Below are 115343 nucleotides of genomic sequence, written 5' to 3'. Positions count from 1 at the left end.
GCGGCGGGCCGGAGCAGGGGATGGCGGCAGTGCACGGCTGCGTCCCACCACGATGGCGGTATCGAGCGCTCTCGGTGCCGTCGCAGAGACCGGGAAGGCCCGCCAGCGATGGCGGGCCTTTCATATTGCGGCGGCGGGATGGCCGGAGTGCAGAGTGGCGACCCCCGGCGTCGGGCACCGCAAGGTAGCGTGTGACTTGTGTGCCGCATCGCTGCTAGGATGCGGGCAACAAGCCGACCCGGAGAGTCCTCATGACCTTGATCGTCCACCATCTCGAAAACTCGCGCTCGCAGCGGATTCTGTGGATGCTCGAGGAACTCGGGCTCCCCTATGAAATCAAGCGCTATGAGCGGAACAAGCAGACGATGCTGGCTCCGCCCGAACTCAAGCGAATCCACCCGCTTGGCAAATCGCCGGTGCTCGAGGATACCGAGCTGGGGGATGTGATCGTCGAAACGGGCGCGATTGTCGAGTATCTGGTCGAGCGCGGCGATGGTCGGTTGGGGCCCCCCGCGCACCGCGATGGTGTGCTGCGCTATCGCCAGTTCCTGCATTATGCCGAAGGGTCGATGATGCCGCCGCTGCTCGTGCTGCTGGTCGTCAACCGCATTCCGCTGCTGGGCAAGACCGCCGCCAAGCGTATCCAACCGATGATCGACGTCCATCTCGATTATGTCGAAGCCGAGCTGTCGAGCCGTCCATGGTTTGCGGGCGACACGATCACGGGTGCCGACATCATGATGAGCTTCCCGCTGGAGGCCGCGCGCAGCCGCGCGGGCCTCGATGCCTCGCGCCCGGCGACGATCGCGTGGCTCGACAAGATCCACGCGCGCCCGGCCTATCAGGCGGCGCTCGCCAAGGGTGGACCCTATGCCTATGCGTGACGGGCGTCTTTAAAGCGGATCGGACCCCGTTCGCCCTGAGCTTGTCGAAGGGCTCCTATCCCAGCGCGGTGAGCGCGCGGGGAAGAAGGGCTTCGACAGGCTCAGCCCGAACGGCTTTTGGGCGGTCCTGCTTAAGATTAACCGGCGCTATGCGTGATCGGCGCGCGGCAGTTCGTTCAGGCCGATCTCGGGAGGCTCGGGCGCTTCCAGCGTCCCCTCCCATTTGGCGATGACGCTGGCGGCGATGGCATTGCCGACGACGTTGGTGGCCGAGCGCCCCATGTCGAGGAAATGATCGACGGCGAGGATCAGCAGCAGGCCGGCCTCGGGGATGTGGAACACCGGCAAGGTCGCCGCGATCACCACCAGGCTCGCGCGCGGCACGCCCGCAATGCCCTTGGAGGTGATCAGCAAGGTCAACAACATGGTGACCTGCGCGCCGATCGACAGATGGATGCCGTAGGCCTGGGCGATGAACAGCGACGCGAAGGTCATGTACATCATCGACCCGTCGAGGTTGAACGAATAGCCGAGCGGGACGACGAAGCCGGCAATCTTGGGCGGCACGCCGAAGCGTTCCAGCGCCTCCAGCACGCGCGGCAGCGCGGCTTCGGACGAGGCGGTGGAAAAGCCGATCATCAACGGCGCGCCGATATAGCGCAGCAAGCTGCGCGTGCGCGGGCCGACGATGAGGTAGCACAGGCCGAACAGCAGCGCCCACAACACCGCCAGCCCGAAATAGAAGCTGCCCATGAAATAAGCGAGGTTCTTGATGACGCCCGGGCCTTGCTCGGTCAGCGTGGCGGAGACGGCGGCGAACACCGCGATCGGCGCGAACATCATCACGTAATTGGTGACTTGCAACATCACCGCGACCAGCGCCTCGGTCGCGCGGACGAGCGGCGCGGCTTTCTCGCCGACCGCCGATATCGCGACGCCGAGAAACACCGAAAAGACCACGATCTGCAGGATTTCGTTGGTCGCCATCGCATCGAAGATCGACGAGGGCACGACATGGGTGACGAACTTGGCGAGATCGAACCCGGCTTTGTCGAGCCCGCTGCCCTCGGTCACGGGCGGCACCACCAGATGCGGCGTGAGGCCGAGCACTTCACCCAGCGACGCGGTGACATGGAACAGCACCAGCCCGAGCGAGAGCGACAGCAAGCTCGCGCCGACGAACCACGCGACGGCGCGCAGGCCGATCCGCCCGAGCGCGCCGGTGCCGCCCATATGCGTGATGCCGACGACGAGGGTCGAGAGCACCAGCGGCGCGATGATCATCTTGATCAGCCGCAGGAACACCGTGGTGATGATCGAAAGATAGCCGGCGATTTCCTTCAGCCGCGCCGCGCTGGCGGGGGTGCCGTTGTCGATCGCGGCGTTGAGCGTCCATCCCACGGCGAGGCCCAGCACCAGCGCGATCAGGATATAGGTCGTCAATCGCTTCGCCACGTTTCACCCCTTTTTGTCGTTCGTGTCATCAACGGGAGAAAGTGCGAGCGGTCAAGCCGAAGTGCGGCGTTGCTGCGTTGCGGCGGCCGCCTGCCGCTGGCACAGTTGCGCCAACGACAAAGGGGCGCGAGACGATGAAGATGTTGACGCGGCGTGGGTTTGCAGCCGGAGCAGCGATGCTGCCGGTGCTTTCGGCCAGTGGTGTTCTGCGCGCGGCTGAGCCGGATCTGACGAGTCTGCGCAACATCGCCAGTGGCGCGACGCCGATCGGGCCGGACGAGCGCCGCGCGCGCATCGCCCGCGCGCAGGCGCTGATGAAGGCGCAGGGCATTGGCGCGGTGCTGATCGAATCGGGATCGAGCCTGGTGTATTTCACCGGCGTGACGTGGTTTCGCAGCGAACGGCTGACCGCGGCGATCCTGCCGGTCGAGGGCGAGCCGTGCATCGTCACGCCATTCTTCGAGGAACCCTCGGTCCGCCAGACGCTGGGCGTCGCGGCTGAGGTGCGCGTGTGGCAGGAGGATGAGGATCCGCTGAAGCTGGTCGCGGGCTTCCTGCGCGAACGCAAGCTGGCGGAGCGGCCGATCGGCATTGAGGAAACGGTGCGCTATTTCGCGGTCGATGGCCTGGCGCGCGCGCTGCCGGGGGCGAAGATCGTCTCGGCCAATCCGGTCGTGCGCGGGGTGCGGATGCGCAAGACCGCGCCCGAGATCGCGCTGATGCAGACCGCGACCGACGTGACGATCGCTGCCTATCGCTGGACTGTGCCGCGCGTCGAAAAAGGCATGAAACCCGCCGACATCGCCGCGCTGATGAACGCCGCGACGCGGCAATTGGGCGGCGCGCCCGAATTCGCGCTGGTGCTGATCGGCCCGGCGGCGGCGCTGCCGCACGGCAGCCACGAACCGCAAGTGGTGGCGGACGGGCAGATCGTGCTGATGGATTGCGGCTGCACCGTGCAAGGCTATCAGTCCGACGTCTCGCGCACCTTCGTGTTCGGCAACGCGAGCGCGGAACAGCGCACGGTGTGGGATCTGGTCCGCATGGGGCAAGCCAAGGCCTTCGCCGCCGCGCAGATCGGCACGCCGGCGGGGGTGGTCGATGATGCGGTGCGCGGCTTTTACGCGTCGCTCGGCTATGGGCCGGGCTATCGCTTGCCCGGCCTGTCGCACCGCACCGGCCACGGCATCGGGCTTGACGGGCATGAACCGGTCAACCTCGTTCACGGCGAAACCACGCGACTGGCCGAGGGCATGTGCTTTTCGGACGAGCCGGGGCTGTATCTGCCGGGCAAATTCGGCGTGCGGCTGGAGGATTGCTTCCACATGACCCCGACCGGGCCGAAATGGTTCAGCGTGCCGCCGACTTCGATTGATGCGCCGCTGGGGTGAGGGGGCGGGGGATGTAAGCTGGGTGGCCTAATTTGCGGCAAATCTCGCGGATTTGGTGTTTTGGCGACCTGCAGCAAATTAAAGCGGACGCTGCTTAGCCTGAGGAATTGGGCGCTCGCGTAGCGACCATGCCGCGATCAGTGGCCCGACAATATGAGCCCGGTTTGCGCGTTCCCCTTGACCCAATTGATGATGCAGCGTGATGCCGGGTTCATTGTGAATGGGCGCTTATTCTCAAACGAGAAGGTAACGAGGTAGTGAGTTCCGCCACTGCCGTCGCCGACCTCCCGAAAGGCCGAAAACCCGCAAGTGCTTGCGGCATTCAGGAATGCTGGGTAGCTAGCCGAGTTGCCCTCTAAAACATCGACAGTTGTTCCCGTGGTAGCGATCGCCGTTACGCAGCCGCCGAGGGCAAACATCGCTAGAAATACCGCCCGCCTCATGCCGGCTTGTCCTGCGATCTACGTTTCATACGCTCGATCATGTTCGAAACCTGACAGCCATCTTAAATGTCCGCAATCAGGAAACGCCTGAAATGATCGCAGTTACCGGCTTTGGGGCGCTAGCGGTCCTTTGCGTATAGTTCGTCACGACGTGATTGCCCTCCCGATGGGGAGGGATTTGTTATTCGGTCCGGGCCGTTGCTCGCATCCGGCATTCGTACAGCCTGCCGTTTCACGATACGGAGGGCGACCCACCCCCAACCCCTCCCTTTCAGGGAGGGGAGACTCCCCGATTTCCCTTCTTCCTCCCCTCCCTGGAAGGGAGGGGTTGGGGGTGGGTCGGCTTGCGGCGGCGCGGGACCGTGATCCGAGGCGCTCCTTGATCCTTGCTGGGGGCGATCCGGGTTAACCAGTCTTGGTCGGCGCCCCGCTCCCCTCAGATCAACGCCGCCGAGAACGCACTCTTGTCGCCATGCCACCGCTCCAGCGACGCCGCCCGGTCTTTCTCCGCCGCTGCCGTCTGCCCCAGCGCGGTCAGGGCGTCGGCCCTTACCGACAGGCTCACCGGGTCGAGCGGGCGGCGGGTGAGGGCGGCGTTGGCTTGCGCTAGCGCTTGCTGGGCATCGCCTGCGGCCAGCAAAGCGGCGGCGAGGCTGCGTTCGGTCGGATACCACCAGACGGGTGGATCATCGAAATGGGTCAGGACCTTGGAGGTCTCGATCTTCGCCGCCGTGCGATACGCCTTCACCGCGTCGGCCGGGCGGTGTTCCAGCATCGCGGCGCGGCCCTCCAGCACGGCCTTGGCGATGCGCATCAGCGTGGTTGCTTGCAGGCTGGCATCCTCCTTTTCGGCAGGGCCAGCGCGCAGCGGGATCGCTGCTGCCTCGGCACGGACTGCCGCCGCATTGCCGAGGCGCGCGTACGCTTCGCCGCGCGCATAATGGCGATAGGCGCGCAGGAAGCCGTATGCCGCGCCGGGTTCGGGCAGCGCCAGCACCGCGGCCGGATCGGCGAAGCGGCCTTGGGCGAAATAGGCGGTGCCGCCGACCATTTGCTGGAACGGATCGGATTTCGGCGCGCGCGACAGTGCGCCCAGCACGGGCGCGGACAGCGCCAGCGCATCGCTGGCGTCGCCTGCGATCAACGCGCCGCCAATGCCGAAATGGACATTATGCGCGTGGTAAGGCTGGCGGAACACGCCGTCTGGCTCGGGCGCATGCGCGGCCTTCGCATCGGCGACGCCCAGCGCCGCCGCGCGGACATTGGCGGTGGCGGCATCCTGATAGCGGCCGATCCAATAATAGGTGTGGCTCGGCATGTGGATCAAATGGCTGGCGGCGGGGGCGAGCGCGGCGAGGCGGTCGGCATAGCGCTCGGCGCGCGCCGGGAAGCCGCTCATCTCGGTCGCGTGGATGTAGAAATGGATGGCGGGGGTGAAATCCGGGTTGCGCTTGAGCACCGTCTCGAGCAGCGCGACCGCGCGCGGCAGCGTGTCGCCGCGCTCGCCCAGCGCCGCCGGGATCATCCAGGCATCGGCGGCGAGCGTCAGCAATTCGTCACTGTCGGGATGCGCGACCGCGATCGCCTCCATCGCGCGGGCATAGGCGATGTCGCCCGGCCCCTTGCCGCCGCCATTTCTGTAGCGCAGCGCGAGGGCTGCGAGCAGTTGGCGTTCGAGCAGCGGGCCGCTCGCGGCCATGGGGATGGCGGCGTCGACCAGCTTGCCCATCTTCACTTGGGTGGCGGCGTCGACGGGGAAGTTGATCGTCGGGCCGCCTGACCAGGCTTCGCCCCAGCGGCACATTGCGCAGGTGGGATCGAGTCGCGCGGCCTCGGCAAAGGCGGCGCGTCCTGCATCGTGCGCGAAGGCGTGGCTGAGTTGCAGGCCGTTGTCGAAAAAGGCCTGGGCTTGCGGTTTGGCGGTGCGGATGGGGAGCGCCCCCGCGCCGAAGCCCGGCAGGAGGCGCGCAACACTCGGGGCTATGGTGTCATCGCCGCAAATGGCGTGCGGCGGCGCGCTGGCGGTGGCACCCGTCACCTCGGCGGTGGGGGCAAGCAGCAGCAGCAGTGGCGCAATCTTCAACACGCGCATGACGGGTCCCCAGGCAAGTTCCCTGCGCGATAGCCGATCGCGACGAACCGAGCCATGCTTGAGATACGCACGCGCCTCGCCTAAGCACCGCGCATGACCCAGCTCTCGATCTCGACCAACGACATTCGTCGCAGCTTCCTCGATTATTTCGCGGCCAACGGCCATGCGAAGGTCCCGTCCGCACCGTTGGTGCCGCAGAACGACCCGACGCTGATGTTCGTCAATGCCGGGATGGTGCCGTTCAAGAACGTGTTCACCGGGCTGGAAACGCGGCCCTATTCGACCGCGACGTCTTCGCAGAAATCGGTGCGTGCGGGCGGCAAGCATAATGACCTCGACAATGTCGGCTATACCGCGCGGCATCACACCTTTTTCGAGATGCTCGGCAATTTCTCGTTCGGCGATTATTTCAAGGAACGCGCGATCACGCTCGCGTGGAATTTGCTGACCAAGGAATGGGGGATCGACCCCAACCGGCTGACCGTCACCGTTTATCACACCGATGACGAAGCGTTTGATTTGTGGCGCAAGATCGCTGGATTGCCGGAAGAGCGCATCATCCGCATCGCCACCAACGACAATTTCTGGTCGATGGGCGACACGGGGCCGTGCGGGCCGTGTTCGGAGATTTTCTTCGATCATGGCGACCATATTTATGGTGGGCCACCGGGAAGCCCCGAGGAAGATGGTGACCGTTTCGTCGAGATCTGGAACCTCGTCTTCATGCAGTTCGACCAGGCCGCCGATGGCTCGCGCACGCCGCTGCCGCGCCCGTCGATCGACACCGGCATGGGGCTGGAGCGCGTGGCCGCCGTGCTGCAGGGCGTGCACGACAATTATGATACCGACACCTTCAAGGCGCTGATCGCGGCGTCGGTCGCGCTGTCGGGTGCGCCGCTGACGCCCGAGACGCAGGCGAGCCACCGCGTGATTGCCGATCATTTGCGGTCCTCGGGCTTTCTCGTCGCCGATGGCGTGCTGCCCGCCAATGAGGGGCGCGGTTACGTGCTGCGCCGGATCATGCGCCGCGCGATGCGTCATGCGCATCTGCTGGGCGCGAAGGAGCCGTTGATGCACCGGCTGGTGCCGGCGCTGGTTTCGGAAATGGGCGCGGCTTACCCGGAGCTGGTGCGCGCGCAGGCGTCGATCGAATCGACCTTGCTGCAGGAAGAAACGCAGTTCCGCCGCACCTTGGTGAACGGTTTGCGGCTGCTGGAAGAAGCGACGGCGGGGATGGCCGAAGGCGACACGCTGTCGGGCGAAACCGCGTTCAAGCTCTACGACACGTTCGGTTTTCCGTATGATTTGACCGAGGACGCGCTGCGGCGGCAGGGCTTCGGGATCGATCGCGCGGGGTTCGATACTGCGATGGCCGAGCAGAAGCGCGCCGCGCGCGCCGCGTGGAAGGGATCGGGCCAGCGCGCGTCGGATGACGTGTGGTTCGACATTGCCGAAGCCAGCGGCAGCACCGAATTCATCGGTTACGCGAGCGAAGAGGGCGAGGGCCAGGTCGTCGCGATCGTCAAGGACGGCGCGCGGGTCGAGCGCGCCGGGCCGGGCGAGACGGTCGAGATCGTCGTCAACCAGACGCCCTTTTATGCCGAGAGCGGCGGCCAAGTCGGCGATACCGGCACGCTGACGGGTGGCGGCGTGCTGGCGCATGTCGAGGATACGCGCAAATATCTCGGCCGCCTGTTCGCGCATCAGGCGAAGATCGAACAAGGCGAGATCGCGGTTGGCGATGCGCTGCATCTGACGATCGACAGCGGCCGGCGCGACCGGATTCGCGCCAACCATTCGGCGACGCACTTGCTGCACGAGGCGCTGCGCCAGCGGCTCGGCCTGCATGTCGCGCAAAAGGGCAGCCTGGTCGCGCCCGAGCGGCTGCGCTTCGACTTTTCGCAACCGACCGCGATCGACCCTGCCGCGCTGGCGCAGGTCGAGGTCGACGTGAACCACCAGATCCGCGCCAACGGCCCGGTTTCCACGCGGTTGATGACGCCCGACGAAGCGATCGCGGAGGGCGCGATGGCGCTGTTCGGCGAGAAATATGGCGATGAAGTGCGCGTCGTATCGATGGGGCGCGAGGGCGACGAGATCTACTCGCTCGAACTGTGCGGCGGTACGCATGTCCGCGCATTGGGCGACATTGGCCTGTTCACCGTGGTGAGCGAAGGGGCGGTGTCGAGCGGCGTGCGCCGGGTCGAGGCGCTGACCGGGGAGGCGGCACGGTCTTACCTCACCTCGCGCGATGAGAAACTGCGCGAGGCGGCCACGGCGCTGAAATCCTCGCCCGACGAAGTGCCCGCGCGCGTGGCGGCTTTGGTCGAGGATCGGCGGCGGCTGGAGCGCGAATTGGCCGAGGCCAAGAAGGCGCTGGCGCTGGGCGGCGGGGCCGGTGCGGCTGCGGCGGGACCGGAAGAGATTGGTGGCGTGTCGTTCCTCGGTCAGGTGGTCGAGGGGCTCGACCCCAAGGGGCTGCGTGGCGCGGTGGACGAGATGAAGCAGCGCGTCGGCTCTGGCATTGCGATGATCGTCGCGGTCAATGAGGGCCGCGCTTCGGTAGCGGTTGGCGTGACGGCGGATCTGGTCGCGACGCGCAGCGCGGTCGATCTGCTCAAGATCGCGGTGGCGACGCTGGGCGGGCAGGGTGGCGGTGGCCGCCCCGACATGGCGCAGGGCGGTGGGCCGGACGGTGCGAAGGGGGCTGAAGCGGTCGCGGCGGTGAAGGCGGCGCTGGCAGGGTGATCTTGCCACCCCGGCTTTGCGCCGGGGGCGCTGTTTGCGGCTACTCTGCTTTAAGGCGCGCGCGGCGCAAGCGCGGGGTCACGTCCATCTCCGCCGCCGCCTTGATTTCCTCGCGCAATTCGGCGCGCTTTTCGTGGATCGAGGCGATGACCGGGCCGACCGCGACGCCAAGATCGGTCAGTACCGCCTCCGCCAATTGCAGCGAGCTTTCCAGCGTTTCGGGCACCGCGTCGCTCGCGCCCGCTTTGTAAAGATCGGCGGCATGGGCGGTGTCGCGGGCGCGCGCGATGATCGTCAGATCGGGCACCCAGCCGCGCACGCGCCGCGTCAAGGCGATGCTCAGCACCGGATCGTCCATCGTCAGGATCAGCGCACGAGCCCGGCCGAGATTGAGCCGATCGACCAGTTCCGGTCGCACGACATCCCCGAAAATGACGGGATAGCCGTCCCTGCGGGCAGCCTTCACCGCATCGATATCGGCTTCCACCGCGACATAGGGCTGGCCGTGGATTGTGAGCATGTCGCACACCATCCGCCCGACGCGGCCAAAGCCGATGACAACGGTGCCGGGGCCGTCCTCCGGGATCGAGGCTTCGGGCGAATCACCCTGGCGACGCTCGATCCGCTTGGCGGCGCGCTTGCCGAGCAAAGCGAGCAGCGGGGTGATCGTCAGGCCGATCGCGGTGACGGTCTGCCAGAAGCTGGCGAGGCCGGGCGCGAGCAGTTGCGCCTGCCCCGCCGCCCCCAGCACGATCAGCGTCGTTTCGGACGGGCTGCCCATCAACATGCCGGTTTCCGCTGCCACCCCACCCCGGATGCCGGCCAGCCGCAGCAAACCGAAAGTGACCAGCGCCTTGATCGCGACGACGGCGATGATAGCGAGCAGATACGATCCCCAGTCGGCGACGATCGCGCCGAGATCGACGCTCATGCCGACGGTGATGAGGAACACGCCGAGCGCCAGCCCCTTGAACGGCGCGGTCATCACTTCGACTTCGCTGTGGTAATTGGTTTCGGCGATGAGCAGCCCGGCGATCAACGCGCCGACGATTGGCGAGAGCCCGGCTGCCGTCGTCGCCAGGCTGGCAGCAATCACCACCAGCAGCGAGGCGGCGAGGAACAGTTCAGGGCTCTTGGTGCGCGCCGCCTGGGCGAACAATTTGGGCAGGAAGAAGCGCCCGCCGACGAACAGGATTGCGACCGTCAGGATCGCGCCGCCGCCAACGCGCGCGAATCCCATCCATCCGCCCGCCGCCGCCATCGGCCCCAGCGCGCCCAGAATGAAGATGATCGGCACCAGCGCCAGATCCTCGAACAACAGCATGGCAAACGCCGTACGCCCGACAGGGCTCGACGTGCCCGCGATCGGGAGCACGAGTGCGGTGGAAGACAGCGCCAGCGCGATGCCGAGTGCGAACGATCCGGTCCACGCCACGTCCGTCAACAGGTGCAAGCCGGTACCGAGTATCAGCCCCGATCCGATCAATTCCGCCGCACCGGTGCCGAAGACAAGTCGGCGCATCGACCACAAGCGTTTGAACGACAACTCGAGCCCGATCGAAAACAGCAGCAGCACGATGCCGAATTCGGCAAAAGGCTCGATCGCGTGCGGATCGGAAATGGTGATGTGGTAAAGCCAGGGATAGCTGGGGACGAGCGCGCCCAGCCCCGACGGGCCGACCAGTAATCCGACGAGAATGAAACCGATGACCGGGCTGATCTTGGCCCGCGCAAAAGCGGGGATAACGAGCCCGGCTGCCCCCAGGATTACAAGGGCGTCGCTGAAACCGGTGGAGTTTAGGGGAGATGCCATTGCGCCACTGTACGCAACACATTGGCGGCTTGTCAGCTTTTGACTGACAAAAAAGACCTTTAGTGGCCAAAAGACGGTTCGGCGGCCACGGGTCCGTATCGGACGCGGTGGCCGCCAAGTAGATTTGGGAGGAGGGTTAGGCCGAAGCGCCCATCGCCTGTTCGAGATTGACGCGCACCTGCTCGAAGAACTGCTCGGTCGTCATCCACGGCTGATCGGGGCCGATCAGCAGCGCCAGATCCTTGGTCATGTGGCCGTTCTCGACGGTCTGGATGCAGACGCGCTCGAGCGTCTCGGCGAACTTCGTCACCTCGGGGGTGCCGTCGAACTTGCCGCGATATTTCAGGCCGCCGGTCCAGGCGAAGATCGACGCGATCGGGTTGGTCGAAGTTGCCTTGCCTTGCTCGTGCTGGCGGAAGTGGCGCGTAACGGTGCCGTGTGCGGCTTCCGCCTCGACCGTCTTGCCATCGGGGGTGAGCAGCACCGAGGTCATCAGGCCGAGCGAGCCGAAGCCCTGCGCGACCTGGTCGGACTGCACGTCGCCATCATAATTCTTGCACGCCCAGACGAATTCGCCGTGCCACTTGAGTGCCGAGGCGACCATGTCGTCGATCAGGCGATGTTCGTAGACGATCCCCGCTTCCTTGAACTTGTCCTTGAACTCGGTCTCGAAAACCTCGGCAAACAGATCCTTGAAGCGGCCGTCATAGGCCTTGAGGATGGTGTTCTTGGTCGACAGGTACACCGGCCATTTCAGGTTCAGGCCGTAATGCATCGAGGCGCGCGCGAAATCGCGAATCGAATCGTCAAGATTGTACATCGCCAGCGCGACGCCCGCCGACGGGAATTGGAACACTTCGCGGTCGATCACTTCGCCGTCATCCCCGTCGAACACCAGGCGCAGCTTGCCCGGGCCGGGAACGAGGAAGTCGGTCGCGCGATACTGATCGCCGAATGCGTGGCGGCCAACGACGATCGGGTGCGTCCAGCCCGGGATCAGGCGGGGCACGTTCTTGATCACGATCGGCTCGCGGAAGATGGTGCCGCCGAGAATGTTGCGGATCGTGCCGTTGGGCGACTTCCACATCTTCTTCAGGCCAAACTCCTCGACGCGGGCCTCGTCCGGGGTGATCGTCGCGCACTTCACGCCGACGCCATATTTCTGGATCGCCTTGGCGCTATCCACCGTGATCTTGTCGTCGGTCGCATCGCGGCTCATCATGCCGAGGTCGTAATATTCCAGATCGATATCGAGATAGGGGAGAATGAGCCGTTCGCGGATCCACTGCCAGATGATCCGCGTCATCTCGTCGCCATCGATTTCCACGACGGGCGTCTTCACCTTGATCTTCGCCATCACGATCTTTCCTATGGGAGTTTCGAGGAGCGTCTAGGAGCATGGCGCGCGGCGATCAACCCGGTGCGGAACGGCAGGAGCGCGGGATGATGATTGTGGCACGGGGACGTGTGGGGTAGGGAAGGGGGATGCTTCCTCCCGAAACACCAAATCCGTCCGCCGAAGCCGTGAAATGGCGCATCCCCGATCTGCACCCGGAAGGGCGCAAATATGTCGCCATCGCCGGGGTGATCGCGCTGGTCGCATTGGTCTGGTTCGGCTGGTTCGTAGCGTGGCCGTTGATCGGCATCACCTTATGGGTCGCCTTGTTCTTTCGCGATCCGGTACGCGTAACGCCGAGCGGCGAGGGGCTGATCGTATCTCCTGCCGACGGGCTGATTTCGATGATTCAGCGCGTACCGGTGCCGCGCGAACTGGCCGGCCCGAATGGCCTGGGCGATGCGCCGCTGGTGCGCGTGTCGGTGTTCATGTCGGTGTTCGACGTCCATATCAACCGCACGCCGATCGCGGGAACGGTGAAGCAGGTTGTCTATATCTCGGGCAAGTTCGTGAATGCCGAGCTCGACAAAGCAAGCGAGGACAATGAGCGTCAGCATATCGTCGTCGAAGGCCGACCGGCTGCGGATGGCACCGTGCGGCGCATTGGTTTTACGCAAATTGCTGGCCTGCTCGCGCGTCGGATCGTGCCGTTCGTCAAGCCGGGCGACATGGTCGCGGCGGGGCAGCGCATCGGTTTGATTCGCTTCGGCAGCCGGGTTGACGTCTATCTGCCCGATGATTGCGCGTGCCAGGTTGTGCTTGGCCAGCGGAGCGTAGCGGGCGAAACGATCCTTGGCCGCGTAGGCGGCACTATGGCGGCCGGGATCGCGCAGTGATGCGACGGATTGTCATCGCATGAGGTCTCCGTATCGGCGCGGCGCGGCACGGGGGCTGCCACTGCGCGCGGTCGCGCCCAACGCCGTTACCGCGCTTGCTTTGTGTTCCGGCCTGACCGGCATTCGCTTCGCGATTGCCGGTCAGTGGGAAACCGCAGTCGTGATGGTGATGATCGCCAGCGTGCTCGACGGGATCGACGGGCGGATCGCGCGCATGGTGCGCGGCGAGAGCCGCTTTGGGGCCGAGCTCGATTCGCTGTCGGATGCCATTTCGTTCGGCGTATCGCCCGCGCTGATCCTCTATTTGTGGTCGCTGAAGGATCTGCCCCGCGTCGGCTGGCTGTGCGCGCTGGTGTTCGCGGTGTTCTGCGCGCTGCGTCTCGCCCGGTTCAACGCAGCGATCGACGTGGTGGAGCAACCGCATAAATCCGCAGGTTTTTTGACTGGCGCGCCCTCTCCGGTCGGTGCCGGGCTGGCGATGCTACCCCTTTATTTGTGGTTCTGGACCGGTCTCGACTGGTGGCGTTCGCCGCTGATCGTAGCGCCCTGGGTCGCGCTGATGGCAGCGTTGATGGTGTCGAGCGTCGCGACCTTCAGTTGGTCTTCGCTGCGTTTGCGCAACAATATCCGCTTCGAAGCAATTGCGGTGGTGGTTCTACTGGGGGCAGCGCTCATCTCCGCTCCCTGGCACACGCTCAGCTTCCTGTGCGTCGCATATCTCGCGACATTGCCGTTCAGCATCGTCGCCTATGCCCGGGTCAAGCGGCTGCGCGCAGCGGCGTCCGTGCCAGCGCTGGGGCGGTCGTCCCCCGCACCCGCAGACGCGGCTCTCTGACCGTTACCTGCGTTTGGAGAGCAGCGAGAGGGTCGGCTCCATCGCGCAAGATCGCGACGATCCGCGGCAGCGCAGGTGCCAGGGTCAGGTAGAAAACAGCAAGGCTCGCGGCGAAGGCACTCGCGAACACCAGAAAACTCACAACGGCCATCGTTCAACTCCTTCATTCACGGTGAAGAGTCACAAAGTCGCAACATTCACGGGCCGTGTTCCGTTCCACGTTCCGCTCTGAGACCCGTTATGTTCTCATTGCGTTCCGTCGTCAAGCGCATTGCCGGACTTGATTTGCCGGAGCGTCTCGGATAAAGGGCGCGCCTTCACACCGCATGGGAAGCACACATCACCGGTGTCCGAGCAGGTTCGCCTGTCCGGATTACTCGCTTCCCAGAGGATCAACCGGAAAGGAACTACCTTATGGCGGCACCTGTCGTCTCCATGCAGCAATTGCTCGAAACGGGCGCGCATTTCGGCCACCAGACGCACCGCTGGAATCCGAAGATGAAGCCCTACATCTTTGGCGACCGCAACGGCGTCCACATTCTCGATCTCTCGCAGACCGTTCCGCTGTTCGCGCGCGCGCTCGAATTCGTCGCAGCGTCGACCGCCGCTGGCGGCAAGGTGCTGTTCGTCGGCACCAAGCGCCAGGCGCAGGAGCCCGTTGCAGAAGCAGCCCGTCGTTCGGGCCAGCATTTCGTCAACCATCGTTGGCTGGGCGGCATGCTCACCAACTGGAAGACCATTTCGGGTTCGATCAAGCGCCTCAAGACGCTGGAAGAGCAGCTTTCGGGCGACACGCACGGCCTGACCAAGAAGGAAGTGCTGCAGCTTACCCGTGAGAAGGACAAGCTCGAGCTGTCGCTCGGCGGCATCCGCGACATGGGCGGCATTCCCGACGTGATGTTCGTGATCGACGCCAACAAGGAAGAGCTGGCGATCAAGGAAGCCAACACGCTGGGGATCCCGGTCGTCGCGATCCTCGATTCGAACGTTTCGCCCGACGGCATCGCCTTCCCGGTTCCGGCCAATGACGACGCCAGCCGCGCCATCCGCCTGTATTGCGAAGCGATTGCGATCGCCGCGACCCGCGGTGGCCATGAGCAGCTGTCGCGTCGCCAGGACATCGGTTCGATGGAAGCTCCGCCCGCCGAGGAAGCGCTGAGCGTTGCTCCGGCTGCGGCCGCCGACATTACGCCGGCAACCGACGCGGCTCTGCAGGCCGAGCTGGCTGCGGAAACCGAGCGCCAGATCGACGCGTAAGCGTCGCAGAACTGACATACGGACGGGGTAGGGCGCGGCTCTATCCCGTCCAAAACCATATTCTACTGAGATAAGGACCAACGACATGGCCGAGATCACGGCAGCTGCGGTAAAGGACCTGCGCGAAAAGAGCGGCGCGGGCATGATGGATTGCAAGAAGGCGCTGACCGAAGCCAATGGCGACATGACGGTGGCGATGGACTGGCTGCGCGCCAAGGGCCTCGCCGCGGCCGCCAAGAAGTCCAGCCGTACTGCGGCCGAGGGCCTGATCGGCGTCGAAGTATCGGGCACCAAGGGTGCTGCGGTCGAAGTGAACTCGGAGACGGATTTCGTCGCCAAGAACGAGCAGTTCCAAACCTTCGTTCGCGACGTGACTTCGGTCGCGCTCGAACTGGGTGACGATATCGCGACGATCAAGGCCGCCCCGCTGGGTGCCAAGACGGTCGAGGAAATCCTGACCAACAACATCGCCACGATCGGCGAGAACCAGAACCTGCGTCGCGCCAAGCGCCTCGAAGTGTCGGCTGGCGCGGTTGTTCCCTACATCCACAACGCAGCGGCCCCCGGCCTCGGCAAGATCGGCGTGCTCGTCGCGCTGGAGAGCGAAGCGGGCAAGGACGTGCTCGAGCCGCTCGGCAAGCAGATCGCCATGCACATCGCAGCAGCCTTCCCGCTGGCGCTGAACGAAGATGGCCTCGACCCCGAGATCGTCGAGCGTGAGCGCGCGATCGCGACCGAAAAGGCAGCGGAAAGCGGCAAGCCCGCCGACATCGTCGCTAAGATGGTCGAGGGTGCGATCGCCAAGTATCGCAAGGAAAACGCGCTCGTCAGCCAGCTGCTGGTGATGGACGGCAAGACCAAGATCTCGGACGTCGTTGCCAATGCCGCCAAGGCAGCCGGCACCGCGATCGTGCTCAAGGACTATGTCCGCTTCCAGCTCGGCGAGGGCATCGAGAAGGAAACGAGCGATTTCGCGGCGGAAGTCGCGGCCGCTTCGGGTGTGCCGCAGGCGACTGCATAACACTCGGCCCCGCTCGCGCGCGAGGCCGCAAATGCCGAAGGGCCGTGCCGGTGAGGTGCGGCCCTTCGTGTATTCGATCTGCACGGTTTCCGCGCTTCCAATCGCAGTGCGTGCCCGATAAGGTCCGCGCCGCACCGCCCCCAGGGCGATCATGACCCTTTGCAGTCTGGAATGCCGTGACCACCCCGCACTTTAAACGTATTTTGCTGAAATTGTCGGGCGAGGTCCTGATGGGGGCCGGTGGCCTTTCGATCGACCCTGACGTCATTGCCCGTGTGACCGCCGAAATCGCCGATGTGAAGCACCAGGGGTATGAACTCTGCGTCGTCGTCGGCGGGGGTAACATCTTCCGGGGTATTTCCGGCGCGGCGCGCGGCATGGACCGCGCCACCGGCGATTATATGGGGATGCTGGCGACCGTGATGAACGCGCTCGCCGTGCAGAACGCGCTGGAAAAGATCGGCGTCGAGACGCGCGTGCAATCGGCGATCCCCATGGCGTCGGTGTGTGAACCCTTCATCCGCCGCCGCGCCGAGCGCCATCTCGAAAAGGGTCGGATCGTGATTTTTGCAGCGGGCGTCGGCAGCCCGTTCTTCACCACCGATAGCGGGGCCGCGTTGCGCGCCGCCGAGATGAAGTGCGACGCCCTGTTCAAGGGCACGTCGGTCGACGGCGTCTATGATGCCGACCCGAAATTGGTCCCGACCGCCAAGCGTTTTGAAACCGTGAGTTACGGCACTGTGCTCGCGCAGGATCTCAAGGTGATGGACGCGAGCGCGATCGCGCTTTGCCGCGACAACAAAATCCCGATCGTCGTCTTCAACATCCGTCAGCCCGGCAATCTTGCTGCGGTTCTGCGCGGTGAAGGCGTGTCGACGGTCGTTCAAACCACAGCAGGAGATTAAGTCATGGCCGCTTATGACAAGGCCGATCTCGAACGCCGCATGGCGGGCAGTGTCGAATCGTTGAAGGGCGATCTCGCCGGTCTGCGCACCGGACGCGCATCGACCTCGCTGCTCGATCCCGTCACCGTCGAGGTCTACGGCGCGCAAATGCCGCTCAATCAGGTGGCGACCGTGTCGGCACCCGAGCCGCGGATGCTGTCGGTACAGGTGTGGGACAAGTCCAATGTCGGCCCGTGCGACAAGGCGATTCGCTCGGCCGGGCTCGGGCTCAACCCGATCGTCGATGGCACCACCCTGCGCTTGCCGATTCCCGATCTGACCGAGGAGCGCCGCAAGGAGTTGGCCAAGCTCGCGGGTAAATATGCCGAGGATGCGCGCATCGCCGCGCGCAATGTGCGTCGTGACGGCATGGATTCGCTCAAGGTCGATGAAAAGAAGGGCCTGTTCGGCGAGGACGAGCGCAAGAAGCTCGAAACCGAAGTGCAGAAGCTGACCGACAAGACGATTGGCGAAATCGATGCGGCGGCGAGCGCCAAGGAAAAGGAAATTTTGGGCAAGTGAGGCCATTTGCCGCCTCTGCTCCCGAGTTGGTGACCGGCAAGGGCGCGGGGGTGTTGCCGCGCCATGTCGCGATCATCATGGATGGCAATGGGCGCTGGGCCAAGAAACGCCATTTGCCGCGGGTCGCTGGCCATCGGCAAGGCGTCGAAGCGGTGCGTCGTATCTCGCGTGCTGCGCGCGCGATGGGGATTGAGGCGCTGACGCTCTATGCCTTTTCGAGCGAGAACTGGCGACGCCCGGAGAGCGAAGTCAGTGACCTGATGGGGTTGCTGCGGCTGTTCATCCGCAATGACCTTGATGAGATGGTGCGCGACAATGTGCAACTGCGGGTGATTGGCGATTATCGCCGGTTCACCCCCGATCTGGTCGAACTGATCGACACCGCAGTCGCGCGTACCGCAGTCAACACCGGGCCGATCCTGGTGATCGCGCTCAATTACGGCGCGCAAGCGGAGATTGCGGCGGCCGCGCGGCGGCTTGCGGAACGCGCGCAAGCAGGCACGCTCGATCCGACGACGATCGACGAAGCCGTGTTCGAGGACGAGCTCGACACGCGCGACCTGCCGCCGCTGGATCTGTTGATTCGCACCTCCGGTGAGGTCCGTTTGTCCAACTTCCTGTTGTGGCAAGCGGCCTATGCCGAATTGCTGTTCGTCGATACGCTGTGGCCCGATTTTGACGCAGATACGCTGGCTGCTGCGGTCGAAACCTTCGGACAGCGGCAGCGTCGGTTCGGGGGCCTGTGACGCCACCTCCCGTGACGCCGCTTGCCGAGCCGCGTGGCCCGTCCAATCTGACGCTGCGCATCATCGTCGGGATCGCGCTGGTCGCGGTCGCATTGACCGGCGTTGTATTGGGCGGGATCGCATTCTGGCTACTTTGCGTGGTGCTCGGCATCGTCATGATGGGGGAATGGGCGGGACTGCAGTCCGCGCCGAACGAGACCAAGCGGCTTGCGCAATATGCGTTGTCGGTGCCGCTTGCGATTATGGCCCCCGTAATTGGTGCGGGAGCGGGGTTTCTCACGCTCGGCTTGCTAATCGGCGCGGGCTTCTTCGTGGTGATCGTGACCGGGCGGCGCGGGCTGGCGCAGGGCATCTTCTATGTCGGGCTGCCGATCATGGCCTTGCTGGTGATCCGGCGGCAAGATGAGGGTATTCTCTTTACGCTGTGGGCGCTGGCGTTGGTGTGGGCATGCGACATCGGTGCCTATGCGGCGGGTCGCGTTATAGGCGGGGCGAAGATTGCGCCGGCCATCAGCCCGAACAAGACCTGGGCCGGGCTGGGCGGTGGCGTTTTGGCGGCGGGCCTGTTCGCCGCGTTCCTGCATTATCGCTATGGCTTGCCGGTGCGCATGACGCTGGCGACGCCGGTGCTGGCAGTGTTGGCGCAGGCCGGGGACTTTTACGAAAGCTGGCTGAAGCGGCGGGCAGGGGTGAAGGATAGCGGCTCGCTGCTGCCCGGGCATGGCGGGGTGTTGGACCGCCTTGACGGGCTGGTGCCGGTCGCGCCGGTCGCTGCGTTGCTGGTGCTGTTACCGAAGGTATATTGGTGGTGAAGACGATAACGATCCTTGGGGCAACGGGCTCGATCGGCACCTCGACGCTCGACCTGGTCGAGCGCGAGCCGGACCGGTTCGAGGTTCTGGCGCTGACCGCCAATCGCGATGTTGCGGGACTGGCGGCGGCGGCGATCCGCACGCGCGCGAAGCTGGCCGTGGTGGCGGACGAGGCTTGCCTGCCCGATCTGCGGGCGGCGCTGGCAGGCACCAACATCGGCACTGCGGGCGGACGCTCGGCTGTGGTCGAGGCGGCCAGCCTTGGGGCCGATATCACGATGGGCGCGATCGTCGGCTGTATCGGGCTGGAGCCGGTGATGGCGGCGATTGCGGGCGGCAAGACCGTGATCCTCGCCAATAAGGAACCGTTGGTCTCGGCGGGCGATGTCGTGCTGGCGGCGGCGGCCCGGCATGGCGCGACCTTGCTGCCAGCCGATTCCGAGCACAACGCGATCTTCCAATGCTTCGATGCCGCACGGCCCGAGCGCGTGCGCCGCATCATCCTGACCTGTAGCGGCGGTCCGTTCCGTACCTGGACGACCGAGGCGATGCGCACCGTCACCCCCGAACAGGCGGTCGCGCATCCGAACTGGTCGATGGGCGCGAAGATTTCGATCGATTCGGCCACCTTGTTCAACAAGGGGCTGGAGTTGATCGAGGCGGCGCGGTTGTTCCCGGTGCCGCATGATTCAATCGAAATCGTCATTCATCCGCAATCGGTGATCCATTCGCTGGTCGATTATGTCGATGGCTCGGTGCTGGCGCAGATGGGTCCGCCCGACATGCGCACGCCGATCGCGCACTGCCTCGCCTGGCCCGATCGCATGGCGACGCCGATGGCTCCGCTCGATCTCGTTGCAATCGGGCGGCTCGATTTCGAGGCACCCGATGCTGAGCGTTTCCCCGCGATCCGGCTGACGCGGGCGGCACTCGACGCAGGGGGCGCACGCCCCGCGATCCTGAATGCGGCGAACGAGGTGGCGGTCGCGGCCTTTCTCGACCGGGAGATCGGCTTCCTCGAAATTGCCGCAATCGTCGAAGATACCCTGTCGGCATATGATCCGGCCGCACCGGAAAGCGTGGATGATGTTCTGGCGGTCGATGCCGAAGCGCGCAGCATGGCGCGCAGGCAGATTGCGGTTCGTGGCGGGGCGTTAAGAGGGACGAATGTGAAGGATATCGTCGCTTGAGCCATTCTCCCGGACTGCTGGTCACCCTTGTCGGCTTTGCGCTGGTGATCGGCCCGCTCGTCTTCCTGCATGAGATGGGGCATTATCTGGCTGGGCGGGTGTTCGGCGTGAAGATCGATGCCTTTTCGATCGGTTTCGGGCGCGAGCTGTTCGGCTGGACCGACCGACGCGGGACTCGCTGGAAGTTCAGCGTGCTGCCGCTCGGCGGCTATGTGAAGTTTGCGGGCGATCTCAACGCCGCCAGCACGCCCGACCCGGCATGGCTGGAATTGCCTGCCGAGGAGCGCGCACGCACGTTGCAAGGGCGTCCGGTGTGGCAGCGCGCGATCGTCGTGGCAGCGGGACCGATCACCAATTTCGTTGTCGCGGTTGTGATTCTGGCGGCGTTCGCGATGGCCTATGGTGTCGATCGTACCCCCTCCATCGTCGGCGGCGTCAGCCCCGGCAGCACGGCGGCAGCGATCGGCTTGCAGACCGGTGATCGAATCACCGCGATCGATGGGCGCGCGATCAACACTTTCGAAGATGTCTACGAATTCGCGGTGTTACGGCCCGGTTACCCGGTGGTGGTCGAATATGAGCACGCGGGAAGCCGGATTCGGCGCGTTGGCGTCCTGGGTACCGCCGTGCAGCGCGACAGTTTTGGCAACACCTTCAAAAAAGGGCTGCTCGGCATATCGCCGACCACCCCGGTGCCGCATCGGGTGGGCCTGTTCGAAGCACCGGTGGTCGGCGTCGAAATGACCGGCAGAATCCTGCGGTCCACGGTCGAAGGATTGGGCCAAATCCTTAGCGGGCGCCGCTCAACCGACGAACTTGGAGGGCCGCTCCGCATCGCCAAAGTGTCGGGCGAGCAATTCTCGCTGGGCTGGCCGGTGTTGATCTATTTCATCGCCGGTGTGTCGATTAATCTGGGATTCATCAACCTCTTGCCAGTCCCTCTGTTGGACGGCGGCCATTTGTTTTTCTACGCAATCGAGGCGATCCGGCGCAGGCCGGTCGCGCCGAATGTGCAGGAATGGGCGTTTCGTGCAGGATTGGCGGCGATTCTCGCCTTGATGGTGATGGTAACGTTTAACGATCTCGGCGCTTTCGGCCTGTGGAAGGCCCTGACCGGCTCTTGATCGGTTGACGCAGGTGAGGCAGGGCGGGCCGACGAGTTTTCGGCCACGCGGAATTTTCTCCGATTTGGGGTGGGATGTGACAGCAATCAAGGTTTCCAAATACGGCGCACGGGCCACCGCCGTGTTGCTCGCAGGCACGATGCTCACCGGCGTGCCGACCGTTGCGGTCGCGCAGACGACGGGCCAACCCGCGGCGACACCGCAGCCGGCACCGGCACCTGCACCAGCGCAGGTCGTCGCACCGGTCACCCGCACGATCAAGGCGATCCGGGTCGAAGGTTCGCAGCGTCTCGAACCCGAGACGGTGCTGTCTTACACCAAGCTGCGCACCGGTCAGGTCTTCACCAACGAGACGCTCGATCAGGCGATCAAGGATCTCTACGCCAGCGACCTGTTCGCCGATGTGACGATCGGCGGTGCCGAGACCGGCGACATCGTGCTGCGCGTGCGCGAAAACCCGATCATCAACCGCGTCATCTTCGAGGGCAATAAGCGGCTGAAGGAAGACAAGATCAAGAAGGAGGTGAAACTCGCCCCCCGCCAGATCTTCACCCGCACCGCCGTGCGTCAGGACGTGGCGCGCATCATCGAACTGTATCGCCGCCAGGGGCGCTTTGCCGCAGTCGTCGATCCCAAGATGGTGTCGCTCGACCAGAACCGCGTCGATGTCATCTTCGAGGTGACCGAGGGGCCGAAGTCGAAGGTCCGCCAGATCAACATCCTCGGCAACGAAGTGTTTTCCGACAGCAAGCTGCGCGAGCAGATGGCGACCAAGCAAGCGCGCCTGACGACGCTGCTCAGCTCGAACACCAGCTATGACCAGGATCGCCTGGCCTATGACCAGCAGAAGCTGCGCCAATTCTATCTGACCGAAGGCTATGCCGACTTCCGCGTCACTTCCGCCGTTGCCGAGCTGACCCCGGACAAGAAGGACTTCATCATCACTTATGTGGTGGAAGAGGGGAAGCGCTACAAATTCGGTGACGTGACCGTCGACAGCGACATTCGCGATTTCGACAACAAGCGGCTCGCGGCGAACCTCGGGATCAAGAAGGGCGACTGGTACAACGCCAAGAAGGTCGAGACCTCGGTCGATTCGCTTAGCGAGGCGGCGGGCCTGTTCGGTTACGCTTTCACCGAAGTGAATCCGGACTTCCAGCGTGACAAGGACACGCTGACGATGGGGATCAATTTCCACATCGCCGAAGCCAAGCGCACCTATGTCGAGCGCGTCGAAATCAACGGCAACACGCAGACTCAGGACAAGATCATCCGTCGCGAAATCCGCCTGTCGGAAGGCGACGCGTTCAACAGCTTCCAGGTCAAGCGTTCGCAGGACCGCATCAACTCGCTCGGTTTCTTCCAGGACAAGTTCGAGATCAAGCAGACGCAGGGGTCGGCCCCCGACCGTGTGGTTTTGACGGCCGATGTCGAAGAGAAATCCACGGGCGAATTGTCGCTGTCGGCAGGCTATTCCAGCCTTGAACAGTTCATCATTCAGGCGTCGATCAAACAACGCAATTTCCGCGGCAAGGGCCAGGAGTTGCGCGCCAGCGTCAATTATTCGACCTATTCCAAGTCGGTTGAGCTGGGCTTTACCGAGCCCTATCTGTTCAACAAGAATATCGCGATCGGCGGCGACATTTTCCGGCGCGATTACAACGCCTTCAACTATCTCGGGAATACGCGGCAGACCACCTACACGCAGGTGTCGACTGGCTTCCAGGTCCGTGCCGGTGTTCCGTTGACCGAATATTGGCAGCTCGCCGGGCGTTATGGCCTAAGCTATGACGAAGTCGGCCTCGACAAGAGCACCTATTTCAGCGACTCGAATAACGACGGCATTCGCGGCAATTCTCCGGGGGACACCTGCGAGCCGCTGCTTGCCGGCCGATATTTGTGCGACGCGATCGGTAATCGCTGGACGTCGTCGATCGGCTATTCGCTGGTGTTCGACAGCCTCAACAGCCGACTGCGCCCGACTGCCGGCCAGCGCTTCATCTTCAGCCAGGATTTCGCAGGGCTTGGCGGCGATGTGAAATATATTCGCTCGAAGATTGAAGGATCGAAATTCTTCAACATTGGTGCGGGGTTCATCGGGTCGCTCAATGCCGAGGGTGGTTACATCCATTCGCTGGAGAAGAGCCGTGGCGTTGGGATCGACAATGTCCGCATTACCGATCGCTTCTACCTGGGCGAGCCGGATTTCCGTGGCTTCGACATTCGCGGCGTTGGGCCGCGCGTCCAGCGCATCGGCTATACGACCGATGCGTCCGGCAACCAGACGCTGGTGACCGACCGTACCCAGTTCGTCGACGACGCATTGGGTGGCCGGGCTTATTATCTCGGCAAATTCGAAATCGAGATCCCGCTCGGCGCGGGCGCGCGTGAGCTCGGGTTGCGGCCGTCCATCTATGTGCAGGCCGGTGCGTTGTTCGGCATCACATCGCCGGTTTTGTCGGGCAGCCAGTTTCCGACAACAGTGGACCCGGTCACGGGGCGGGTAACGTACCAGCCGTTGATCTCGCCGGTCTATGCGACCAACGGCCAGCCTTATTACACGGTGCCGGCGACCGATGCGACCAATCCCGGGGCAACCACGACGTGTCAGACCGGCTATTCTGCGACGATCGGCGGCACGTGCGTCGGCACATCGACCAATACGCCCTACACGACCACACAGGCTCCGTTCAAAGAAGTCTTCGGCGGCAACTCGGCGCGTCCGCGCATCTCGGTTGGCGCGGGCGTCAACTGGAACTCGCCGTTCGGGCCGCTGCGCATCGATCTTGCTTACGCTGTCCTCAAGGACAAGAGCGACGACTCCAAACTCATTACTTTCAACGTAGGGACACAGTTCTGATGAAAATGTATCAAAAGCTCATGCTCGGCTGCGCGCTGATCGCGCCGACGCTCGTTGCGGCGGGCTCTGCACAGGCGCAGGTTTCTGGCGTAGCGATCGCCGATCCGGAAACCGTGATCCTCACCGCCAAGGCACTCGATGCCGCCAACACCTCGATCGCGACGACCTACAAGGCACAGCTCGACCAGGCCAATGCTCGCCAGCAGGCTTTGCAGACCGAGTTGAACACGCTGTACGCGCCGCTTGACCTCAACAAGGACAAGAAGCTCGACGACGCTGAAATCGCCGCCGCCGAAGCCGCGAAGAACCCGGCACTGGCCAAGATCGAAGCGGCGCAGAAATCGGCCCAGACCGATCTCGCCCGTCTGCGCGGCCCGGCGATCCTCGCGCAGGCCTACGCGATCGAGCAGATCTCGCAGAAATATTCGGCTGCGATGAACGCGGTCGTGACCGCCAAGAAGATCAGCCTGTTGCTGTCGGCTAACACGGTGCAGTTCAGCACGCCCGCCGTCGACGTGACCGACGACATCAAGGCTGAACTCGACCGTACCAACCCGTCGGTTCCGATCACGCCGCCGGCCGGGTGGCAGCCGAGCCAGCAGACCCAGCAGCTCCTCCAGCAATATCTGCAACAACAGCAATATGCCGCCGCGATCCAGGCACGCCGCGCTGCGGCCGCCGCGCCGGCACCGACCGGCAAGGCACCGCAGGGCCGCTGAGCGACACGATGGCGGATGCAGACGAAACAGGGCGGGGCGCAATCGGCCCGCTCGACATTGGGCGAGTGATGGCGGCATTGCCGCATCGCTACCCGATGCTGTTGGTCGACCGTGTCGAGGATCTTATCCTCGACCGGTCGATCACCGCGATCAAGGCAGTGACGATCAACGAGCAGTTCTTCCAGGGGCATTTCCCGGGACGACCGATCATGCCCGGCGTGCTGATCGTCGAGGCGATGGCGCAGGCTGCGGGGATTCTCGCGGTCGAGTCGCTGGGGCTCGCGGGCTCGGGCAAGCTCGTCTATTTCATGGCGATCGACGGGGCGAAGTTCCGCAAGCCGGTCGAACCCGGCGTGCTGCTCAAGCTCGAGGTCGAATTCGTCCAGAAGCGTTCCAGCGTGTGCAAATTCGCCGGGCGCGCGACGATCGACGGGCAATTGGCGGCCGAGGCGAACTTCACCGCGATGATCGCCGACCCGCCCAAGGCATAACGGCCGCACAAGACGCATTGCTACACGGCGCGGGCTCTGATAGGGCCCGCGCCTTCGCTGCTGGTCGGTAACCAGCGGCCTTTCGGAGATTTACGACGTGAAAAAAGGCATTCACCCCGATTATCACACCATCACGGTGCAGATGACCGACGGCACGCAGTTCCAGACCCGCACGACCTGGGGCAAGGAAGGCGATCTGATGACGCTCGACATCGATCCGCTCGCGCATCCGGCCTGGACCGGTGGTCGCGGCACGATGCTCGATTCGGGCGGCCAGGTTGCGCGCTTCAACAAGCGTTTCGGCGCGATGTCGTCGATCGGCAAGAAGTAAGCTTCTTCGCGTCGTTAACGACGCATTAGCGATAGTCGCCTACTCTTCCCTCCTCGCGGTTTTCGCGGGGAGGGACGTTAAATGATTGCCGCCGAATTCGAACCTGTCGTCCAGACCGATCGCCGCCGCAGTCCGCGTGCGCCGATCTCGCTTGACGCAAAGCTGGGTCGTGGCGGATTCGATCGCGCGCTGTGCAAGGTGACCAACGTGTCGCTGCATGGTGCCAAATTGCACACATATTCCCCGATGAAAAAGGGTGCCAGGATCTGGCTGACCTTGCCGCGTATCGGGCAAGTCATCGCCACGATCGTGTGGGCCGATGATTTCGAAGCCGGTTGCCAGTTCCAGGAACCGCTCGACGACACCACTTTTGCAGCATTGACCGGCGCGAACGTCGAATTTGTCTGAGCCGCTCACGGCTGGGCGGTGCCGCGTTGCGCGGGTGTCCCGCATTTAGACGCCGCTAACCAAAAGAAGCACTGGTCGAAATCGTAAACGCGGCGTTAACCTGTTGCCATGCAACGGACCCTCTCGCTCGCCGCGCCCAGCGCCCGTCACCCGTTCCGCCGCTCCGTCGTAACCGGGCGGGTAGAGCGCGCGCGGGTCCGCGATGAGGGCGACATCAGACTGTTCGCGCTCAGCTTCACAGCCTTCTTCGTGTGCTTCTACACGTTCATTTTCTGAAGCGGCGAGTCGCCGCCGTTTGAGCTGGGTCGTCAGTCGCAGGCGAGGTGCAGCTTTTGCGCCAGCCACGCCGATACAGGACACATCGCCGCCACGATCAGCAGCATGTTTTCGGGCGATAGCCCGGCGACCGCCAGTCCCTGCACCGCCACCGCACCGATGGTCATCGCGCCGGCATTGACGACATTGTTGGCGGCGACGGTGCGGGCGGTTTGATCCTTGGTCACCGTGGTGGTGAGGAAGGCGTAAAGCGGAACGACGAACATGCCGCCGGTCACCGCAATTCCCATCAGTGCCACAATCACCAGCACAGCGCGGGGAATCTCGATAAAGGTCATCACGTCGTACAGCGTGCCGTGCGGTGCGGCGGGCCAGTCGCGGCAGAGGAACGAGAAAGCGACGATAAACGCGCCCATCGCCAGCACCGAGGCAGGGGCATATTTCGCCGAGGTGTGGCCTTTCAGCAGCGCGTTGATCAGCACCGATCCGACCGCGACACCAATCGAAAACAGCGCGATCATCAGCGTCAGGACATGTTTGTCGGCCGTCAGCACATTCTTGGCGAGCGGCTGGAAGATGATGATGAGCACTGCCCCCATCGTCCAGAAGAAGCTGATCGCGCAGATAGCGAGGAACAGGCGGCGGATGTGCATCGTCGCGGAAATCAAGCGCCACGACGACGTGAAGGGATTGTAGCTCACCACCAGTTCGCGGCCTTCGCGCAGTGCGGGCGGGATTTGCAGCGATGCGATCCAGCCGACCGCTGCGACCACCAGTACCACGATCGCGGCATGCTGCACGGCGATGAACCCGCCGAGCACGGTGCCGATCAGGATCGCGAGATAGGTGCCCGATTCGACCAGACCAGTGCCGCCCAGCACTTCATCCTCATGCAGATGCTGCGGCAGAATCGCGTATTTGATCGGACCGAAAAACGCCGAGTGCACGCCGAGGAACAGCACTGCGGCCAGCATCAGTACCAGCCCGGCGGTGGTATACCCCGCCCAGGCGATCATCAGTCCGCTCGCCCCGACGATCATGATGCCGATCTCGGCGGTCTTCACCACCCGGATAATCTTGGCCTTGTCGTGCGTGTCAGCCAATTGCCCCGCAAGCGCGGACAGCAAGAAAAACGGCAGGATACCAAGCGCGGTCGCGAATGCCGTGAAATTCTGCTCAAGCCGTTGGTCGGCGAAAATCCGGTAAATGGCGAATTGAACCATCACCGTCTTGAACAGATTGTCGTTGAACGCCCCAAGGAACTGCGTGACGAACAAGGGCAGAAATCGGCGCTCTTTCAGCAAGCCGAGCGCGTTGAGCATGATGTGTTTCGAGGCCTCGATATCGCGAAATAAGGACCGCCCATAGCCCAGCCGGGCTAGCGCCAGCAACCCGCTTGTCATGTTGGGGTTTCGCGCGCGGGATCGGGCGAGTAGAGCGGGTGTGTGCTGACCTTACCCAACTTGCTCACCCTGTCGCGGATCGTCGCGGTGCCGCTGCTTGCCTGGTTCCTGTGGTGGCCGGGCTGGGCGGAGGGCTATGCAGCGGGATTCGTGCTGTATTGCCTGATGGGCATCACCGATTATTTCGACGGGTATCTCGCGCGGGCCAACGGAACGGTGTCGAAGCTCGGCGTGTTCCTTGACCCGATCGCCGACAAGATCATGGTCGCGGCCGTCATCCTGCTGCTGGTGGGCACCCGCGATGGCAATCCGGCGGTTATCCAGGGCGTGCATCAGATCGCCGCTCTGATCATCCTGCTGCGGGAAATCACGGTGTCGGGCCTGCGCGAGTTCCTCGCGCAATTGCAGGTGTCGGTGCCGGTGTCGCGGCTCGCCAAATGGAAAACCACGCTGCAGATGGTGTCGCTGGGAGCGTTGATTCTGGGTGGCGCGGTGCCGCTCTACCCGTGGGTGGCGGACGTCGGCCTGGTTACCCTGTGGGGCGCAGCGGTGCTGACGGTGATCACCGGTTGGGACTATCTGCGCGTCGGCCTGAAGCATATGGACTGAACTGTGGCGATCGAGATGCTCTATTTCGCGTGGGTACGCGAACGGATTGGACGTGGCGGCGAGATGGTTGACCCGCCAGGCGACGTCGTGACGGTCGCCGATCTGATCGGCTGGCTGGCGAACGGGAGCGCGGTGCACGGCGCGGCCTTCGCCGACCCGGCGCGCTTGCGCGCCGCGGTCGATCAGGTGTTCGTGCCGCTGGACGCGGTGCTGGGGTCGGCGCGTGAAGTTGCTATTTTCCCACCGGTGACCGGCGGATGATCGTCGTCGATCCTGCCCGCATCGACGCCGCCGAGCAATTCGCAGCCTTGTCTGCCGCCGGGGCAGGGGGCATCGCCACCTTCGTGGGCCTCGTCCGCGCCGATGACGGCGTCGCGACGCTGGAACTCGAACATTATCCCGGGGCGACCGAGGCGGCCCTGCAGAGGCTGGTGGACGAAGCGCGTGAGCGTTGGGCGCTGATCGATGCGCGGATCACGCACCGGGTCGGTGCGATGGCACCGGGGGATGTGGTGGTGTTTGTCGGCACAGCGGCACCGCACCGCGCGCCCGCGCTGGAGGCTTGCGCCTTTCTGATCGATCGCTTGAAGACCGACGCGCCCTTTTGGAAAAAGGAAACACGCGGCGACGAGACCCGTTGGGTAGAACCACGCGGCAGCGACGATGCCGCCGCCGCGCGGTGGACGCTTTAGCCGAGCTTGGGCGACAGTACGCCGTTGACGACATGCACGACGCCGTTCGACTGGGCGACGTCGGGGGTTTCGATGTAGCTCTTATTGCCGTTGACGTCGGTCAGCTGCACGCCGCCACCGATCAACTCGATCGTCAGCGGTTCGCCTTCGACCGTGGTCAATACCGCCTTGCCACCACCAGCGGTGACCTTCGCCTGGATGTCGGTCAGCGTCAGCGTACCCGGCACGACGTGATAGGTCAGCACCTTGGCCAGCGTGGCCTTGTTCTCAGGCTTCAGCAGCGTGTCGACCGTGCCCGGCGCGAGGCGGCTGAAGGCATCGTTCGTCGGCGCGAAGACGGTGAAGGGGCCAGGGCCCGCCAGGGTCGTGGCAAGGCCTGCAGCCTTCACTGCGGACACCAGCGTGGTGAGGTTGGGGGCAGCGGCCGCGTTCGTAGCGATCGGCTTGGTCGCATCCATTACGGCCCCGCCGACCGTCGGGTTCGGCGCGGGGGCTGCTGCCGGGGCTGCGGGCGCTGCCGGAGCGGCTGGCGCGGTCTGTGCGGTGGCGGCAGCACCGAAGGCGAGTGCGCCAGCAACGGTTGCCAGATACAGGTTGGTCTTGAACGTCATCAGTTTCTCCACTGGATCAGGGAGCCTCTGTTACAGGAGGCACCCCCAAACTACGGTCGAGCGGCCGAATAGTTTCGTCAAGCCGGTTCCGCCAACGCCGTCGCCAGCAATTGAAAGTCTTTCTCCCGCGGCGAACCGCGTCGCCAGACCAGTGCGATTTTTCGGGCCGGATTGGCGGCATCGAGCGGGCGCGAGACCAAACCGGTATGATCGAGGATGCCGGCCTTCAGCGCCATTTCGGGCAACATCGTGAGCCCCAGCCCATTGTCGATCATCTGTACGATCGTGTGGAGCGACGTGCCCATCATCGTCGCCTCGGCTCGCAATTCCGGCCGGGCACAAGCGGATAGCGCATGGTCCTTAAGGCAATGCCCGTCCTCGAGCAGCAACAGCCGTGTCTCGTCGATTTCCGCAGAGGGCATCGCACGCGCGATATTGCCCATCTCGCCCGGCTGGCCTGCCACGAACAAGCGATCCTCGAACAGCACCTGCGCGCTCACCTCGCCACACGCGAACGGGAGCGCCAGCAACACGCAATCGGCACGCCCGTGATGGAGGCCCTCACAGGCGGCACCGCTGGGTTCCTCGCGCAGGAAGAGTTTGAGGTCGGGATAGTCGCGCCGCAACCGCGGCAGGATGCGCGGAAGCATGAACGGCGCGATCGTCGGGATCACGCTCATCCGCATCTCCCCCGATAAGGGGCGTCCGGCAGCGCGCGCCATGTCGCCCAGTTCATCGGCTTCGCGCAGCACGCGGCGCGCTTTGTCGGCGATGCGGTCGCCCAGCGGGGTGAAGCGCACGACGCGGCGGGTGCGCTCGACCAGGGTCACCCCGATCAGGGTTTCGAGTTCGCGGATCCCCGCCGACAAGGTCGACTGTGTCACGAAACACGCCTCGGCGGCACGCCCGAAATGCCCGTGATCCTGCAGGGCAGCGAGATATTGCAACTGTTTCAGGGTCGGCAAATAGGTCGCCATTTATCGCTCCACTCGATCAGAAGCGTGTAAATAACCCATTGGATCGATAAAAACAGGCCCTATATGAGCCTGTGCAACAGACGGTGCAGAAGCGCTGCGGTGGAGGATGCCAGAAGAGGCCCCATTTTTAGGAGGCCCAGAATATGTTGACCATTGGCGATAAGCTCCCCGATTTCACGGTTCCCGTTCAGCAGGGCGTCAACGCGCTTCCCGCCGGTGAAACGCTCAGCCAGGACGCGTTCCCAGGCAAGTGGAAGGTGCTGTTCTACTGGCCAAAGGATTTCACCTTCGTCTGCCCGACCGAAATCGTCGGTTATGCGGGCCTGAAGGGCGATTTCGAAGATCGTGACGCGGTGCTGATCGGTGCGTCGACCGATACCGCGCACGTTCACCTCGCCTGGCGCAAGTCCGATCCCGATCTGGCCGCGGCGGATTTCCCCTGGCTGGCGGATAACGGTGGCGTGCTGGCGTCGCAGCTCGGCATTCTCGACAAGAACGAGCATGTCGCGTTCCGCGCGACCTTCATCATCGATCCCGACAACGTCATCCAGGCGGTGCAGGTCAACGGCCTGAACGTCGGTCGCAACCCGGCGGAAACGCTGCGCGTGCTCGACGCACTGCAGACCGACGAGCTGTGCCCGTGCAACTGGAACAAGGGCGACGACGTCCTGAAGATCGCGGCGTAAGTCGGTAAAATTCTCCTCCCGCTCTGCGGGAGGGGCTAGGGGAGGGGCGTACCGTAGGTCGGAGCGCCCCTTTTCTATGTCAGGCCCTCCCCCAACCCCTCCCGCAAGCGGGAGGGGAGCGAGAAAGAAACATCATGTCACTTAAGGATTTCGCCGGGACGCTCCCGGATTTCGCCAAGGATATTCGTCTCAACGTCGGCTCGCTGCTCAACGAGGCGCATTTGCCTGACCAGCAAAAATATGGCCTGTTCCTGTCCTGCGCGCACGCCACCGGCTATAAGCCGCTGGTCGACGTGACCGAGGCCGAGGTTGCCGCGAAGCTGACCCCGGAAGCGGCGAATGCGGCGCGCGCGGCGGCGGCGGTGATGGCGATGAACAACGTCTATTATCGCTTCACCCATCTCGCCGGGAATGCCGAATATCAGACGATGCCGGCCAAGCTGCGCATGAATGTGATCGGTGCGCCGGGCATCGACAAGGTCGATTTCGAGCTGTTCAGCCTTGCCGTGAGCGCGATGAACGGCTGCGGCATGTGCATCGACAGCCATGAGCAAGTGCTCAAGAAGGCCGGTGCCACCGCCGAAGCGATCCAGACCGCGGTGCGGATCGGTGCGGTGATGAAAGCGGTTGCGACGGTCCACGCCGCCGTCAATTAAACGTCGTTCAGGCGAGCGCCGCCCAAACCGAGTAGGCGCTCGTCGCGGTCAGCAGCGTGCCGATCAGCCCCATCAGCGGGCGCGTCGGCACGCGCTTGGCGATGACAGCACCAAAGGGGGCCGCCAGCAACCCGCCGATCAGCAGGCCCAGCGTCTGAAGCGTGAACGCCTTCCACCCCATCGTGGTGATGAAGGTTATCGAGATCGTCGAGGTCAGGAAAAATTCCGAGGTGTTGACGGTGCCGATGGTGGTGCGCGGCGGCGCCCCCTGCACCAGCAAATTGGAGGTCACCACTGGACCCCAGCCACCCCCGCCCGCCGCATCGAGAAAGCCGCCGGCAAAGCCGAGCGGTTCAATGATCTTGGGTTCGCGCGGGTGGACCTTGCCGCGATAGGCGCGAAACAGCAGGTACAACCCGATTGCCGCGAGATAGGCCATCACGAACGGTCGCGCGACCGATGCATCGATGGTGCTCAGCACATAGGCACCCAGAATGCCGCCAAGCACGCCTGGGATCACCAGTCGGCGGAACAGCCGCCAATCGACATTGCGATGCAGAATGTGGCTTACGCCCGATGCGGCGGTGGTGAACGTTTCGACCGCATGGACGCTGGCCGAAGCGAGGGCAGGGGGCACGCCCAGAAACACCACCAGCAAGGTGTTGTTGATGATGCCGAAAGCCATTCCGAGCGCACCATCGATCATCTGTGCGGCAAAACCGACCAGAATGAAGGGCAGCATCACGGCTAGGATCGCCGTGAAATCCCATGAGGAGAGATCGAACATCGGCGAACTTTCGCGGAATTTCCCAAATCCCACAAGGTAGATAGGGATTTATGCGGCGTGGTCGGCGGTGAACTGGTCCTTTTATTCGCTCGACTGAGCGCCTAGATAATCTCCCATAATAAGGGGACACCGCCACGATGGGACGATTGCTCGCCTATCTCGATTCAATTAAGGCGCGCGATCCGGCCCCCCGGTCGCGGCTTGAGATTCTCACATATCCGGGTGTGTGGGCGCTCGCGTACCACCGGATCGCGCATCGTCTTTTCAAGGCGCGGCTGTTCTTTCTGGCGCGTGCGGTGAATCATTTTTCGCGTTTTCTGACCGCGATCGACATCCATCCCGGCGCGACGATCGGGCGCAATTTCTTTATCGACCATGGCTTCGTGGTGATTGGGGAAACCGCCGAGATCGGGGACAACGTCACCATCTATCAATGTGTCACGCTCGGCGGCACGAGCCCCGACAATGGCGTCGCGGGCAAGCGTCATCCGACCCTTTGTGACAATGTCATCATTGGCTCTGGCGCACAGGTGCTGGGGCCGATCACGCTCGGCAAGGGCTCTCGCGTCGGTGCCAATGCGGTGGTGACCAAGGATGTCGTCGAAGGCGCGGTGATGGTCGGTATCCCGGCGCGCGCGACGATGGTGGAGGGGGGGCAGAAGCCGACCGGCTTCCTCGCTTATGGCACGCCGTGCAGCGATATGTTCGATCCGGCGACGCAGCGCGTGGAGTTGCTGCGGTGTGAGCTGGAGACGATGCGCAAGCGGCTCGACGCATTGCTCGCGGAAAATCATCAGGAGCGTGACCGCGCCTGATGGGGACGGTTACGCCCTTTCCCAGCCCGCGCGGCGTTCCGACGCAGATCGGGTTCGAGCGGGTCGAACTGACGCGGATCCTCGATTTGTACGGACGGATGGTATCGGCTGGGCTGTGGCGCGACTATGCGATCGAGTTGGGCCATGACGCCGCGATCTTTGCCGCCTTTCGCCGTGCCGCCGAGCGCCCCGAATTCCGCATCGAAAAGCGCCCGGCCTTGCGCAACCGGCAAGGCATGTGGGCGCTGGTCAATGAAGCGGGCCTCGTTTTGAAGCGTGGGCACGAATTGGGCCCGGTGCTGGCCCCCGTCGAACGACGGTTGATGAAGGTGGTGGACTGACGACAAACCCCGCTCGCGGCCGAGCGGGGTTTGTAGCGGGGTCAGGCGGCGACCATCGTGCCGACCGGGGGCAAACGCTCGCCCAAATGGCCGAGCGTGCCGATCACTATCCGCCGCATCGTTGGCCAGAATGCCGACAGCGTCAGCAATGCCGAGCCGATCGCGAGGCCGGTGAATGCCCAGGCGAGTTCGATTGCCCCTGCATTCTGGAACAACGCGTACATCGCGTAGAGGACGTAGACGAGGCTCGACACCAGTAGCGCACGCCGGTCGACCGCAAGGGCGACGAAGGCGAAGGCGAGATACAGCGCCAGCACGATCAGCGCAGTGCCGATGTCGATATTCGCGCCGAACACGCCGAGCATGTGAAAGATCGGATGCGCAATCATCGGTGCGGCGGCGAGGTGGAGCCAGAAGGCGACGTCGGCGCGGCGCGTACGCCGTTCGCGGTCGGACATGTCCCACCGCATGGCGAGCGTGAACACGGCGATGCCGCACACCAGAACCAGCGGATAGACGAGGTCTTGCATCGTCGGGAAGGCCGCGAAGGTCAGACCGACCACGACGCCGACGCCCGCTGCTGCCCCCGCCGCGACGGTGATCGGTACCATGAACCGTTGCCAATGCGCCCAGGCTGCCGCTGTGGCGATAAGTGCAATCCCCGCGCCGATCGCGGCGTTGACCTGATTGGAGAGGTCGGGATGGAGTTCGACCATTACGCCGATCAAGCTCGCCGCGACCCCACCGACAAAGGCGAGCAGCAGCAGGATGCTCGGCAACGCCATGCGGCGGACGCGCGTGAAATATTCGGCCAGCGCCCAGGCGGCGACCGCGACCAGCGCACCTGCCAGGGGCGTGGTGATCGACTTGCCGATCCACGCCACCGCGACCAGCACCAGCGCCAGCGCGATCGAGACGAAGATGTCGTTGAATCCGGTCAGCAGCCGGAAGTGCTCTTCGTCGACCGCTGGCACCGCGCTCCGCGCGGCGACGTGGTTGCGCAGCGCAGCGGCGGCGTCGCGCGAGATCGCGCCTGCCGTCACCGCGCCGTCGATATCGCTTTCGCTATACATGGTAATCCTCCTGTTGTCGGCAGGAGGATTACCATAAGTGTGTCACTGTAGCAATACAGCGTATCGCTAAGCCGATCAGCCGCCCTGCAGCTTCTTGAGGATGCTCATCGACTGTTCCGCGCCGTTCTGCGGGGTCAACTCACCGGTGCGATCGGTGATCTCCGCCCAGTGCGCCGCAATGCCCTCCGGCGACAGGTCGTCACCGGTCAGCAGCTTGCCTTGCGTCAGCGTGACATAGGCCGCCTGGAACACGCCCGCGCCAGCACCGACGATCATGTTGGTCGGCGCGTCTTCGGACACGAGATAGAGCGCGGCGGGGGCCACCTTCTCGGGCGCGAAAGCAGCGAACGCCTCGGCCGGGAACAGGTCCTCGGTCATGCGCGTGCCCGCGGTCGGCGCGATCGTGTTGACCTTGATGTTGTTCTTGGCCCCCTCGATCGCCAGCGTCTTGGTGAGGCCGGCAAGGCCGAGCTTGGCCGCGCCGTAATTGGCCTGGCCGAAATTGCCGTAGAGCCCGGTCGAGGATGCGGTCATCAGGATGCGGCCATAATTCTGCGCGCGCATCGTTTCCCACACTGCCTTGGTGCAGTTGGCCGATCCGTTCAGGTGGACGTCGATGACGAACTTGAAGTCGGCCGGTTCCATCTTGGCGAAGCTCTTGTCGCGCAGCACGCCGGCATTGTTGATCAGGATATGGACGCCGCCCCAGGCTTCCTTGGCCTTGGCGACCATCTCGACCATCTGCTCATATTCGGTGACGCTGCCGCCATTCGAGATCGCTTCGCCACCGGCCGCCTTGATTTCCTCGACCACCTTCAGCGCGGCGTCGGAATGGCCGGTGCCATCGCGCGCGCCACCGAGATCGTTGACCACGACCTTCGCGCCGCGCCGCGCCAGCTCGAGCGCATAAGCACGGCCCAGACCACCGCCAGCACCGGTAACGATGGCGACCTTATCGTCGAAACGAATGGACATAGCAGGACTCCTCCAAGTGATTTGAGGCGCGTCCTAGGCGATTGCGCGCGTGGCGCAAGCCACGATCGCCATACTGAACTTACGAAACGGCCGACGTGCGGGAGCTGTGCACGTCGGCCGTAACGGAAAGGCTAGGGGTAATTTAACGCTTCGGGCGCGGGGTGGAATGCAGGCGCGCACCCGCCGCGTTGGAGTGTTCGCGGCAGCCATCGGTCACGGTCCGCGAGCACATCGGATAGCTCTCGGGCGGTGGGGGAGCCGGGTTCGCGGCGGGCGGTGCCATCATCGGAGCAGCTGGGGGCGGGGGAGGCGGCGGCGTCGGCGCGCCGGGCGGCGGCGGCGGAGGGGGCGCGGGCTGCGCCATGGCCGGATCGGGTGCCGGCATCGGTGCGGGTGAGGTCTGGGCCAGAGTCGGCGTCGCGACGGCGGCGGCGAGCGCCGCGATCATCATGAGCTTCATGCGGTGTCTCCTGCAAACGGGCAGCAATCTGTGCTGCTCGTCCGGTCCAACGCACATTCCCCCGCATGGCTCCCGATTTTCTTTACGCTCCCGAATCGAGCGCGTAGCCGGCCGATCGCACAGTGCGGATGATGTCGGGGCGATCGCCGCGATTGATCGCCTTGCGCAGGCGGCGGATGTGGACGTCGACGGTGCGGCTTTCGATGTCGCTATCATGCCCCCATACCGCATCGAGCAAACGCTCGCGCGAGAACACCCAGCCCGGATGCTCGAGGAAATGCTTGAGCAGCCGGAATTCGGTTGGCCCCAGAGGGATGACTTCACCCGAGCGGCGCACTTTGTGGCCGACCGTGTCCATCTCGATGTCGGAATAGGTCAGTTGCTCGCCCGCCAGTGCCGGGCGCACGCGCCGCAGCACCGCGCCGACGCGCGCGACCAGTTCGCGCGGGGAGAAGGGCTTGGTGACATAATCGTCCGCGCCCGTCTCCAGCCCGCGCACCCGGTCTTCTTCCTCGCCGCGTGCCGTCAGCATGATGATCGGCACGTTCGCCGTCTCGGGCATGCGCCGTAGGCGACGGCAGACCTCGATGCCCGACAGCCCTTCGACCATCCAGTCGAGCAGCACGATATCGGGGGTATTTTCCTTGGCGAGCAGCAAGGCTTCCTCGCCATCGGGGGTCTGCGCGATTTCGAAATCCTCGCGCTTGAAATGCCAGATCAGCAGTTCGGCGAGCGCGGCATCGTCTTCTACCAGCAACATTTTGGCGCGGGCCATATCGTTTACTCCGTTACGAGGTCGGGATGTCGCCGCGGTCGCGTTCGGCCATGTGCGTGCCGGTTGCGGCGAAATAGATCATCTCGGCGATGTTGGTGGCATGGTCACCGACACGTTCGAGATTTTTGGCGATGAACAGCAATTGCGCGACCTGACCGATCGTCTTGGGGTTTTCCATCATGTGCGTCACCAGCACGCGGAACAGGCTGTTGTAGAAATCGTCGACCTGCCGATCGCGGTCGCACACTTCGACCGCCGCCGTCGCATCGCGCGCGGCGAAGGCATCGAGCGCGTCATGCACCATCTGCACCGCCAGCGCCGACATGGCGGGCAACACCGAAAGGGGCTCGATCTCGCCATGGCTTTCGATCATCGGAACGCGCTTGGCGATATTCTTGGCGTAATCGCCGATCCGCTCGACCACACCGGCGATCTTCAGCGCAGCGACGACTTCGCGCAGATCGTCCGCGAGCGGGGCCCGCAAGGCGATGATGCGCACCGCGAGCTGTTCGACTTCGATCTGCAGCGCGTCGATGCGCTTGTCACCCGCGACGATCTCGCGCGCGCCTTCCAGGTCGTGACGGCGCAGCGCTTCCATCGCAGCCGCGATGGCGTGCTCCGCCAGCCCGCCCATTTGCGCGATCAACCCGCGCAATTGGCCAATATCTTCGTCGAAGGCTTTCACCGTATGATCGTTCAAGGGCATGGTCCTGCGTTCAGCCGTAGCGGCCAGTGATATAATCCTTGGTGCGCTCCTGCCGAGGATTGGTGAAGATGTCCGAGGTCGCGCCATATTCGACCAGCGTGCCCAGGTGGAAAAAGGCGGTGCGCTGCGACACGCGGGCCGCTTGCTGCATGTTATGCGTGACGATCACGATGGCGTAGCGGCCCTTGAGCTCGTGGATCAGCTCCTCGATCTTGGCGGTCGCGATCGGGTCGAGTGCCGAGCAGGGCTCGTCCATCAGGATCACCTCGGGGTCGACCGCGATCGCGCGGGCGATGCACAAGCGCTGCTGCTGGCCGCCCGACAGAGCGGTACCGCTTTCGGTCAGGCGATCTTTCACTTCCTCCCACAGCCCCGCGCGGCGCAGCGACTTCTCGACGATCTCGGCGAGTTGCGGCTTGTTGGCGGCAAGCCCGTGAATGCGCGGGCCGTAGGCGACGTTTTCAAAGATCGATTTGGGGAAGGGATTGGGTTTCTGAAATACCATGCCGACACGGGCGCGGAGTTGCACCACGTCCATTTCCGGCGAGTAGATGTTCTCGCCGTCAAGCGTGATATCCCCTTCGACCTTCGCCCCGGCGATCGTGTCGTTCATGCGATTGAGCGTGCGGAGGAAGGTCGATTTGCCGCAGCCGGACGGGCCAATCAGCGAGGTGACATAGTCCTGCCCGAAGGTGAGCGAAACGTCGGCAATGGCCTGTTTCGCGCCATACCACACGTTGACGTGCTGCGCGGAGATTTTCGGTTGATTGGGAATGCTCACCAGCGGGTCTCGAATTTGTTACGGAGGTAGATCGCGAAGCCATTCATCGCGAGCAGGAAGACGAGCAGCACGATGATCGCCGCGCTGGTTTTCTCAACGAAACCGCGGTCGATCTGATCGGACCAGAGGAAGATCTGCACCGGCAGCACGGTTGCCGGATCGGTCAGCCGCGCCGGGGGCGAGGCGATGAACGCGCGCATCCCGATCATCAGCAGCGGGGCGGTTTCGCCGAGTGCGCGCGCCATGCCGATGATCGTGCCGGTCAGGATGCCGGGCAGCGCAAGGGGCAGGACATGGTGGAACACCACCTGGATCGGGCTTGCGCCGACGCCCAGCGCAGCATCTCGGATCGACGGCGGCACCGCCTTTATCGCATTCCGCCCGGCGATGACGATCACCGGCATCGTCATCAGCGCCAGCGTCAATCCGCCGACGATCGATGCCGAGCGCGGCATGCCGAAGGTGCCGAGAAACACCGCCAGCCCGAGCAGCCCGAAGATGATCGAAGGGACCGCCGCGAGGTTGTTGATCGATACCTCGATCAAATCGGTCCAGCGGTTCCGCGGGGCGTATTCTTCGAGATAGAGCGCGGAAAGAACGCCGATCGGAAACGCGATCAGCAACGTCACCAACATCGTGAACAGCGATCCCTTGAACGCGCCCCAGATCCCGGCGCGGGTCGGGTCGTTGGAATCGGAGGCGGTCAGGAAGGGCAGGTTGAACCCGGTCGAAATCGCGCCGCGTGCCTGCAACGTCGCGACGATCGCCTCGGCGGCGGGATCGCCCTGGCGCTTGGCGGCGACGTCGATCGTGTCGGCGGCCGGCACCCAAATGATGCTGCGCCCACGGAGGATGGCGGGGTCGCGCTTCACCGCCTCACGGACGCTGAGCCAGGCACCGTCCGATAGCCACTGGTCGCCGTTCTTGCCGAAAGCGGCGATTGCGGCGTCGTCGGTCGCGCGTTCGATTCCGGCACCGGCCAGCGCCAGGTCGGCACCCGGACCGTGCAGCCGGTTTGGGTCGAGCATCAGCCCGGCGCGTGGGAAATCGATCGGGAGCGCGATCCGCGTTTGCAGGAAGCCGCTCGCACCGTTCATCACCATGGTGACGAGCAGCACCGCAAGAAACCCGGCCGAGAGGATTACCGCAGCGAGGCCGAGCAACCGAAAGCGTTGCTCCGCACCATATCGTCGGCGGATACGCCGCTGCATGGCGGGGGCACGCCAATCGGTCGGCTCGCGGTCGCGGGCGGGGTTTGTGGGTTGGGCGACGGGACTGTCACTCATAAGCTTCGCGATACCGTTTGACGACCGTCAGCGCGACGATGTTGAGGAGCAAGGTAATGACGAACAGCGTCAGCCCGAGCGCAAAGGCGGCGAGCGTCTTCGGGCTGTCGAACTCGGCCTCGCCGGTGAGCAGGTCGACGATCTGCTTGGTGACGGTGGTGGCGCTGGCAAACGGATTGAGCGTCAGCGTGGCAACGCCCGATGCAGCCATCACCACGATCATCGTCTCGCCTACCGCGCGGCTCACCGCGAGCAGCACGCCGCCAACCACGCCCGGCAACGCTGCCGGAAGCAATACCCGCTGGATGGTTTCAGACGTCGTCGCACCCATCGCCAGACTGCCGTCGCGCATCGCATCGGGCACGGCGGCGAGCGAATCGTCGGCCATCGACGAGACGAACGGGATGATCATCACCCCCATCACCAGCCCGGCGGCGAGCGCGCTTTCCGAACTGGCCCAGGTGATCCCGATCGATACCGCGAAATCGCGCACCGCCGGGGCGACCGTCAACGCCGCGAAATAGCCGTAGACAACGGTCGGAACGCCCGCGAGCACCTCCAGGATCGGCTTCATCCAGCGACGCGCGGCGGGCGTCGCATATTGGGTGAGGTACACCGCGCTCATCAGCCCGAACGGTATCGCCACCAGCATGGCGATCACCGCGCCGATGAAAAACGTTCCCCAGAACAGCGGCACCGCGCCCAGCGTTTTGCCTGGGGCGGCGGGATCGATCACTTGCGGGCTCCAATGCGTCCCGAACAGAAAATCGCCAATCGGCACGATATTGAAAAAGCGCCAGGATTCGAACAGCAGCGACGCGACGATGCCGATCGTGGTGAGGGTTGCGATCAGCGAAGCCGCGAGCAGCCCGGCCATCATCACCCGTTCGATCTTGGTGCGGGCGCGGAAATCGGGGCGGACGCGGGTATAGGCGAAGCCGCCGGTCGCAAAGCTCAGCAACAGTGCAACGGCCGCACCGATCCAGTCATTGCGGGTCTGCGCGGCCGCATAAGCGGGCGCGAGTTGCTTGGACAGGGGATTGAACGCCCCGAAGCTGTTGCCCGAGGCGAGACTGCGCGCCTCCGACAGGATGGCTGCGCGGTTGAACCCCGGCGGGGGCAATTGTGCCGCGGCGGGGTCGCGCAACACGCGGTCGGTCACCAAGGCCGGTGAGGTCGCCGACCAGACACAGAGAAACAGGGCAGCGGGGATCACCGTCCACAAGGCGACATAGCCGCCGAAGTGCGAGGGCAGCGAGCTGAACCGCGCGGTACTGCCACGGCGAAAGCTGACGGCGCGCAACCGCGCCGTCAGCCAGCCGATCAGGCCGAGCCCGGCGATGACCAGGAAAAGAGCGAGCATGGACAAAGCGAGGGTTCGACTTCGAATAAGAGTGTTGGACTTGGACTAGAGCAGCTTCTTGGGGTCGAGCAGGATCTCTTCCTTCAGGATCTGCGCGCTGCGCTTGCGCACGTCATCGGGGGCTGCGATCAGGCCTTTGGCGACAAGCGGACCCTTGGGGTCCCACGAAGCGGCATACAGCGCGAGAAAGTCGCGCAGGCCCTTGATCGCGCTGAGATGGGCTTTTTTGACGTAGAGGAACAATGGGCGCGATCCCGGATAGGCCCCGCGCGCGATCGTCTCATAGGTCGGCTCGACCCCGTTGATCGGCACGCCGTTCAGCTTGTCCTTATTCTCTTCGAGATAGGAATAGCCGAAGATACCGATCGCATTCGGGTTCGATTGCAGTTTCTGCACGATCAGATTGTCATTCTCGCCAGCGTCGACATAGGCACCGTCCTCCCGGATCGCGGTACAGCCCTTGGCATAAGCCGCCGGGTCTTTGTCCTTATGGTCGGCCAGCGTCGGGTTGATCGCGTCGCAGCCCTTGGCGAGGATCAGTTCGGCCAGCGCGTCGCGGGTGCCGCTGGTCGAGGGCGGACCATAGACCTGGATCGGCACCGCTGGCAGCGACGGATTGACGTCCTTCCACGTCTTGGCGGTGTTCTTCTGGCCCATCGGGGAGGCGGCGAGCGCTTTATAGATATCGACCGCCGTCAATTGCAGCTTGGGGCCGCCTTTCGATTCGGCGAAGGCGATGCCGTCGAGGCCGATCTGCGCCTCGATAATGTCGCTGACGCCATTGTCCTTACACGTGTTGTTGTCCTTACACGTGTTGTATTCAGTGGCCTTCATCCGGCGCGAAGCATCCTCGATATCAGGATGTGCAGCCCCGATCCCGGCGCAAAACAGCTTCATGCCCGCACCCGTACCGGTCGACTCGATCGCGGGAGATTTGGTGCCGGGGGTCTTGTTGACGAATTGCTCGGCGACAATCGTCGTAAACGGAAAGACCGTCGATGACCCAACGACCGTGATGTGGTCGCGCGAGCCCGCGCCGCCGCCATTCGCCTGATCCTGACAGCCGGTGAGTGTCAGCGCTGCCGCACTCGTGGCAAGAGCGAGTATCGCACATTTCCTGATCATGGAATCTCCCCTCGGGCACTGGACGGCCCCGGACTCGGGCTACCACGACGACCTGGTGCCTGTGTGACATTGACGTTACCGTTTAATGACAGCGGCATTCGGATCCGAACTTGCGGGGGTGGCTTGATATGTCTGGACGTGGGCGGGCAGCATGACGGTGACCGTCGTACCCTTGCCCAACAGACTTGTGACGTCGAAGCGGCCGCGATGGCGCTCGATAATATGTTTGACGATCGCCAGGCCAAGTCCGGTTCCGCCCGCCGCACGGCTGCGGCCCGGATCGACGCGGTAGAACCGTTCGGTCAGGCGCGGAAGATGCTCGGGCGCGATCCCGTCGCCTTCGTCGGCGACGCTGATCCGCACCGTGCCCGCCGCATCGCGCCACAATTTGATGGTGATCGGCGACCCCGGTCGCCCATATTTCATGGCGTTGCCGATGAGATTGTGGAGCACCTGGCTCAATTGGGCGCGGTCGCCCGCGACCGGCGGGACGCCAAGATCGATATCGGTTACAATGTCACCGCTGCGCTTGTCCTGCGCGTCCAGCAGTTCGGAGCGAACCTCGCTGATCAACGCGCCGAGATCGACCGCCCGATCTGGCAAGCGATATTTCTCGGCCTCGATTCGGCTGAGCGAAATGAGATCCTCGACCAAGCGCTGCATGCGGCGCGCTTCGTCAAACATGATCTTGAGGAAGCGGCCCCGGACCTGCGCATCCTCGCCGGCTTTGTCGTCCCCCAGCGTCTCGATATAACCGAGGATCGACGCGAGCGGGGTGCGCAGTTCGTGGCTGGCATTGGCCACGAAATCGACTCGCATCCGCTCGGCGGCATAGTTGCCGGTCTGGTCGACCAGTTGGACGATCCGCTGCCCACCGCTGGCGCGGGTGACGTGCATTTCCCAATGCTGGTCCTTCGTGCCCAGCCCGACCAGGTTGATCGGCCCTTGCGGCACTCCGCTGGTGGGGCTGGCCAGGCGCTCGGCGGCACCGGGGTGGCGGATGGCGACACGGACATCCTCGCCGACAATATGCTTGCCGAGCAGCGCCAGGGCGACCGTGTTGGCGTGGGTGACGCGCCCGTCCGCCACGATCAGCACGGGTTGCACGATCGCCTGGATGATCTCTTGCACGTTCGGGGGGCTGGGCTGGCGCACGCTTTCGACCGGGCGCAGCATTTCGATCGGGCCGTCGCCGGTGCCCGTGGCCGCCAACGCCGCAGCGATACCACCGACCAGCGTTATGATCGCGGGCTGCAGATCCCAATCGAGCAAAAAGACCGCGATCGCCGCCACGACGACGAGGGCGATGGCAGTAATCGTTCGAGAGCCGAAACCTTGGAGCATGCGCTGCGCCTTAGCCTAAAGATCGTTAACCCCGATAGCCTTGCTTGCCAGCCTTTTGCGAATGTGAAAGGGCTAGTGCAATGAACGACGATACGCCTGAACTCCCCAACACTACGCGCCGCCGGGCGTTGATGCTTGGCGCGGTCGGCGCGGCAGCGGTGGTGTCGATCCGCCCGGCGCTGGCGTCGACGGCGGCATCGATTTCGACCTGTGAGATCCCGGTGCCGGATTCGGGGCGCGCGGGCAGCTATATCGCCGCCGACGGGACGGTGGTGCCAGCCGGCACGCGGGGTGCGTTCGCGCCGCCGGGCCGACCGTTCAAAGGCGAAGAGGTCAAGACCGCGCTGGCGGGTGGTCAATTGCCCGGCACTAATTACGAGCAGAGCCGCGCTTACACCAATTACATCCGGCGGCTGCAATCGGGGACGAGTGGGTTCACCTGCTTCGCATCGCTGCAAATGCCGCGCGGCTGACGCCGTGGACGATTCCCGTGGCGATATCGTGTATCGCATGGCGCGGCCGGAAACGCTGAAGATCACGCACCTCGACAGCTTCACCGCGGTGTATCACCGCGCGTCGGGCATCACGCATTTGGTCACGTCGCCCGTACCAGAGATTCTCGCGGCTTTGGGCGAAGCAGGGATGCGGCGCGTCGATTTGATGGCGCGCTTGTCGGTGGATTATCTGCTGGGCGATGCCGACGAAGCGGCGTTGGACGCGCGGCTCGACGAACTGGTGACAGCCGGTCTGGTCGCGGTCGCATGAGGCACGTGTTTCAGGTGCGAATTGGTCCGGTCGGATTTCGCATTGGCTCGGACTGGCGCGCGCCGATCGCGCAGCTCGAAACGCTCTATGCCGCTTATCCCAAGCCGGAGGACGGTGTGGCCGATTTCACCGTGCGCCTGTTCGTGGCGCGGCCTTGGCGGCGGGTCGTGCGGCCAGCGGTGATGATTGGCGGCGATTATGTTCTGCCCGAGGCGGCACCGCTTCCGCTCGCGCAAGGGTTGCTCGCCGCCGAAATGGGGATGAATTTGCAGATGGCGCTGGGCCAGCGGCATTTCCTGCTGCTCCACGCTGCCGTGGTCGAACGTGACGGGCAGGCGCTGATCCTGACGGGCGTATCGGGTGCTGGCAAATCGACCTTGGCGGCGTTGCTGTCGCTGCGCGGCTGGCGCTTGATGGGTGACGAGTTCGCCCTGCTCGATCCCGCGACCGGCTTGCTGCACGCCTTTCCCCGGCTGGTCAGCCTCAAGAACGCCAGCGTCGCAACCGTCGCTGCCGAAGTGCCGGCCGATCGGCTCGGGCCGGTGCTCGAGGGCACGCCCAAGGGCACCATCCGCCATCTTGTTCCCGATGCGGCGGCGCTGGCAGCGATGGATGTTCCGGCCAGACCTGCGCTGATTCTGTTCCCGAGTTTCGGCTACGACTCGGCCACGCGCGATGTGGCGCAAAGCGAAGTGTTCGTACGTCTTACCCAGGCCTCGACCAATTATGTCGCGATGGGCGAGCGCGGCTTCGATGCGCTGACCGCGCTGGTGCAGGGCGTGCCTGCGCGCGCGATCGACTATCCCGATACCGATGGCGCGATCGCGCTGGTGGAGGCGGCATGGGCCGCACGCTAGACAGCTGGCTGCTTGCACAGGCGCTGCGCGATCCTGGTGGCACGGTGGCGCTGGGTGCGGATGGATGGACTGACTTGCTCGCCATTGCCCGCGCCGAACAGATGATCGGGACGCTGGCGTGGCGGCTCGATGGTCTAGCGGTGCCGCCATCGGTCGCGCGCATCCTCGCCGACGCGCGGGCGTCCGCCGAACAAGGGCGGGTGGCGGCTTTGTGGGAGGCGGAGGCGGCGCGGCGCGTGCTGTTGCCGCTCGGCGTGCGTGTCGTTCTGCTCAAGGGCACCGCCTTTGTCGCGGCGGGCTTGCAAGCGGGGCAGGGGCGCTCGATCGGCGATCTCGACATCCTCGTGCCGCGCGCGGCGCTGGATGCGGTCGAGGCGGCGCTGCTGGAGGCTGGCTGGGAATGGGTAAAGCCCGATCCTTATGACGATGCGTATTACCGGCAATGGATGCACGAACTTCCCCCGCTCATCCACCGCGACCGTGACCGGATGATCGACGTCCACCACACCATCCTGCCGCTGACCGCGCGGATTACCCCGGATGCGGACGCGCTGTTGGCGGATGCGGTGGAGCTGAAGCCCGGTCTGTGGGCGCTGTCGCCCAATGATATGCTGGTCCATGCAGCAGCGCACCTGTTCGCCGATGGCGATCTGGCGGGCGGCATGCGCAATCTGTGGGACGTGCACTGCCTGGTGGCCGAGTTCGGTGCCGATGGCCTCGCCGGGCGGGCGGCGCAGCATGGCCTGTCGCACGAAGTGGCGCGGGCGCTGCGGCTGGCGGCGGCGCTTTATGGCGAGGGCGCGCAATTGACCCCGGTCGACCGCCTCTACCTACGCCGCCTCACCGCGCGCGATGGCTGGGGCAGGGCGACGCGGCCCTTTACGCGCATGGCCTTTTACATCCGCTCGCACTGGCTGCGCATGCCGTCCGCAATGCTGGCGCGGCACTTGTGGACCAAGTGGCGCAAGGGCGGGGCGGGGCCTGTCTCAGCCTGACAGGCGCTCCAGCGTCGGCACCAGTGCGTCGAACGAATCGATCACGGCGTCCGCGCCCATCTCCTCGACCGGGTGGAGAAGGAAGCCGAAGCTGACGGCGATACCCGGGATTTCGGCATTCCTCGCCGCCATGATGTCGTAAATCGAATCCCCGACGAACGCCGTCGTCCCGCTGCCGCAGCGCCGGATCATTTCGTCGATCGGGGCGCGGTTGGGCTTGGACAGGCCGGGGCCCAGCGTGTCGCCTCCGATGATCGTCGCGAACCGCTCGCGCAGGCCGAGATCGTCGAGCAAGCGCAGCGCAAAATCTTCGAACTTGTTGGTCACGATCGCCACCGTCACGCCCATCGCGTCGAGCTGGTCGAGTGCCGCGACTACGCCCGGAAAGGGCCGTGTATGCACCGACAGGTGCTCGCCATAATAAGCCAGCATCCGCTTGTAGAGCGGTCGGAACGTTTCGGGCGAGCTGCCTCCTGTCGCCTCCAGTCCCTGGCTCAACATATGCTTGGCCCCGCCGCCGACCATCGTTTTGACCTGCTCGACCGTCAGTAACGGTCGCCCGGCAAAGGCAAGCGTGTGGTTGACGGCATCGGTCAGGTCGCCGCTGCTGTCGACCAAGGTTCCGTCGAGGTCGAAACCGACGATGGAGAAGGAATTCTGTGTCATTTGACGATGCCTGACAGGGTTGCTCTGGAAATGGCAAGTGTGTCGTGGCAGGGGGGCACGCATGACCATCCCTTCCGTACCGAACATCGCCGCCGTCATCCTCGCTGCCGGCAAGGGAACGCGTATGAAATCGGATCTGCACAAGGTGCTGCATCCAATCGCCGGGCACCCGATGTTGCTGCATCTGGCGGAGAGCGTCGCCGCGCTGAACCCGGAGCGTACCGTCGTGGTAACAGGCGCTGGGCGCGAGCAGGTCGAGGCGGCGGTCGCGCCGCTCGGCATCGTCACGGCGATACAGGCCGAACAGCTCGGCACCGGCCATGCGGTCGCGCAAGCCGAAGCTGCGCTAGCGGGTTTCGAAGGTGACGTGCTGGTTCTTTATGGCGATGTGCCGTTGGTATCCTCGGCGACGATGGCGGCGATGGTCGCGCGGCTGCACGCGCCCGATTCGCCTGCCGTCGTGGTGCTCGGCTTCCGCCCCGCCGATCCCGCCGCTTATGGCCGGATCATTGCGGACGAAGCGGGCGTCATCGCCAAGATGGTCGAATATAAGGACGCAAGCGAGGCCGAGCGCGCGATTAACCTGTGCAATTCGGGGCTGATGGCGGTGCGCAGCGCCGATCTGTTCGCGCTGCTGGCGCGCGTCGGCAACGATAATGCGGCGAGCGAATATTATCTGCCCGACGTGGTCATGCTCGCCGCTGCGGATGGACGCGCCTCGGCGGTGATCGAAACGAGCGCGGCGGAAGTCGCCGGGATCAACAGCCGCGCCGAACTCGCGGGCGTCGAACTGTCCTGGCAAAATGCGCGCCGCGCCCAGGCGATGGCGGATGGCGCAACGCTGATCGCACCCGAAACCGTGTGGTTCGCTTATGATACCGTGCTGGGGCGCGATGTCGTGATCGAGCCCAATGTCGTGTTCGGTCCCGGCGTCACCGTCGCCGATGACGTGGTGATCCACGCCTTTTCGCATATCGAAGGGGCGACGATCGGCGCCGGCGCGGAGGTTGGCCCGTTCGCGCGGTTGCGCCCCGGTGCGGTGCTGGGCGAGCATTCCAAGATCGGCAATTTCGTCGAAATGAAGAAGGCCGTGCTCGGCGCGGGTGCAAAGGCCAGCCACCTCACCTATCTTGGCGATGCCGAGGTCGGGCCCGGCGTCAATATCGGCGCAGGCACGATCACCTGCAATTATGATGGCTTTTTCAAATACAAAACGGTTATCGGCGCGGGCGCGTTCATCGGGTCTAACTCGGCGCTGGTCGCCCCGGTCACCATCGGCGCGGGCGCGATTGTCGGGGCCGGGTCGGTGATCACCGGCGATGTCGATGCCGACGCGCTCGCGCTCGCGCGCGGCAAGCAGGAAGCGCGGCCCGGCTGGGGCAAGCGCTTCCGCGACGCGATGATGGCGAAGAAAGCCGCCACCAAGAAATAGCCCGGTCCGGGCAACGGAGAGACGAAACTATGTGCGGTATCGTAGGCATTCTCGGCAAGGGCGCGGTCGCGGACCGGCTGCTCGACGGGCTCAAGCGGCTCGAATATCGCGGCTATGATTCTGCGGGCATTTGCACCGTGCACGATGGCGAATTCGATCGCCGCCGCGCGCCGGGCAAGCTCGTCAATCTCGCCGCCGAACTGGCCAAAGACCCGCTGCCCGGCGACAGCGGCATCGCCCACACTCGCTGGGCGACGCATGGCGCGCCGACCGTCGACAATGCCCACCCGCATATCGTGGGGGACGTGGTGCTGGTCCACAACGGCATCATCGAGAATTTCAAGCCGCTGCGCGATGAACTGATCGCTGAGGGGCGGCAGTTCAAGTCCCAGACCGACACCGAAGTCGTCGCGCATCTCATCGACCGCGAATTGTCGCGCGGGTTCAAGCCGCGAGAGGCTGTCGCCAACGTCCTCCCGCGCCTGCACGGTGCCTTCGCGCTGGGCGTCATGTTTAAGTCCGAGCCCGATCTGCTGATCGGCGCACGGCTCGGCGCACCGCTCACCGTCGGTTACGGTGATGGCGAGAATTTCATCGGTTCGGACGCGCTCGCGCTCGCCCCGCTGACCCAGCGCATCGCCTATCTCGAAGAGGGCGACTGGGCCGTCGTCACGCGCGAAGCGGTGCAGGTCTATGACAAGGACAACAATCCGGTCACCCGCCCGATCGTCAATTCGGGCGCCTCGGGCCAGTTGATCGACAAGGGCAACCATCGCCACTTCATGCTCAAGGAAATTTACGAGCAGCCGGTGGTGGTCGCGCAGACGCTGCGCAGCTATCTGCGGCCGCTGGAAGAGCGCGTCGCTTTGCCCGATATGGAGTTCGATCTCGCCTCGGTCGAGCGCGTCGCGATCGTCGCGTGCGGCACCGCGTCCTATGTCGGCATGATCGGCAAATATTGGATCGAGCAACTCGCGCGCGTCCAGGTCGAAGTCGATGTCGCCTCCGAATTCCGCTATCGCGATCCGGTGCTCACCCCCAACATGCTGGGCGTGGTCATCTCGCAGTCGGGCGAGACTGCCGATACGCTGGCAGCGCTGCGCCACATGAAGGCGGCGGGGCTGACCACGGCGGGCATCATCAACGTCCCCACCAGCTCGATGGCGCGCGAAGTCGATCTGCTGTTGCCGACCCATGCCGGCCCCGAAATCGGCGTGGCCTCGACCAAGGCCTTCACTTGTCAGCTCGCCGTCATGGCGGCGCTCGCGGTCAATCTCGCCCGCGCCAAGGGGCAGTTGACGCCAGAGGCCGAGCGCGAAATCGTTGGCCATCTGCAGGAAGTGCCGCAGGCGATGAGCCGCGCGATCGCGCATGACGAGGAAATCGCCGCGATGGCCCCCAAGATCGCGGTGGCGCGCGACGTGCTGTATCTGGGCCGCGGGCCGGATTATCCGCTGGCGCTGGAAGGCGCGCTGAAGCTGAAGGAAATCAGCTACATCCATGCGGAAGGCTATGCCTCGGGCGAGATGAAGCACGGGCCGATCGCCTTGATCGACGACACAGTCCCGCTGATCGTGCTCGCGCCCTCCGGCCCGTTGTTCGACAAGACCGTCAGCAACATGCAGGAAGCCCAGGCGCGTGGCGCGCTGGTCGTGCTCATCTCGGATGCGGACGGGATTGCGCAGGCAGGCGAAAACACTATTGCAACGATCGAAATGCCCAAGGTTCATCCCATCATCGCCCCGCTCGTCTACGCCGTGCCGGTGCAATTGCTCGCTTATCATGTCGCCGTTGCCAAAGGCACCGATGTCGATCAGCCCCGCAACCTTGCCAAGTCGGTGACCGTGGAATGACGGCACCGTTGATTGCCGGGGTCGTGACCCGCGCGAATTGAGTTGTGCCAATTGTAATTAGGTCGTTCCAAATCGAAGTTGTGCCACTTGGGACGGTGAATGAAGTTCTGCCGTTTCTGATGATCTCGCTTGGGAGGCGACGTTCAGAGGATGTGCTGGTTCATTGCCGCGCGCACCAGCGCGAGATCGTCGCCCTTAATGCCGAGCGCTCGCGCGACGCGCCAGGGTTGGCGCATTTCGGGGTGGCTCGCCAAGTAGGATCGGATGCGCCTTGTTCGGAATTGCGAAGCGTCCTCAACGGCCTTTCGGACTACGCTCCCAGTCTCGGGAAGGCGCATCAGCCGCTTCTGCAAATAGCCCGGCCTGCCAAGCTCCCGCTCGATAGCAGGCAGCGTCACACGCTGCGCCGGATCGACAGAGAGAATCGTGCTGGCAGCAGCCAGGGCTTGTTCCGCCATCGCCGCGTCAATGGCGTCCCAGTCAAGGCGCCCTCGCCGTGCTCGGGATCGACTTACGCTAACCTTGGCGCCGCATAGGGCTGGCGCGGCCCACGGCCTCCTACGGGAGCCACTCATGCCCCAGACACCTTCGATGCCGAGCCTAGCCATCTCCGAGATGACGGTTTTCGGATCAAGCGACACGGCGCGGCTGATCGACCGAAGCGACTCACCCTGTGCGATCAGCCCTCGCAGCGCGGGGCCTAGCAGCGGCCCATAGCTGGAGTAGACCGGATGTCCGATGTCGCCGCCGGCGGATCGCCCTCGCGCATAAACATAGCCGCAGGAGCAGACGAACCTACCGATCTGACCACCGTGATTAGCAACAACGCGGAGGTCGGTCACAACGGGCTGGCCGAAATGGTCCGCCAGAGGGTTCCTGCATTTCCACGGACCCGTGCCGAACGGCGCCGTGAACTTGGTAACCACCACTTCCTCGCCTTCGAGGAAGGCCATCATCAGACTGTGATAGAGAGGGTGAAGCGACCGGCGCTGCGTGCGCGCCAGCTGCGGTAGCCAAATGTCCATTGCCTCAGCCGAGAGGACGTCAGGCAGCAAATCGCGGAGGTGACCGAAGCGCGCTGCGAAGCGCGAACGAAGCAGTTCCTGATCGACGCGCCGCCACGATCGCATAAGCCCGACCGCGCGAAGCCTCTCGACCACTGCGGTCGCGTCGAGCGTCCACGGGACCGTGCCTAACAATGTGCGCACCTCGACCCGAGCCAACGCCATGATAGCACCGTCAGTCCCGCCCATGTCCTGCGCATCCGCCCGACACGCCTGCGGCCCCGCGGCAAGGAAGGTATGCCGGCTCATTGACCGCAGGTCCACGGCGCTTTCGCGCAAGCTGCATCCGTGCGTCAGGCAGACGAACGCGCCAGGCAGCTGATGCTGGCGCCGCCACCAACTGGCGCCCGCCTGCCTCTCGTCCACCGCAACGCACTCCGGGCAGAAGCGCAGGCGATAGATCCGCGCCACCCTGGAGGCAGCGAGGCCCAGGCCGACATGACTGGCGCCACCGCCTTCGATACAGGCCTCTCCAGCCGCCGCCCGCTGTCGAGGTGACGCCGTGGCCGTCAGGTATTCAAATAGAGTGTGCGCGTGTAGCAGGGCGCCAGCATTCAGCGAGAGTTCCGGAGGCGACCTTTCAGACAATGCCGACAGGCGGCCAGGAAGGTCGTAGCTCGCGACGATGTGCCGTTCGCCGAACAGGGTCTCGAGCAGCGCGCTAGTCCCCGGCCAGCACGTCTGCTGTGCATATCGGGCCACCAGGCTGAATACGAGTTCGTCATCCTGCGGTGCGAGGAAGTCAGGTAGCACCATGCTATTCGGCTGCCGGGACGCCCGCCGCCTCGGCATCGGCATCGGTATCGCCGCGGTTGCGGACGTCGTCGGGGTCGGTCACCTCCGCCCTGACCGGACGCGGGCGGGGGGTGCTCCTCGGCTTCTTCTCCGCCCTCGCCGACGCCTCGGAAGCCAGCCGCTTTACGACATCCACCATCGCGAACATGCTGCCGGAGGGAACCTCAGCCTCGGCCTGGCAGATGATCCGGTCGATCAGGTCCTGCTTGAAACCGAGAGAAACGAGTTCTCCGCGCAGTTCGGGAAACGACTTTTTCTCATCGGCGAATTTCTCTTCAGCCCGCTCCTTGGCCCTACGGCGGTAATACTCGTCCGAGCTCAGACCGGCCAAGCCGGCAAACACATCGTCCATCGAGATCTGGAATCCCGAGATGTCACGATATCGACGCAGCGCTTCGGTATCGTTGGCCCGCATCGCCGCGATCATCGGGGCGACCATCCTGAAGCGGCTTGCCGCAACCTTTTCGATCACGTCCCGGGTGATGATCTCGGGAAACGGCACCCTCGACGTCTCCGCGGCGACCATGAGCTCCATCTGCACGAGCATGAACAACTTCACGGCGAGATCGGGGACGCCCTGGCACTGCTCGTACATCGCCGACGCAAGGTCGGCGTCCAAGGGGGTGTCGATGGCGGTCCACTGGTAGCGCCAGAGCTTCTCGAGCCACGCGTTCCACTGCGCGTCGTCGGACATGCGGTCCCAGATATCCGAGCCGAAGCCATCGCCACGCCGACCGGCATGCAGCCCGGCGTGGAAGATCTCGGAGGCCGCGGCCGTGCCCACCAGCAGCACGGGGATGCCGACAGTGTTGATGAGCAGGACGATGAACCTCATCAGCGAGTTCTTGTCCTGAGCAGGGGCGTCGAGCAGGTTCTGGATCTCATCGATGACCAGGACGCCGACAGCGTGCAGGTGGCACAGGTGCTGGACGTGCAGGAGCATGGTCTCCGCTCCGACACGATCGTGCCCGAACTTCTTGGAGTAGCGCCTCCATCCGATTGCGTCGTCGAGCGCCGCGAAGAAGTTCTTGCAGAGCTGCTTCACACCGCGGTCGGCAGGGCATTCGACCGTGAGCGCTGTCACCTGCGTGAGGAAACCACCGGCCGTCACATGCTTGGCCGTGGCGGGGAAGGAGCGCAGGGCTAGCCTGACCGTGCGCGTCTTCCCAGTGCCAGGGACGCCCAGCAGAGCTGAGCTGCTGGCGACACGATCGAGCGCGCGACGCGACACATACTCCTCGTCCCCGCTGTCGAGACGCTCGATGGCTTCCTGCAGGAAGCCCTGATGGCCGCCGTCGTTCGGATCCCGATGACGGTATCCGTCGCGGATTAGCAACTGGATGCGCTCGGCGAGGAGCAGCTGGCGGGTCATCGGGAAATAAGCGTCGAGGAGCCGAAGGCAGCAAGCACGCCGATACGCAAAGTGTTGCTCCCTGTCCTTCCGCGAGAAGGCCGGGAGCACGCACATCGCGTCATGCTGCTGCGCGAACGAGCGCAGCGGGCCGACGACGGCGGCGAACGCGTTGTTCTCGTATTCGGGCGGCAGGGGGATCGTCAGCTCACTCATCGTCGGTTTCCCAGCCCTTGAGGGGCATGTCAGAGGCAAAATCGGGAATGGAAAAGCCAGCCTGGCCACCGCCGGGGAAGGCCAGGACGTTCGCAGACGATCCATCGTCGCCGTCGCCGCCGGCCGCGTCGGAATGTGCGCCTAGACCGGCGGCGTAGCGTTCCGCCTCAGCGGCCCGGTCGATCTCAAGTTCAGCCGCGCGATTGTCTCGAATATTTTTCACCTGCGAAGCCACGGAGCCCCCGACCACCCCGGCCGACTTGAGCTTGGCGCGCTCGGCGATGGCGATCACCTTTGCATCGGTGTTGGCGCGGGAGACTGTCTCCTGGTCGCGCCTGTTGGCCTTCCGCGACGAAGACTGGCGGCGGCGGCCCTCCTCCTCCCAAGCGGTAAGATCGCGATCCTCCACAACGCCCTTGCTGATCCTGCGCCCGACCTCGAAGCCGGGACTGCCGGGGACGTGGACCATGATCGTCGAGGTGCGGCGCTTGTCGTAGGAAACCCTGACACCATACGAGTTCCGCTGGCGTGCCTTCACGAACCAATCCCGCTTCTGAGCGGTGGGACAGGTGTAGTAGCGACCCTCGAACACGATGCCGGCCTCGGTCACCACCGCATCTGCCTGCGGCATCAGGCCGAACCTGAGGCGGTCGTAGTCAGGCTGCCGCGGAATGCCGCTCAGATTGACGATGCCCCAGTTCCACAGGTCGCGCGGCACGGAGGGAACGTCCTGCTCGTCGAGCATCTCGTGACGGGGATATCCATCAATCTCCTTGTCGTTGTTGTGATACAGCACCAGCTCGATGATGATCCGAGTCAGGTCGTCCATGTCGAGCACGGCGTCGGCCCTGTAGTCACGCGATCCGCGTTGCCTGAAGTCTGTCTCGATGTAGCCGGGGACGAACGGCTTGAAGATCGCCGGCAACGTCCGAAAGCAGGATTCCACGATACCCTTCCAGTCGCCGCGGTAGGGTGCTGCATTCTCGACCACGATATTCATCAGGTCGATCATGTTGTCCGCGAACTGACGCTCCATCTCGCCCTTGTCGCCAAGAACGGCCGCGGGGATTACGTTGGCGGGCCAGTCCTCCTCCGTGATCGTGACGTCGTGCCTGCGGCAGAACTCTACCTTGTCCTCGGCGCAGTTCGCCAACGCCATCATGGCGGCCACCCACGACGGATTCTCCAGGCCGATGTAGATCCCGACGATGAGGCGGGAAAAGGTGTCGATGACCACATACAGGGTCGGCCGGCCGATGAGCACGCGGCTGTTCGCTCGCGAACGGACATAGATGTCGAGCACGGTGGCATCGATCTGAAAACGGCCACCAGGACCCCAGGTGATCGACAGTGACGTCTTGAGAATCGGCCGGTTCTTCTGATCCCAGATGCGGGCCTTGTTCCGCTTCCGCCCAAGGGCGTTCAGGTCCACGACCTTGGGCGCCCAGTATCGGAACTGCTCGTAGGTCGGGAGACCCAGCTCCCGATAGCGGTCCTTCGGAAGGTGAGTGCCGCCCTCCAGCGCATCGCCAACAATGTCCATGAAGAACAGCCGCATGCACAGGTTGTAGGCACCGCGCATGTCGAGCTTCTTGTTGTCCGCCCAGAAGCGGCGGAGCGACAGCGCGAAGAGCCGCTTCATCTCGCCGTCGACGTTGAGGCCCTCGGGGTGTCCGGGGGCTGGCTTCCTGCCGAGCTTCTGCAGCTCCTCCACCGGCCGGCGCTCGCTCTTGCCGCACTTCTCCCACGCGCGGAGCGAGTCCTTCGTCATCCCGCCCTTGAATGCCCGCTTGAGCAGGTTCTCGACGTGCCTGCGAGACACGCGGTTGCCCGTCGTCGCGGAGTCGGCGACGATCTGCCGGATCAGCTTCGAGCGTTTCTTCTTTTCGAAGATCGCAGGGATATGCTCCTCGAAAAGGGAGCCAAGCAGATTCCAGTTTGCGTCACGTTTCTCAAGCTGCGTCTTCGTCAGCGACGACAGCGGAGGGTAGACGGGCGGCTCACCCGGCTCGTGTTGCCAAGCGTGCTCGCGAACCATCGCGGTGGCGTGGGCGAAGGGCACCAGCTCGGGCCAGCTGACATCATCGAGACGCATCAGCGCCAGCGCCTGCCTATCGGCGGAAACCCAGATGACGCGAGCCTCGCAGTCTACGAGGCCGCCGATCTTCAGCACGTCCCAAGGCAGAATGCCGAGGTCGCCATCGTCTGTGAGCTCGCTCGTCACGCTGATCTCGCCAGAGCGCCGTGCTGGGCTGCGACGGTGAACTGGCCGAGCGGACCCCATGCGTCGTAGAGTCGGTCGGTCGAGGTGGTGACGCGGCCGTTGGCCGCGAGGTGCCGAATGGCGGCGAGCGTCGTGCCCGGCGTCCACTGCTCATCGGCATCGACGCGCTCCATGAAGCCGCCAGCCCGCTGGTCCTGCGCGCAGGCGAGATGAACCAGGACGCGGTCGCACTTGGCTCGGAAGAGCCGGGCAGCATCCTCGCCCATGAAGTCGAGCGTGAACCACTCGTGCAGCCACATCAGCTTGCGCCACTGGTCCTCCGGAATGTCGTCCAGGAACAGCAGCAGCCAGGTGATGCCGAGACCGCGCCAATAGCGGCGCTCGATCTCGAGCTTGTCGCGCTCGCGCAGAGTAAGCTGTTCCTCTCGGGACTTGATCGAGATCGCCAGCCGACGCCGCCCCGTCCCAGGGGGGAGTTCGAAGGAGAGATCCTGGTCGACACCGTTCACGTCGAGCAACAGGTCCGTCGTCATGACCACGTCCACCCTCCCGTCCGCCGGGTGAACGACGCCCATCTCTTGGGCGATCCGCCTGGTCACATCGCGGGGCAGGGGGAACTGCTCCCTGATGTCCGTAACTGCGTGGCTCCAGTCGCATTCGAGGAAAACGGCCCGTTCCACTCCGCTGAGCAACTGGTGGATCCGGCCGGTCGTGACGCCGAGCACACGCACCGAGAGGCCGTGGGAGGGGACGTCGTGCATCGTCAGCCAAGGCCTGTAGGAAGCTCCGCGACCTAGGCCACGGGCTTCCTTCGTCCACCTGCTGATCTTGCGCTCACTCAGCGCGTAACGCGATCCACCCATAATACACCTCAGTTTAGCACCCAACACATAGTTGCTGCACTATCGATGCGCAACAGTGCTGCTCGGTGCTTGTCCCAGCTTGAAACAAGGAGTAGGCTATGTCAGAGCTAGCATTTGCAGACGCGCGCGCGCTCGTCGGGCAAGTCACCGCGATGGAGGTCGCCACGGAAGCCGAAGATCTCGACGTGTCATTCCGGACGGATCCCCAATGGGTGCAGCTGCCGCCCGCAAGGAAGTCCGCAGCGCTGACGCGTCTCCATGCACTTTCGCTTTACGATGGATTGAAACGCCCCACGAAGAAGGATGCTGAGGCAGCCGCTGCCAAGCTCAAGGTCAAGCTGCGCACGTTCTACGCCATGCTGCGCGACTGGCGCGACCAGCAGCGCTCGGTCTTCGCGCTCGTTCCGTATCGTCAGGCGGATGGCGGCCGCAACTCGAAGCTGGCCGACGACGCTTTAGAGAAGCTGACGCTGATCATCGACGAGATCCTTCGGCATGACCCAGGCGCAGCGCCCGGCGAGGTCATCCGGACCGTTTCGACCAAATGGGGTCGGAGCCTGAAGAAGCCCAGCGACGTGACCATCCGCAACTATCTGGACCGCGCGCTCGCCAGCCACGATCCCGAACCGGGCACGCTAAAACTGAGGACGGGAAGCGGCGAGGCTGGGGCGACTGTGACCGCGGAGCGTTTCGGCGAGGTGATTGTCATCGATCACACTGCCCCCGCCCGCATCCTCGTCGATGGCGAGGCCGTCACCAGCCCGGTGATAACGATCGCGATCGATCTATGGAGCGGGGCCCCCATCGGCGCTGCGGTGTCGCTGGATGGACCATCCCCCGAGGCTGTGCTTGACGCCTTGGCAGACGCAATGGAGCGGCTGGACACCGGAATGCCGGAAGGCGAACTGATCGAGCCACGCATCCTCATAGCGACGACGCCCGAGCAGGAATGGAGCGAGGCTCTGCTGATCTTGGAAGATCAGGGGTGCGAGATATTGGAGCAGCGCGACCACCGGTTGCGCTTCGGCACATATGCCAAGAGGCTGCTGGGGCCGCAGTTGGCGAGCATCCCGCTGCAGGCATCGAAGGCGGGCAGGCAGGTCGAGGGCGGATCGATCGACGTCGAGCAGGACGCCCTACTGACATTGCGAGAAATGCAGTTCCTGGTGGACGACGCCATCTCCAAGATGATGAAGCGCCGGGTTCCGGATGGCGCGGTCGGCGGGCACGTCCGGCTAGGTTTGTCCGCGTTGGTCGGCCGCTTGAGCCTGACCCAAAGGTGGAGGCCGCTCATCGATCTCGGCAGTGAGGGGCGTCTCCATCATGTCGGCATGGAAGCGCATGACATCGCTCAGGGTCTGGATGTGCATGGCACTGACGCGCAGCGGAAAACATACCTGCGCGAGCTGGCTGAGCGAATTGCCGACGAGGATCTGCTCGATGTCCTGGTTCAGGCGCCAGACGAGAACCGCGGTCACTGGGAAGTCGAAGTCCTATTGCTCCCGGACAGCAATGCCTACGCGGTATGGATCGAGTTGGCCGAGCTGGCGCTGGACCTCGGCGATCAGGGCATTGCCGTAATTTTCGCAGTCACCGCGGATGAAGCGAGCACGCGCCGACATGAAAGCGCGGTTCGCGATGGTCCGATCATCACGGTGACGCGGTCGGGAACGCCGCGCATGGGAACCACACGTGAGCCCGTTCCGAGCATCGATCCGTCGCTAGACCGCGACTAGGCACTCCCAGAATCCATGATCGAGTTGTAACATTCTCGGAACCGGGCCGCAGCATCTAACTCCCTGACGGCGCGGTGCGGAAGGCATGCCTATCGAGTGCATGTACGCGCAAATGCTCGGCGACGGAGCCGGATCGATCACCACACGCCTTGTCACTCGTCACGGTCTGTCTGCCGGACGGCATTGGCAATGACGCGCGCCCGGATTTCCTCGAACAGCCGCTCCGGCATCTGACCGTAGAAAGGGGTGCCGTTCGGCGTGGCGCGGACGTCAGGGCCGACCCAGGTGAAGCGGTTCAGGTCATTGCACACCACGCCGCAGCCAGCATCTAACTTCAGGTGCTTTGCGACCCGAGGTGGCAGTTCCACAAGCTGCTCAGGCTCGTGATGCTTGGTCGTGATCGGCGCGGTGATGACGCGGAGACCGGCCTGCGTCTCGGTCGCAGCGAGAACCAGACAAGGCCGATCCTTACGACCAGCGTCCTCACCGCGCGCCGCCTCGTGCCGCCACAGGTAGCTGTATTGGATTACGTCGGCGGGATTGGGCCTAGTCCAAGAGATGGTTCAGCTCCCGGGCGCTGTCAGGCACAACCGCGTCTCGGATGGCCACCAAATCGGCACGCTCCAGTTCGGTCGGCAACAGAGCCACATGATCCAGGCGAGCCAGCCGCTCGTATTCCGCCGCCGGCAGCATCACCACGCGCGCGGCACCGTTGCGCTCGACCGCCAAGGGATGAGTCATCGCCTCGTCATAGTAGTAACCGAACCGTTTCGACACGTCGCTGGACGACGCCTTCTCAAGAATGCTGGAAACCATCTGCACCTCCATGTGCTTCCGTAAGCTGTAGGAGATTACGGATATTCCGTAAAGGGCGGATGAACGCTAACCAACGCGATCCTTGGATTCCGAGCTCAATATAGCATACCGGCCGACGACTCATGATTGAGGCTGGACAGACCGCCTCGGCGCTGGCGGATTGGAAGCAGAATGGTCGCGGCAATTAGCGGATCGAACACCGAGACCGGGCTGATCGCGGGGATCGAGCTCGGCGGCACGAAGATCAACTGCATCCTCGCCCGCGGCCCGCACGACATAGTCGCCGAGGAGCGCATCCCCACCACGGATCCTGCCGAGACGCTCGGCAGGATCGAGGCGGTGCTCGACCAGTGGCAGGGCTTCGAGGCGATCGGCGTCGCGAGCTTCGGCCCGATCATCATCGACAAGTCGAGCGCGGCATTCGGGAGCATCGGCGTTACGCCCAAACCGGGCTGGACGGGCACCGACATCGTGAACCGCCTCGAGAACCGATACGGCAGGCCGATCGGATTCCACACCGACGTCGTCGGCGCAGCATTGGCCGAAGCCGCCTGGGGCGCGGCGTCGGGGCTCCCGGACGTCGCTTACATCACCGTTGGCACCGGCGTCGGCGTCGGCCTCGTCGCGCACGGCGTGCCAGTCGATGGCCTCACCCACGCCGAGCTCGGCCACATTAGAACCGCGCGATACGCGGGCGATGATTGGGTCGGATCGTGCAGGTTCCACGGCGCCTGCGTCGAAGGGCTGGTCTCGGGCCCGGCGATTGCCGCCCGCACGGGCACACCGGCCGAGGATCTGTCGAAGGACGATCCCGCATGGGACCAGGTCGTCCACACCATCGCCCAGTTGCTCAACGTGCTCGTCCTCACCGGCGTGCCGCGACGTATCGTGTTCGGCGGCGGCGTGATGGTCGGCAACGACTTCCTCCTGCCGCGGATCAGGAGCGCTCTGACCGACAGTCTTGGAGGATATGTTCCGCTTCCCGCGATCGAGAACATCGACACCTTCGTCTTGCCCGCCGCGCTTGGAAACCGGGCGGGGCCGCTCGGCGCCATACTGCTCGGGACGCAGGCATTGCGGACGGCGACGGGGCGCTGACCGCCTCGCGATTGCCAGCCTCTCTACAGGGTGGCATTATCCCCCCGGGGAGGATAAGCGGTCGGCATATGTCGCACACGAACGATCCCAAGATCCTCAACCGCCTCCGGCGCGCCCACGGCCACCTCGCCACGATCATCACGATGGTGGAGGAGGGACGCGAAGGGCTGGATACCGCGCAGCAGATGCAGGCGGTGATCAGCGCGCTCGAGGCCGCCAAGACGCTGCTGGTGACGGATCACATCGAGCATCATCTCGAGGCCGCAGTCGGACCGCTGTCGGACGAGGCGCGGGCTGAACTCGTGCGGCTTTCGCAGCTGGCGAAGTATCTGTGAAGCGGCCCTTCATCCTCGGCGACATCCGCCGTGGCGGCCTCTTCGCGATAGCGGCGGCGGCCTTGTTCGGCGCGTCCACGCCGGCGGCCAAGGTCGTCGTGGGCGACGTGCCGCCCCTGATGCTGGCCGGACTGCTCTATCTCGGCTCGGGCGTCGGCCTCACGCTGTTCCGCCTCGCGAGTGGCCGGGTGCGTCTTCCCTTCTCGCGACGCGATACCCCATGGCTAGTGGTTGCCGTGCTGTTCGGCGGCGTGGTCGGTCCGGCCCTGCTGATGCTGGGGCTCACCACCGTGACGGGCTCGGCGGCGTCATTGCTGCTAACGCTCGAAGGGGTGTTCACTGCGTTGATCGCCTGGATCGTCTTCCGCGAGCCGTTCAACGGCCGGGTCGGGCTCGGAATGGTCGCGATCGTCGCCGGCGCCGTGCTGCTCGCGCTCCACGGCGGCAGCGGCCGTGCGGCACTTGGTGGCGCGCTGGCCGTGGTCGGCGCCTGCCTGTGCTGGGCGATCGACAACAACTGCACCTCGCGGATCGCCGAGGCGGACGCTGCGGCGCTGGCTTCCGTGAAGGGCTTGGTAGCCGGCGTCGTCAACGTGAGCCTGGCGCTCGTCGCCGGGGCCGCGCTGCCTTCGCTCGGGAACGCCGCGCTCTCCGCGTTGATCGGGCTGCTCGGCTACGGCATAAGCCTGGTGCTGTTCGTGCTGGCGCTTCGGGAGGTCGGCGCTGCCAGGTCCGGAGCGTATTTCTCGACGGCGCCGTTCCTCGGCGCGCTGCTGAGCATCCTGCTGCTTCGTGATTCGTGGGGCGTCCCCACGGTCGGAGCGGGCGCCCTGATGGCGTTGGGCGTGTGGCTGCATCTCACGGAGCAGAGTCCGGAGGATACGGTCAAGTCATCCGCAACTTAGGCCTGATTGGCGAACGCTCGGATAGCGAGCCGATCGAGCCTGCAATCCGGCGCGGGTCGATCTTGACAATCCCACGCGCGCGTTGCTCTATCCCATTATGGGGTCGGCGATCTCCCCACGAGGCGACAGCCGAAGCATCGCGTCCCGACTTCTTCCGAAGGACGCGCCATGCCTGCGATAAACGCCATCACCCCCGAAAAACTTGCGCGCCTGATCGGCACGCCGAACTGCCCCACCATCATCGACGTCCGGACGGCGGAGGACTTCGCCGCGGATCCGCGTCTCATCCCCGGCAGCATTCGCCGCGGGCACGCCGACGTTGGGCGGTGGGCGAGCGAATTCCAGGGACGCACGGTCGTGATGGCCTGTCAGCATGGCCATGCGCTGAGCGAAGGTGTCGCCGCCTGGTTGCGGCATGCCGACGTTTTAGCCGAAATCCTTGAGGGTGGTGTCGCGGGATGGGCCACGGCCGGACTGCCGATGGTGCCCGAGGCGATGCTGCCCCCGCGCGACGCCGCCGGTCGCACAGTGTGGGTGACGCGGGCGCGACCCAAGGTCGACCGGATCGCATGCCCATGGCTGATCCGGCGCTTCGTCGATCCCGGCGCCACCTTCCTGTTCGTCAGCCCATCTGAAGTCGCCGGCGTCGCCGAGCGATTCGAGGCCGCCGCGTTCGATATCGAGAGCGACGGCATCGTATGGAGTCATGATGGCGAACGCTGCACCTTCGACGTGATGATCGAACGCCTCGGACTTGCGAGTCTGCCAGGGCTGGCGCGGCTCGCGCCGATCGTGCGCGGCGCGGACACCGGCCGGCCTGATCTCGTGCCCGAGGCCGCCGGGCTGCTGGCGATGTCGCTTGGCCTGTCGCGGATGTTCGCAGACGATCTCGCCCAGCTCGACGCAGGGATGCTGGTCTATGACGCGCTGTATCGGTGGTGCCGCGACGCGACCCACGAGACGCACGACTGGGTCTCGCACCAGCCCCGGACCGCCCGCGACAAGACTTCGGCATGAGCGCCGCCACCCTTGTCGACGCGCCACCCCTGACGCGTCCTGAACCCGTGTCGCTCGGCGAGGCCTTCTGGGTTTGGCTACGCATAGCCGCCCTGTCGTTCGGCGGTCCCGCAGGGCAGATCGCAGTGATGCACCGCATCCTCGTGGAGGAGAAGCGCTGGATCGGCGAGCACCGGTTCCTGCACGCGCTCAACTACTGCATGTTGCTGCCAGGGCCCGAAGCGCAGCAGCTTGCGACCTATATCGGCTGGCTGATGCACCGCACGCGCGGCGGCATCGTCGCGGGCGTGCTCTTCGTCCTACCGGGCGCTGTGTCGATCATGGCGCTCAGCTGGATCTACGCCCTCTACGGTCGCGTCGGCATCGTGTCGGCGCTGTTCTTCGGCCTGAAGTGCGCGGTGCTGGCGGTCGTGCTGCAAGCCGTTGTGCGCATCGGCGGCCGCGCGCTGAAGAACAACACCATGCGCGCACTTGCGGCGACGGCGTTCGTGCTGATCTTCTTCGTCGGCATTCCGTTTCCCGTCATCGTGCTCGGTGCCGGGCTGGTCGGCTTCCTCGGAGGGCGCGCGGGTATGCCAGCGTTCCAGGTCGGCGGCGGCCACGGCGCGAGCACGGGCGTTCACGTCGCCGATGCCGACACCCTGCTTGGCGAGGAGCTGCCGGCGCATGCCTGCCCGACGACCGGCCAGACGATTCGGCAGGCAGCCGTCTGGATGGTGCTGTGGCTCGCGCCAGTCGTCGCGTTGATCCTGATCGCGGGCGAGGGCAGCGTCTTCACGCAGATCGCAACCTTCTTCTCGACGATGGCGGTGGTGACGTTCGGCGGCGCCTATGCGGTGCTCGCCTATGTCGCGCAGCAGGCGGTCGAAACCTACCAGTGGCTCAGCCCGCGCGAGATGCTCGACGGGCTCGGCATGGCGGAGACGACGCCGGGGCCGCTGATCATGGTGCTCCAGTTCGTCGGCTTCATGGGCGCCTACCGCCATCCCGGCCTGCTGTCGCCACTGCTTGCGGGCACGCTCGGCGGCCTGCTCGCGACCTGGGTGACGTTCGTGCCGTGCTTCCTGTGGATCTTCCTCGGCGCGCCATTCATCGAGCGGATGCGCGGCAACGTGGCGCTATCCGGCGCGCTGTCGGCGATCACCGCGGCGGTCGTCGGCGTCGTGCTGAACCTCGCGGTCTGGTTCGCGATCCACACCATCTTCCGCACGGTCCACCCTGTCGCGGCCGGTCCGTTCCGCTTCGACATGCCGGTGCTCACGAGCGTCGACCCCTGGGCATTGGCGATCGCGGCCGCGGCGATCCTGGCGATGTTCCGGTTCAAGGTCGGCATCTTCACGACGCTCGGGTCGGCGGCTGCGATGGGGATCGCGCTGCATGTCGTCGGCGCCATCGGCTGATCGTTCTGTCCTCTCGCTCAACATTACTTGGAGAAGCATCATGACCGACCATCTGATCGACCGCCGCAACCTGCTCGCCGGGGCCGCCGCTCTGTCGGTCGGCGCAGCCGCACTGACCCCGCTCGCCGCGAATGCCGCCGCGGCCTCCGGGCCGACATTCGCCCCGCAGCCGATCCCGCTCCCGTTCGACCCCAAGGCGATCACCGGACTTTCGGAGAAGCTGCTCGTCAGCCACCACGACAACAACTACGTCGGCGCGGTGAAGCGCCTTGGTGCGATCTCCGGCCAGTTCGCGGCCCTCGACCCGGCGACCGCGGCTGTCTTTACGATCAACGGTCTGAAGCGCGAGGAGCTGATCGCATGGAACTCGATGATCCTGCACGAGCTGTATTTCGCGGGGCTCGGGGCACCCAACCGGCCAGGCAAGGCGCTGGCCGTCGCGATCGAGCGCGACTTCGGCAGTGACGCGCGCTGGCGCGCCGAGTTCGCCGCGATGGGCAAGGCGCTCGGCGGCGGCTCGGGCTGGGTCCTGCTCACCTACAGCCACCGCGACAACCGCCTGGTCAACCAGTGGGCCGCCGACCACACCATGACGCTGGCGGGGTCAACGCCGATCCTCGCGCTCGACATGTACGAGCATGCCTACGCGATCGACTATGGCGCGAAGGCCGGCGGCTATGTCGATGCCTTCATGGGCGCGGTGAACTGGGCGTCGGCCGACGCGCGGTTCGCCAAGGTGGCCTGAAGGAAGGGGCGATGGTCGGCGCACTCCGCATCACCGTCGCGCTGGCGTCGCTCGCATCGGCGAGTGCCTGCAACGCGGCTCCGCACACAATGTCGCCGAACGATCCGGCGTCACCGCTTCGTCTTGAGCGGAAGATTGCCTTGCCAGACGTCGCTGGGCGGATCGACCATCTCGCAATCGATCCGCATGGCAAGCGCCTGTTCGTCGCCGAATATGGCAACGGCTCGGTCGATGAGGTCGACCTGCCCGGGGGCAAGGTCACGGCACGCATAAAGGGACTGCACGAACCGCAGGGCGTCGCGGTCCTGAGCGACGGGCAGCTCGTCCTCGCGTGCGGCGACGGGTCCGTGCATTTCTACGCAGCCGGCGACCTGCGCGAGATCGCCACGTTGGCACTCGGTGACGACGCCGACAATGTCCGGATCGACCCGCGCAACGGCCATGTGGTGGTCGGCTACGGTTCGGGCGCCCTGGCGGTCATCGATCCGCGATCGCACCGGGTCGTCTCCACCCTTTCGCTTGCCGGTCACCCCGAGGGCTTCCGCCTCATCGGCAGCGAGGTGCTCGTCAACATTCCCGATCTTGGTGTGATCGTCGCGGCGGACCTGGATGTGGGCAGGGTCAAGGCGTCGTGGCCGACAGGCCTGCACCGGATGAACTTCCCGCTCGCGATCGACCCGGACGGAAAATGGGTGGCGGTCGCCTACCGCCTCACGGCCGCGCTGCAGGTCCGCGATCTCGCCACCGGCGAGGTGCGCTCGACCCGCTCCGCCTGCGGGGATGCGGACGACCTGTTCGTCGATCGCGATCGCTTCCTGCTGGTATGCGGCGCCGGGCATGTCGACGTGTCGTCGACGACGCAGTCAGGCACCGTGTCGATCCGCGTGACGACCGCTCCCGGTGCGCGCACCGGACTGTTCGTGCCCGAACTCATGACGCTGTTCGTCGCCGCACCTGCGCAGCGTGGCGCCGGTGCCGCGCTGTGGGTTCTTCGCACGGAGTAGCGCAGTGCCAATAGCTCCGGCGACCAAAAGCTCCGTGATTCGCGATCAGGGCGACCGAACAAGAATCCGGAGTGGGGACGGGGGGCGAATTCGAACTGCCGCGCGCTCAGAAAATCGAAGGAAATTCCGACTAACTCGGACCTGTGACCGAACCCACTTTCCCGACCCCCTATCCCGGAGAGCTTGTATATAGCGTCATAGCCCGTTTTCGCAGACATCATGGTTTCGGCGCTCTTGGATCCATGTTGTTCGACGACCCGGTCCACATGCCTGTGATCGCGTTGCCCAGGCGCTTGGATCACCTGGCAGGCCGGATCCCAGCGGAGCTAGGCATCGACGGTGAACGACTGCTGACCGATAATACGCTCTTCAACTATTTCATGGCGTTCGAGACAGAGGACCGCCGGTCTCGTGTGCGTGCCGCGATGCTACAGGCGCTCCCGGGACAACGCCCATTGTTGTTCTCGGCACAGATGATGCCGACACCGGTGTGGTTGAGGTTCTGCCCTGCGTGCAATGCGGAAAACCTAGCCCACCCCCTACGGCAGGAAATGTATTGGGACCGTAGGCACCAGCTTCCAGGTGTAGAGGTATGCGCCCGCCATTCGCGGCCACTTCGGTCGAGCGTTGTGCCGACAAGCTGGGCAATGAGCGGCATCACCTATCGCCCCGCGACCAGTGAGACCTGCCCGGTCGAAGCCGTCGATCTATTCGACCGCACAGACACGAAGCTCCTAGACGAAGCAGTCTCGATTGCAGTCGGGGTAATGCAGTTCGTCAATCAACTAAAGCCGGTGGTCTCACAGGCCGATCGCGCGAGAACCTATCGAAGCCTGCTCGAGGCCGCAGGTCTAAACGAGAAACGGGGAATGAGGCTAAACGCGGCATGGTCTTCACTGCTCAACCGATGGCCTGCGACGTTCCGGACAATGCCGCATCTCCTACGAACGGATGGAAAGCCGAGCATCTGGCTCAGGGAGATTCTCAATCCTAGCAGAACGCTGAAATCACCAATCCTGCATATCATGATGGAGGATTGGCTTGCGAGGCCGTCCACGACCTCGATCAGCGCGGAACTTCCGCCGGCTTCGAGTGCCGACGCGGGGCTGAGACCAAAGCGTCGAACCGGAGATGATGAACTCGCGGGCGTGGATATGCGGACATCTGGTCTGGTCGAAGTCGCTGCTGCCGCCATCCGATCCCGCTATCCCTACGAAAGGGTGTCGCGAAGCTCGCTGTCGCGCGAAACCGGCCGCTCCGAGCTTCGGCGCAAGAACGGATATATGCACCTACCCATGACAGTGACAACGATGGAGCGGGAGGTCGAAGGCATGGAGACATACGTCAGGCGGATCGCTGAAGCCGAGGCGGCTCGGCTGACTAGCCAAGGCACTAAGTTGAACTCGTCTAACTTGGCGAAGAGCCTCGGCCGGCCTAGGGTCGGCTGGCAGGTGACGGTGTTCCGTGAGGTCGCTGAAAAGTTCGGGAGCGAGGGCAAGCAAGACAATGGCACCACTTAATTGATGCGTTTTCCTTACGGCATCGCGGTTTCTGGAACGCCCTTGGCGTGCTAGCGTATCCACCGGGCAGGCGTGAGAATGGAACAAGTCAATTCATCGGCGACAGGTCGAACTGGGCGGGACCAAGTGCATTTGCGTGCTCGCCAGCGGCCCCGATGATGTGCGTGATCGCGTCCAGATCCCCACCACCACGCCTGAGGAAACGCTTGGTGCTGTGGAAAACGTGCTGCGCGGCTGGTCGCACTACGATGCGCTCGGTATCGCCAGTTTCGGCCCGGTCTCGCTCGATCGCACCGCGCCCGATTACGGCTCGATTACCGCGACCACCAAGCCGGGCTGGTCGAACACCGATGTCGGCAAACGGCTCGCCAGCATTGGCCTGGTGCCGACCGGTTTCGACAGCGACGTCAACGGCGCGGCCCTGGGGGAGGGGCGTTGGGGCGCGGCGCAGGATGTCGCCGACCATGCCTATATCACTGTCGGCACCGGAGTTGGCGTCGGCCTGGTGCTGGGCAATGCGCCCGTTGCCGGACTGACCCATGCTGAACTCGGCCATATCCGCCCGGTTCGTCTGGCAGGCGATAGCTGGGGCGGGAGTTGCCCGTTCCACGGTGATTGTATTGAAGGGCTCGTCTCGGGCACCGCGATCCGCGCCCGTACCGGCGCGGGTGCGGAGACGCTGGCCGAGGATGATCCGGTGTGGGAGGGCGTCGCCCATACGCTCGCGCAATTGTGCCACACGCTGGTGCTGACCGGCATCCCGCGGCGGATCGTGATGGGCGGCGGCGTGATCGTCGGCATTCCGCATTTGCTCCCGATGATCCGCACCCGACTGGAAGCGAGCCTTGGTGGCTATGTGGCGGCGCGCGGGCTGGTGCCGATCGACGCCTATGTCGTGCCGGCCGCGCTTGGCGGCATGGCCGGGCCGCTCGGCGCGATCGAACTGGGCGCGCGCGCCCTCGCTGGGGCCTGATGTCGGTAACGTCGTTTACGGCCCTTTAACCGCGTCCGCTTAGGTCGTTGCAGCGGGCTGTTATGCCCGGTGATTTTGCGACTGGCGGTGCTGACATGCGAATTCTGATCGTCGATGACGAACCGGCCATGCACGATAGCTATCGGCGCAGCTTCGCGCCGGTCGCCGCTGCCACAGGCCTGCTCGACGCAATGGCGGCGGAATTGTTCGGCGACGACGGGGACGCGACCGCGCCGGACGAGACCGCGCCCGATTTCACGCTGACGCACTGCATGCAGGGGCTGGATGCCGTCGCGGCGGTCGAGGCGGCGATTCGCGACGGGGATCCCTTTGCGGTCGCCTTTATCGATGTGCGGATGCCGCCGGGCATTGACGGCAAGGAAACCGCCGTGCGCATCCGCGCGCTCGACCCCAATATCAATCTCGTCATCGTGACCGGCTATTCCGACTTTTCGCCGGTCGAAATCTCCAAGGCGGCGGGGCCGGCCGACAAGATCTTCTACATCGCCAAGCCGTTCGAAGTCGCCGAGGTGACGCAAATGGCGAGCGCGCTGGCGCATCGCTGGCAGGGCGACCGCGAACTGGCCGAAGCGCGCGAAGTGCTCGCGGCGCAAGTCGTGCAGTTGCAGGAGCAGGGCCACGAACTCGCCGCGAATGAAAGCCGCGCGATCCATATGGCGAACCACGATTCGCTGACCGAGGCACCCAACCGGCTGGCGTTCCGCCGCGCGCTGACCGATCGCGCGCGCACCGATTCGCGCTTTGCGGTGGCGATGGTCGATCTCGATCGTTTCAAGCTGGTCAACGACACGCTCGGTCACCTGGCTGGCGATGAACTTATCCGCAAGATCTGCTCGGTATTGCAGGCCAATGTGCCAGCGGGCGGCATGGTTGCGCGGCTTGGCGGGGATGAGTTCGGGCTGATGTTCGATACGCCCGGTGTCCAGGCTGCGGAAATGGATTGTACGCGCGTGCTGAAGGCCTGTTCGGGCACGTTCAAGGTGCTGGGCAATACGGTGCAGGGCGGTGCATCGATCGGCTTGATCGTGACCGAGGCCGGTGAATCGCGCGACCCGACCGATCTCATGCGCCGCGCCGATTTGGCGCTCAACGACGCCAAGCGCGACGGGCGCGGCGTGGTACGCGTGTTCGATGAAAGCATGGATGAAAACATCCGCCTGCGCCGCGCGATCGAGGGTGGCCTTTCGCAAGCGATTGCCAAGGGCGAACTGAGCCTCGTTTACCAGCCGATCGTTGGGCGCGAAGCGTTCGAGGTGGTCGGCTTCGAGGCGCTGCTGCGCTGGAACACCGAGGATCACGGGCCGATTTCGCCCGCCGTGTTCATTCCGATCGCCGAGGAATCGAACCTCATTCACGAACTGGGCGATTGGGTGCTGGCCGAATCGCTCAAGGTGCTGGCCGAGTGGCCGGGCCAATATGTCTCGGTGAACTTTTCACCTCGTCAGTTCCGTCGTCACAATTTCGTCGGGCGGCTGGTCGAGAGCGTGCAGCACGCCGGGATCGATCCACGCCGCGTGCAGATCGAAATTACCGAGACCGCGATTTTCGACGATGCCGATCGCGCCGCCGATACGCTCTACAAGCTGCGGCAGATGGGCTTTCGCATTGCCCTTGATGACTTCGGGACCGGCTATTCCAGCCTGTACAACATCCGCAAATTCGCGCTCGATTGCCTCAAGATCGACCGCAGTTTCATCGACGGCATGGGCCGCGAGCGTGAGAGTGCCGCGATCGTCCATTCGATCATCCACCTCGGCCGCGCGCTCGGGCTTGGTGTGGTTGCCGAGGGCGTCGAGACCGAAACCCAGTTGCAGGCGCTGCGGGTTGCGGGCTGCAGCCATATGCAAGGCTATTTCTTCTCGCGTCCGGTCGCGCAAGAGCGCGCGAAAGAGATTGCCGAGGCGCGCTTTATCGCGGTTCCCGGCGTGCTCGACGTGGCGCCCGACATACCCGAGCCGGGTAACGGGACGCACGGATGACGGGCAGCATGATCCGTGCCGCGCGCGGCCGGATCGGACGATGGCGCGGGCGCGGCTCGCTCGGTGTCAAGCTCGTCCTGATCCTGACTGCGGTCGGCCTCGCCGGTTCGCTGGCGCTTACCTTGCTGCTCGCCAGCGTTATTGTCCCGAGCTTCAACCAGCTTGAGGCGAAGTCGATCGATGCCCAGGTCGAGCGCACGCACGCCGCGCTGAGTGATTTCGCGACCAAGGTCGAGAATGCGGTGCGCGATTATGGCGACTGGACCGCAAGCTATACCTATATGGCGCACCCCACGCCCGAATTTGAGCGTGAGAGTTTCTCGACGCTGGCGATGGCCAATCTCAGTGTCGATGGCATGGCCTATATCGGCAATGACGGACGGATCGTCATCGCCCGCTGGCGCGATCTTGCGCGCGGGTTGGATCGGCCCGATCGCCGAGACGCCTTTGCCACAGCGTTGACCCGCACCGATTTTCGCCGATTTCTGGGCGAGAAGAGTTCCGGGCACTATTATCTGCGCCTCGGCGACGAATTGGCGGCGGTCGGCGTGGCCAAGGTCCGACGGAGTGACGGCAGCGGGGTGCCGCGCGGCTACGTGGTGATGGCGCGGCGTATCACGTCAAAGGCGCTGTCCGAGGTCTTGCAACTGCGCGCGCGGATCGACCTTGCGCATGCCCCGGATGGCAATCGCATCGTTTCGGCGGGTGAAATCATGCGGATTGCGGTCCCGATCCGGGGCGTGGACGGTCACTCCGTTGCCAGCGCAGCCTTCACCGTGCCGCGCGATGTGTCGGTGCTGGGGCGGCGGATGCTGCTGCTCGCGGTGACGGGGGCAATCATCCTGCTGCTGGGCGTGTTGGTGATGTTGCGGCGGATGATCACACGGCTGGTGCTGCGCCCGCTCGCGCGGGTCGAGGGACACATGCAAATGGTGCGATCCTCGGGCACGCTGGGATTGTTGCCGGATGAGGCGCGCCGCGACGAGATCGGATCGCTTGGCAAGAGTTTCAACGCGATGCTGCAGCAATTGAAGGATCTGCGCGAGCAGTTGGAAGTGCAGAGCTTCGCGCTCGGAAAGAGCGAGAGCGCGGTGGCGGTGATGCACAATGTCCGCAACGCGCTCAATCCGATCAGCACGATCCTGAGCCAGGGAATTGCGCAACCGGCCCCGGTGGATCGCGCCGTGCTGGAACGCGCGGTGGCGGAATTGGCCAAGGACGACCTGCCCGCGCCACGCCGTGCGAAGCTGGTCGCCTTCGTCACTGCTGCGATCGAAGCGGAGAACGCGGATCGTGCACACCGTCGCGATCAACTCCAGATCGGGCGTGAGGCGATGAGCCATGTGCTGGAAATCATCGGCGAGCAGCAAAGCGCTGCGCATGAGCGACCGGCGGTCGAGCCATGCGACGTGACCGAAATCATCGCCAAGAACGCGACCATCGCGCGATATTCGGGCAGCGTCTCGATCGCGTTCAGCTTTCCCGCACAGCCGTGTTACGTGCTCGCCAGCCGCATCATCCTGAGCCAGGTGATCGGCAATCTTTTCTCCAACGCCGCCGATGCGATCGCGGCCAAGGGCAATGCCAGCGGTTCCATCGCCGTTTCGATCGAGGAGCAGGGCGATATCGCCCGAATTGCGATTTGCGACGATGGGGAGGGCTTTGCCGCAGATGCCACGCCGACGCTGTTTCAGCGTGGCTTTTCCACGCGCCGCCACAAATCGGGTGGGCTTGGCCTGCATTGGTGTGCCAATTCGATGGCGGCAATGCACGGCACGCTTCGGTTGGAAAGCGAAGGTCCGGGCCGGGGAGCGGTGGCGGTGTTGACGCTGGGGCTGGCACCGCGCGCCGCCAGCGAGTTGGCGGCGTAAAGGTGCCGTGCGACGCGGAAGGCCACAAGGTCGCGCGGAACGGGATCCTATTTGACCTCGATCCCGGGCCATGGCCGGATTAACTCGGCGAAAGTCCGGTCGCCTTTCCTGCAAAGTCGAGTATCGTCGGCAATGTCCCGGCCAACGTCGGGGCGAGAACCACCAATACTTTGCCGAGCGCGGGAAGCAGACCGGCGTCCAGCAGCGGGGCGGTCTTCCCGTCGCTCGGTATTTGCGGCGCGCCCGCTGCCCGTGCATCCAGAATCGTGGCCGCGGGTATCGCAAATAGCGCAATCACGATCGAGCCGCTGACTCCAGTGAAGACCGCCCAGGCATCGACCTGATGCCTCATTGTCTCCGCGACGGCTCGTGTCGCGGCGATGAGCGTCCAGCGCATCCAAGCAATCTGGAACAAGAGCGAAATGACCAGCAGTCCCGCCGCAGCGTTGACATAACTGCGCAAGCGGAGGCGCTGGTGGACGAGAAACGCATACGCTTCTGCTCCGGCGAGCGGCTTGATGGATTCCACCAGCGAGGAGATGCCACCGGTCACGACAATACCGGCAGCGACCATGAAGGCTATTCTATCGCACACCGCCAAAGCCTGGAACTTGAGAAGCAGCGTATCATCGGGGACGCCCTGCATCGACCCGAACAAGCCAAGAGCGCTTGCCAAAAGGTCACCTCCGGGCTGGGCGCTGGTTGGCACCAGGAGATAGCCGCCGGCTACCCAGAGCGTGCCCACCAGGATGCCACCGCCATACCAACGTAAAATCCAGCCGCGCACTTGCGGGCCGAACTCGTCGCGAAGATCCGCGACAAAACGCAGCACAATCAGGTACGACAGGCCAAAACCCGCCAACGCTGCCGCGATTACGAACAGGCGGCTCGTGGCATCGGTTTGCTTTGCTGCGGAGTCCAGTGCAGTTAAGATGGGAACCTTTCCTTGCCAAGCGAAGATCCATCCCAGCATGTCGCTAAGGAAGAATACGCCAATCGAAGGTAGAGCGAGCAGCGTTACTGCTAACGATATGCGGGTATCGTCGATTTGTTTCATAGTGTCGTCCCCCGGGATCAATATTACAGATTCCGCAAAAGGGAGCAATTATCTCAAAACGGCAGAATACTCTCGTAGGTAGCGAGTGGCAGTGCGCCGCGCACGAAGCCGCCATGGCGCAGCACGAAGGTATGGCGCACGATTTCGGCCTGCTGCTCGATCCCGTAGCGGTGCAGCGGTAGGCCGGGCCGGATGGCGTAATGGTAGCGGCAGAAGGGATGGCGGCGCAGCGGCAGGAAAATCCCCTGCTGGCTTTGCCAGATATGCGTCAATTCGTGGATCAGGAGCCCTTGGTCATCAAGGGTGCCGCACGAGAAGTCGGCGCGGTAGCGGGTGCCATCCGGATGAAAGTGGATCGTGCCGGTCGGTGCCATCACCGTTTCGCGCGGCTGGAAAAATGCCCATTTGCGTTGCTCGAGCCGTACCGGCGCATAATCGATTGCGTCGCCGAACACGCCGCGGGCAAGCGAGATCTCGCCTGTTGTCAGCGCACGCCCGGTCACTCGGTCGGGGCAGGGGCCCCTGCGGCGATGGTCGGTGCGTCGTATAGCACGCGCTGGTTGTTGGAGAAGGTGAAGGTCAGCGTAACCGCGCGGCCCGGCTTGATCCCGGGGTTCATGTCGAACAACATCACATGCTTGCCGCCGGGTTTGAACACGGTGGTAGAGGCTGCGGGGATCGCCAGGTCGCCGATCGGCTTCATCGTCGCCATGTTGCCGGACGTCATCGATTCGTGCAGTTCGCTCTTCACCGACACGTCGCTGCTGACCGAAAGGAGCGTGGTGTCGGCGGGGCCGCCATGGATGGTGAAATAGGCGGCAGCGGGACGGCTGGGGATTGCCGCAAGCCGCACATAGCCTTTGTCGACCGACAGCACCGGCGGCTGGCTGCACCCACCCACGGCCAGTGCTGCCGCCACCAGAATCTTTCGCATCTGCAACCACCTTCTCCCGCTTTGGGAACTTATCGCGTCACTCTACGTGCTGCGAAATCTTGCGACAAGCGAAAGCCCCCCTATATCGCCGGAGTGAAGTGTCGCGTTGCTTATCGTAAGGGCGCGGCGGAATGGCAATTTTTTGACAGACGGGGGCCCCAGAGGACCAATGGCAAAAGTAATCGGAATCGATCTCGGCACCACCAACAGCTGCGTCTCGGTGATGGAGGGCGGCAAGCCCAAGGTTATCGAAAACGCCGAAGGCGCGCGCACCACGCCGTCGATCGTCGCCTTCGCCAAGGATGGCGAGCGACTGGTCGGCCAGCCTGCGAAGCGCCAGGCGGTGACCAACCCTGAAAACACCATTTTCGCGGTGAAGCGCCTGATCGGTCGTCGCTTCGACGATCCCATCACCAAGAAGGACACCGAGCTGGTCCCGTACAAGATCGTGCGCGGCAACAATGGCGACGCATGGGTCGGTGCCGGCGGCAAGGAATACTCGCCCTCGCAGATCTCGGCCTTCACGCTCCAGAAGATGAAGGAAACCGCGGAAGCCTATCTCGGCGAGACGGTGACCCAGGCGGTCATCACCGTTCCTGCATACTTCAACGACGCGCAGCGCCAGGCAACCAAGGACGCCGGGCAGATTGCCGGGCTCGAAGTGCTCCGCATCATCAACGAGCCGACCGCAGCTGCGCTCGCTTACGGGCTCGACAAGGACACCAACAAGACCATCGCGGTCTATGACCTTGGCGGCGGCACCTTCGACATCTCGATCCTCGAGATTGGCGATGGCGTGTTCGAAGTGAAGGCCACCAATGGCGATACTTTCCTCGGCGGCGAAGATTTCGACAACAAGCTGCTGAACTTCCTGTCGGACGACTTCAAGAAGGCCGAAGGCATCGACCTCACCAAGGACAAATTGGCGCTCCAGCGTTTGAAGGAAGCGGCAGAAAAGGCGAAGATCGAGCTGTCGTCGGCTGCGACGACCGAAGTCAACCTGCCCTTCATTACCGCCGATGCGACCGGTCCGAAGCACCTCGTCAAGTCGGTGTCGCGCGCCGATCTGGAGCGTCTGGTCGATGACCTGATCCAGCGCACGCTCGAGCCGTGCCGCAAGGCGATGGCCGATGCCGGCGTCAAGGCGTCGGACATCAGCGAAGTGGTGCTGGTCGGCGGCATGACCCGCATGCCCAAGGTGCGCCAGGTCGTGAAGGACTTCTTCGGCAAGGAACCGCATTCGGGCGTCAACCCCGATGAAGTCGTGGCGATGGGCGCTGCCATTCAGGCAGGCGTGCTGCAGGGTGACGTCAAGGACGTGCTGCTGCTCGACGTGACGCCGCTGTCGCTCGGCATCGAGACACTGGGTGGCGTGTTCACCCGCATGATCGATCGCAACACCACGATCCCGACCAAGAAGTCGCAAACCTATTCGACCGCAGACGACAACCAGCAGGCTGTCACCATCCGCGTGTTCCAGGGCGAGCGCGAAATGGCGGCGGACAACAAGATGCTCGGCCAGTTCGATCTGGTCGGCATTCCGCCGGCGCCGCGCGGCGTGCCGCAGATCGAAGTCACCTTCGACATCGACGCCAACGGCTTGGTCAACGTGTCGGCCAAGGACAAGGGCACCGGCAAGGAGCAGCAGATCCGCATCCAGGCTTCGGGTGGCCTGTCGGAGCGCGACATCGAGCAGATGGTGCGCGACGCCGAGCAGTTCGCCGAGGACGACAAGAAGCGCCGCGACGCGGCCGAAGCGAAGAACAACGCCGAGAGCCTGGTTCACACCACCGAGCGTCAGCTCGCCGAAAATGGCGACAAGGTCGACGCCGCGCTGAAGGGCGAGATCGAGGCCGCGATTGCCGCGACCAAGACTGCCGTTGAAGGTGGCGATCCCGAAGCGATGAAGGAAAAGGCAGGCGCACTTGCGCAGGTCGCGATGAAGCTGGGCCAGGCGATCTACGAAAAGCAGGCCCAGGCCGAAGCGTCGCCGAGCGCTGACGCCGCCGAGGCTCCGAAGGAAGATGTGGTCGACGCGGAATTCTCCGAAGTCGACGATCACAAGGCGTAAAATACTATCTCCCTCTCCCCACATGTGGGGAGAGGGTCGGGGAGAGGGGCCGTGCTGCGATGCAGATCGCACTGCGGCTTCCTCATCATTCCCTCTCCCAAACCCTCTCCCGCTCGGGACAGGGCCTAGAGGCGCAAGATGAGCACTGAAGTCGATTTCTACGAATTGCTGGAATGCGAGCGCGACGCCGATGAAGGCACGCTCAAATCCTCCTATCGTCGCCTGGCAATGCGCTATCACCCCGACAAAAATCCGGGATGCGATGATTCCGAGGCGCGCTTCAAGGCGATCAGCGAAGCCTATGAATGCCTGAAGGACCCGCAGAAGCGCGCGGCCTATGATCGCTATGGCCATGCCGCGTTCAGGCAGGGCGGCGGTGGCGGCGGCGGCCCGCAGGATTTTAGCGCCTTTTCGGATATCTTCGAAAATATCTTCGGCGAATTCATGGGCGGGCAGCGTGGCGGTGCCAGCGGCCCGCGGCGTGGTGCCGATTTGCGCTACGACATGGAAATTACCCTCGAAGAGGCGTTCCACGGCAAATCCACCGACATCACGATCGATGTGACCGGCGTGTGCGACGTGTGCAACGGCACCGGCGCGACCAAGGGTACATCGGCGAAGTCGTGCACGACCTGCCATGGCCACGGCAAAGTCCGCGCGCAGCAAGGTTTCTTCGTGGTCGAGCGCACATGCCCGACCTGCCACGGCGCGGGCCAGACCATTTCCGATCCGTGTGGCAATTGCCGCGGCGAGGGCCGCGTCGAAAAGACCAAGACCCGCACGGTCAACATCCCGCCCGGCGTCGATGAGGGCACGCGCGTGCGCCTCACTGGCGAAGGGGAAGCGGGGATGCGGGGTGCCCCTCCGGGTGACCTCTATATCTTCCTGCACGTTGCGCGACATCCGCTGTTCCAGCGCGAGGGCACGACGTTGTTTGCGCGTGCGCCGATCAGTTTCACTACGGCGGCGCTGGGTGGGGAAATCACCATCCCGGGACCAGACGGTGTCCAGCACACGATCAAGATTCCAGCGGGAACCCAGTCGGGCCGCGAATTGCGGCAGCGTGGTGCCGGAATGCCGGTGCTGCAGGGACGTGGGCGCGGTGACCTGGTCATCCGCATCGAGGTGGAAACGCCGAGCAGCCTGACCTCGCGCCAGCGCGAATTGCTCGAGGAATTTCGTGCGACCGAAACCGGCAAGGAATGCCCGCAGACCAGCGGCTTCTTCAAGAAAATGAAGAGCGCCTGGGGTTAAGGGGCGGGGCGGGGCCGGCGCTATGACCTGTCACCCCGGGCTCGTCCCGGGGTCCACCGGAAATACCCACCGCACGCACAGGATTTGCGGCACGGTTGACCCCGGCACAGGGCCGGGGTGACGACGGATGTTTGGCGGACGCCTTCCGCTAAAGATTTGAAAAACTGCTCTCAACCCCACAGCCCTGGCCGCCCCGTCAAGAAGAAGGGGCGGGTGGGCCGATGGGTTAGAGGCTAAGAACCTCGACCACCAGCGCGACGCCTGCAACGGCGATGAGGCCGCTCGCGAGGCTTTGCAGAATGCGCATGGTAGGATCTCCGTGCCGGACCGTTCCGGCAGGGAGGCATTTGGAGATTGTTGCTTATGCGCGCAATATTATTACGCGCATTCGCGCATGCAGCATTTGCACGTTGAAGCGTGCAAAAATGTCGTTCAGTCGTTACCGAAGACGCGCGCAAAGATCGTGTCGACATGCTTCAGGTGATAGCCGAGGTCAAACTTGTCTTCGATCTCCGCAACCGACAGTGCCGCCGTCACTTCCGGGTCGGCCTTGAGCAATTCCATCAGCGATAGCGCGCCGTCCAAATCCCACACCTTCATCGCGTTGCGCTGCACCAGGCGATAGGCGTCCTCGCGGCTCACCCCCGCTTGCGTCAGCGCCAGCAGCACGCGCTGCGAATGGACCAGACCGCCCATCTTGTTGAGATTCTTGTCCATCCGCGCCGGATAGACGACGAGCTTGTCCATCACGCCCGTCAGCCGCGCGAGCGCGAAGTCGAGCGTGATGGTCGCGTCGGGGCCGATATACCGCTCGACCGAGGAGTGCGAGATATCGCGCTCATGCCACAGCGCCACATTCTCCAGCGCAGGCGTCACATACCCGCGCACCATCCGGGCAAGGCCAGTCAGGTTTTCGGTCAGCACCGGGTTGCGCTTGTGCGGCATCGCCGACGAGCCCTTCTGGCCCGGCGAGAAAAACTCCTCGGCCTCCAGCACTTCGGTGCGCTGCAAGTGGCGGATCTCGGTCGCGAGCCGCTCGATCGACGAGGCGATCACGCCCAGCGTCGCGAAGAACATCGCGTGGCGGTCGCGCGGGATGACCTGGGTCGAAACCGGCTCGACGGTGAGGCCGAGCTTCTCGGCGACGTGCGCTTCCACGAACGGATCGATATTGGCGAAGGTGCCGACCGCGCCCGAAATCGCGCAGGTGGCAATATCGGCCCGCGCCGCGACGAGCCGCGCGCGGTTGCGGGCAAACTCGGCATAGGCCTGGGCGAGCTTGAGCCCGAACGTGACCGGCTCGGCATGAATGCCGTGGCTGCGGCCGATCGTCGGGGTCAGCTTGTGTTGGATCGCGCGGCGCTTGAGCACCGCCAGCAGCGCGTCGAGATCGGCGATCAGCAAATCGCTCGCGCGCGCCAACTGCACCGCAAGGCACGTGTCGAGCACGTCCGACGATGTCATCCCCTGGTGCATGAAGCGCGCTTCGGGGCCGACATGCTCGGCGACATTGGTCAGGAAGGCGATCACGTCATGCTTGGTCTCGCGCTCGATCTCGTCGATGCGCTCCACCTCGAACGCGCCCTTGGCCCAGATCGCGGCGGCGGCTTCCTTGGGGACGACGCCCAGTTCGGCGAGCGCATCGGTCGCGTGTGCCTCGATCTCGAACCAGATCTGAAAACGCGCTTCGGGCGTCCAGATCGCGACCATGTCGGGGCGGGAATAGCGGGGGACCATCGGATTTCCTTGATGCGGCAGAGTCGGGCCATCGCGGAATCGCAACGGGTCCGCGATGACACGCGCGTTAGCAGGGACAAGCCGATCCTTCAAATCGGCAATAAAGGGACCGATCCGGAAGCACAGGGGTTCAGACAAGGAACGCTGGTTAGGACGCAAGGCGTCGCGTTCAACGAGATATGCAACAGTCAGATGGAGAGATCCGATGTTAAAATATGCTTTACTTGCAAGTGCAATGACTTTTGCTGTGCCTGCATTTGCGCAGGACACGCAATCCATGCCGAGCAGCCCGCAACCCGCACAGTCTGTGCCAACGACGACTGACCAAGCTCTTCCGGCTCAACCTGCGTCGGCCACACCACAGAGCGCTGTACCCGCCGATTCGGCAACTGCCCCGGCGGCTGATTCAGCTGTCGCCGCTCAGCCAGCGACAGGCACGCAAGTGGCGCAGGTCGTCAGTCAGGAATTTTCCAACTACGACAAGGACGGCGATGGCGTGCTGAATGCGAAGGAATTCGACGCCTGGATGATCGCGCTGAAAAGCGCGAGCGCCCCCTCGACCAAGGCAACCTCGCCAGCAACCAAGGCATGGCTGAACCAGGCGTTTGCGCAGGCCGATACCGACAAGAATAAGAAGGTCAGCAAATCCGAGCTGACCGGCTTCCTGTCGCAGCAAGGCTAAACCTCACCGTGTCACCACAGCGCCCGCTGCCCCGTCCGGGGCGGCGGGCGCTTGGCTTTCTATAACAACCCCATCGCGCGCAGGCTGGAATGCCCGCTCGCCCCGATGATGATGTGGTCGTGTACTGCGATGCCCAGGCGCTTGCCCGTTTCGGCGACCTTGCGGGTGACTTCGATGTCGGCTCGGCTGGGGGCGGGGTCGCCGCTCGGGTGGTTGTGCACCAGAATGATGGCAGCGGAGCCCAGATCGATCGCGCGCCGGATCACCTCGCGCACGTACAAGGCGGCTTCGTCGATCGAGCCCTCGCTGATCGCTTCGTCGCGAATCAGCATGTTGCGCGTGTTGAGATGGAGCACGCGGACCCGTTCGTTGGTGCGGTGCGCCATGTCGGCGTGGAGATAGTCGATCAAGGCTTGCCAGCTGGCCAGTACGGGTTGCGCGCTGGCTTGCACGCGTAACAGCCGCAGCGCGGTCGCCTGCACGATCTTGATCGCCGCGACCGAGGTTTCGCCCATGCCGGCGACGCGCAGCAATGCCTCGGGATCGGCGCTGAACAGCCCGCCGACCCCGCCGAATTCGGCAAGCAATGCTTTCGCCAGCGGCTTGGTGTCGCGCCGGGGAATCGCCAGCGCCAAAAGATATTCGACCAATTCGTGATCGAGCAACGCGTCCCCGCCTTGTTCGATCAAGCGCTGCCGCAGTCGCGCGCGGTGTCCGGCATGATCGGGGAGGGGCTCGCTCATTGGACCAAAGGAGTATCGCGGGCAGGGGCGATAGGCAAACGCGGCGGTCCGGATCGGCCACAACAGTTGACACCCCCCGGTCACCTTCCTAAACGGCGCGTGAACGGGGCTCTTTCCCCACGATCCCCGATGTTCACCGTCGCGGTGCCAAAGGCACGGCGGCGTTTTCTTATCAGGATAAGCGCCCCTTGGCCGACGTACACCAGAAGAACGACCTGGATGCCCGCATCGCTTCGGCGAAGGCGGCTGGCCAGGTGCGTGCTGGTGTCGCGCTGCCCCCGGCGAAAGGCTATTCGCAGGGCGCGCGCGTGCTGACGCTGCTGCTGGGTGCCTTGTTCGGTGGCGGGGTCATGGGCTGGGCGCTCGACCATTGGTTGGGAACCTCGCCCTGGGCGCTGCTGATCGTCTTGACGCTCGCGGTTATCGGGGCGTTCCTTAACATCATCAAGATTTCGAAGGAGCGCGCGGAGTGAGCGCCGGCAAAATCGATCCGATGGAACAGTTCAAGGTCGAGCCCGTCTTGGGCCGGCATCTGGACCTGTTTGGCTATGACGTATCCTTCACCAACTCGGCGCTGTTCATGGTGGTGGTGTTCGTGCTGCTCGCCGTGTTCATGGCTGGTGGCCTGAAGCGTCAGCTCGTTCCGGGCCGCTGGCAGGTTGCCGCAGAGGACGCCGTCAGCTTCATCGACAATATGGTGTCGGTAAACATCGGTTCGGGCGGCAAGAAGTTCGCGCCCTATATCTTCTCGCTGTTCTTCTTCATCCTGTTCGCCAACCTGGTCGGCGTGCTGCCGTTGGCGATCCTGCCGGGGCTGCACACCTTTGCAGTCACCAGCCACATCACGGTGACGGCGGTGCTGGCGTTCCTGTCCTTCGGTATCGTGCTGGCGGTCGGTTTCGCGACGCACGGCCTGAAGTTCTTCAGCCTGTTTGTGCCGCACGGGGCGCCCGCCTGGCTGATGCCGGTGATCATCCCGGTCGAATTCGTCTCGTTCATGGTGCGCCCGTTCTCGCTCGGTCTGCGACTGTTCGTCGCGATGACGGCGGGGCACATCCTGCTCGAAGTGTTCGGTAGCTTCGTCGTGCAGGGCCTCAACGCGGGCGGTGCGCTCGGGCCGGTCGTCAGCTTGCTCAGCTTCGTGATGATCGTCGGGGTCAGCGCGCTGGAGTTGCTGGTGTGTGCGATCCAGGCCTATGTGTTTGCCCTGCTGACGTCGCTGTACCTGCACGACGCGGTGCATCTGCACTAATCTTTTCCATAACCTGACCACGTAATTCTCAAGGAGCCTATCATGGATCATACTTCTGCAATGTACATCGGTGCCGGTCTCGCGGCGATCGGCGTTGGTCTGGCCGCGCTCGGCGTGGGCAACGTGTTCGGTTCGTTCCTGGAAGGCGCACTGCGCAACCCGGGTGCCGCAGACGGCCAGCAGGGTCGCCTGTTCATCGGCTTCGCGGCTTCGGAACTTCTGGGTCTGATCGCGTTCGTCGTCGCGATCCTCATCCTCTTCGTCGTCAAGTAAGCAAGAGCGAGCGCAACCAATGCCGCAGCTTTCCCAGATTGGCGAGATCTACGCCTCGCAGCTTTTCTGGCTCGCGATCGTATTCGCGCTGATCTATTTCGGGATCGGCAAGGCGATGGTCCCCAAGATCGAGGCGACGATCGAAGATCGTAACGGCCGGATTGCGGGGGACATCGCTGCGGCGGAGGCGGCGCGCGCTGCTGCGCTCACCTCCGAGCGAGATTATCAGGCGGGGCTCGAATCCGCGCGTGCCACGGCGGCCGTCGCTCTCGGCGAAGCCAAGGCGCGGGCGATTGCCGGCACCGAGGCTAAGCTGAAGACCAGCGACGCCGCGCTGGCCGCGCAACTCGATGCCGCCACCGGTCGCATCGGTGCCGCAAAGGTGCAGGCGCTCGCCGAAATCGAGACCAATACGGTCGAGGCGGTCGAACAGATCGTCGCCAAGCTTTCGGGCGTGGCGGTCGACCGCACGACCATCGAAACGCAGGTTAAGGCAGAGCTGGCACATGGCTGACGGTCAAGCAGTCAAGACGATGGAGCATACCGGAGCCACCGAGCTGCATCACGAAATGGCATTCCTCGGCATCACCCCGCCGATGTTCGTCGCGTTGTCGATGCTGGTCGTGATTGCGATCATGATCTGGCAGAAAGTGCCCAAGATGATTGCGGGCATGCTCGACAGCCGCATCGCGACGATCCGTGGTCAGTTGGAGGAAGCGTCCAAGTTGCGCGCGGAAGCCGAGGCACAGCTTGCCGAGGCCAAGGCGCGTAACGCCGCCAGCGCTGGCGATGCCGCCGCTATCGTCGCCCATGCCGAAGCCGAGGCGGCAGCTATGCTGGCCAAGGCTGAAGCCGATCTCACCGATTTGATCGCACGCCGTCAGACGATGGCCGAAGACAAGATTGCCGGTGCCGAACGCACCGCCATCGCCGAGGTCCGCGCGCGCGCAGCCGATGCTGCAACCCGCGCTGCCGCGACGATCATCGCCCAGCGTCACGGTGCCGAAGCGGACAAGACCCTGGTCGACCGGACCATCGCTGGGTTGGGCAAGCTCAACTGACCGTAATGCACCCGTTGTCGCGGGTGCATTTCGTTTCGCCACTTATCGGGGTAACGTTGGCATCGCGGTGATTCGCGCCGCTTACCTTTCGAAAGAGGCCCTCCCATGAAGTCTGTCGTTCTCGCTGCGGCCGTCGCTTTTATCGCAACGCCGCTCGCTGCCCAGACCGCGCCTGCGCCGGCCACCGCATCGGCTCCTGCCGTCGCTGCACCGGCTACGACCGCCACCGCAACCGGTGCCGCCAAATTCGATCTCGACACCCCGATCGAGACGATCGCCGCTAACACGGCCGGCAAGACGGTACTCGACACAGATCTGCAGAACATCACCGCGCACCCGATGTACGACTCGTTCAAGGGCATGTCGCTCAACCAAGTGCAGCCGTTGTCGCAGGGCGCGCTGACCGATGCCGCGCTGGCCAAGGTCAAGGCTGACCTCGCCGCGATCAAGTGAGCTTTGGCGGCGGCGGGTATCCCGTCGCCGCTGTTGCACAATTCAGATCACGCGACCCCGGTCGCGCAGGAGCGCTGGCACCTCGCTCCAGGCCGGGGCGGTGTCATCCTCATACCCAAACACAGTGCCCGTCCCGATGCTGCGCGACGCGCGCATCGCTCCGCGGTGGGCCCCTTGGCTGAGATAGGCGCGCATCGCCGCGCGATCGACCCATAGCGTAAGCGTGTGGTGTGTGCCGTCAATCGTGCGCGCCTCGACCGAGATATTGCCGGCCGCACGTTGCGCTTGCCGCATTGAGCGGATCGCATGCCACCAGAAGCGGGGCACCTGCAGCGCGCTTTTGGGCTTCAGCCCGGTAATCGAAATGTACATCGTGCCCTGCTTTCATCGACGGCGGCATTTGCCCAGCAAGGAAGGCGTGGCATCCCGGCGCACGAATGCCTAGATCAAACGATAATGTCCGATCCCAACGCCCCGACACGCTTCAACGAAGACAAGGCCACCTTCACCGTCCGCGGCAGCGACACGCCCGATCTCGATGCCGGGGTTGCCGCAATCCGCAACGTGCTGGCGACGCTCCCGGCACGGCCCGGCGTCTATCGGATGCTCGATGCGCGGGGGGACGTGCTGTACGTCGGCAAGGCGCGCGCGCTGAAGAACCGCGTCACCAATTACACGCAGGTGGAGCGGCTGTCGCGGCGCTTGCAGCGCATGGTCGCGCAGACGCGCGCAATGACGATCGTCACGACCAATAATGAGGCCGAAGCGCTGCTGCTCGAAGCGCAACTGATCAAACGCTACCGACCTGCCTATAACGTCCTGCTGCGCGACGATAAATCCTTTCCGTTCATCCTGTTACGCGCCGATCATGACTTTCCGCGGATCCAGAAACATCGCGGCGCGCGGCGCGCCAAGGGCAATTATTACGGCCCCTTCGCCAGCGCGGGCGCGGTCAACAACACCTTGAACGCGCTGCAAAAACTGTTCCTGCTGCGCAGTTGTACCGACGGTTTCTTCAAGAATCGCGACCGACCGTGCCTGCTCTACCAGATCAAGCGCTGCTCGGCCCCGTGCGTCGGGCGGATCGATGCGGCTGGCTATGGCGAACTGGTGGCCGACGCCAAGGCGTTTCTCGCCGGAAAGTCGACCGAGGTGCAGGCGAAGCTCGGCGCGCAGATGCAGGCGGCGGCCGAGGCGATGGACTTCGAACTCGCTGCGATCCTGCGCGATCGGCTGCGCGCGCTGACCTTCATTCAGGGCAGCCAGGCGATCAACGCCGAGGGGCTGGGCGATGCCGACATCTTTGCGATGGCCAACAAGAATGGCGTGATCGGCATCCAGGCCTTTTTCATTCGCGGCGGGCAGAATTGGGGGCATCGCAGCTTCTTCCCCGCGCACACCGCCGACGTGCCCGAGGACGAGATCCTGACCGGTTTCCTTGCGCAATTTTACGAAGAGGTTCCACCGCCGCGCACCGTATTGCTCGACCGCGAACTGGACGAGGCGGTGCTGCTGGGCGAGGCGCTGGGCGGGCAGGCGGGGTTCAAGGTCACGCTGTCGATGCCGCAGCGTGGCGCGCGCCGCAAATTGCTCGATCAGGCCAAACGCAATGCCGAGGAAGCGCTCGACCGGCGGCTGGCCGAGAGCACGACCCAGGCGAAGTTGCTGCGCGAAGTGGCCGAACTGTTCGACTTACCCGAGCCGCCCGACCGCATCGAGATTTACGACAACAGCCATATCCAGGGCACCAATGCGCTTGGCGCGATGGTCGTCGCCGGGCCCGAGGGCTTCCGCAAGGGCCAGTATCGCAAGTTCAACATCAAGAACCCGGATACCATTCCGGGGGACGATTTCGGCATGATGCGCGAAGTGTTCGCCCGCCGTTTCGCGCGCGCGCAGAATGAAGACCCCGATCGCGATGCGGGCGACTGGCCCGATCTGGTGTTGATCGATGGCGGACGCGGGCAGCTCAACGCGGTGAAGGGCGTGCTCGAGGAATTGGGGATCGAGGATGTGTGCCTGGTCGGCATCGCCAAGGGCCCGCATCACGGACGCGATGGGCGCGAGGTGTTCCACATGCTCGACGGCCGCGAGTTTCAGCTGCCGGTCAATGCGCCGGTGCTATTCTATCTCCAGCGGCTGCGCGACGAAGTCCACCGCTTCGCGATCGGTGCCCACCGTGCCAAACGGGCTAAGGCAATCGGCGCATCACCGCTCGATGACGTGCCCGGCATCGGCCCTGCACGGAAGAAGGCGCTGCTCATGCACTTCGGCACCGCGCGCGCGGTGCGCAATGCCAGCTTGGAGGATTTACAAAAGGCCCCCGGCGTCAGCGCGGCGGTCGCGCAGCAGCTCTACGACTTCTTCCACGCGCGCTGAGCGCGGCCTCACGGGGAGGGGGGCTCACGTAACGCGATCCGTTCAGCCCTCGGCTGGCGGCGCGAACGACAGTTCTTCGTCGGCCAGCGTCTCGGCGATGCTGCGTTTGGTGACGAGGCGGAAGATCCCATAGAGCAAAACAGCCGCCGGAAGGATATTGAGGTAATCGGGGGCACTCACGATGTGCAAAGCCGAAAACAAGACGAGTGCGGCACCCACGGTAAACGACCCAGCACGGTCCATCATCACTCTCCTCGATTTTTTATTCTTGACGACAAGCTGCAATGCGCCGTGACGGCCGTCAATCGGAAAGTTGACGGACAGCGCGCGCTGATGTCGGGCGGTGATGGACCTGTCGACTGCGATCCCTTGCGCAGCGTTGCGCACAACCGCAACATCGGTCGAGCGTCGCGCTTGGCTTGTCCGCTATTTCGGCTGGGCCACCCATAAGGACCAAGCAATGTCGAAGCGCCCAACCAATCCAGCACGCTATCATTCGCGGATGCAGCGGGTGCTGGCCTATATCGACCGTCATCTCGACGAAGATGTGGGATTGGAGACGTTGAGCGCCGTGGCGGCGTTCTCACCCTATCATTTCCATCGGCAGTTCAGTGCCATTTTCGGGTTGTCGCTGCATCGCTACGTGCAATTGGCGCGGATGAAACGGGCGTCTTGGCGGCTTGCCTATCGCAGCGCGGATTCGGTCACGGAGATTGCATTGGATGCTGGCTATGAGGCACCGGACAGCTTTGCCCGCGCCTTTCGCCAACGGATGGGGCAAGCGCCAACGGCATTTCGGGAGGAACCGGACTGGGCGGCATGGGCAGCGGCAATGGTGCCACTGGCCGAAGCACGGAGCCTGATGATGACGCAGAATTTCTCTATCGATACTGTGGTGGTGCGGGAGGAAGCCGACATTCCCGTGGCGTTCCTGACGCATAAGGGGGCACCGGAGCGGCTGGGAGAGACGATCCGACGCTTCATCGATTGGCGCAAGGCGAGCGGTGTGCGTGCGGCAACCCATGCCACCTACACCATTTTCCATAATGATCCCGATAGCGTAGCGCCCGAGGACTATCAGGTGGACCTGGCGGCCGCCACCGACCGGACGATCACCGCTGCGGATGGCGGTATGGAGGCCGGGCTTATTCCGGCCGGGCGGTGTGCGGTGTTGCGCATCGTTGGCGGGAGCGATGATCTGCGGCCCGCCGCTGCGTTTCTCTATGGGACCTGGCTACCGGCGAGCGGGGAAGAGCTGCGCGACTTTCCGCTTTATGCCCAGCGCGTAAGGTTCTTTCCCGACGTGCCCGAGCATGAAGCGATCACGGACCTGTTCCTGCCGCTGCAGTAAAGCGTCACGCCCACCCTTCCAGTACCTGGTCGGGTGGGCGGTGGCCGTCGGCCCACATGCGGATGTTGGCGATGACCTTTTCGCCCGTCGCCAGCCGCCCCTCGAAGGTGGCGGAGCCCATGTGCGGGGTCATCACGACATTGGGCAAGGCGAGCAGGCGCGGGTCGATTTGCGGCTCGTGCTGCCATACATCGAGCCCGGCCCCGGCCAGCCGTCCGCCTTCCAGCGCCACGATCAGCGCGCCTTCGTCGACGATCCCGCCGCGTGAGGTGTTGATGACATAGACATGCGGCCGCAACAGCGCGATCCGGCCAGCGTCGATCAGCCCTTCGCTATCGGGGTTGCGCGGGGTGTGGATGGTCAGAATGTCGATCGTCGACAGCATCTCGTCGAGATTGGGGTGCCACTGCGCCTGCAGTTCGGCTTCGACCACCTTGGGCAGGCGGAGGCGATTGTGATAATGGATCGTCAGCCCAAAGGCGCGCGCCCGCCTTGCGACCGCCTGGCCGATCCGCCCCATGCCGAGAATGCCGAGCGCCTTGCCGCCAATGCGGTGGCCGAGCATCCCGCCCGGCGTCCAGCCCTTCCATTCGCCGGACCGCACCAGCTTCTCGCCCTCGGCCAGGCGGCGCGGCACCGACAGGATCAACGCCATCGTCATGTCGGCGGTGTCCTCGGTCAGTACGCCGGGGGTGTTGGTGACGATGATGCCGCGCGCGCGGGCTGCCTTCAGGTCGATATGGTTCACGCCCGCGCCGAAATTTGCGATCAGCTTCAACGCGGGTCCCGCGCTTGCGATCAGCCCGGCATCGATTTCGTCGGTGACTGTGGGCACCAGCACATCGCATTCCGCCATGGCGGCGGCGAGTTCATCGCGGGTAAGGGCGGCGGGGCCGCGGTGGATAGTGGTGTGGAACAATTGCTCCATGCGGTCCATTACCGCATCGGGCAATTCGCGGGTCACCCAAACCTTCGGGTTGGGCACTCTCGGGTTCGCGGCACGTGTCATTTCGGGCATGGCCAAGGCTTGGCGGAGGTGTCTGGCGGCGTCAACGGGTGTTGAAGCGCGCCGTGCTTCCACTGTAAACGGCGACGGATTTTGTGGGGGATTGAGATGCGGTTGCGAGCCAGAGTTTTGCTGGCGGTGTTGGGGGGGGCGCTGGCGGTGCCGTCGGTGGCGGGGCTGGTGCAGAAGAAGCCGCCCTATTTCGCCTCGATCGGCGCGGGCAAGGCGCGGATGCGCACCGGCCCGGCACGCACCTATCCGTCGAGCTGGCTGTATCAGCGGGCCGATCTGCCGGTGAAGGTGCTCGACATTTATGGTCGTGGGCAATGGTATAAGGTCGAAGATCCGGACGGCACGCAAGGCTGGATGATGGGCACGTTGATCCGGGAGACGCGGACGGCGCTGGTGATGGGCACCGTCGCCGAGCTGCGCGATTCGCCGCGCGATGCCGGACGGGTGCTGTGGCGCGCGGCTCCGGGTGTGGTCGGACGGATCAGCAAATGCGCGCAGGGCTGGTGCTATTTTGATGTGCGCGGTCGCGGCGGTTTCGTCGAGGCGGTGCATTTGTGGGGCGTGGAGCCGGGCGAGACGCTGAATTGAGCGGCAGCGCGGCAGGCTGGCGGATCATCCGGGATGATCTTACGCATCCCGATGTCGTCGCGCTGGTCCAACTGCATTTGCGCGCGGCGCACGAAAATTCGCCGCCGGGCAGCGTCTTCGCGCTCGACCTCAGCGGGTTGCGCGATCCTCGGGTGACGCTGTGGACGGCATGGGAGAAAGAGACCCTGCTCGGCATGGCGGCGCTGAAGGAGCTCGATGCGACGCACGGCGAAGTGAAGTCGATGCGCACTGCGCCGGAGCAGGTGCGGCGAGGCGTCGCGGCCCACCTACTGGACCATGTGATCGAGGTCGCGCGACAGCGCGGTTATGGGCGATTGAGCCTGGAGACGGGCTCCAACGCTCCGTTTGCAGCGGCACGTGCGCTCTATGCACGCGCTGGCTTTACACCGTGCGGGCCGTTCAACGGGTATAGCGACGTCGCCTTCTCCACCTATTTCACCCGAGCGCTGTGAGCATGGAGTCCGGCGACCGGCGCGGGCGTCGAGGCCCGGCCACCGTGCCCGAATCCGCCACCTTCCCATGACCGACTGGCTTTGGCTTTTGGCATTGGCAGCCTTGGGCGCAATCGTCGGAAGCTTTCTGGCCACGATCGTTGTGCGCTGGCCGGAGGGGCGATCGGTCGCGCGTGGACGGTCGCGGTGCGATGCGTGCGGGGTCACGCTGGCCCCGCGCGATCTGATCCCGTTGCTGAGTGCGGCGCTGTCGCGAGGGCGGTGTCGCGCGTGTAGTGCCGCTATCGACCCGCGACACTGGCAGATCGAGCTGGGCTGTGTGGCGATCGGGCTGTTGGCGGGGCTCGCCGTGCCGGGGCCGACGGGGCTGGCCGGGGCGGTGTTTGGCTGGTTGCTGCTAACGCTGGCGGCACTCGACATTGCTGAATTCTGGTTGCCCGATGCGCTGACCGCGACGCTGGCAGGGGCGGGGCTTGCGACCGGCATGTTGGGGGTTGAGCCGACGCTTACCGAACGCGTGATCGGTGGCGTCGGCGGATTTGCCGCCTTGTGGATGGTCGGGGCGGGTTACAAGGCGCTGCGCCACCGCGACGGGCTGGGTGGCGGCGACCCCAAGCTGCTCGGCGCGATCGGGCTGTGGCTTGGCTGGCGGATGTTGCCGGTGGTGGTGTTGCTCGCGGCGCTGACCGGGCTGACGGTGGTGTTGTTCGGGATGATGCGCGGGCGCGCCGCATCGCTTGGCGATCGGTTGCCGTTCGGCGCGCTGCTGGCGATCGCGGCTTACCCGGCGTGGCTGTTCCTGTTAGGTTTGGCCCCATGAAAGCGCTTCTCCTGTTTGCGCCGCTGCTGGTTGCCGCCGCCCCGCAAAGCGCGCCTGCGCCGACGCCGCTGCCGTCCTCAGTCGATGGGCTGCCGCTTGGAGCCATTCCGCGGCAGGATTTGCCTGCCAAGGGCTGCGCCGCCTATCTATGGACGGCGAGCGGCACGCGTGCGCTGGTGGCGATGGCACAGGCCGATCCGGCGCGCCTGCGTCTGTCGATCGGCGGGACGATCACCGATCTCGATCGCAATGGCGAGACCGGGGCGGGCGGCTTCGGCTTTGGCGAGAGCAATGACTATGGTGCCGCCGGGATATCTGCGAAGCTGACGATGAAGATCGAGACGCGCGAATCGATCAGCGGTGGCGCGGTGGTGACCGAAGGCTTGTTGCAGCTCGATCGCGCCGGGCAGGATACGGTAGTGGTTCCGGTCGGAGGTTTGATCGGCTGCGCGACGTGATACGATAACACTCCAAAAGGGGATGAGGATGACGATGCAGGATGTGCTGGCGCGACAACGCGCGGCGTTCATGGCCGAACTCCCGGTTGGTCTGGCGGTCCGCAAGGATCGCCTCGCGCGCGCAGCGGCGATGATCGCCGACAATGCCGATGCCTTTTGCGATGCGCTGAGCGAGGATTTCGGGCATCGCAGCCGCGAGCAATCGATGCTGACCGATATCGCGGCATCGATCGCGCCGATCAAGCACGCCATCAAATCGCTCGATCGCTGGACGCGGCGCGACAATCGCGCGGTGCAATTTCCGCTGGGGCTGCTCGGCGCGCGCGCCTGGGTCGAATATCAGCCCAAGGGCGTGGTCGGGGTGATCGCCCCGTGGAATTTCCCGGTCAATCTGGTGATGGGCCCGATCGCGGGCATCTTCGCGGCCGGCAACCGCGCGATGGTCAAGACCAGCGAATTCACCGCGCGCACGGCGGCCTTGTTCGAAGAAGTCAGCCCCAAATATTTCGCGATCGAGGAACTGGCGTTCTTCAGCGGCGGGCCGGAGGTGGGCAAGGCTTTTTCCGAATTGCCCTTCGACCACCTGATCTTCACCGGCGCGACCGGGATCGGGCGGCATATCCTCCACGCTGCTGCCGACAATCTGACGCCGGTGACGCTGGAACTCGGCGGCAAGTCGCCGGTCATCATCGGCAAGGATGCCGACATCGCGCGCGCGACCGAGCGCGTGGCGATCGGCAAGATGCTCAACGCCGGGCAGATCTGCCTCGCGCCCGATTACATGCTGGTGCCCGAGGCGCAGGAGCAGGCGGTGGTCGACGGGCTGAAAGCGGCGGTGTCGAGCATGTACCCGACTTTGCTCGCCAACCCCGATTACACCGCCATCATCAACGACCGCCACCACCAGCGCCTGCAGGACTGGGTCGCAGACGCGCGTGCCAAGGGCGCGACGGTGGAGACGGTCAACCCGGCCAATGAGGATTTCGCCGGGTCCAACGCGCGCAAGATGCCGCTCCACATCGTCCGCAACGCAACCGACGACATGATCGTGATGCAGGAGGAACTGTTCGGCCCGATCCTGCCGGTGCGGCGCTATACTGGCATCGACAGCGCGATCGCCGAGGTCAATCGCCGCGATCGCCCGCTCGGCCTCTATTATTTCGGGCCAGATGAGAGCGAGCGCCGCACGGTCCTCGACCGTACCATTTCCGGCGGTGTGACGCTCGACGACGTGGTCTTCCATGTCTCGATGGAAGAGCTACCCTTTGGCGGCATTGGGCCATCGGGTATGGGTTCGTATCACGGCTTTGACGGGTTCAAGACGTTCAGTCACGGCAAAGCGGTGTTCAAGCAAGCCAAGCTCGACGTCGCGAAACTCGCCGGGCTCAAGCCGCCCTACGGCAAGGCGACGATGGCCAGCGTCAAGCGGCAGATGAAGTGACAGAGACCGTGTCCACCCGGTAGTGGATCGGTTTGAAGCTTCCGCCATTGCTCGCAGGGGCCGAGCAGGCGGTGAGGCCGACGACCAGGTCCATCGCCGCGCGGAACACGATATGGTCGCCCGCCTGGCTGATCGGCGGCAGCACTTCGAGCTTCCCTGTGGCACCGTCGACCGGCACGTTCATGAAGCAATTGAACGCCACCGGGATGCGATCGGGCGTGATGCCATAGGGTGCCAGAGCTTCGGCAAGATTGCCGAAGCAACCGCGATGCGTTGGCAGGTCAGGGTAGAAATGGGCGAAGGTGTCGTGCGAACACGGCGTCAGCAGGAAGTCATGCCGCCCGACCGTATCCGCGACGATCTCCAACATCGGTTGCGAGCGATTGGAATAGAGCATGTGCCCGGTGGTCAGATAGATCGTCTCGGCATAATCGAGGGTCCGTCCCGACGAGATCACCTCGTCGAGGTCGCTAGCGTTAAAGGCGAGCAGATCGGCCACCTGACGCCCGCGCGGATCGATCACCGTCAGAGTGTCACCTTTGGCAAGACGGAAAGCGGTGCCGCTGCGCTCGGGGATTTCGATCGTGGCGCTCATTCGGGCGATCCCGAATAATGGAATGGACACTTCCAGCCATCCTCCACCGCGCGCCCGCTATATTGCCGCGCCTCGCTGCTATCGCCGTGCCGCGCGAGCATCGGGTTGCGTGATCCGGCCAAGGCTTCGTCCCGAACCAGGATCTTCTCGCGCATGCCTTCATAGCGGCCTTGCGCCCGCAGCGTCTCGAACTGGTCGTGCAGGTTGAACACCATGGTCGGCCGCGGAAAGCGGCGCGCCGGGCGGCTGGCGCGCGGGTGCAGCCCGACGATGAAGAACGCTTCGCCGCCAAAGCTCAGCGAGAAATGCGCGCTTTCCGGATCGGCGCTTACCGCGCGATCATAGCCCTGGCCGCGCCAGACGTCCTTATCCGACAAGGATTGCGCACGCTCCCACAGTGCCGCTTCGAACGCTTCCTCGGATAGAGTGTCGGGTCCGTCGAAGATCACCGCGAAGCTGCGAAACAGGCTTGGCTGCTCGCGATAGGCCTTGGCAAAATGCAGCAACCCATCATGGATGCGCAAATCGTCCCATGCACTGTCGATCCTGTCGCACGCCAGCACCGACAGAGTGCCCTTGGCGAGCGCCGCTTTTGCGCCGACACAGGGAAAATCCGCCGCTGCGACATGCGCGTCGAGCAGGGCCTGAAAATCACCCTGCGCGCGGTGCTGCCAGGGAAATAGGGGGGTGATGGGCGTTGGCATGTTCGTCAAGACGAGCAAACCTTCCGCTAAGTTCCCGAAAATGCTACTGATCGGGATCAAGCCATCAGGGAAGTATCGCCTTGGGAAAGCCGCCCCACGCCGCATCATAATCGGCATCGAGCGCGCTGGTCTCGAGCGCAAAGTCGGTCGGTCGGAACACCCAGCGACTTTCGACCATGAACGCCATCGTGTCGCTGAGCTTCTGGGGAATGAGATGGGCTGCGCTCGCGCCTTGCCAACTCGCAACATCCGGCCCGTGCCCACTCATCTGATTGTGCAGCGACAGTGCCCCCGGAACGAAGCCGCCGACCTTGGCATCATACGCGCCGCGCAGCAGCCCCATGCACTCGCTCATCGTGTTGCGATGGAACCAGGGCGGGCGGAAGGTGTCCTCCGCCACCAGCCAGCGCGGCGGGAAGATCACGAAATCGACATTGGCCGTGCCGGGCATGTCGCTGGGCGAGGTCAGCACGGTGAAGATCGAGGGGTCGGGGTGATCGAAGCTGATGCTGCCGATCGTGTTGAAGTGCGCCAGATCATATTTCCACGGCGCGTAATTGCCGTGCCATGCCACCACGTCGAGCGGCGATCGGCCGAGATTGGTCTCCCACAGCGTGCCCAGAAACTTCTGCACGAGCTGATAGTCGCCCTCGACATCCTCATACCAGGCGACCGGCGTTTCGAAATCGCGCGGATTGGCTAGGCCGTTGGCACCGATCGGCCCGAGATCGGGCAAGCGGAACGGTGCCCCGTAATTCTCGGCGACATAGCCGCGCGCGGAGCCATCGGGCAGGGTAACGCGGAAGCGCACGCCGCGCGGGATCAGCGCGATCTCGCCCGGCTTGACGTCGATCCGCCCCAATTCGGTCAGCAGCGTTAGCGCGCCCTGTTCGGGCAGGATCAGCACTTCGCCATCGGCCGAAATGAAGGCCCGGTTCACCATGTCCTTGGTGCAGCGATAGAGGTGCATCGCGACGCCGGTCTGCGCGCGCGCGCCATCGCCCGCGACCATCATGGTGGTGAGCGAATCGAGCCAGTCGGCATCCACGCCGTCGAGTGGCCCCCAGCGCAAGCGATTGGGCGCTAGCGGGGCGTCCGATGGGGCTGCGGTGAACAACGGCGCGCCGCCATAGCGCGTGAACGCCGGATGCGCGGCGGACGGCCGCAAGCGATAGAGCCACGACCGGCGATTTTCGTGGCGCGGCGCGGTGAAGGCGGTGCCGCTCAACTGCTCGGCATAGAGGCCGAACGCCGGGCGTTGCGGCGAATTGCGGCCACGGGGGAGGGCCCCGGGCACGGCCTCGGTGGCGAAATGGTTGCCGAAGCCGGTCATGTAGTGGGTCATCATCTCCCTTTCTCCCTCGCCCCGGCGGGGAGAGGGTAGCGCAGCTTGGCAGCTTGCTGCCTAGCGAAGCTGGGGAGAGGGGCGGCAAAGTGTGCGGCCTCGCGCGATCGACCCCTCTCCCAACCTCCGCTAGGCCCCGCTGAAGAAGCGGGACCAAGCTGCGGTATCCCTCTCCCCTGTCCAGGGGCTAGGGAGAAGGTTTTACGCCTCGACCTTGCCCGGCACCACGCCGCGGCGGATCTGGTCGAGTTCGATGCTCTCGAACAGCGCCTTGAAATTGCCCTCGCCAAAGCCGTCATTGCCCTTGCGCTGGATGATCTCGAAGAAGATCGGCCCGACCATATTCTCGGTGAAAATCTGCAGCAGCAGGCCGCCGCCCGTCTCGGGCGCGCCGTCGATCAGGATGTCGCGCTTGCGCATTTCGGCGACGTCATGGCCGTGTCCGGGCAAGCGCTTGTCGATCAGGTCGAAATAGGTTTGCGGCGTCGTCTGGAAGCGGATGCCATTGGCGCGCAGCGCATCGACCGTGGCGAAGATGTCGTCGGTTGACAGTGCAAGGTGCTGGATGCCTTCGCCCTTATAATCCTTGATGAACTCCTCGATCTGCGAATGCTCGTCCTGGCTCTCGTTCAAGGGAATGCGGATCTTGTCGTCGGGCGCGGTCATCGCCTTGGAGAACAGGCCGGTCGACTGCCCCTCAATGTCGAAATAGCGGATCTGGCGGAAGTTGAAGATGCGCTCGTAATAATCCGCCCAATAGGCCATCCGCCCACGTTGCAGATTGTGCGTCAGATGGTCGAGCGTGTGTAGCCCGACGCTATGGTCGTCCACGCTGGCGCCGGTTGGCGCGAAATCGGTGTCGTAGATCGTCTCGCCGCCATGCTTGTCGACCAGATAGAGATTGGCCCCGCCAATCCCCTCGATCGCCGGAATGTCGAGTTCGCCGGGGCCATGCGCGCCCGACACCGGGGTCGCGCCGCGGTCCACCGCCAGTTGGAGTGCGGCCTGCGCATCGGTGACGCGGAACGCCATCGCATTGGCGGAAGGCCCGTGGGCGTTGCGGAAGCCAGCGACCTGGCCTGCCTCGTCCATGTTGAGCAGGAAGTTGATGTCGCCTTGCGCATAGCGCCGGACATTCTTCGATTTGTGCGTGCCGACATGGGTGAAGCCCATCTTCACGAACAGATCGGCCAGCGCCTCCGGATCGGGCGAGGTGAATTCGACGAATTCAAAGCCGTTAAGGCCCATCGGGTTTTCGGGCTTGGTCGCAGTGATCGTCATCGGCTTTGCTCCGGGGAAACTGGTAACAAATGAAACTATACCGATGATCGGAAGCCAGGTCCAGCGGGGGATGACGGGGCCGCGTCGGCCCGATACACAAAGCCGGTGATCCGTTACGACGCCCGCCAACGCAGCTTTGCCGTCTGCCTGTCCGCCCTGGCGGGCTTTGTCGATGCGATCGGCTTCATCGCGACTGGCGGCTTTTTCGTGTCGTTCATGAGCGGCAATTCGACCCGGCTTGCGGTCGGTGTCGCGCAGCATCACGCGGCGGCGCTGCTTGCACTGCAATTGATCGCCACCTTTGTCGGCGGTGTGGTCATCGGATCGATGATCGGTCGCATGGCGGGGCGCTATCGTCACGCGCTGATCCTGGCGTGGATGGCGGTGCTGCTCGCGCTGGCGGGGACGGCGGGGGAATGGGGCGCGGTCTGGGCTGCGGCGAGCCTGATGGCGCTGGCGATGGGCGCGGAAAACACCGTGTTCGAGGAGGATGGCGAGGTGCGGCTCGGTTTGACGTATATGACCGGGACGCTGGTCAAATTGGGGCAAAGGCTGGCGCTGGCGTTACAGGGCGGTCCCCGCTGGGCATGGCTTCCGCATTTCTATCTGTGGATCGGATTGGTCGGGGGTGCCATCACGGGCGCGGCGACCTTCCCGCTGCTCGGCTTTGGCGGATTGTGGATCGCATCGGCGGTTCTGGTCGCGCTTGCGGTGTTTACGATTTTTCGCGGTGAAGTGCTGTTCGGCGTGGCGACCGCCAAGGACCCGGCATGATGGGCCTGAAGCTCGATCACTTCCTGCCCTATCGCTTGTCGATCGCGTCGAACCGCGTGTCGGCGGCGATCGCCAGCACTTACCAGGCACTGTTCGGACTGAAGATTCCCGAGTGGCGGCTGATCGCGATCATCGCCGAGCATGACGGGATCACGCAGCAGGCGCTGGGGGTGGCGACGCGCATGGACAAGGTGACGGTGAGCCGTGCTGCGACCGCGCTGGTCGAGCGCGGACTGGTTGCGCGGCGGCCCAATCCGGGCGACCAGCGCTCGCATCTGCTGATGCTGACCAGCACCGGGCGGGCGCTGTACGAGGATGTCGCGCCCAAGGCGCTCGAGTTGGAAGCGCAAGTCTTTGAAGGCTTTTCTGCGAAAGAAATCGCCAGTTTTCGCGAGATGCTTGACCGGATCGAGGCGTCGGCGGCTCCCTTCGATGCGGATCGCGGTTGAACGATGGGGGTTGAAGGGCGGGGGGCTGGTGGCCTAAGCGCCGCATAGCCCTCCCCAGGCCGTGCTGCTTTTCAGGAGGATGTTCCCATGACCGCTACGCCTGTCCCCGTCATGCTCGACCGCGCCGGACTCTCGGTCGCAGCGCCGCTGGCTGGTTTCATCGAGGAGCGCGTGTTGCCGGGGCTCGGCATCGAGCCGGGCGGCTGGTGGCAGGGCGTGGCGGGGATTTATGCCGCGTTCGCGCCGCAAAACCGTGCGTTGCTGGGCGTGCGCGATGCACTGCAGGCGCAGATCGACGCGCGCTATCAGGCAGGCGGAGCGGTGGACGAGGCGTTTCTGCGCGAGATCGGCTACCTCGTGCCTGAGCCTGCGCCATTCACCATCGGCACCGAAAATGTCGATGCCGAGGTCGCGACGATGGCCGGGCCGCAATTGGTGGTGCCGATCCTCAACGCACGCTTCCTGCTCAACGCCGCCAATGCCCGCTGGGGCAGCCTGTACGATGCCTTTTACGGCACCGATGCGTTGCCGGGGATGGCGGTGCCGGGCGGCTACGATCCGGTGCGCGGTCGCCAAGTGGTCGCAGCGGCCAAGGCGTTTCTCGATGAGGCGGTGCCGCTGGCGGCGGGCTCTTGGGCGGATCTGCACGATGCGGTGCCTGTGTTGCGCGATCCTGCGCAATTGGTGGGGCGCAAGGGCGCGTCGTGGCTGTTCGTCAATCACGGGCTGCATATCGAGGTGGTGGTCGACCGCGATCATCCGATCGGGCGCGATGATCCGGCCGGGATCGCCGATGTCATCCTCGAATCCGCGCTGACGACGATTTGCGATCTGGAGGATTCGGTCGCGGCGGTTGATGCCGAGGACAAGGTTGCGGCCTATGCCAATTGGCTGGGGCTGATGCAGGGCGATCTGGCAGAGGCGTTCGAAAAGGGCGGCAAGACCGTCACGCGTCGGCTCAACCCTGATCGCGTCTATGATGACGGGCTGACGCTGGCCGGACGCAGCCTGTTGTTCGTGCGCAATGTTGGGCATTTGATGACGACCCCGGCGATCCGCCTCGCCGATGGCAGCGATGCGCCCGAGGGGATCCTCGACGCGATCGTCACCAGCACGATCGCACTCTACGATCTGCGTGGGCTGGGCGCGTTCCGCAACAGCCGCGCGGGATCGGTCTATATCGTCAAGCCCAAGATGCACGGGCCGACCGAATGCAGCTTCACCAACGCCTTGTTCGATGCGGTCGAGGATCTGCTGGGTCTGACGCGGCACACGATCAAGGTTGGCGTGATGGACGAGGAGCGCCGCACCTCGGCGAACCTCGCCGCCTGCATAGAAGCGGTGAAGGACCGCATCGTCTTCATCAACACCGGTTTCCTCGATCGCACCGGCGACGAGATGCACACCGCGATGCGTGCGGGCCCGATGATTCCCAAAGCCGAGATGAAATCCAGCGACTGGATCAAGGCCTATGAGGATCGCAACGTCCGCATCGGGCTGGCGGCGGGGCTGAGCGGCAAGGCGCAGATCGGCAAGGGCATGTGGGCCGCGCCGGATCGCATGGCGGATATGATGGCGCAGAAGATCGGCCATCCTATGGCCGGGGCGAATACTGCCTGGGTGCCGTCGCCGACGGCGGCCACACTGCACGCAATGCACTATCACAAGGTCGATGTGTTTGCGCGGCAGCGCGAGATCGCCAGGGAAGCGGTGCCGGGGCTGACGCCGCTGCTGACCGTACCGGTCGCGGTCGGTCGTAACTGGACGCCCGAGGAAGTCCGTGCCGAGCTGGACAATAATGCGCAGGGCATTCTCGGCTATGTCGTGCGCTGGATCGATCAGGGGGTGGGGTGTTCGAAGGTGCCCGACATCCACGATATCGGCCTGATGGAGGATCGCGCGACGCTGCGGATTTCCTCACAACATATCGCCAACTGGCTGTTGCACGGCGTTGCGACGACCGAAGACGTCGATGCCGCCTTTGCGCGCATGGCGGCGAAGGTCGATGCGCAAAATGCCGATGATCCACTGTACCGGCCGATGAGCGGACACCCTGAAAGCCTCGCCTGGCAGGCGGCGCGTGCGTTGGTGTTCGAAGGGATTTCCCAGCCCAACGGGTATTCCGAGCCGTTGCTCCACGCCTATCGGTTGCGGGCGAAGGCGGTTTAGGGAAACCTATTCCGCTTGGCGCGTTAGACGGGAAAGCGGGGGCTGGATTCGCGAGACCCTCTGACATGAAGCGGGGAAGCGCGGGTTTTGGGTTTGCTGTTATTTTCAACGGGACTGATTGCTGTAGCCGCTGGCGGCGTGCAGCAGGCGCAGCCCGCAATCCCTGTTCCGACCCCGAAGATGGGCACGCCCCCGTCGACCGAGCCACCGATCGTCGCTGACGACACGTTCGACAAGGCGCTGCCGCCGCTGTCGAGCGATATCAATGCGCCGTTGGAGCCGCTTGCCCCGATCGTCCCGCCGACTGCGCCAATGGTGCCCGCGGAAACGGTGCCGCCAGAATTGACGCAGCCGCTGCCGGCGTTGCAGGCGTTCGATTCGACGCCGCTCGTCGACGTGACCGTCAAGGACACGAAGGCTCCCGACATCCGCTACGACACCGTCGTGCGTGGGCTGGATACGTTGGGGCTCGCGGGCAAGTTCAACAGCCTGTCGGCGCTCAAAGGCGGCGATGGCAAGGCGGCCAATGCCACCGTCGTCTCGGCGCGCGGGCGAGAGGACGAAGATCTCGCGGTGCGCTTGATGAAGTCGCTCGGATATTATGACGGCACCGCGATTTCGACGATCGAGCAAATTCCTGGAGACACCGCACGGGTCCGCGCAATCGTTTCGGCAACACCGGGCAAGCAATATAAGTTTGGCTCGATCGCGGTGCAGGCGGCCCCCACGGTTCCGCCCGGATTGGTTGAGAGTTTGCTCCCGCTGCACAGCGGTGAAGCAATCGAGGCCGATCGGGTGCAGGGCGCGGAAGCCAATGTCGCGCTGGTCCTGCCGCAGCGTGGTTATCCCTTTGCCAAGGTCGGGCAGCGCGACATCCTGCTCGATGACGTTGCTGGAACCGGTGACTACACCTTGCCGGTCGATGTCGGCCCGCGGTCCTCGTTCGGCACCTTCACTACCGAGGGGCGGCTGGCGTTCGGCGCGGCGCATGTCGGCGTGCTGACTCGCTTCAAGCCCGGCGAGTTGTACGACAATCGCAAGGTCGACGATTTGCGCGCGGCGCTGGTGGCGACAGGTTTGTTCTCGACCGTTTCGGTGGAGCCGGTCCGCACCGGCAATATCAACCCCGATGGCACCGAGGCAGTCAACCTGCTGGTGCAGCAGGAACGGGGACCGCCGCGCTCGGTGGCGGTCAGCGGCGGTTACAGCACAGGGCAGGGCATCCGACTGGAAGGATCGTTCACGCATCGCAACCTGTTCCCGCCCGAAGGTGCGCTGATCGTGACGGCGGTGGCGGGCACGCAGGAGCAAGGGGCCACCGCCACCTTCCGCCGCTCAAACGCCGGACGGCGCGACCGGACCTTGACGATCACGGCTGGCGCAGACCATTCCAATTACGATGCCTTCGACGCCTTTACGACGACGCTGTCGGGCCGGATCTCGTATGATTCCACGCCGATCTGGCAGAAGAAATTCACTTATGCCTATGGGTTCGAACTGACTGGCACCAACGAAAGCGTCTATGATTTCGGGCGCGGTGCGCGGCGGCGGGCGACCTATTTTATCGCGGCGCTTCCGGGGCAGGTGGAATTCGACCGGTCGGACAGCTTGCTCAACCCGACCAAGGGGTATCGCCTGAAGCTCAACCTCAGTCCGGAAACTTCGGTGCGGGGTGCGGTGCGGCCGTATGCGCGGACGCTTGTAGAAGCGAGCGGCTATTATCCGATCGGCGACAGCATCGTGCTGGCGGGGCGCGTCCGCGCCGGGTCGATCGTCGGGACGGATCGGGACGATCTTGCCCCGTCGCGGCGCTATTATGGCGGCGGCGGGGGATCGGTGCGCGGCTATGGCTATCAACGGCTCGGGCCGCTCGATCCCAATGGCGATCCGGTCGGCGGTCGATCGATCAACGAATTCGCGCTGGAGGCACGCTATCGCTTCGGCAATTTCGGCATCGTGCCCTTCCTCGATGGCGGCAATGCCTATGAGAGCGTGTTGCCCAAGGCGACCGACCTGCGCTTCGGGGCCGGGATTGGCGGGCGCTTCTACACCAATTTCGGGCCGCTGCGCTTTGACGTCGCGACGCCGCTCAACCCGCGCAAGGGCGATGGCAAGATCGCGCTCTACATTTCCATCGGGCAGGCTTTCTGATGACCGAAGAGACAGTCGTCATCGCCCGTCGTCCCTTGTGGCAGCGAGCCCTTAAATGGGTTGGGTTTGCGCTGCTGGGGTTGGTCGTGCTGGCCGGGGTGCTGGTGCTTGGGCTCAACACCGCACCTGGGCGCAGGATCATCGCCAATTCGCTGGGCGGCTACACCACGGCCTCTGGCCTCAACATCAAGGTCGGGCGGATCGAGGGATCGCTGTACGGCGCGATGGTGTTGACCGATGTACGGGTGAGCGACCCCAAGGGCGTGTTCCTGACCGCGCCGCGCATCGCGGTCGATTGGCGACCGTTCGCCTATCTCAGCAACCATATCGATGTGCGCTCGGCGCAGGCGGCGCTGGTGACGATGCAACGCTCCCCGGCGTTCAAGGCGGTGTCGAGCGACCCCAATGCGCCAATCCTGCCCGATCTGGACATCGATATCGGGCGCTTGACCGTCGCGCGGATGGTGCTCGCGCAACCGGTGACGGGGGCGGTGCATATCCTCAAGATCGACGGCGCAACCCACATTGCCGAGCGGCGCGCCCAAGTGACCGCCAGCGTCGTCGCGCTGGCCGGGCGCGGGATTGCGGGCGGCGATCGGCTGAACTTTAAGCTCGATGCCGTGCCCGATGCGAACCGGCTCGACCTCGATGCGCATCTGGTTGCCCCGGCAACGGGGGTGGTCGCCAGCATGAGCGGGCTGAAGGCACCGCTCGATTTCAGCATTGGCGGCAAGGGTAGCTGGAAGGCATGGCAGGGCAAGGCGACCGGCACGCTGGGCGGCGCGTCGTTCACCGATCTGGCGCTGACCGCGAACAGCGGCACCTTCACCGTGCGCGGCTTCGCCAATCCGGGCCTGTATCCCGGCGGCGCACCCAAGACCGAGGCGAGCGCGATCAACCCGCTGGCCCGGCTGACCGCGCCGCGCGTGCAGGTCTCGCTTAGCGCCACGCTCGACCAGCGACGGCTGACGCTGTCGGGGGCGCTGCGCTCCGATGCGCTGGCGCTGAATGCCAAGGGCTTGCTCGACCTTGCCGAGAGTCGTTTCGGCCAATTCGCGGTCGATGCGAAGTTGCTGACGCCGGGCGCGATTGCCCCCAATTTGCGCGGGCGCGATGTCGCGGCGCGCGTGGTGCTCGACGGCAAATTCGCCACGCCGACGGTCAATTATGTCGTGACGGCGGGTGTACTGGGCTTTGGCGAGACGCAGGTCGAGCGGCTCTACGCGTCGGGGCTGGCGCGGGTGAACGCCGACCATATCATCGTCCCGCTCTCCGCCCGCGCCGCGCGCGTCACCGGGCTCAATGCGGCGGCGGGTGGCTTGCTCGACAATGTCGCGATCAATGGCGATATCGCGATCACCGGCAACACGCTGCTGTCCGACAATTTGCGGATTCGCTCGAACAAGATCGACGCGACAGCTTTGGTCGTCGCCAATCTCAAGACCGGACTGTATCGCGGTGCTCTTAACGGGCGGGTCAATAATTACCGGATCGATGGCGTCGGCATCGTGTCGCTGCGCACCGACGCCAAATTGGTAACGGTAGCGAGCGGCGGGTTTGGGATCACCGGCCACGTCGCCGCCAGGACATCGCAAATCTTCAACGAAGGCGCGCGCAGTTTCCTCGGTGGAAATGCGGTGGTGACGGCGGACGTCGGCTACGACCCGAACGGCATCGTCACTTTTCGCAACCTGCATTTGGCCGCGCCGCAGTTCCGCGTGACGCGTGGGCAGGGGCGCTATGATCCAAAGGGCCCGTTGCTGGTCGAAGCGGATGCGTATTCGGCCCAATATGGCCCGCTCTTCGCCCGCGTCACGGGCACCGCGACCAAGCCGGTCGTGCTGCTGCGCGCGCCGCGCCCCGGCGTTGGGGTGGGACTGGTCGATCTGGAAGCGACGGTACGCGGGACGGGATCGTCTTATGCCGTGCTCGCCAAGGGCGGGACGCAATATGGCCCGTTCACCGCCGACCTAAACGTTACGCCCGGCGCGCAGTTGACGATCGACATCCGCAAGGCGCGTTTCGCGGGAGTCGATTTCACCGGCAAGCTTCAGCAACTTCCCGCCGGGCCGTTTGCCGGGCGCGTCCAGTTCGCCGGATCGGGGATCAGCGGTGCCGCGCTGCTCGCCGCGCAGGGCAAGGTGCAACGCGTCGATGTCGCCGCTCGCGCGCGCAACGCCAAGGTGCCGGGCGCGGTCGATTTCACGATCGGACGCGCGATCGTCAATGCACAGGCGATCCTCTATCCGAATGCGCCGCAGATTATCGCCGACGCGCAAGTCGCCGATTTGCGCTACGGCGCGGCGGTGCTGTCGAGCGCGCGCGCGAAGATCCATTACGTAAATGGCAACGGGACCGCGCAAGCGGTGGCTTCGGGGTCGAATGGCGTGCCGTTCCATATCGCCGCCAATGCACGGCTGAGCCCAACCTTGTGGCTGGTCGCGGCGCAGGGCCAGGCCAACGGCATCGGTTTCAAGACCGGCACGCCCGCGCGGATCGCGATCGAGCGCGGGACCTATCATCTCCAGCCGACGCGGATCGACTTCGAAAAGGGCAGCGCGCGCATTGCTGCCGATTATGGCACGGGCCTCGTCGCCAAGCTGCGGCTCGATGCGCTGGACCTGTCGGTCGCCAATGCCATCGTGCCGGATCTCGGTTTCGGCGGTTCCGCAACGGGCTCGCTCGATTATACCCAGCCGCGCGGGGCCGCAGTGCCGACCATCGCCGGGCAATTCCGCGTCGCGCGGTTTACCCGGTCGAGCTTGGCGAGCGTCTCCGAACCCGTCGATCTGATCACGCAGATCGGCCTGAACGGCAATGGCGGCGATATTCGTGCGCTCGTGCAGCGGGGCGGCACCACGATCGGGCGCTTGGTGGTTACGCTCGGATCGCTCGGTGGCGGTAGTGACTGGACGCAGCGGCTGATGGCGGCCCCCTTGTCGGGTGGAATCCGCTACAATGGCCCCTCGGGCGTGCTCTTCTCCTTTGCCGGCCTGTCGCGCCAGCAACTGTCGGGGCCAATTGCGGTCGCGGCCGATTTTGCGGGCAAGGTGGATGCACCACAACTGACCGGTCTGCTCCGCGCGGATTCGCTGACCTATGACAACGAAGTCTATGGCACGCGGCTCACGCAGATGAAGCTCGCGGGTCGTTTCACCAATGATCGGCTGGAGATAACCCAATTGTCGGCGCGGGCGGGCGAGGGGACCGTGCAGGGGCAGGGATCGGTCGGATTTTCCGCGGCAGCGGGCTTCCCGATCGACGTGCGCGCGACGCTCAACAACGCGCGCCTCGCCAGCAGCGATGCGCTGGGCGCGACCGCGACCGGCACCATCGCGATCACCAATAGCAAGGCGAATGGCGGGCTGATCAAGGGCGATTTGCGCATCCCGAATGCACGCTACGAGATCATCCGTCAGGGGCAGGCCGACGTCGCGGAATTGACCGGCGTCCGCCGCAAGAGCGACATCACCAAGGCCAATGCCCAGGCAAGCGCGCCCGCCGAACCGGTCGGGCTGTTCAAGCTCGACTTGCGTGTGCGCGCCGACAACCAGTTGTTCGTCTCTGGCATGGGGCTGGAATCCGAATGGCAGGCGGATTTGCGCGTCGTCGGCACCTCGCTGGCCCCGCGCGTAACCGGCAATCTCGAAATCGTGCGCGGCACCTATTCCTTCGCCGGCAAGCGCTTCGACGTCACCAAGGGCGATGTCCGCTTCGACGGCGGGGCTTTGATCGATCCGCAAATTGCGCTGAGTGCCACGACCACCACCAACGGCATCACCGTGGTGATCGATGTCTCGGGCACGGGCCAGAAGCCGCAAATCGCGTTCAACTCCACCCCCGCTTTGCCACAGGATGAGGTGCTCAGCCGGTTGCTGTTCGGCAGTTCGGTCACCAATCTATCGGCGATCCAGGCAATCCAGCTTGCCGCTGCGCTCAATTCGTTGCGCGGGTCGGGCGGCGGGCTCAATCCGCTTGGCAAGCTGCGCTCGGTGGCGGGGATCGACCGCTTGCGCATTCTCGGGGCGGACAGCGCTACCGGGCGCAGCACGTCGCTCGCTGCGGGCAAATACATCACCAACAACATCTATGTGGAGGTGATTACCGATGCACGCGGCTTCACCGCCACGCAGTTGGAGGTGTCGTTGACCAAGGCGCTCAGCGTGCTGTCGCAAGCTGGGTCGTTTGGCGGGTCGAACATCACGGTGCGCTACAAGAAAGATTTCTAATCGCAACGCATCGCTTTCCGTGAGCCCGAAAATCGAATATCGGGTATCTTACGGAGAGCGATTATGAGCATGGAACATTTCGACGTCGTCGTTGTCGGTGCGGGAATTTCCGGGATCGGCGCGGGCTATCATTTGCAAACGCAATGCCCCGACCGAAGCTATGTGATTCTCGAAGGGCGAGCGGCATTGGGCGGGACGTGGGACCTGTTTCGCTATCCCGGCATCCGTTCGGATTCGGACATGTTCACGCTGGGCTATGCATTCAAGCCGTGGACCGAGGCGAAAGCGATCGCCGATGGTCCCTCGATTTTGAAGTATGTTAGCGACACCGCGCGCGACTATGGTATCGATCGCCACATTCGCTTTGGCCATCACGTCAAGCGGGCGGCCTGGTCGACGGCAGAGGCGCGCTGGACGGTCGAGGCGGACGGGCCGGATGGGCCCGTCGCCTTCACCTGCAACTTCCTCTTCATGTGCAGCGGCTATTACAATTACGCGCGCGGCCATGCGCCGGAATGGCCGGGCATGGACGATTTCGGCGGTCGTATCGTCCATCCGCAATTCTGGCCTGCCGATCTCGATTATGCGGGCAAAAAGGTGGTGGTAATCGGCAGCGGGGCGACTGCGGTGACGCTGGTGCCCGCAATGGCGGAGAGCGCGACGCACGTCACGATGCTGCAACGCTCGCCCACCTATGTCGTCTCGCGACCGGCCGAAGATGCGATGGCCAATTGGCTGCGCGCCAAACTCCCCGCGAAACTGGCCTATGGCCTCGTGCGCTGGCGCAACGTGCTGTTCCAGATGTTCTTCTTCAACCTTGCCCGAAAACGTCCGGAAAAGACCAAGGAGCGGCTCATCGAAATGGTGCGGGGCGAGCTTGGTGCCGATTACGACGTCGCGACGCATTTTACCCCACGCTACAATCCGTGGGACCAGCGGCTTTGCCTTGTGCCCGACGCCGATCTGTTCGCGGTGATCAAGAGTGGCAAGGCTTCGGTGGTCACCGACACGATCGCGCATTTCACCCATGACGGGATCGCCCTGCAATCGGGCGCGGAACTGCCCGCCGACGTGGTGGTGACGGCGACCGGGCTGGAGCTGCAATTGTTGAGCGACGTAACGTTCAGCGTCGACGGTGCCCCGGTCGATCTGTCGAAAACCTTCAATTACAAAGGCATGATGTTTTCCGACGTGCCCAACATGGCGACCTCGTTCGGCTATACCAATGCCTCGTGGACGCTAAAGGCCGATCTGACTTGCGCCTATGTCTGTCGGCTGCTCAACACGATGAAGAAGCGTGGCCTGCGACAGGCAACCCCGCGCGTTGGCGATGTCTCGCTAAAGCCCGCTCCGTTTCTGGACTTCAGCTCGGGGTATGTGACTCGCGCAATGGAAAAATTCCCGAAGCAGGGCAGCAAAACGCCGTGGCGCGTCCATCAAAATTATGCGCGGGACTTGCTGGCGCTGCGCTACGGGTCGGTTGATGACGGGATGGCGTTTTCCAATCCGGTGATCCCCGAAACCAGCCATGCGGTGCAGCACACGATAAACGCCTGAGCGACGCAACCTAACGGCAAGAGCCGCGTTTTTGCGGCGTTGCACAATTTGCAGATTGCCTTGTTCGTTCGAACGAATTATCGGCGTGACGTGGTCCAGCAACGACTCCTTGAAATCGCGATCGCAGAATTTGCCACCAAGGGGTTGGAGGGCGCGAGCACGCGCAGCATCGCCGCTGCGGCAGGCACGGCGATGTCATCGATCACCTATCATTTTGGTGGCAAGGAAGGGCTATACCTTGCCGCCGCCGACCATATCGCCGCGCAAATGGGCGGTACGCTCTCGCATCTGATTGACGGCGTCGTTCCGGAAGGGATGACGCCAGCGGCCGCCCGCACGCTGATTCACGCCATCCTGGCCAGTCTGGTCGAGAAGATGACCGGGCAAAAAAACACGTCCTACTCGCTGTTCATCATGCGCGAGCAGATGGAGCCGACCGCTGCGTTCGAGCGCATTTATGGCGGGATGCTGGGGACCATGCTCCGCACGCTTGCGCATCTTGTCCAGATCGCAACCGGGCGCGACGATGGCGATACGGCACGCGTGGCCGTTGTCACCTTGATTGGGCAGGTCGTCACGCTGCGGGCTTCGCGCGCGACGGTTCTTAAGCTGATGCAGCGCCCCGACCTTGATGCATCCGCGATCGCCGCGCTTGGGGGGCGGATCGCGGCCAATACTGATGCCATTCTCGACCGACTGATCGCCGAACGACAGGAGCTTTCATGAGCGACACGCCCCAGCCCGAAGCGAAATCCGGGGAGGCTCCCTCGGCAGCCGAAGAGCCCGCAAAGCCGTCGATCTTCAGCAAGCCGCTGTTCTGGATCATCTTCGTCCTGGTGGTAGGCGCGATCGTGATCGCGGCGGTGCTATATTATCTGGACGCACGGCAATATGAGTCGACCGACGATGCCTTTGTCGATGCCCATATCGTGCGGATCGCGCCGAAGGTCGCCGGCACGCTGAAGTCGGTGGCGGATATCGATAACCGTCATGTCGAAGCAGGGCAGGTGCTCGCAGTAATCGAGCCATCGGGGCCAGAAGCCCAGGTCGCCGAGGCCGACGCCAATGTGAAGCAGGCGCAAGCGCAGTTCGAGCAGGCACGCGCTCAAGTCGTGGCGTCGGAGGCCACGCGCGATCAGGCGGTCGCACAAGCGCGGGCACCGATTGCCACCGCCGCCAAGGCGCAGCAGGATCTCGCGCGTTACGAAGCGCTACGCCGGATCGACCCAGCCGCCGTTGCCGGGCAGCAGCTTGATGCGGCGCGCGCAACCGCGCGCTCCACTGCGGCAGAGGCGGCGGCGGCGCGACAGCAAATCGATAGCGCCGCTGCCAATATCACCGTCGCGCGCCGCCAGGTTGCCGCCGCACGTGCGGTGATCGAGGCGCGGCAGGCATCGGTGCGGCAGGCCAATGTCACGCTCGGCGACAACCGGCTGGTCGCGCCGGTCGCAGGGCAGGTGGTCAATCGTCAGGTCAATATCGGATCGTATGTCGGGCCGGGCACGCAATTGATGGCGATTGTGCCCGATCATATCTGGGTGACTGCCAATTTCAAGGAAACCCAGCTGCGCGACATGACCGCGGGCAAGCCGGTCGACATCAAGGTCGACGCCTATCCCAACGTCAAGTTCAAGGGCCATGTCGACTCGATCCAGCGCGGCGCGGGGCAGGCATTTGCCTTGCTGCCGCCGCAAAACGCGACCGGAAACTACGTCAAAGTGGTGCAGCGTGTGCCGGTTCGGATCGAGTTCGATACCAAAAACGCGCCCGATCCCCGCAAATATCCGCTGGGACCTGGCATGTCGGTAATCCCCACGGTCAAGGTTCGCTAAGATGGCGAGCGCCGCAGCGCGCGCGGACGGATGGGATCCGACCCGGTCCGCAGCGGGCAGTTTGAGCCCGTGGCTGATCGTCGCGATCATCTCCATCCCGACCTTCATGGAGGTGCTCGACACATCGATCGCGAACGTCGCGCTCGATCATATCGCGGGCGGCCTTTCGGTCTCGAACGATCAGGCCACTTGGGTGCTGACCAGTTATCTGGTCGCCAACGCGATCATCATCCCGATCAGCGGCTGGCTGTCCGACGTGATCGGGCGGAAGCGCTATTTCATGATCTCGATCGCGCTGTTCACGCTGTCCTCGCTGATGTGTGGCCTCGCCCCCAATCTCTCGACGCTCGTCATAGCGCGCGTCTTGCAGGGGATTGGCGGTGGCGGACTGGCCCCGGTCGAGCAATCGATGCTTGCCGATACCTTCCCGCCGCGATTGCGCGGAATGGCCTTTGCGGCGTTTGCGATCGTCGTCGTGGTCGGGCCGGTACTCGGGCCGACGCTGGGCGGCTATATTACCGAAAATTCCAGCTGGCATTGGGTGTTTCTCATCAACGTGCCGATCGGCATCGTGTCGCTGTTTCTCGTCAACCTGTTCGTCGACGAACCCAAGGCGATCAAGGATGATCGCGCGAAATTGCTTCAGCGCGGTATCAGGGTCGACTATATCGGCATCATCCTCATCGCACTCGGCCTGGGGTTCTTCGAACTCACGCTCGATCGCGGCGAGCGGGAGGACTGGTTCGCGAGCAGCCTGATCATCGCGACCACGACGATTTCGGCGGTATCCCTGATCGCGCTCGGCTTTTGGGAAACGCATCATTCCGAGCCCGTGCTCGACCTCAAGCTCCTCAAAAGCCGGAATTTCTCGTTGACGTTGCTGGTCATGGGCGTGACCGGGATGATCCTGTTCGGCACCACCCAGTTGATCCCGCAAATGTTGCAGCAGGTGCTTGGCTATACCTCGTTCCAGGCCGGGTTGGCGCTGACCTTCGGCGGGGTGGCGACGCTGGTCGCGGTGCCGTTTGCCGGACGGCTGTCGGGGGTGGTCGATGTCCGGCTGTTGCTGTTTCCGGCATTGCTCGTTCAGGCCTTCGCCTTGTGGAACATGACGCATCTCAACGCCGACATCACCTTCCTCGATGCCGGGGTGGCACGCCTGTATCAGGCAATGGGGCTGCCCTTCCTGTTCGTGCCGATCAGCGCAGTGGCCTATGTCGGCTTGCCGCAGAACAAGACCGCGCAAGCGTCGAGCATGCTCAACGTGGCACGCAATCTTGGCGGATCGATCGGCATTTCGGCGTCGCAGACGATGCTGGCATCGGGCCTGCAGCGGCATCAGTCGGATCTGGTTAACGGCCTTAATCCGCTGAACCCGAATTATAATGACTGGCTGGCCAAGGCCGGGAGCGCGTTTGGCGGGCCGGGGGACACCATTACGCCGCTCGCCGTGCTCTACAGCCAGGTGCAGCGGCAGGCGGCGATGCTTGCCTTTCTCGACGTGTTTCACTCGTTGATGGTCGTGGTGCTGTGCGTCGCGCCCGTCGTTTTCTTTATGCGCTCCGGCAAATCCGGTGGCGGTGGTGGAGGCATGGCCCATTGACCCGCTCTCTCGTTACGGCGGCGCTGCTCGGCGCGACCTTGCTTGGCGGTTGTACCGTCGGCCCCAATTATCATGCGCCGACGATGCCCGTCCCTGCTGCCTTTGCCGAGCTGCAGACCGGTGTGCCGGGCGCGACGATCGACCCCGCCCATTGGTGGACGGCCTTTGGCGATTCCACGCTGACGACGCTGGTCGAACGGGCGCTGAAGGACAGCCCGACGATCGCGATCGCGGCGTCGCGCGTGCGGCAGGCGCGCCTGGATGAGATCGCGGCGCATGCCGTGGGCAAGCCCACCGTCGATGCCACGGGCAATGTGACGCATGTCGAATTCAGCAAGAATGCCGGATTCTCGTCCCTCGCCAGCCTCTTTTCCGGCGGTGGCAGCAACAGCGGCAGTTCGAGTGGCGGCATTGCGCTGCCCGGTAGCGGGATCACCACCTATGCCGCCGGCTTCGATGCGAGTTGGGAGATCGATTTGTTCGGCGGCGGGCGACGCGGCGTCGAGGGGGCCCTGGCACGGACCGACGCGGCGATCTGGTCGCAGCGCGATGCCGCCGTCACCTTGGGAGCCGAGGTCGCCCAGGCGTATTTCGCGCTACGGCTTGATCAGGCACAGATTGCCGTGGTCGAGGACGAACTCGGGCAGCAGCGGCGTGCACTGGAGATAGCGAACAACGTTGCCAGAGTCGGGTTGAGCCCACAGATCGACGTGAAACGGCAGCAGCAATCGATCTCCAGCATCGAGGCCCGGTTGGAGCCGCTACGAGCGGATGTCCGGGTCCGGATTCATGCACTCGGCATCCTGCTTGGCACCGAGCCGGGAAGCCTCACGGCGGAGTTGACCGGGCCGCTTCCCGCGTTGCCGACGGCTCCGGTCGTTCCGGCCGGGTTGCCGTCGGATCTGTTGCGCCGCCGCCCCGACATTCGGGCGGCCGAGCGCCAATTGGCGGCATCAACCGCAGACATTGGCGTGGCGGTGGCGGACCTCTACCCGAAATTCAAGCTGACCGGGATGGCGCAACTGATCTCGACCTCGCTCGGATCGCTCGTGTCGGGCGATAGCATCCAGGCGACGGGGGTAGGGGGGATAACCTTTCCCTTGCTGGATTGGGGGCGGCGCAAGGCAACAGTGGGCCTGCGCAAGGAAGACCGGGAACAGGCGTATCTGCGCTATCGCACGACCGTGCTTGGCGCGTTGCGCGATGTCGAGGATCCGCTCGCCCGCATCGACGCCGAGCGTCGTCGTAACGCCGCGTTGCGGCGTGCGGTCACGGACGCACAAGCGACAGCGCGGGCGGTCGAGGCGCAGTACCGCACCGGCTTCGTCGCGCAGAACAGCTTGATCGATGCGCAGGTGGCGGTGCTCAGCGCGCGCGAGCAACTGGTCGCCAGCGATGCGCAACTGCGGCAGGACAGTGCGGCGCTGTTCAAGGCGATTGGCGGCGGATGGGAGGATGCCGCAGCCGGGTGATTGGCAAGCACGTACGGGCGCGCCTAAGGTGCGTGATATGACCACGAGCGATGACCTGAAAAGCGCCGGTTTGCGGCATCTGGAAGCGCTGATCGGTTTCGACACGACCTCGCGTGATTCGAATCTTGCGCTGATCGGGTATGTTGAGAATGTCCTTCGCCGTCACGGCGTGCCCAGCCGACGCGTGTCGAATGCCGACCAGACCAAGGCCAATCTCTATGCGACGATTGGCCCGGCGGTGGCGGGTGGCGTGGTGCTCTCCGGCCATACCGACGTCGTCCCTGTCGACGGACAGGCATGGACCAGCGATCCGTTCATACTGACCCAGCGCGGTGAGCGGCTTTACGGTCGCGGGACGTGCGACATGAAGGCTTTCCTTGCGCTTGCGCTGGCGGTGGTGCCACGCTTCGCCAACGGAAATGTAGCGCGGCCGTTGCATCTGGCCTTCTCTTACGACGAAGAAGTTGGATGCCTGGGTGCCCCGTCGATGATCCGCGAACTCGTCTCAGAGTTGCCCGCACCGCTCGCCGTGATTGTGGGCGAGCCGACCAATATGGAGGTGGTCAGCGGTCACAAAGGTATTTCGACCTGGCGAGTGACGGTGAAGGGGCATGAAGCGCATTCCAGCCTGACGCACCTTGGCGTGTCGGCCAACATGGTTGCGGTGGGGCTCATGGCGCAACTGCGGGACCTGGCAGAGTCGCTCGAACGACATGGCGACCCGGCACCGCTTTATCACCCGCCGCACGCGACCCTGACGATCGGGCTGATGCAGGGCGGGACGGCGGTGAATATCCTCGCCCGCGAATGCAGCTTTGTGTTCGATCTGCGCACACCGCCGGGGCAGGATCCGGACACGATCATGGCACCTTTTCTGGAGGCATGCGCACGGGAGGACGGTGCGTTGCGCGCGCGCTTCGCGGATGCGGGTGTGTCGGTCGTGCGGCGGTCCGCAACGCCCTCCTTCGCGCCCGAGGCGGAAGGGGCCGCGGAAACGCTCGCGCGACGCCTGGCTGGCGACAATGGGCCGGCGCGAGCTGTACCGTACGCGGCCGAAGCCGGCCAATTTCAAGGTGCGGGATTTTCTACGGTGATTTGTGGCCCGGGCTCAATCGAGCAAGCGCACCAGCCGGACGAATATCTGGAGGTAGCGCAATTTGAACGGGGTGCGGCGTTCATGGCACGGCTGGTTGAGGCGATGTCGTAGCGACCAACCTGCAACGATGTTCCAGCGTTGTCATTTATTTTTGCGGTTTGTCTCGAACGGTTCGCACCGCGCACCTGCATTCCCGAATCGGGACACATTGCGGACATCGCGGCCAGCGCACATTGCGATGGCGTTTCAGGCAATCTTTGCAAAAATATCGACCCGATACTGAGTTAACCTACTCAAATATCGAACGGATCAATCCCGCATCGGGTCGACGGAACGATTTACCAGGGGCGGCTGCCCTCGCCGTAAACCACATCAAGGATGAAGCTCAACATCACATTTTCTCCCTTACACACCCAGTTGGGTGCTTCGGGTTATTAATTGAATCTTAACGATAATGCAATCGCGTTTCCGCGACGGGTGCGACCGAAGCGGGACGTTTAACGGTTCGTTTATTGCTCACGTTTACCTCGAAATCCATGGTGCGTGCCGTGCAACCCCCTTATCCGCCGCGTCGCCCTCCGGGGCGGCGAAAAAGTGCGTCAGACGCACCTGGTGGCCTCGTGCAATCGGGCATCGACATCGCCCCCCGCGGCGATCCTTCAAACACGTGGCAAATCGTGTGCCTCGTCGAGATCGCGAACTTCTCCGCCCTTCGTCGTAAGTTCGGGCGTGTGGGGGCGGATAGTCTCGCCCTGGATCTCGAGCGTCGGATCGCGGCGGTTCTACCCGATAGCTCGACCATGATCGTCAGCCGCACGTCTATCGAGGTGTCGCTCGAGCGCGCAAGTTTCGCTGCTCTCGGGGTTGCAGTGGACGTTTTGCGGGGTGTTGCGGAGATCCCGCTCGATTTGGATGGGGAGGCGCACGCCCTTCAAATCGAGATTGGGGGGGCGGCAGCGCCGCTCGCGACGATCGAAACCGTGCGGTTGATCGAAGAGGCCGAAGGCGCGCTGGAAGACGCGCGTTCGACGCATCAGCCCGTGCTGCGCGATCTATCGGTGTGTACCCCGACCTTCGACCGGCAGACCCTGACGCGCGAGATGCCGGCGGCGATCGCGAATGGCGAGATGTTCTTGCAATATCAGCCAAAAGTGCATGTGCGCGAGCAACGGATCTCCAGCGCGGAAGCGCTGGTGCGTTGGCAGCACCCCAATCGTGGCCTGATTCTCCCAGGGGATTTCATCACCGTTGCGGAGCAGGCGCAGCAAATTTCCGCGCTCACCCTTTGGACGCTCGACGAAGTGATCCGGGATCAAAAAGTCCTGGCGGCAGATGGACACGATCTGACGATATTCATCAATATTTCGGGTCAGCTTCTCAGCGACAAACATTTTGTAGAAGCGGCCTGCGCTAAGACCCACAATTGTGGGGCAAAAATCGGTTTTGAAATTACCGAAACGGCTGTGATCCGCGATCCCGAA

The 115343-nt window shown here is 64.3% G+C and carries 109 protein-coding genes and 1 pseudogene; 73 read left to right on the top strand and 37 right to left on the bottom strand.

Annotated elements, in window-relative coordinates; genetic code table 11:
* Positions 1-251: 251 nt before the first annotated feature.
* Entirely contained in the window at positions 252-884 is a 633-nt protein-coding gene (locus EJC47_RS04605; protein ID WP_126845675.1) for a glutathione S-transferase family protein, read from the top strand.
* 147 nt (positions 885-1031) lie between these two features.
* Here the strand turns inward: EJC47_RS04605 and EJC47_RS04600 are convergent, their stop codons facing one another.
* Complete coding sequence (locus EJC47_RS04600) at positions 1032-2339, bottom strand: dicarboxylate/amino acid:cation symporter (RefSeq protein ID WP_126845674.1); 1308 nt, start codon at positions 2337-2339, stop codon at positions 1032-1034.
* Between the two features lie 134 nt (positions 2340-2473).
* On the opposite strand from EJC47_RS04600, the gene EJC47_RS04595 reads away from it, so the two are divergent.
* Positions 2474-3730 carry a M24 family metallopeptidase gene (locus EJC47_RS04595; RefSeq protein WP_126845673.1) on the top strand — a complete coding sequence of 419 codons (1257 nt, stop codon included), beginning with the start codon at positions 2474-2476 and terminating at the stop codon, positions 3728-3730.
* Positions 3731-4609: 879 nt separating this feature from the next.
* Here the strand turns inward: EJC47_RS04595 and EJC47_RS04590 are convergent.
* A complete protein-coding gene (locus EJC47_RS04590; RefSeq protein WP_126845672.1) occupies positions 4610-6265 on the bottom strand; it encodes a hypothetical protein in 1656 nt (551 codons plus the stop codon).
* Positions 6266-6358: 93 nt separating this feature from the next.
* Between EJC47_RS04590 and alaS the strand changes: the two genes are divergently transcribed.
* Complete coding sequence (alaS, locus tag EJC47_RS04585; RefSeq protein WP_126845671.1) at positions 6359-9013, top strand: alanine--tRNA ligase; 2655 nt, start codon at positions 6359-6361, stop codon at positions 9011-9013.
* Positions 9014-9053: 40 nt separating this feature from the next.
* On the opposite strand, the gene EJC47_RS04580 is transcribed toward alaS, so the two are convergent.
* On the bottom strand, positions 9054-10826 hold the full coding sequence (locus tag EJC47_RS04580) for a cation:proton antiporter domain-containing protein (protein WP_126845670.1): 1773 nt from the start codon (positions 10824-10826) through the stop codon (positions 9054-9056).
* A gap of 136 nt (positions 10827-10962) precedes the next feature.
* Positions 10963-12183, bottom strand: coding sequence for an NADP-dependent isocitrate dehydrogenase (locus EJC47_RS04575; RefSeq protein ID WP_126845669.1), 1221 nt, complete (start codon positions 12181-12183; stop codon positions 10963-10965).
* A 128-nt stretch (positions 12184-12311) separates the two neighbouring features.
* On the opposite strand from EJC47_RS04575, the gene EJC47_RS04570 reads away from it, so the two are divergent.
* The 16 genes from EJC47_RS04570 (at position 12312) to EJC47_RS20965 (ending at position 26594) form a co-directional block, all read left to right on the top strand.
* Complete coding sequence (locus EJC47_RS04570; protein ID WP_033964591.1) at positions 12312-13058, top strand: phosphatidylserine decarboxylase; 747 nt, start codon at positions 12312-12314, stop codon at positions 13056-13058.
* Between the two features lie 19 nt (positions 13059-13077).
* Positions 13078-13893 (top strand): CDP-alcohol phosphatidyltransferase family protein, encoded by an 816-nt coding sequence (locus EJC47_RS04565; protein ID WP_126845668.1) that lies wholly within the window; start codon positions 13078-13080, stop codon positions 13891-13893.
* A gap of 414 nt (positions 13894-14307) precedes the next feature.
* Positions 14308-15150 (top strand): 30S ribosomal protein S2, encoded by an 843-nt coding sequence (gene rpsB / locus EJC47_RS04560; RefSeq protein ID WP_126845667.1) that lies wholly within the window; start codon positions 14308-14310, stop codon positions 15148-15150.
* An 85-nt stretch (positions 15151-15235) separates the two neighbouring features.
* Entirely contained in the window at positions 15236-16171 is a 936-nt protein-coding gene (gene tsf / locus EJC47_RS04555; protein ID WP_033964595.1) for a translation elongation factor Ts, read from the top strand.
* 176 nt (positions 16172-16347) lie between these two features.
* Positions 16348-17076 carry a UMP kinase gene (gene pyrH, locus EJC47_RS04550; RefSeq protein WP_126845666.1) on the top strand — a complete coding sequence of 243 codons (729 nt, stop codon included), beginning with the start codon at positions 16348-16350 and terminating at the stop codon, positions 17074-17076.
* 3 nt (positions 17077-17079) lie between these two features.
* Entirely contained in the window at positions 17080-17637 is a 558-nt protein-coding gene (gene frr / locus EJC47_RS04545) for a ribosome recycling factor (protein WP_033964599.1), read from the top strand.
* On the top strand, positions 17634-18383 hold the full coding sequence (locus EJC47_RS04540; RefSeq protein WP_260591475.1) for an isoprenyl transferase: 750 nt from the start codon (positions 17634-17636) through the stop codon (positions 18381-18383). The genes frr and EJC47_RS04540 overlap by 4 nt, the downstream gene beginning before the upstream one ends.
* A gap of 11 nt (positions 18384-18394) precedes the next feature.
* Entirely contained in the window at positions 18395-19195 is an 801-nt protein-coding gene (locus EJC47_RS04535; protein ID WP_033964601.1) for a phosphatidate cytidylyltransferase, read from the top strand.
* The gene (locus EJC47_RS04530; RefSeq protein ID WP_033964603.1) at positions 19192-20385 is read left to right on the top strand and encodes a 1-deoxy-D-xylulose-5-phosphate reductoisomerase; all 1194 of its coding nucleotides are present in this window, start codon (positions 19192-19194) and stop codon (positions 20383-20385) included. Before EJC47_RS04535 ends, EJC47_RS04530 begins: the two co-directional genes overlap by 4 nt.
* Positions 20382-21509 carry a M50 family metallopeptidase gene (locus EJC47_RS04525; RefSeq protein WP_126845665.1) on the top strand — a complete coding sequence of 376 codons (1128 nt, stop codon included), beginning with the start codon at positions 20382-20384 and terminating at the stop codon, positions 21507-21509. The genes EJC47_RS04530 and EJC47_RS04525 overlap by 4 nt, the downstream gene beginning before the upstream one ends.
* Positions 21510-21585: 76 nt before the next feature.
* Entirely contained in the window at positions 21586-24369 is a 2784-nt protein-coding gene (bamA, locus tag EJC47_RS04520; RefSeq protein WP_185867560.1) for an outer membrane protein assembly factor BamA, read from the top strand.
* Positions 24369-25088: an OmpH family outer membrane protein gene (locus EJC47_RS04515; protein ID WP_033964606.1), complete on the top strand. Its 720-nt coding sequence runs from the start codon at positions 24369-24371 to the stop codon at positions 25086-25088. Before bamA ends, EJC47_RS04515 begins: the two co-directional genes overlap by 1 nt.
* 8 nt (positions 25089-25096) lie before the next feature.
* Positions 25097-25579, top strand: coding sequence for a 3-hydroxyacyl-ACP dehydratase FabZ (gene fabZ / locus EJC47_RS04510; RefSeq protein ID WP_033964608.1), 483 nt, complete (start codon positions 25097-25099; stop codon positions 25577-25579).
* Between the two features lie 97 nt (positions 25580-25676).
* Positions 25677-25910, top strand: coding sequence for a 50S ribosomal protein L31 (rpmE, locus tag EJC47_RS04505; RefSeq protein ID WP_033964609.1), 234 nt, complete (start codon positions 25677-25679; stop codon positions 25908-25910).
* Between the two features lie 81 nt (positions 25911-25991).
* Positions 25992-26318, top strand: coding sequence for a PilZ domain-containing protein (locus EJC47_RS04500; RefSeq protein WP_033964610.1), 327 nt, complete (start codon positions 25992-25994; stop codon positions 26316-26318).
* A gap of 108 nt (positions 26319-26426) precedes the next feature.
* Positions 26427-26594: a hypothetical protein gene (locus tag EJC47_RS20965; RefSeq protein WP_156142994.1), complete on the top strand. Its 168-nt coding sequence runs from the start codon at positions 26427-26429 to the stop codon at positions 26592-26594.
* Between the two features lie 32 nt (positions 26595-26626).
* Here EJC47_RS20965 and EJC47_RS04495 read toward each other — a convergent pair whose 3' ends face one another.
* Positions 26627-27916, bottom strand: a complete 1290-nt coding sequence (locus tag EJC47_RS04495) for an MFS transporter (RefSeq protein ID WP_126845784.1) — start codon at positions 27914-27916, stop codon at positions 26627-26629.
* 123 nt (positions 27917-28039) lie between these two features.
* Here EJC47_RS04495 and pgsA point away from each other — a divergent pair, with 123 nt between their 5' ends.
* From pgsA to EJC47_RS04480, 3 genes are read left to right on the top strand one after another with little or no spacing between them, the layout of a single operon-like run.
* On the top strand, positions 28040-28606 hold the full coding sequence (gene pgsA, locus EJC47_RS04490; RefSeq protein ID WP_126845664.1) for a CDP-diacylglycerol--glycerol-3-phosphate 3-phosphatidyltransferase: 567 nt from the start codon (positions 28040-28042) through the stop codon (positions 28604-28606).
* 3 nt (positions 28607-28609) lie between these two features.
* The gene (locus EJC47_RS04485) at positions 28610-28867 is read left to right on the top strand and encodes a MoaD/ThiS family protein (protein ID WP_126845663.1); all 258 of its coding nucleotides are present in this window, start codon (positions 28610-28612) and stop codon (positions 28865-28867) included.
* The gene (locus tag EJC47_RS04480) at positions 28864-29298 is read left to right on the top strand and encodes a molybdenum cofactor biosynthesis protein MoaE (RefSeq protein WP_033964613.1); all 435 of its coding nucleotides are present in this window, start codon (positions 28864-28866) and stop codon (positions 29296-29298) included. The genes EJC47_RS04485 and EJC47_RS04480 overlap by 4 nt, the downstream gene beginning before the upstream one ends.
* Here EJC47_RS04480 and EJC47_RS04475 read toward each other — a convergent pair.
* Both EJC47_RS04475 and EJC47_RS04470 read right to left on the bottom strand, forming a co-directional pair.
* Complete coding sequence (locus tag EJC47_RS04475; RefSeq protein ID WP_126845662.1) at positions 29295-29909, bottom strand: fasciclin domain-containing protein; 615 nt, start codon at positions 29907-29909, stop codon at positions 29295-29297. The two genes, EJC47_RS04480 and EJC47_RS04475, sit on opposite strands and share 4 nt — an antisense overlap.
* Before the next feature lie 77 nt (positions 29910-29986).
* Positions 29987-30886 carry a hydrogen peroxide-inducible genes activator gene (locus EJC47_RS04470; RefSeq protein ID WP_033964614.1) on the bottom strand — a complete coding sequence of 300 codons (900 nt, stop codon included), beginning with the start codon at positions 30884-30886 and terminating at the stop codon, positions 29987-29989.
* Between the two features lie 143 nt (positions 30887-31029).
* Here EJC47_RS04470 and EJC47_RS04465 point away from each other — a divergent pair, with 143 nt between their 5' ends.
* Positions 31030-31572 (top strand): peroxiredoxin, encoded by a 543-nt coding sequence (locus EJC47_RS04465; protein WP_010403117.1) that lies wholly within the window; start codon positions 31030-31032, stop codon positions 31570-31572.
* 134 nt (positions 31573-31706) lie between these two features.
* Positions 31707-32228, top strand: a complete 522-nt coding sequence (locus EJC47_RS04460; protein WP_033964615.1) for a carboxymuconolactone decarboxylase family protein — start codon at positions 31707-31709, stop codon at positions 32226-32228.
* Between the two features lie 7 nt (positions 32229-32235).
* Here the strand turns inward: EJC47_RS04460 and EJC47_RS04455 are convergent, their stop codons facing one another.
* Positions 32236-33015, bottom strand: a complete 780-nt coding sequence (locus EJC47_RS04455; protein ID WP_033964616.1) for a sulfite exporter TauE/SafE family protein — start codon at positions 33013-33015, stop codon at positions 32236-32238.
* 137 nt (positions 33016-33152) lie between these two features.
* Between EJC47_RS04455 and epsC the strand changes: the two genes are divergently transcribed.
* Together epsC and EJC47_RS04445 are read left to right on the top strand one after the other, a co-directional pair.
* Positions 33153-33830, top strand: a complete 678-nt coding sequence (epsC, locus tag EJC47_RS04450; protein WP_126845661.1) for a serine O-acetyltransferase EpsC — start codon at positions 33153-33155, stop codon at positions 33828-33830.
* On the top strand, positions 33830-34171 hold the full coding sequence (locus EJC47_RS04445; RefSeq protein ID WP_033964617.1) for a DUF2794 domain-containing protein: 342 nt from the start codon (positions 33830-33832) through the stop codon (positions 34169-34171). Before epsC ends, EJC47_RS04445 begins: the two co-directional genes overlap by 1 nt.
* Before the next feature lie 41 nt (positions 34172-34212).
* Here the strand turns inward: EJC47_RS04445 and EJC47_RS04440 are convergent, their stop codons facing one another.
* The 10 genes from EJC47_RS04440 to EJC47_RS04395 form a co-directional block, all read right to left on the bottom strand.
* Entirely contained in the window at positions 34213-35244 is a 1032-nt protein-coding gene (locus EJC47_RS04440) for a hypothetical protein (RefSeq protein WP_033964619.1), read from the bottom strand.
* A 75-nt stretch (positions 35245-35319) separates the two neighbouring features.
* Positions 35320-36219 (bottom strand): SDR family NAD(P)-dependent oxidoreductase, encoded by a 900-nt coding sequence (locus EJC47_RS04435; RefSeq protein WP_126845660.1) that lies wholly within the window; start codon positions 36217-36219, stop codon positions 35320-35322.
* Between the two features lie 142 nt (positions 36220-36361).
* Positions 36362-36679, bottom strand: coding sequence for a hypothetical protein (locus EJC47_RS04430; RefSeq protein ID WP_126845659.1), 318 nt, complete (start codon positions 36677-36679; stop codon positions 36362-36364).
* Positions 36680-36761: 82 nt separating this feature from the next.
* Entirely contained in the window at positions 36762-37454 is a 693-nt protein-coding gene (gene phoB / locus EJC47_RS04425) for a phosphate regulon transcriptional regulator PhoB (RefSeq protein WP_010187105.1), read from the bottom strand.
* Between the two features lie 13 nt (positions 37455-37467).
* Positions 37468-38160 carry a phosphate signaling complex protein PhoU gene (gene phoU / locus EJC47_RS04420; RefSeq protein WP_126845658.1) on the bottom strand — a complete coding sequence of 231 codons (693 nt, stop codon included), beginning with the start codon at positions 38158-38160 and terminating at the stop codon, positions 37468-37470.
* A 10-nt stretch (positions 38161-38170) separates the two neighbouring features.
* Positions 38171-38941, bottom strand: a complete 771-nt coding sequence (pstB, locus tag EJC47_RS04415; RefSeq protein WP_033964220.1) for a phosphate ABC transporter ATP-binding protein PstB — start codon at positions 38939-38941, stop codon at positions 38171-38173.
* Entirely contained in the window at positions 38938-40227 is a 1290-nt protein-coding gene (gene pstA / locus EJC47_RS04410; RefSeq protein WP_033964214.1) for a phosphate ABC transporter permease PstA, read from the bottom strand. The genes pstB and pstA overlap by 4 nt, the downstream gene beginning before the upstream one ends.
* Entirely contained in the window at positions 40220-41590 is a 1371-nt protein-coding gene (pstC, locus tag EJC47_RS04405) for a phosphate ABC transporter permease subunit PstC (protein ID WP_405052997.1), read from the bottom strand. The genes pstA and pstC overlap by 8 nt, the downstream gene beginning before the upstream one ends.
* Positions 41591-41635: 45 nt before the next feature.
* The gene (locus EJC47_RS04400; RefSeq protein WP_126845656.1) at positions 41636-42715 is read right to left on the bottom strand and encodes a substrate-binding domain-containing protein; all 1080 of its coding nucleotides are present in this window, start codon (positions 42713-42715) and stop codon (positions 41636-41638) included.
* Between the two features lie 75 nt (positions 42716-42790).
* Positions 42791-44059: an ATP-binding protein gene (locus EJC47_RS04395; RefSeq protein ID WP_126845655.1), complete on the bottom strand. Its 1269-nt coding sequence runs from the start codon at positions 44057-44059 to the stop codon at positions 42791-42793.
* 80 nt (positions 44060-44139) lie between these two features.
* On the opposite strand from EJC47_RS04395, the gene EJC47_RS04390 reads away from it, so the two are divergent.
* The 4 genes from EJC47_RS04390 to EJC47_RS04375 are packed head-to-tail and all read left to right on the top strand — an operon-like array spanning position 44140 to position 46676.
* A complete protein-coding gene (locus EJC47_RS04390) occupies positions 44140-44532 on the top strand; it encodes a hypothetical protein (RefSeq protein WP_010403104.1) in 393 nt (130 codons plus the stop codon).
* Positions 44533-44536: 4 nt separating this feature from the next.
* Positions 44537-44824 (top strand): HPr-rel-A system PqqD family peptide chaperone, encoded by a 288-nt coding sequence (locus EJC47_RS04385; protein ID WP_260591474.1) that lies wholly within the window; start codon positions 44537-44539, stop codon positions 44822-44824.
* Positions 44821-45681 (top strand): HprK-related kinase A, encoded by an 861-nt coding sequence (locus tag EJC47_RS04380; protein WP_126845654.1) that lies wholly within the window; start codon positions 44821-44823, stop codon positions 45679-45681. Before EJC47_RS04385 ends, EJC47_RS04380 begins: the two co-directional genes overlap by 4 nt.
* Positions 45666-46676 carry a nucleotidyltransferase domain-containing protein gene (locus EJC47_RS04375; protein ID WP_126845653.1) on the top strand — a complete coding sequence of 337 codons (1011 nt, stop codon included), beginning with the start codon at positions 45666-45668 and terminating at the stop codon, positions 46674-46676. Before EJC47_RS04380 ends, EJC47_RS04375 begins: the two co-directional genes overlap by 16 nt.
* Here the strand turns inward: EJC47_RS04375 and EJC47_RS04370 are convergent.
* The gene (locus EJC47_RS04370; RefSeq protein ID WP_126845652.1) at positions 46668-47342 is read right to left on the bottom strand and encodes an HAD-IA family hydrolase; all 675 of its coding nucleotides are present in this window, start codon (positions 47340-47342) and stop codon (positions 46668-46670) included. The two genes, EJC47_RS04375 and EJC47_RS04370, sit on opposite strands and share 9 nt — an antisense overlap.
* Positions 47343-47403: 61 nt before the next feature.
* Here EJC47_RS04370 and glmU point away from each other — a divergent pair, with 61 nt between their 5' ends.
* Together glmU and glmS are read left to right on the top strand one after the other, a co-directional pair.
* A complete protein-coding gene (gene glmU, locus EJC47_RS04365) occupies positions 47404-48774 on the top strand; it encodes a bifunctional UDP-N-acetylglucosamine diphosphorylase/glucosamine-1-phosphate N-acetyltransferase GlmU (protein WP_126845651.1) in 1371 nt (456 codons plus the stop codon).
* A gap of 29 nt (positions 48775-48803) precedes the next feature.
* Positions 48804-50627, top strand: coding sequence for a glutamine--fructose-6-phosphate transaminase (isomerizing) (gene glmS, locus EJC47_RS04360; protein ID WP_126845650.1), 1824 nt, complete (start codon positions 48804-48806; stop codon positions 50625-50627).
* 143 nt (positions 50628-50770) lie between these two features.
* On the opposite strand, the gene EJC47_RS04355 is transcribed toward glmS, so the two are convergent.
* From EJC47_RS04355 to EJC47_RS04340, 4 genes are read right to left on the bottom strand one after another with little or no spacing between them, the layout of a single operon-like run.
* Entirely contained in the window at positions 50771-52447 is a 1677-nt protein-coding gene (locus EJC47_RS04355) for a TnsD family Tn7-like transposition protein (protein ID WP_185867559.1), read from the bottom strand.
* Position 52448: 1 nt separating this feature from the next.
* Complete coding sequence (locus EJC47_RS04350; RefSeq protein WP_185867558.1) at positions 52449-54053, bottom strand: ATP-binding protein; 1605 nt, start codon at positions 54051-54053, stop codon at positions 52449-52451.
* Positions 54046-56277: a DDE-type integrase/transposase/recombinase gene (locus EJC47_RS04345; RefSeq protein WP_185867557.1), complete on the bottom strand. Its 2232-nt coding sequence runs from the start codon at positions 56275-56277 to the stop codon at positions 54046-54048. Before EJC47_RS04345 ends, EJC47_RS04350 begins: the two co-directional genes overlap by 8 nt.
* Entirely contained in the window at positions 56274-57038 is a 765-nt protein-coding gene (locus EJC47_RS04340; protein WP_185867556.1) for a TnsA endonuclease N-terminal domain-containing protein, read from the bottom strand. The genes EJC47_RS04345 and EJC47_RS04340 overlap by 4 nt, the downstream gene beginning before the upstream one ends.
* A 200-nt stretch (positions 57039-57238) precedes the next feature.
* On the opposite strand from EJC47_RS04340, the gene EJC47_RS04335 reads away from it, so the two are divergent.
* Positions 57239-58876: a hypothetical protein gene (locus EJC47_RS04335; protein WP_126845645.1), complete on the top strand. Its 1638-nt coding sequence runs from the start codon at positions 57239-57241 to the stop codon at positions 58874-58876.
* A 152-nt stretch (positions 58877-59028) separates the two neighbouring features.
* On the opposite strand, the gene EJC47_RS04330 is transcribed toward EJC47_RS04335, so the two are convergent.
* Together EJC47_RS04330 and EJC47_RS04325 are read right to left on the bottom strand one after the other, a co-directional pair.
* The gene (locus EJC47_RS04330) at positions 59029-59244 is read right to left on the bottom strand and encodes a hypothetical protein (protein WP_260591473.1); all 216 of its coding nucleotides are present in this window, start codon (positions 59242-59244) and stop codon (positions 59029-59031) included.
* Positions 59245-59422: 178 nt separating this feature from the next.
* Positions 59423-59692 (bottom strand): type II toxin-antitoxin system Phd/YefM family antitoxin, encoded by a 270-nt coding sequence (locus EJC47_RS04325; RefSeq protein WP_126845643.1) that lies wholly within the window; start codon positions 59690-59692, stop codon positions 59423-59425.
* A 171-nt stretch (positions 59693-59863) separates the two neighbouring features.
* On the opposite strand from EJC47_RS04325, the gene EJC47_RS04320 reads away from it, so the two are divergent.
* From EJC47_RS04320 to EJC47_RS04270, 12 genes and pseudogenes are all read left to right on the top strand, one after another.
* Positions 59864-60790, top strand: a complete 927-nt coding sequence (locus EJC47_RS04320; protein ID WP_126845642.1) for an ROK family protein — start codon at positions 59864-59866, stop codon at positions 60788-60790.
* 68 nt (positions 60791-60858) lie between these two features.
* Complete coding sequence (locus EJC47_RS04315) at positions 60859-61125, top strand: metal-sensing transcriptional repressor (protein WP_126845641.1); 267 nt, start codon at positions 60859-60861, stop codon at positions 61123-61125.
* Positions 61122-62030, top strand: coding sequence for a DMT family transporter (locus EJC47_RS04310; RefSeq protein ID WP_126845640.1), 909 nt, complete (start codon positions 61122-61124; stop codon positions 62028-62030). The genes EJC47_RS04315 and EJC47_RS04310 overlap by 4 nt, the downstream gene beginning before the upstream one ends.
* Before the next feature lie 168 nt (positions 62031-62198).
* Positions 62199-63047 carry a chromate resistance protein ChrB domain-containing protein gene (locus EJC47_RS04305; RefSeq protein ID WP_126845639.1) on the top strand — a complete coding sequence of 283 codons (849 nt, stop codon included), beginning with the start codon at positions 62199-62201 and terminating at the stop codon, positions 63045-63047.
* Positions 63044-64447 carry a chromate efflux transporter gene (chrA, locus tag EJC47_RS04300; protein ID WP_126845638.1) on the top strand — a complete coding sequence of 468 codons (1404 nt, stop codon included), beginning with the start codon at positions 63044-63046 and terminating at the stop codon, positions 64445-64447. Before EJC47_RS04305 ends, chrA begins: the two co-directional genes overlap by 4 nt.
* Positions 64448-64487: 40 nt before the next feature.
* A complete protein-coding gene (locus EJC47_RS04295; RefSeq protein ID WP_126845637.1) occupies positions 64488-65192 on the top strand; it encodes a superoxide dismutase in 705 nt (234 codons plus the stop codon).
* Positions 65193-65203: 11 nt separating this feature from the next.
* Positions 65204-66196, top strand: a complete 993-nt coding sequence (locus EJC47_RS04290) for a YncE family protein (RefSeq protein WP_126845636.1) — start codon at positions 65204-65206, stop codon at positions 66194-66196.
* A 143-nt stretch (positions 66197-66339) separates the two neighbouring features.
* Positions 66340-66801: pseudogene (locus EJC47_RS21535) on the top strand (TniQ family protein); the annotation flags it as partial.
* A 42-nt stretch (positions 66802-66843) separates the two neighbouring features.
* Positions 66844-67716: a hypothetical protein gene (locus EJC47_RS21325; RefSeq protein WP_260591472.1), complete on the top strand. Its 873-nt coding sequence runs from the start codon at positions 66844-66846 to the stop codon at positions 67714-67716.
* A gap of 91 nt (positions 67717-67807) precedes the next feature.
* Positions 67808-68689: an ROK family protein gene (locus EJC47_RS04280; RefSeq protein WP_126845634.1), complete on the top strand. Its 882-nt coding sequence runs from the start codon at positions 67808-67810 to the stop codon at positions 68687-68689.
* 95 nt (positions 68690-68784) lie between these two features.
* Positions 68785-70689, top strand: a complete 1905-nt coding sequence (locus EJC47_RS04275) for a putative bifunctional diguanylate cyclase/phosphodiesterase (protein WP_126845633.1) — start codon at positions 68785-68787, stop codon at positions 70687-70689.
* Positions 70686-72560: a sensor histidine kinase gene (locus EJC47_RS04270; RefSeq protein WP_260591471.1), complete on the top strand. Its 1875-nt coding sequence runs from the start codon at positions 70686-70688 to the stop codon at positions 72558-72560. Before EJC47_RS04275 ends, EJC47_RS04270 begins: the two co-directional genes overlap by 4 nt.
* A 79-nt stretch (positions 72561-72639) precedes the next feature.
* On the opposite strand, the gene EJC47_RS04265 is transcribed toward EJC47_RS04270, so the two are convergent.
* Genes EJC47_RS04265 through EJC47_RS04255 form a run of 3 tightly spaced genes read right to left on the bottom strand, consistent with a single transcriptional unit; the run spans position 72640 to position 74551 of the window.
* On the bottom strand, positions 72640-73617 hold the full coding sequence (locus EJC47_RS04265) for a hypothetical protein (RefSeq protein WP_126845632.1): 978 nt from the start codon (positions 73615-73617) through the stop codon (positions 72640-72642).
* 53 nt (positions 73618-73670) lie between these two features.
* Positions 73671-74120 carry a vgr related protein gene (locus EJC47_RS04260; RefSeq protein WP_126845631.1) on the bottom strand — a complete coding sequence of 150 codons (450 nt, stop codon included), beginning with the start codon at positions 74118-74120 and terminating at the stop codon, positions 73671-73673.
* A complete protein-coding gene (locus tag EJC47_RS04255) occupies positions 74117-74551 on the bottom strand; it encodes a copper chaperone PCu(A)C (RefSeq protein WP_185867555.1) in 435 nt (144 codons plus the stop codon). Before EJC47_RS04255 ends, EJC47_RS04260 begins: the two co-directional genes overlap by 4 nt.
* Positions 74552-74720: 169 nt before the next feature.
* On the opposite strand from EJC47_RS04255, the gene dnaK reads away from it, so the two are divergent.
* Positions 74721-76622: a molecular chaperone DnaK gene (dnaK, locus tag EJC47_RS04250; RefSeq protein WP_033964200.1), complete on the top strand. Its 1902-nt coding sequence runs from the start codon at positions 74721-74723 to the stop codon at positions 76620-76622.
* A 138-nt stretch (positions 76623-76760) separates the two neighbouring features.
* Positions 76761-77876, top strand: a complete 1116-nt coding sequence (gene dnaJ / locus EJC47_RS04245) for a molecular chaperone DnaJ (protein WP_126845630.1) — start codon at positions 76761-76763, stop codon at positions 77874-77876.
* Positions 77877-78308: 432 nt separating this feature from the next.
* On the opposite strand, the gene purB is transcribed toward dnaJ, so the two are convergent.
* Positions 78309-79613: an adenylosuccinate lyase gene (gene purB, locus EJC47_RS04240; RefSeq protein WP_126845629.1), complete on the bottom strand. Its 1305-nt coding sequence runs from the start codon at positions 79611-79613 to the stop codon at positions 78309-78311.
* Positions 79614-79818: 205 nt separating this feature from the next.
* Between purB and EJC47_RS04235 the strand changes: the two genes are divergently transcribed.
* Positions 79819-80295 (top strand): EF-hand domain-containing protein, encoded by a 477-nt coding sequence (locus EJC47_RS04235; RefSeq protein ID WP_126845628.1) that lies wholly within the window; start codon positions 79819-79821, stop codon positions 80293-80295.
* Between the two features lie 59 nt (positions 80296-80354).
* On the opposite strand, the gene radC is transcribed toward EJC47_RS04235, so the two are convergent.
* Positions 80355-81038, bottom strand: a complete 684-nt coding sequence (gene radC / locus EJC47_RS04230) for a RadC family protein (RefSeq protein WP_126845627.1) — start codon at positions 81036-81038, stop codon at positions 80355-80357.
* A gap of 188 nt (positions 81039-81226) precedes the next feature.
* Between radC and EJC47_RS04225 the strand changes: the two genes are divergently transcribed.
* The 6 genes from EJC47_RS04225 to EJC47_RS04200 all read left to right on the top strand — a co-directional run bounded on the left by EJC47_RS04225 (position 81227) and on the right by EJC47_RS04200 (position 84077).
* Positions 81227-81511, top strand: a complete 285-nt coding sequence (locus tag EJC47_RS04225) for an AtpZ/AtpI family protein (RefSeq protein WP_126845626.1) — start codon at positions 81227-81229, stop codon at positions 81509-81511.
* Between the two features lie 20 nt (positions 81512-81531).
* Positions 81532-82290: a F0F1 ATP synthase subunit A gene (locus EJC47_RS04220; protein ID WP_033964231.1), complete on the top strand. Its 759-nt coding sequence runs from the start codon at positions 81532-81534 to the stop codon at positions 82288-82290.
* 42 nt (positions 82291-82332) lie between these two features.
* Complete coding sequence (locus tag EJC47_RS04215) at positions 82333-82563, top strand: F0F1 ATP synthase subunit C (protein WP_029622390.1); 231 nt, start codon at positions 82333-82335, stop codon at positions 82561-82563.
* A gap of 19 nt (positions 82564-82582) precedes the next feature.
* Positions 82583-83077, top strand: coding sequence for a F0F1 ATP synthase subunit B family protein (locus EJC47_RS04210; protein WP_126845625.1), 495 nt, complete (start codon positions 82583-82585; stop codon positions 83075-83077).
* A complete protein-coding gene (locus EJC47_RS04205; RefSeq protein WP_033964193.1) occupies positions 83070-83624 on the top strand; it encodes a F0F1 ATP synthase subunit B family protein in 555 nt (184 codons plus the stop codon). Before EJC47_RS04210 ends, EJC47_RS04205 begins: the two co-directional genes overlap by 8 nt.
* Before the next feature lie 105 nt (positions 83625-83729).
* Positions 83730-84077, top strand: coding sequence for a hypothetical protein (locus tag EJC47_RS04200; RefSeq protein WP_033964192.1), 348 nt, complete (start codon positions 83730-83732; stop codon positions 84075-84077).
* Positions 84078-84119: 42 nt separating this feature from the next.
* On the opposite strand, the gene EJC47_RS04195 is transcribed toward EJC47_RS04200, so the two are convergent.
* Entirely contained in the window at positions 84120-84449 is a 330-nt protein-coding gene (locus tag EJC47_RS04195; RefSeq protein ID WP_033964191.1) for a hypothetical protein, read from the bottom strand.
* An 84-nt stretch (positions 84450-84533) separates the two neighbouring features.
* Here EJC47_RS04195 and uvrC point away from each other — a divergent pair, with 84 nt between their 5' ends.
* Positions 84534-86456, top strand: coding sequence for an excinuclease ABC subunit UvrC (uvrC, locus tag EJC47_RS04190; protein ID WP_126845624.1), 1923 nt, complete (start codon positions 84534-84536; stop codon positions 86454-86456).
* 42 nt (positions 86457-86498) lie between these two features.
* Here the strand turns inward: uvrC and EJC47_RS21320 are convergent, their stop codons facing one another.
* Entirely contained in the window at positions 86499-86843 is a 345-nt protein-coding gene (locus EJC47_RS21320) for a hypothetical protein (protein ID WP_156142973.1), read from the bottom strand.
* 73 nt (positions 86844-86916) lie between these two features.
* Here EJC47_RS21320 and EJC47_RS04180 point away from each other — a divergent pair, with 73 nt between their 5' ends.
* A complete protein-coding gene (locus EJC47_RS04180) occupies positions 86917-87807 on the top strand; it encodes an AraC family transcriptional regulator (protein WP_126845623.1) in 891 nt (296 codons plus the stop codon).
* Positions 87808-87811: 4 nt separating this feature from the next.
* On the opposite strand, the gene EJC47_RS04175 is transcribed toward EJC47_RS04180, so the two are convergent.
* Entirely contained in the window at positions 87812-88816 is a 1005-nt protein-coding gene (locus tag EJC47_RS04175; protein WP_409574473.1) for a 2-hydroxyacid dehydrogenase, read from the bottom strand.
* 105 nt (positions 88817-88921) lie between these two features.
* Here EJC47_RS04175 and EJC47_RS04170 point away from each other — a divergent pair, with 105 nt between their 5' ends.
* The 5 genes from EJC47_RS04170 to EJC47_RS04150 all read left to right on the top strand — a co-directional run bounded on the left by EJC47_RS04170 (position 88922) and on the right by EJC47_RS04150 (position 92605).
* Complete coding sequence (locus tag EJC47_RS04170; RefSeq protein WP_033964189.1) at positions 88922-89413, top strand: SH3 domain-containing protein; 492 nt, start codon at positions 88922-88924, stop codon at positions 89411-89413.
* Entirely contained in the window at positions 89410-89886 is a 477-nt protein-coding gene (locus tag EJC47_RS04165) for a GNAT family N-acetyltransferase (RefSeq protein ID WP_052192240.1), read from the top strand. Before EJC47_RS04170 ends, EJC47_RS04165 begins: the two co-directional genes overlap by 4 nt.
* Before the next feature lie 67 nt (positions 89887-89953).
* The gene (locus EJC47_RS04160) at positions 89954-90706 is read left to right on the top strand and encodes a prepilin peptidase (RefSeq protein WP_126845621.1); all 753 of its coding nucleotides are present in this window, start codon (positions 89954-89956) and stop codon (positions 90704-90706) included.
* Positions 90703-91164, top strand: coding sequence for a hypothetical protein (locus EJC47_RS04155; RefSeq protein ID WP_126845620.1), 462 nt, complete (start codon positions 90703-90705; stop codon positions 91162-91164). The genes EJC47_RS04160 and EJC47_RS04155 overlap by 4 nt, the downstream gene beginning before the upstream one ends.
* A gap of 22 nt (positions 91165-91186) precedes the next feature.
* A complete protein-coding gene (locus EJC47_RS04150) occupies positions 91187-92605 on the top strand; it encodes a coniferyl aldehyde dehydrogenase (RefSeq protein WP_409574471.1) in 1419 nt (472 codons plus the stop codon).
* Here the strand turns inward: EJC47_RS04150 and EJC47_RS04145 are convergent.
* The 4 genes from EJC47_RS04145 to hppD all read right to left on the bottom strand — a co-directional run bounded on the left by EJC47_RS04145 (position 92586) and on the right by hppD (position 96530).
* Positions 92586-93200, bottom strand: a complete 615-nt coding sequence (locus EJC47_RS04145) for a DUF1989 domain-containing protein (protein ID WP_126845618.1) — start codon at positions 93198-93200, stop codon at positions 92586-92588. The genes EJC47_RS04150 and EJC47_RS04145 overlap by 20 nt on opposite strands.
* Entirely contained in the window at positions 93197-93904 is a 708-nt protein-coding gene (gntA, locus tag EJC47_RS04140) for a guanitoxin biosynthesis heme-dependent pre-guanitoxin N-hydroxylase GntA (RefSeq protein WP_126845776.1), read from the bottom strand. The genes EJC47_RS04145 and gntA overlap by 4 nt, the downstream gene beginning before the upstream one ends.
* A 64-nt stretch (positions 93905-93968) precedes the next feature.
* Positions 93969-95249, bottom strand: coding sequence for a homogentisate 1,2-dioxygenase (gene hmgA / locus EJC47_RS04135; protein ID WP_126845774.1), 1281 nt, complete (start codon positions 95247-95249; stop codon positions 93969-93971).
* A gap of 201 nt (positions 95250-95450) precedes the next feature.
* Positions 95451-96530, bottom strand: a complete 1080-nt coding sequence (hppD, locus tag EJC47_RS04130) for a 4-hydroxyphenylpyruvate dioxygenase (RefSeq protein ID WP_126845617.1) — start codon at positions 96528-96530, stop codon at positions 95451-95453.
* Positions 96531-96635: 105 nt separating this feature from the next.
* Between hppD and EJC47_RS04125 the strand changes: the two genes are divergently transcribed.
* From EJC47_RS04125 to EJC47_RS04070, 12 genes are all read left to right on the top strand, one after another.
* A complete protein-coding gene (locus tag EJC47_RS04125; protein ID WP_126845616.1) occupies positions 96636-97304 on the top strand; it encodes a YoaK family protein in 669 nt (222 codons plus the stop codon).
* Positions 97301-97753, top strand: coding sequence for a MarR family winged helix-turn-helix transcriptional regulator (locus tag EJC47_RS04120; protein ID WP_126845615.1), 453 nt, complete (start codon positions 97301-97303; stop codon positions 97751-97753). Before EJC47_RS04125 ends, EJC47_RS04120 begins: the two co-directional genes overlap by 4 nt.
* An 87-nt stretch (positions 97754-97840) precedes the next feature.
* The gene (locus EJC47_RS04115) at positions 97841-99922 is read left to right on the top strand and encodes a malate synthase G (RefSeq protein ID WP_260591470.1); all 2082 of its coding nucleotides are present in this window, start codon (positions 97841-97843) and stop codon (positions 99920-99922) included.
* Positions 99923-100102: 180 nt separating this feature from the next.
* The gene (locus tag EJC47_RS04110; RefSeq protein ID WP_260591469.1) at positions 100103-102073 is read left to right on the top strand and encodes a BamA/TamA family outer membrane protein; all 1971 of its coding nucleotides are present in this window, start codon (positions 100103-100105) and stop codon (positions 102071-102073) included.
* Positions 102073-106302, top strand: coding sequence for a translocation/assembly module TamB domain-containing protein (locus EJC47_RS04105; RefSeq protein WP_126845614.1), 4230 nt, complete (start codon positions 102073-102075; stop codon positions 106300-106302). Before EJC47_RS04110 ends, EJC47_RS04105 begins: the two co-directional genes overlap by 1 nt.
* A 63-nt stretch (positions 106303-106365) precedes the next feature.
* Positions 106366-107859 (top strand): flavin-containing monooxygenase, encoded by a 1494-nt coding sequence (locus EJC47_RS04100; protein WP_126845613.1) that lies wholly within the window; start codon positions 106366-106368, stop codon positions 107857-107859.
* Between the two features lie 60 nt (positions 107860-107919).
* Positions 107920-108585, top strand: coding sequence for a CerR family C-terminal domain-containing protein (locus EJC47_RS04095; protein ID WP_260591468.1), 666 nt, complete (start codon positions 107920-107922; stop codon positions 108583-108585).
* Positions 108582-109691 (top strand): HlyD family secretion protein, encoded by a 1110-nt coding sequence (locus EJC47_RS04090; RefSeq protein WP_126845612.1) that lies wholly within the window; start codon positions 108582-108584, stop codon positions 109689-109691. Before EJC47_RS04095 ends, EJC47_RS04090 begins: the two co-directional genes overlap by 4 nt.
* A gap of 1 nt (position 109692) precedes the next feature.
* A complete protein-coding gene (locus tag EJC47_RS04085) occupies positions 109693-111294 on the top strand; it encodes a DHA2 family efflux MFS transporter permease subunit (protein WP_126845611.1) in 1602 nt (533 codons plus the stop codon).
* Complete coding sequence (locus EJC47_RS04080) at positions 111291-112766, top strand: efflux transporter outer membrane subunit (protein WP_126845610.1); 1476 nt, start codon at positions 111291-111293, stop codon at positions 112764-112766. Before EJC47_RS04085 ends, EJC47_RS04080 begins: the two co-directional genes overlap by 4 nt.
* Before the next feature lie 37 nt (positions 112767-112803).
* The gene (argE, locus tag EJC47_RS04075) at positions 112804-113973 is read left to right on the top strand and encodes an acetylornithine deacetylase (RefSeq protein WP_126845609.1); all 1170 of its coding nucleotides are present in this window, start codon (positions 112804-112806) and stop codon (positions 113971-113973) included.
* A 509-nt stretch (positions 113974-114482) separates the two neighbouring features.
* Positions 114483-115343, top strand: an 861-nt coding sequence (locus EJC47_RS04070; protein ID WP_260591467.1) for an EAL domain-containing protein, incomplete at its 3' end; no start/stop codon positions are given.

Source organism: Sphingomonas sp. TF3 (assembly GCF_003985085.1).
In the GTDB taxonomy this organism is placed as follows: domain Bacteria; phylum Pseudomonadota; class Alphaproteobacteria; order Sphingomonadales; family Sphingomonadaceae; genus Sphingomonas.
Note: the sequence above shows the minus strand (reverse complement) of the source record. Positions and strands in the feature narration are given on the sequence as shown.

Excerpts from the sequence above, each read along its gene's own strand:
- EJC47_RS04160 (WP_126845621.1), top strand. The coding sequence starts at position 89,954 with ATGACCGACTGGCTTTGGCTTTTGGCATTGGCAGCCTTGGGCGCAATC.
- purB (WP_126845629.1), bottom strand. The coding sequence starts at position 79,613 with ATGGTCCCCCGCTATTCCCGCCCCGACATGGTCGCGATCTGGACGCCC.
- gntA (WP_126845776.1), bottom strand. The coding sequence starts at position 93,904 with ATGCCAACGCCCATCACCCCCCTATTTCCCTGGCAGCACCGCGCGCAG.
- EJC47_RS04460 (WP_033964615.1), top strand. The coding sequence starts at position 31,707 with ATGTCACTTAAGGATTTCGCCGGGACGCTCCCGGATTTCGCCAAGGAT.
- EJC47_RS04085 (WP_126845611.1), top strand. The coding sequence starts at position 109,693 with ATGGCGAGCGCCGCAGCGCGCGCGGACGGATGGGATCCGACCCGGTCC.
- EJC47_RS04320 (WP_126845642.1), top strand. The coding sequence starts at position 59,864 with ATGGTCGCGGCAATTAGCGGATCGAACACCGAGACCGGGCTGATCGCG.
- EJC47_RS04270 (WP_260591471.1), top strand. The coding sequence starts at position 70,686 with ATGACGGGCAGCATGATCCGTGCCGCGCGCGGCCGGATCGGACGATGG.
- EJC47_RS04180 (WP_126845623.1), top strand. The coding sequence starts at position 86,917 with ATGTCGAAGCGCCCAACCAATCCAGCACGCTATCATTCGCGGATGCAG.
- tsf (WP_033964595.1), top strand. The coding sequence starts at position 15,236 with ATGGCCGAGATCACGGCAGCTGCGGTAAAGGACCTGCGCGAAAAGAGC.
- EJC47_RS04210 (WP_126845625.1), top strand. The coding sequence starts at position 82,583 with ATGCCGCAGCTTTCCCAGATTGGCGAGATCTACGCCTCGCAGCTTTTC.
- EJC47_RS04470 (WP_033964614.1), bottom strand. The coding sequence starts at position 30,886 with ATGGCGACCTATTTGCCGACCCTGAAACAGTTGCAATATCTCGCTGCC.
- frr (WP_033964599.1), top strand. The coding sequence starts at position 17,080 with ATGGCCGCTTATGACAAGGCCGATCTCGAACGCCGCATGGCGGGCAGT.
- pstC (WP_405052997.1), bottom strand. The coding sequence starts at position 41,590 with ATGCTCGCTCTTTTCCTGGTCATCGCCGGGCTCGGCCTGATCGGCTGG.
- EJC47_RS04205 (WP_033964193.1), top strand. The coding sequence starts at position 83,070 with ATGGCTGACGGTCAAGCAGTCAAGACGATGGAGCATACCGGAGCCACC.
- EJC47_RS04445 (WP_033964617.1), top strand. The coding sequence starts at position 33,830 with ATGGGGACGGTTACGCCCTTTCCCAGCCCGCGCGGCGTTCCGACGCAG.
- EJC47_RS04195 (WP_033964191.1), bottom strand. The coding sequence starts at position 84,449 with ATGTACATTTCGATTACCGGGCTGAAGCCCAAAAGCGCGCTGCAGGTG.
- argE (WP_126845609.1), top strand. The coding sequence starts at position 112,804 with ATGACCACGAGCGATGACCTGAAAAGCGCCGGTTTGCGGCATCTGGAA.
- dnaJ (WP_126845630.1), top strand. The coding sequence starts at position 76,761 with ATGAGCACTGAAGTCGATTTCTACGAATTGCTGGAATGCGAGCGCGAC.
- fabZ (WP_033964608.1), top strand. The coding sequence starts at position 25,097 with ATGGCGGATGCAGACGAAACAGGGCGGGGCGCAATCGGCCCGCTCGAC.
- EJC47_RS04305 (WP_126845639.1), top strand. The coding sequence starts at position 62,199 with ATGCCTGCGATAAACGCCATCACCCCCGAAAAACTTGCGCGCCTGATC.
- EJC47_RS04515 (WP_033964606.1), top strand. The coding sequence starts at position 24,369 with ATGAAAATGTATCAAAAGCTCATGCTCGGCTGCGCGCTGATCGCGCCG.
- EJC47_RS04105 (WP_126845614.1), top strand. The coding sequence starts at position 102,073 with ATGACCGAAGAGACAGTCGTCATCGCCCGTCGTCCCTTGTGGCAGCGA.
- EJC47_RS04145 (WP_126845618.1), bottom strand. The coding sequence starts at position 93,200 with ATGAGCGCCACGATCGAAATCCCCGAGCGCAGCGGCACCGCTTTCCGT.
- EJC47_RS04605 (WP_126845675.1), top strand. The coding sequence starts at position 252 with ATGACCTTGATCGTCCACCATCTCGAAAACTCGCGCTCGCAGCGGATT.
- EJC47_RS04295 (WP_126845637.1), top strand. The coding sequence starts at position 64,488 with ATGACCGACCATCTGATCGACCGCCGCAACCTGCTCGCCGGGGCCGCC.
- EJC47_RS04175 (WP_409574473.1), bottom strand. The coding sequence starts at position 88,816 with ATGACACGTGCCGCGAACCCGAGAGTGCCCAACCCGAAGGTTTGGGTG.
- EJC47_RS04430 (WP_126845659.1), bottom strand. The coding sequence starts at position 36,679 with ATGAAGCTCATGATGATCGCGGCGCTCGCCGCCGCCGTCGCGACGCCG.
- glmU (WP_126845651.1), top strand. The coding sequence starts at position 47,404 with ATGACCATCCCTTCCGTACCGAACATCGCCGCCGTCATCCTCGCTGCC.
- dnaK (WP_033964200.1), top strand. The coding sequence starts at position 74,721 with ATGGCAAAAGTAATCGGAATCGATCTCGGCACCACCAACAGCTGCGTC.
- EJC47_RS04575 (WP_126845669.1), bottom strand. The coding sequence starts at position 12,183 with ATGGCGAAGATCAAGGTGAAGACGCCCGTCGTGGAAATCGATGGCGAC.
- EJC47_RS04340 (WP_185867556.1), bottom strand. The coding sequence starts at position 57,038 with ATGCACGACGTCCCCTCCCACGGCCTCTCGGTGCGTGTGCTCGGCGTC.
- EJC47_RS04565 (WP_126845668.1), top strand. The coding sequence starts at position 13,078 with ATGAGGTCTCCGTATCGGCGCGGCGCGGCACGGGGGCTGCCACTGCGC.
- radC (WP_126845627.1), bottom strand. The coding sequence starts at position 81,038 with ATGAGCGAGCCCCTCCCCGATCATGCCGGACACCGCGCGCGACTGCGG.
- alaS (WP_126845671.1), top strand. The coding sequence starts at position 6,359 with ATGACCCAGCTCTCGATCTCGACCAACGACATTCGTCGCAGCTTCCTC.
- EJC47_RS04335 (WP_126845645.1), top strand. The coding sequence starts at position 57,239 with ATGTCAGAGCTAGCATTTGCAGACGCGCGCGCGCTCGTCGGGCAAGTC.
- EJC47_RS04170 (WP_033964189.1), top strand. The coding sequence starts at position 88,922 with ATGCGGTTGCGAGCCAGAGTTTTGCTGGCGGTGTTGGGGGGGGCGCTG.
- chrA (WP_126845638.1), top strand. The coding sequence starts at position 63,044 with ATGAGCGCCGCCACCCTTGTCGACGCGCCACCCCTGACGCGTCCTGAA.
- EJC47_RS04155 (WP_126845620.1), top strand. The coding sequence starts at position 90,703 with ATGAAAGCGCTTCTCCTGTTTGCGCCGCTGCTGGTTGCCGCCGCCCCG.
- EJC47_RS04500 (WP_033964610.1), top strand. The coding sequence starts at position 25,992 with ATGATTGCCGCCGAATTCGAACCTGTCGTCCAGACCGATCGCCGCCGC.
- EJC47_RS04220 (WP_033964231.1), top strand. The coding sequence starts at position 81,532 with ATGGAACAGTTCAAGGTCGAGCCCGTCTTGGGCCGGCATCTGGACCTG.
- EJC47_RS04200 (WP_033964192.1), top strand. The coding sequence starts at position 83,730 with ATGAAGTCTGTCGTTCTCGCTGCGGCCGTCGCTTTTATCGCAACGCCG.
- EJC47_RS04275 (WP_126845633.1), top strand. The coding sequence starts at position 68,785 with ATGCGAATTCTGATCGTCGATGACGAACCGGCCATGCACGATAGCTAT.
- EJC47_RS04370 (WP_126845652.1), bottom strand. The coding sequence starts at position 47,342 with ATGACACAGAATTCCTTCTCCATCGTCGGTTTCGACCTCGACGGAACC.
- EJC47_RS04580 (WP_126845670.1), bottom strand. The coding sequence starts at position 10,826 with ATGGCATCTCCCCTAAACTCCACCGGTTTCAGCGACGCCCTTGTAATC.
- EJC47_RS04120 (WP_126845615.1), top strand. The coding sequence starts at position 97,301 with ATGATGGGCCTGAAGCTCGATCACTTCCTGCCCTATCGCTTGTCGATC.
- EJC47_RS04110 (WP_260591469.1), top strand. The coding sequence starts at position 100,103 with ATGGGCACGCCCCCGTCGACCGAGCCACCGATCGTCGCTGACGACACG.
- uvrC (WP_126845624.1), top strand. The coding sequence starts at position 84,534 with ATGTCCGATCCCAACGCCCCGACACGCTTCAACGAAGACAAGGCCACC.
- EJC47_RS04465 (WP_010403117.1), top strand. The coding sequence starts at position 31,030 with ATGTTGACCATTGGCGATAAGCTCCCCGATTTCACGGTTCCCGTTCAG.
- EJC47_RS21325 (WP_260591472.1), top strand. The coding sequence starts at position 66,844 with ATGAGCGGCATCACCTATCGCCCCGCGACCAGTGAGACCTGCCCGGTC.
- EJC47_RS04090 (WP_126845612.1), top strand. The coding sequence starts at position 108,582 with ATGAGCGACACGCCCCAGCCCGAAGCGAAATCCGGGGAGGCTCCCTCG.
- EJC47_RS04215 (WP_029622390.1), top strand. The coding sequence starts at position 82,333 with ATGGATCATACTTCTGCAATGTACATCGGTGCCGGTCTCGCGGCGATC.
- epsC (WP_126845661.1), top strand. The coding sequence starts at position 33,153 with ATGGGACGATTGCTCGCCTATCTCGATTCAATTAAGGCGCGCGATCCG.
- EJC47_RS04475 (WP_126845662.1), bottom strand. The coding sequence starts at position 29,909 with ATGACGTTCAAGACCAACCTGTATCTGGCAACCGTTGCTGGCGCACTC.
- hmgA (WP_126845774.1), bottom strand. The coding sequence starts at position 95,249 with ATGACCCACTACATGACCGGCTTCGGCAACCATTTCGCCACCGAGGCC.
- rpsB (WP_126845667.1), top strand. The coding sequence starts at position 14,308 with ATGGCGGCACCTGTCGTCTCCATGCAGCAATTGCTCGAAACGGGCGCG.
- EJC47_RS04350 (WP_185867558.1), bottom strand. The coding sequence starts at position 54,053 with ATGAGTGAGCTGACGATCCCCCTGCCGCCCGAATACGAGAACAACGCG.
- EJC47_RS04495 (WP_126845784.1), bottom strand. The coding sequence starts at position 27,916 with ATGCTCAACGCGCTCGGCTTGCTGAAAGAGCGCCGATTTCTGCCCTTG.
- EJC47_RS04435 (WP_126845660.1), bottom strand. The coding sequence starts at position 36,219 with ATGTCCATTCGTTTCGACGATAAGGTCGCCATCGTTACCGGTGCTGGC.
- EJC47_RS04355 (WP_185867559.1), bottom strand. The coding sequence starts at position 52,447 with ATGGTGCTACCTGACTTCCTCGCACCGCAGGATGACGAACTCGTATTC.
- EJC47_RS04315 (WP_126845641.1), top strand. The coding sequence starts at position 60,859 with ATGTCGCACACGAACGATCCCAAGATCCTCAACCGCCTCCGGCGCGCC.
- EJC47_RS04265 (WP_126845632.1), bottom strand. The coding sequence starts at position 73,617 with ATGAAACAAATCGACGATACCCGCATATCGTTAGCAGTAACGCTGCTC.
- EJC47_RS04395 (WP_126845655.1), bottom strand. The coding sequence starts at position 44,059 with ATGCTCCAAGGTTTCGGCTCTCGAACGATTACTGCCATCGCCCTCGTC.
- EJC47_RS04290 (WP_126845636.1), top strand. The coding sequence starts at position 65,204 with ATGGTCGGCGCACTCCGCATCACCGTCGCGCTGGCGTCGCTCGCATCG.
- EJC47_RS04570 (WP_033964591.1), top strand. The coding sequence starts at position 12,312 with ATGCTTCCTCCCGAAACACCAAATCCGTCCGCCGAAGCCGTGAAATGG.
- EJC47_RS04150 (WP_409574471.1), top strand. The coding sequence starts at position 91,187 with ATGAGGATGACGATGCAGGATGTGCTGGCGCGACAACGCGCGGCGTTC.
- EJC47_RS04480 (WP_033964613.1), top strand. The coding sequence starts at position 28,864 with ATGATCGTCGTCGATCCTGCCCGCATCGACGCCGCCGAGCAATTCGCA.
- EJC47_RS04595 (WP_126845673.1), top strand. The coding sequence starts at position 2,474 with ATGAAGATGTTGACGCGGCGTGGGTTTGCAGCCGGAGCAGCGATGCTG.
- phoB (WP_010187105.1), bottom strand. The coding sequence starts at position 37,454 with ATGGCCCGCGCCAAAATGTTGCTGGTAGAAGACGATGCCGCGCTCGCC.
- EJC47_RS04455 (WP_033964616.1), bottom strand. The coding sequence starts at position 33,015 with ATGTTCGATCTCTCCTCATGGGATTTCACGGCGATCCTAGCCGTGATG.
- EJC47_RS04235 (WP_126845628.1), top strand. The coding sequence starts at position 79,819 with ATGTTAAAATATGCTTTACTTGCAAGTGCAATGACTTTTGCTGTGCCT.
- EJC47_RS20965 (WP_156142994.1), top strand. The coding sequence starts at position 26,427 with ATGCAACGGACCCTCTCGCTCGCCGCGCCCAGCGCCCGTCACCCGTTC.
- EJC47_RS04100 (WP_126845613.1), top strand. The coding sequence starts at position 106,366 with ATGAGCATGGAACATTTCGACGTCGTCGTTGTCGGTGCGGGAATTTCC.
- pstA (WP_033964214.1), bottom strand. The coding sequence starts at position 40,227 with ATGAGTGACAGTCCCGTCGCCCAACCCACAAACCCCGCCCGCGACCGC.
- hppD (WP_126845617.1), bottom strand. The coding sequence starts at position 96,530 with ATGACGATCACTGCGACCAAGCCCGAAAACCCGATGGGCCTTAACGGC.
- EJC47_RS04400 (WP_126845656.1), bottom strand. The coding sequence starts at position 42,715 with ATGATCAGGAAATGTGCGATACTCGCTCTTGCCACGAGTGCGGCAGCG.
- EJC47_RS04380 (WP_126845654.1), top strand. The coding sequence starts at position 44,821 with ATGAGGCACGTGTTTCAGGTGCGAATTGGTCCGGTCGGATTTCGCATT.
- EJC47_RS04115 (WP_260591470.1), top strand. The coding sequence starts at position 97,841 with ATGACCGCTACGCCTGTCCCCGTCATGCTCGACCGCGCCGGACTCTCG.
- glmS (WP_126845650.1), top strand. The coding sequence starts at position 48,804 with ATGTGCGGTATCGTAGGCATTCTCGGCAAGGGCGCGGTCGCGGACCGG.
- phoU (WP_126845658.1), bottom strand. The coding sequence starts at position 38,160 with ATGCCCTTGAACGATCATACGGTGAAAGCCTTCGACGAAGATATTGGC.
- EJC47_RS04375 (WP_126845653.1), top strand. The coding sequence starts at position 45,666 with ATGGGCCGCACGCTAGACAGCTGGCTGCTTGCACAGGCGCTGCGCGAT.
- EJC47_RS04390 (WP_010403104.1), top strand. The coding sequence starts at position 44,140 with ATGAACGACGATACGCCTGAACTCCCCAACACTACGCGCCGCCGGGCG.
- EJC47_RS04440 (WP_033964619.1), bottom strand. The coding sequence starts at position 35,244 with ATGTATAGCGAAAGCGATATCGACGGCGCGGTGACGGCAGGCGCGATC.
- EJC47_RS04325 (WP_126845643.1), bottom strand. The coding sequence starts at position 59,692 with ATGGTTTCCAGCATTCTTGAGAAGGCGTCGTCCAGCGACGTGTCGAAA.
- EJC47_RS04590 (WP_126845672.1), bottom strand. The coding sequence starts at position 6,265 with ATGCGCGTGTTGAAGATTGCGCCACTGCTGCTGCTGCTTGCCCCCACC.
- EJC47_RS04255 (WP_185867555.1), bottom strand. The coding sequence starts at position 74,551 with ATGCGAAAGATTCTGGTGGCGGCAGCACTGGCCGTGGGTGGGTGCAGC.